A 95,331-nucleotide genomic window follows, 5' to 3' on the forward strand; every position below is an offset into this window, starting at 1 on the left:
AGCCGCCGGGTCCGAGCCGGTGCGGGCCAGCTCCTTCAGCTCCTGCAGTTCCCGCAGCCTGGTCGCGACCGGGTCGGCGGCCTTCGCGTTCTCCATCTCGCTCCTCCCTCCCTTGGTCGGTTCGTCTCGTTCACTCGTTCACTTCCAGGGCCCCGGCACGGCGGTCCCGGAGGTGCGGCGGGTGCGCGGGTGGGCGCCTGCGATGAGTTCGGCGGCGCGCTCGGCCGGCAGGTGCAGGCAGCCGGGGGGCACGGTGCGGACCAGCGTGCCGCGGTGCTCGCGGTCGCGTACGGCGGCGGCCGCCAGGTGCCCGGCCGGTCCCGGCACGTCGGCCACGGACCAGCCGGGGGGCCGGGCCTCCCCGCGCGCGCCGAGGTAGTCGGCCGCCGGGTCGCGGCGCAGCCCCGTGCCCAGGCCCTTCAGGTACGCCTCCTTGCGGGTCCACAGCCGGGTGAACGCCACGGGCCGGTGCCGGCCGGGCACGGCCGCGAGCTCGCTCCGCTCGGCGGGGTGCAGGTCGGGCAGGCACAGCCGGACCGTCCGGGCGGACGGGACGCGCCGCACGTCGACCCCGACGGCGGCCCGCGCCACGGCGACGACGGCCACCTGGTGACTGTGCGAGAGCGAGAACTGCGGCAGGCCGGGCACGGGTTGCCGCGAGGCGTCCAGCAGGACGGGGCGGCCGTGCGGCCCGCCGCAGCAGGGACAGCGGTCCCGGCCGAGCCGCAGCGACCCGGGCGGGACGCCGGTGTACGCCGACAGCAGCCGCCGCAGGGCGACGTGGGCGGACAGGTAGCGTACGCGGTCGCCGGTGCGCAGCAGCCCGGCGGCGCGGCCGCGTTCGTCCTCGTCCAGCTCGCCGACCGGCAGCGGTGCCGGGTCGGTGTGCGTCCAGGCGCGGGGCAGCAGCCAGACGTGCAGTTCCCCGGGCCGTACGACGTGCGCGGGCGCGGTGGCGGCCCCCGCGCCGCGCGCCGCGGACCTCATGACGCGGTGGGAACCGGCGCGGCCCGGCCGGGGCCGGGCGCCGCGGCGGATTCGGCCGTGGATTCGACAGCGGGCCCGGCGGCGGATCCGGCGGGAGATCCGGCGGCGGGCGCGCCGGAGTGCGGGGCTTCGGGGGCGGACGGGCGCGGCGCCGGGGCCGGCGTCGCCGCGGGCGGCTCGGTCATCAGCGTGGCCAGCAGGGCGGCCACCTCGGTCACCGAGTCGTCGCGGAGCAGATCGGCGGCGGGTACGTCCACACCCAGCGCGGCCACCAGCTTGCGGCGCAGCGCGAGCGCCGTGATGGAGTCGACGCCCTGGCTGCGCAGCGACCGGTCGACGGCGATCCGGTGGGCCGGCGGCACGTGGAGGTACGGCTCCAGTTGGCGGCAGATGTAGCGCTCGATGATCCGGGTCCTTATGTCGATGCCCGCCGCGCGCAGGACCCGCGGCTCGGGAAGCCCCCGCAGGTGCAGGGGGACGGTCTGTTCCAGCACGGTGTACCGCCTTCCGTCGGTGATGCGGGAACCGGCGTTTCCGCCGCCGGGGCGCCTCGGGCGATCGCCGGGGGCGGGAGGTCCGCCGGTCCGCGGCCGCCGCGTCGTCACTCGCCGGTCTCGGGCGCGCCGAACCAGCGCTCCAGGGCCTCGGCGACGGGCAGGGCGTCCGCCGAGGTCCACGCCACGTGACCGTCGGGCCGGATCAGCAGCGCGGTGGCGCCGCCGAGGTCGGCGGCGGCCGGGGACGCGGGGTCGGCGACCTGGCCGCCGACGTGGAGCACGCGGCTCTTCCAGCGCGCGGCGGCGGCGCGCGGCGCGGGGTCGTCGCCGAGGTCGAGCAGGACGCCCTGGGCGGGGTGCAGCAGCCGCGTGGTGTCGGTGCCGGCGCCGGCCACGGTCAGGCCGAGCTTGGGCATGCGGCGGCCGACCAGGGGGTGGGCGTCCTCGGGGGCGTACGGGTAGCGGATGTCGACGTGGCTGACGACACCGGACAGGTGGCGGCGCACGTCCTCGTACTGGACCAGTTCGGTGAACATCGCCCGCACCGGGTCCATTTCGGGGCCGCCGACGAAGACCAGGCCCTGGGCCGCGGTGTTGGTCAGCAGGCGCCTGCCGACCGGGTGGCGTTCGCCGTGGTAGGTGTCGAGCAGTCCTTCGGGGGCCCATCCGGCGACCTCGGCGGCCAGTTTCCAGCCGAGGTTGACGGCGTCCTGGACGCCCGTGCTGAGCCCCTGGCCGCCGGCCGGCAGGTGGACGTGTGCGGCGTCACCGGCCAGCAGCACCCGGCCGCGCCGGTACTCGGTGACCTGGCGGGTGGCGTCGGAGAACCAGCTCACCCAGTCGGCGGTGCCGGAGCTGATGTCCTCGCCGGTGATGCGCTGCCATGCGGCGGCGATCTCGGCGAAGGAGGGCGACTCGCTGCGGTCCGGCGCGGGGGTGCCGTTCTCGACCACGATGACGCGGTCCACGCCCTCGCGCAGCGGCGCGGCCATGACCATCCCGTTCTCCAGCCGCTCGCCGAGGAATCGCGGCCGCAGCCCGCAGCCGACCACGTCGGCCAGGTACATGCCGCGAGTGGCGCCGGTGCCGGGGAAGTCGAAGCCCGCGGCCTTGCGGACCGCGCTGTGGCCGCCGTCGCAGCCGACCAGGTAGGCCGCGCGAAGGTGCCGTACCCCCTCGGCGGTACCGGCGGTGACCGTCACCCCGTCGTCGCCGTCGGCCAGGTCCAGGAACTCCCAGCCACGCCGGATCTCCGCGCCCAGGCCCACCGCCCATTCCTCCAGCACCGACTCGGTGAGCGACTGCAGGATGCCGCGGGCGCCGAAGTGCGAGCCCTCCAGCACGGTGAAGTCGAACTGGATGCCGCCGAAGTGGCCCATCGGGCTGGTCTCCAGCGTGCCGCCGGGCCCGCCGAAGGCGGGCAGCAGCCCGCGCTGGTCGAACACCTCCATGGCCCGGGCGGTGAAGCCCAGGCCGCGGGACTGGCCGGTGGGCCGGTCGAGGCGTTCGAGGACGACCACCTCCGCCCCGCCGAGGCGCAGTTCGCCCGCGAGCATCAACCCGGCGGGACCGGCGCCCACGATGATCACATCGGCGTCCCGGCCCGTGGCCGCTCCCGCGCCGCCTGCTGCCGCCGTCTGCACGTCCACGTCGTCTCTCCTTCTGGGTGCCTGGGTACGGGCTGGTACGCGCCGGGTACGCGCCGGGTACGGGTCCGCGGTCGGGGCGCGGGGCCGGTACGCGCCCGCCCGCGGCCGGCCGGGCGGGCGCCACCGGGGTCAGGGGCCGAACAGGGTGGCGATGTTCGCCGGCGCGGCGTCGGTGGCGGCCCAGGCGACGGCGGCCTGGATCACGGCCGGGGTCGCGTCGAAGCAGCGGTTGTCGGGCGAGCCGAACTCGAAGGGGGCGGGCAGGAAGGCGGAGTTCCGCAGCCGCTGGAAGAGCCGGGCGGCGGCCTGCTTGGGTTCCAGGGTCCCCGCCTCGACCTCACGGCAGGTCTCCCGGGCGAAGGCGAGCAGCCCGGCGATGTCCTGCCCGACCAGCGCGGGGAGCCCGGGCACGTCCCGTTTCTCCAGGTCGCGCAGGATCTGCTCGTCCCGGCTGGCCAGGTACATCCGGTAGGCCCGGTCGATGGTGACGGTGGGCAGGATGCTGGTGGACTGCCACACGCGGGTGACGGCGTTCCACAGGTCGTAGTCCCGGAAGCCGACGAAGGAGCAGTAGACCAGGTCGTCGTGGATGTCGAACAGGCCCTGCTGGAGCTCGTCGATGTACTGGAACCGCTCGGTGGACCAGTCGCCGTCCTTGGCGGCCTCGATCAGCCGCCAGGCCAGGGAGTTGACGACCTCCAGGGTGTTGGTCAGGCCGCGGGAGTACAGGGCGTCGATGAAGCCGGCCGCGTGGGCGGTCAGGCAGTAGCGGTCGCCGACGGTGCGCTTCGCGCTGTACTGCAGGCGCCCGGTGGCGACCCAGGGGCGGACCGCGGTGGCGCCGAGGAACTGCTCGGCGATGTCCGGGAAGCGGCGCAGGAAGGCGTCGAACTCGGCCTGCGGGTCGGTCCCGGGCCGCGGCGGGTGCACCCGCTCGTCCAGGGTGAGGCCCACGCTGCACAGCGGGCTGAGGGCGCCGTCGTGGTTGTCGAACGGGATGACCCACAGCCAGCCGCCGTCGAAGACGTGGTGGAGGGTGCCGTGGTGCCAGGGGCTGGGCTGCTTGTGCAGGCGGCCCGTGCTGGTCTCGTCGAACGGCCGGACACCCACCATGTGGGTGAACATGGTGCGCGAGTGGGTCCTGGCCCGGGTCGGCTTCTCCCGCAGCCCGAAGGCGTCGGCGACCGGCGACCGGAAGCCGCTGCCGTCGACCAGGTAGCTCGCGTGGAACTCCTCCCCCCGGTCGGAACGCAAGCGCACCCCGTGCTCCGGGTCCACCTCGATGTCGGCGATCCGGGTGCTGACCTTCGGGACGGCGCCGTATCTGACCGCCAGGTTGAACAAGTAGGAGTCGACGTCCTGCCGGAACAGGTGGCTCTCGGTGCGCTGCCACTGCGGCACCACGAGCTGGTTGACCTGCTCGGGGTTCTGCGGGCGGCCCTCCTGGTGGTAGACGAAGCCGAAGTTCTGCTTGCGGCCGCTCATCGGGGCGACCTTCTCCTGGATCCCCTTGAAGCTCGACAGCGGCTCGATCTCGGGCACGTCGTAGCGCTCGGCGATGATCCGGGTCATCGAGGACGTGTAGGGGATGGTCGACTCCCCGACGGCGAACCTGGGGTGGGTGCCCGCGTCGAGGAGCAGCACCTTCACCCCGTTGCGGGCCAGCACCGCGCCCAGCATCCCGCCGGCCATGCCCGCGCCGAGGATCGCCACGTCGAACCTGTCGACGGACTGTGTGTCGTGAGCGGTCGTGTTCATGTGGGTACGTCCCTCCCGGGTCGGTGGGTGTCGGCATGTCGGTGGGTCGAGGTGTCGGCGTATGGGCGTGCCGGCGTGTTCGGGTGCCGGTGGTCGTACCGGTGGTCGTGCCGCTGGTCGTGCCGGTGGTCGGGGACACGGGCGCGGGCGGACCGTGACACGCCCGGGCCCGTGGCACGGGGCAGGAGCCTGGGGCAAGGCCGTCACCAGGCACGACGCGATCCCCGAATGAGACCTGCGTCACATTTCGCGGAAGCGGTGTCACGCTTGGAGGTGCCGCGCCTCTCCTAGGGGAAAGGCCCTGCGGGGGAGCACTACGGGGAGGCTCGATCGTGTCCGACAGTCCCGCCCATCATCTGGACACCGGTGGCGACCGGGCGACCGAGGTGTTCGTGGGCCACCGGGAGCTGCTGTTCTCCGTGGTCTACAACATGCTCGGGAGCGTCTCGGACACCGAGGACGTCCTTCAGGAGACCTGGCTCGCCTGGGCTCGGCGGGCCGGCGGGCACAACGGTGACGACATCGACAACCCGCGCGCGTACCTGGTCCGCATCGCGGTGAACCAGGCGCTGGCCCGGCAGGCGACGATCAGCCGCCGCCGCGAGACGTACATCGGGCAGTGGCTGCCCGAGCCGCTGCTCACCCAGACACCCGAGGCGCAGGACACCGCGCAGGCGGCACGGGCCGCGGACGCGGCCGAGTCGGCGCTGCGTACCGAGTCGGTGTCGATGGCCCTGCTGGTGGTGCTGGAGTCGCTCACTCCCCTGGAGCGGGCGGTCTTCGTCCTGCACGAGGTGTTCGGCTACGCGCACACCGAGATCGCCGACATCCTGGACCGCAGCCCGTCGGCGATCCGGCAACTGGCGCACCGCGCGCGGGAGCACGTACAGGCGCGCCGGCCCCGCTACCAGGCCGATCCGCACCTTCAGCAGCAGGTGACCGAGCGGTTCGTCGCCGCCGCGCTCGGCGGCGACCTGGCCGGGCTGATGAGCCTGCTCGCCCCGGACGTGACGCTGTGGACGGACGGCGGCGGCAAGGCGCGCAGCGCGCTGCGCCCGGTCCAGGGGCGCGAGAAGGTGGCCCGGCTGCTCAACGGCTACGCGACCAGCCGGCTGCCGCAGGCGCTGGACGTCCAGTACCGGCAGGTCAACGGCGATCCGTCGGCCGTGGTCTTCTCGGGCGACTCGCCGTACGCGGTGATGGTCATGGACCTGAGCCCCGAGAACGACGCCGTCACCGACATCTACCTGGTCACCAACCCGGACAAGCTCTCACGGGTCCGGCTGGAGGAGGAGGCCGGGTAGACCCGGGGGCCGCCGGGCGAACCCCCGGACCGGGCCGCCGTCCCTGCCGCCGCCGGCGGGACGCACCGGTCGCCCGGCGGCTCCCGACCCGCCGGCGGCAGCCGCGCCGGGTCGGTGCCGCGGAAGCCGGGCCGGCGCCGCAAAAGCCGGACCGGCCGGGTCGATTCCGGACCGGCCGGGTCAGTCCTGGCCGGCCGGGTCAGTCCTGGGTGGGCGGGCCGCCGTGCGGGCCGCCCAGCGGCTTGTCGGCACTGATGCGGTGCCGCTCGCCCACGGCCTCGATCTCCTCCCACGAGGGCCGTTCGGGCCGGCTCAGCAGTTCGCTGAGCTCCGCGAAGAAGCGCTCGATGCCGCCGGGGGTCATGACGCACAGCATGGTGCTGGTCCGGTCCGCACTGTTGTAGAAGGAGTGCACGACGCCGCGCGGGCCGTAGACCATGGTGCCGGGCGCCGCCTTGTGGATCTCCTCGCCGATCTTGATCTCGAACTCGCCGTCGATGACGTAGAACGACTCGTCGGTGTCGTGGTGCACGTGCCGGACCGAGCCCTCCTTGGCCGGCATCCGCACCTCGTAGAGCGAGTACAGCCCGCCGGTGTCCTCACCGCGCAGCAGCATGCGGGTCTGCTCACCGCCGCCGTACGTGATCGGGACGAGCTCCTGCAGATGCACGACCTTGCCGCGGTCCACGCCCACCACACCCTCCTGGTGCCGAAACGGAAATGCGGTTCGTTGCGAATGCCGGCTGCCGCTCCCGCCCGCCCGGTGGCCGGTACGGCGGCGGTACGGACGCGCGCGGGTACGAGCGCGGGGCACGGCGGCCTCCGCGACGCCCGCGCCCCCGGCGGCGGTCCGTTCGCGGCGCCGGGCGCGCAACCCGCGGACGGGCCGGGGGCCCCGGGCCGTCCCCGGCCGTGGCCGGCCGTCAGCCGTCGATGATGGGGTGCACGCCGCGCAGCTCCTCCTCCAGCGCGCCCAGCCAGCCGCGGAAGAACACCAGCGGCTCCTGGTGCTGGCGGGGCACGCCGAGTTCCACCACCTGGCCCACGAAGATGGTGTGGTCGCCGCCGTCGAAGGCGTCGACCAGCCGGCAGGACAGGAACGCCAGCGCGTCGCTGAGCACCGGCACGCCGGTCACCGAGGGGTGGTGGGCGACGTCGCGGATCTCCGCGGTGCCCTTGCCCGCGAAGGCACGGGCCAGGCCCTCCTGCTGCCCCTGCAGGAAGTTCACCACGAACTTCCGCGACCCCTCGACGACGGCCCGCAGCCGGGACTCGTTGTGCAGGCAGAACAGCACCAGCGGCGGGTCCAGGGACACGGACGTGAAGGAGTTGACCGTAGTGCCCTCGGCGTGGTCCGCGTCGCCGCTGGTGATCACGGTGACGCCGGTGACGAACATGCCGCACACGGTGCGCAGCGACCTCCCGTCGACCGGGTGCGCCTGGTGCAGTGACATCCGGTCGGTCACCGGCGCCGGCGTGCCGGGCGGTACGTCCGCGCTCCCGGCCCCCGCACCGCCGTACTCCGCGGCGGCCGCGCCCGGCGCCGCCTGCGACGACGTCGCACCTGCCATCGTCCCCACCTCCCGTACCACTGCCTGCCGACACCCCACCGGATCCTGACTACAAGGTTCTTCGGGCCCGGTATCCCGTCGCAAGGTCCGACGGTTCAGATGTGCGTCGGGAAGCACAGACGACTGTCAAGTCCCGTGCGGGAAACGTTCCGCGTCCCGTCGCACGCGGGTCCGCGAGGCCGGGGGACGCGCTGGTTGAGGGGGTGCGCGAGACGCCGGAGGCGCACGGCGGGCACGCGCACGCGGCGGTGCCCGCCGGACGGGAGTCGTCCGGCGGGCACCGTTCGTCCGTGTGGCCGGCGCGCGGTGGCCCGTCGGACGACGGCCGGGCCACGCGCCCGCTCAGGCTCCGGCGGTCATCCTCCTGACCTGCACGGGCGCCTGGGGGGCCGCGCGCAGCTGGTGGTGCCGTACGAAGGCCCGGACGTGGCGCAGCATCCGGTACTCGTACCGGGGACCGCGGCGGACCTGCAGGAAGGAGGCGTCGGCCAGCTCGGCGAGCAGGCACAGCGCCTCGGTACGGGTGAACTCCGGCTCCCAGCCGCCCAGTTCCTGGCCGTCGCTGGCGACACAGTCCGGCGCGGCGGCCAGCCGGACCATGAACTGCCGCTGGCGCTGGGTGAGCATGGCCCAGCTCCATTCGAGGCTCCCGCGCAGCGACCGCTGGTGCGGCTGCACGGAGAAGTCCGGGATGCCGAGCAGCTCCAGCAGGTGTTCCGGCGAGAGCAGCGTCGTGATCGGTACGGTCCGCAGCCTGTGGGCGGCGAACTCGATGAGCCGGGGCACCCCGTCCAGTTCCCGGCACAGCGCCCGCACCAGGTCCGGCGCGCCGGTCAGGTCGTGGTCCAGGGCGCTGCTGGCCAGCCGCCGGTTCATGAGCTGGACCGCGGCGTCCTGCCCCAGGGGCGCGGTCTCCCAGATCCTGGCCTCCGGCAGCACGGGCGGGCGCCGGGTGGTGAGGACGAGCCGCAGATCCGGCCACGCGCCGCGCAGGTGTTCCACCAGCAAGGCGGTGGCCTGCGGCAGGTGCTCGGTGGTGTCCAGAACGAGCAGGCCCTGGCCGGAGGCGGAGCCCGGCGGCCGGTGGTCCTCCCCCAGGACCTCGGCCACCGCGTGCCGGGCGGCGGTGAGGGCCGCGGCGCCCTCCCCCGGCGGACCCGCGGCGATCCGGCCGAGCTGGACGACCCCGACGGTGCCGCGCGAGACGCTCGCGACGCGCTCGGCGACGGCCAGCGCGAGCCGGGTCTTGCCGACCCCGCCGGGACCGGTCAGGACGGTGACCGGGTTGCCGGTCACGAGCTCGGTCAGCCGGTCCAGATCGCCGTCCCGACCGACCAGGGCGGTCCTGGGCGGCCTGGGACCGCGCCACCGGGCCCACGGGCCGCCGGACGTCCCCGGAGCCGCCCCAGGGGCCCCCACGGGGCCCGCCGGCCCTGCGGAACCGGAAGCGGAACCGGAAGCCCGGCGCGGTACGGGGGCCGCCTGGTCACCCTTGCCGCGCAGTTCCGGGTCCAGGACCGAGAACAGCAGGTCCAGTGAGCTGCGCCGGGGGCTCTGTATCCGCCCGCGCTCCAAGTTGCGGATGGTGCGCACGCTGATTCCGGAACGCTCGGACAGCTCTTCCTGGGTCCAGCCGCGCTGCGTCCTTAAGGCGAGCAGTAAGTCGTTCCTCATGCCCGCACCTCGCCGTGGCGGCACACGGGCTCACCGACAATCCCCCACGATGGTCTATACCTTTGAAACCATCGTTCCAATACTTTTGACACCTTTTCATTCCCCCCTAAAGTTCGCTCGCATGTCCGTATGCACATCCCGCTCTTTCGTCCGTGGTGCGCAATGGGCGGACAGCGAGGGTCCCCGTCCTTCGTGCCGCCCCGTCCGGTGAAGGCGAGGGGTCGCGCCCGGGCCGGCACAGCGATCCACCGGCCCGTGTTCGCAGCCTCTCGGCCGCGCCGCATCATGGCACGGAGGATCAAGCGCGGACGAGTACCACCCGGCAAGTGGGTTTCCGGCCGGGGCGGCCGCTGCCGGTTCGCCGGCCGAACGCCTGACCTGTGCCTGCGAGGCGGGCAACGGCAGTTCAGGCGGGCCCGCCAACCCTTACGCTTGACGAATATTTTACGAAGCCGGCCTCAAGACCGCCGCCGCGCTATGCGAGTAGATATCCGCTTCGAGGGGATTCATCCCGTGCCGTAGATCACACCGGCTCCGCACCGCCACCGCACGGTAGCGCAGCGCTCAGCAGCCCGTGAGCGGCCTCCGGCGCCCCGCCGGCGCGGGCACCCGCCGTTCATGAGGCGCGGGAATTCGTCCGGGCGGCCGAAATGCCGGGCCGACGGAATGGTGAATTCCCGTGACCGTACCGGCAATTGGGCGCAATGGCGCGTGATTCCGGTACGGGGCCGGCGGGTACTCGAACACGCACGGCCCGAGGAGGACGAAGCCCGCCTTGCGGCAGACCCCGTTGGACGCCGGGTGGTCGACGGAGGGAAAGGCGTGCAACCGGCGCCGGCCGCCGTGCCGGCGCGCCTCGGCCGTCACGGCCCGGGCGGCGGCGGACGCGATACCGAGCCCCTGGAACTCCGGCAGCACGCTCCAGCCCGTCTCGTAGACCTCCTCATCGCGCCAGGTGCGGCCCCAGAAGCCGATCGTGCCGACCGCCCGGGCGTCGGGAGCCGACTCGACCACGTACATCCGGCCGCCGTCGCCCTCCAGCCGCAGGTAGCGCTCGTGGCGCCGGGCGAGTTGCTCAGGGGACTCCGGGCCCCCGAGGTGGTCGGTCATCTCGGGGGCGTTGGTCCGCTCCAGCAGCCAGAAGTCGCCCTGCGACCAGGGACGCAGCCGTATGTCCATGCGTGCGTGTGCCATACCCCGCACCGTACGCCGGGGGTACGACAACGCGGCCCGTACACGGAGGAGCCCCGGCCGGGACGGGGGGACCTGGCCGGGGCAGTAGGTGGGAACGGTGCATATTTGCACGGTTCGCCTTTAGTTTAACACTCAATGAGCATAGTCGAAGCCGTGCGGCACGGGCGCGGTCCGCATCGGGGTGGCGGCCGGCGACGGCTGCGCGGGGTGAGGCGCGGGTGACGGCTGGGACACCGGAGCGGGGGGACGCACACCCCCGAGGAGCTCGCAGAACTTGATGCCGTCGGCCGGCAGGTCGCGCCGCCAGGCCATGGACACGAGCGGGCCGAGCAGCAGGAGCGCGGCGGTGAGGCGGCTGGTGACCGACAGCCGCACCAAAGTGCCGTCGGCGTGGGGGAAGAGGTCGAAACCGTACATGGGCACCTGGGTGCCCAGCGGACTCCACATGCGCTGGCCGCGGAAGGCTATCCGGCGACAGGGCTCGAACCGCGAGCAGACCAGGACGTGCGGGCGGTGCCGCCCGGGATAGCGGTAGCGGTACACGGCGTCGACGCCGGGGACCACGCCCTCCGGATCGACGGAGGCCACCCCCGAGCTCCACAGGGCGAGATTGCGGGCGTCGGCGAGGAAGTCGAAGACCTCCGGTGCGGGCCTCGGCACGAACACGTTCGTGGACACGCTCGGCATCACAAACCTCCCCGGTAGCGGCGTGGGCGGGCGCGGCCGGGCACAGGGTCGGACGACCGCGGACTGACGGTGCGTGCGCCGTGCGGCGAAGAGCCGCCTGATTCACTCCTCTCCGCAAGCGTGCCCCGCAAAAGTGCGCATGTCGTGGCAATGGGCCCATTCGAGTGAGAACGCTGCGTACTCGGGGGTGAGCGGCGCGGCCACCGCCCGATAGCCTGATCGCGTGGAAGAGCAGCAGGTGCCCACGGGTTTCGAACGCGGGACGGACGGGCCGAAGGTCATCGTCGCCGGGTTGGACGGCTCCGAGTCGTCCTGGCGGGCAGCGTCCTATGCCGCGGGGCTCGCGCGCCGCCAGAACGCGCTGCTCGCGCTGGTCTACGTCCAGCCCTATCTGCCCGGCGGCGCCGCGCTCGGGGTGCCCGTGTCCGAGGCGGACACCGGGATCGCCCAGCAGTTGCTGGCGCAGATCGAGGACGCCGTCGCGCGGGTGGGGGACACCTTCCGCGTGCGGTGGGAGTTCCACACCTTCCGCGGCGACCCGTACAGCGGCCTGGTCATGGCCGCCGACCAGCTCACCGCGGACGCGGTGGTGGTCGGCGCATCGGAGCGCGCCGGGCACCGGCTGATCGGCTCGGTGGCGGTGCGGCTGGTCAAGGCCGGGCGGTGGCCCGTCACGGTCGTCCCGTAACGGTCCACCGCCCGTACGGCGGGAAGCCGGCGGCCGGCGCTCAGCGCCTCGCGTACGGCGTGTACTTGTAGCCGACCCGGCGCACCGTGACGATGCTGCCGCGGTGCTCGGCGCCGAGCTTGCGCCGCAGCCGCGCCACGTGCACGTCGACCGTACGGCCGTCGCCGACGTGGCCGTACCCCCAGACCGTCGTGACGAGCTGGTCGCGCGAGTGCACCCGGTGCGGGTTCGCAACGAGGTGCGCGAGCAGCTCGAACTCCAGGTACGTCAGGTCCAGCGGCCTGCCCTCCACGGCGGCCGTCCGCCGCTCCGGGTCGATCCGGATCGGCGCGGTCGCGAGGGGCCCCGCGGCCGGCGGCCCGGCGGCGGGAACGGGGGTGGTGGCAGCGGTGGAGGAGGCGGACTCCACGGGTACCAGCACCAGGTAACCGACCATGGCGGCGCCGCCCGGCACGGCGGACAGTACCTCTCCGGGGGCCGGCATCCAGGTGGCGCCCGGTGGAAGGGAACCGAGGGCCGGCGGCGCCTCGTCGGCGCGGACCGCCCGCAGCCGCTGCCGGCCGCCGACCGCCGCGGTGGGGACGGGCCGGGCGGCCGGCGCGGTGGGGACGGGTACGGGTACGGGCTTCGGGGCGGGCGAGGACGGGTACTGCGACGGGTTCGGCATGGTTCGGCTCTTTCGCGCGAAGGGTCTGGTGGACTCCGTCTTGCGCGGGACCGGATGCTGACGGCGGCCGGCGGCTACGCGCCGCACGACGGCAGGGGTGAACGCGCCCTGTGCGGCGGCCGGATGCGGGCGGTCAGCGGGAAACGCGGGCCCGGGCGGGGATCGCGCGGCAACACCGGCGGTCGAAGTGGTGCTCCTGCCGGGACGGCCAGAAGGGCTCGAGGTCGCTGCGACCTGTCCCGCTGTCAGTAGTGCTGGCCATGCGCCCTATTGAAGCAGAGACGTCCGCCCCTGCGTGAGCGGCAGCGGGGCGGACGTCGCGTACGTCACATCGCCAGGGGCGAGCGGGACGCGAACGGGATCGCGGCGCCGGACGACGCGCGGCGCAGGCGCAGGCGCAGGCGGCGGTCGGGGCGTCCCCGGGGCGTGGCCCCGAGAGCTCCGAACAGAAGGGGCGTCCGGTCGGCTCGCGGCGTCCGGTGCAGGGGGTACCTCCCGCCGCGGGCAGGGTGGGGGTCCCCCCGCCGAAGGCAGACGGAGAGGTGCGGTGCCTGTAGGCACCTCCCGGCCGCCGGGCCGGGGGATTCGCGAGCAGGGCGGCCATTCCGATCGGAGCCCTAAGCTCGGGCCATGACCTGGTTGCGCGCCCTGCGGCAGACCGCCCGCTCCGGGCTGCGGGTGCAGCGCGGCCGGCCCGAGCCGCTGCCGGCGCTGCGCGCCGCGGGCGGGGTCGCGGTGGTGATCGGCCTGTCGCTGTGGCTGTGGTCGCCGGCGGTCGCGGCGTCCTCGGCCTTCGGTGCGTTCGCCGCGGGAGTGGCCACGTTCCAGCGCAGTTGGCGGCCGCGGCCGGTGCTGGCGCTGTGGACCGGGGCGGCGCTGGCGGTGAGCACGTTCCTGGGCTACCTGGCGGCCCCCCATCTGGCGCTGTTCGTGGTGCTGCTGGCGCTGTGGGCGTTCGGCGCCGGCATGGCGTGGTCGCTGGGCCCGACGACGGGCACGGTGGCGGCGCTCACCGTGGCCGTGATGCTGGTCGTGGTGACGCTGCCGACCACCGTGCTCGGCGCGCTGCACCACGCGGCGCTGGTCGCGGCGGGCGGTCTGGCGCAGGCTGCCCTGATCGTGCTGTTCCCGGTGCGGCGGTGGGGGCGGCAGCGGGACGCGCTCGCCGACGCCTTCGCCGCCGAGGCGGACTTCGCCCGCCGGCTCCGGCAGGACCCGCTCGCCGAGTTCGACCCGGAGCCGCTGATGGCCGCGCGCAACGCCGCCGTGGTCACCGCGTGGCAGGCCCGGCGCCGGCCGGGCGAGCTGCACGGCAGCCGGGGCCTGGCCGAACGCATCCGTCCGGTGCTGGCCTCGCTGGCCGACCCGCGGGTGGGCGCCGCCGCCGAGGGCCCGGAGCGCGACCGGGTCCGCGAGCTGCTGGCGGTGGCGGCGCAGGTCCTGGACGCGGTCGCCCGCTCGATCCGCCACGGGACGGCCGTGAGCGTCCCGGCCGGGGCCGGCGAACTCCTCGACGAGTCCCGGGCGCACGCCGAACTGACCGGTGCCGCCCGCAGGTCGGCCGCGAAGTTGATGGGCCTGCTGGCCGCCGCCGTGGACCGGGCCGACGGCTCCGGGCCGGCCGACGCGTCCAGCACCGGCCACCTGCTGCGGCCCTCGGCGCGCGAGCTGCTGCCGCTCGCCGTGCGGTCGGTGCGCCGGCAGGTGCGGTGGGACTCCCCCGTCTTCCGCCACGCGCTGCGGCTGTCCGTGGTCGCCGCGGCGGGTTACCTGCTGGCCGCGGCGCTCCCGCTCGGGCACGGCTACTGGGCCCCGATGGCCTCGGTGATGGTCATGCGCCCCGACTTCACCCAGACCTACGAGCGCGGCGTCGCCCGGTTCGCCGGCACGGTGGTCGGCGTCGGCGTCGGCAGCGCCGTGACCAGCCTCGCCCACCCCGGCACGTACGCCTGCGCCGCGCTGGCGGTGCTCAGCATCTGGCTGCTGTACCTGCTGCTGACCACGGGCTACGTGGTGATGCAGGTGTGCGTGGGCGCCTACGTGGTGTTCCTGCTCGGCATGGCGGGCACCCAACTGGAGCAGACGGTACGGGACCGGCTGCTGCTGACCCTGCTGGGCGGGGTGCTGGCGATGATCGCCTACGCGGTCTTCCCCGCGTGGGAGACGCCACTGCTGCGCGACCGGCTGGCGGAGTGGGTGGAGGCGGCGTGCGGCTACGCGGCGGCGGTCCTCGACGGGTACGCCGACCCGGAGCACCGCCGCCCGCGGGCGGTGCGGCAGGCGCTGCTCGACCTGCGGGCCGCGGGCGCCTCCTGGGACCAGGCGGTCTCCCGCGCCGACGTGGAACCCGTACGGCACCGCGGCCTGTCCCGCACCGCGGTGCGGGACGCCGACGCGGCCGTGTCCGCCCTGGGCCGCGTGGGGCTGCTGCTGGAGGGGCACCTGCCGCCGAAGGGCGCGCCGCCGGCGCCGTACGCGGCGGAGCTGGCGCGGGCGCTGCGCGAGAGCACGCGGGCCGCGGCCGGGGCGATCCGGGACCGCCGGGCGCCGCACTGGGAGCCGGTGCGGCGCGCCCTGGAGCGGTGGCCGGACGGCTCCGGCGAGGAGCGGATCGTACGGCGGGGGGCGGAGCTGCTGGTCACGACGCTGGACGAGCTGGCCGAGGCGCTGCGGCCCAGGTCCCTCGGCCGCAGGCACCCGGCCGGCGGCGGCGCCCGCGGCCGGGGCTAGGCTGGGCGGGACCAGAAGGAGCGCCCATGCACACTCACCACACGCACCACGCGCTGACCCTCGCCGCGAGCAACTCGCCCGGCCCCGGGCCGGTGATGCGCTCGGCCATCGTGATCGCGGTGGTCGGGGTGGTCCTGGTGGCCTGGTTCGTCCTGCGCGGCTACCGCAACTGACACCCACCGCCGAGCGCGGACGCCCACCACCCCCGCCGGCCGCTGACGCCCGCGGCCGAGCGCTGACGCCCGCGGCCCGCCGCGGCCGCCCGGCGGATTCCCCGGGCCGGACCGGCGCCGCGGGCCGGGACGGGTGAGCGCGGTGCTCAGCGGATCGGCAGCCCGGACACCGCGCGGGCGATGACCAGCCGCTGGATCTCGCTGGTGCCCTCGAAGATGGTGTAGATCGCGCTGTCCCGGTGCATCCGCTCCACCGGGTACTCGCGGGTGTAGCCGTTGCCGCCGAGGATCTGGATGGCCTGGGCGGTGACCTTCTTGGCTGTCTCACTGGCGAACAGCTTGGACATCGAGCCCTCGGCGGCGGTGAAGGGCCGGCCCGCGGTCGCCATCCAGGAGGCCCGCCAGACCAGCAGCCGTGCCGCGTCGATCTGGGTGCGCATGTCGGCGAGCTGGAAGGCGACGCCCTGGTTGTCGATGATCGGGCGGCCAAACTGCCGCCGGTCGGTGGCGTATTCGAGGGCGTACTCGTACGCCGCGCGGGCGGTGCCGACGGCCATGGCGCCGACTGCGGGACGGGACGCCTCGAAGGTCGCCATCGCGGCGTTCTTGATCTTCTCGCCGGAGGCGGCGCGCTCGCGGGCCCTGGCGAGCCGCTCGTCCAGCTTGTCCTTGCCGCCGAGCAGGCAGTGCCCGGGCACCCGTACGTCGTCCAGGACCACTTCGGCGGTGTGCGAGGCGCGGATGCCGTGCTTCTTGAACTTCTGGCCCTGCGACAGGCCCGGGGTGCCCGGCGGCACGATGAACGAGGCGTGGCCCTTGGACCCCAGTTCCGGGTCGACCACCGCCACCACGACGTGGACCGAGGCGATGCCGCCGTTGGTGGCCCAGGTCTTCGTGCCGTTGAGTACCCACTCGTCCTTGGCCTCGTCGTAGACCGCGCGGGTGCGCATCGAGGCGACGTCCGAGCCCGCGTCGGGCTCGGAGGAGCAGAAGGCGGCCACCTTGACGTCGTCGGCGTCGCCGTACATCTGCGGCACCCAGGTGCCTATCTGCTCCTCGGTGCCGTTCGCCAGGACGCCGACGGCCGCCAGGCCCGTGCCGACGATGGACAGCGCGATGCCCGCGTCGCCCCAGAACAGCTCCTCCATGGTCATCGGGATGCCCAGGCCCGTGGGATCGAAGAACTGCTGGGCGTAGAAGTCCAGCGAGTACAGGCCGATCTTGGCCGCCTCCTGGATGATGGGCCACGGCGTCTCCTCGCGCTCGTCCCACTCGGCGGCGGCCGGGCGCATCACGTCGGCGGCGAAGCCGTGGATCCAGTCGCGCACGGCCTTCTGGTCGTCGTTGAGTTCGAGCGTGAAGTCGCCCATCGTCCCCTCCTCGATCGGGTTACCTGCGGTAACGGGCCACGGGGCAGCAGTCTTTTACCCGCCAGTAGGAATGTCAACTCGTGGCTCGGCACGCGAGCGGCGGCGCCCGGGGTGTTACGTTGCGCAGACCACCGGCAATCGAACACCCGGGGAGGCGAGGGTGGAAACCGGCCAGCGGCAGGACCAGCGGACTGCCACCGAGCGACGGCGCCAGGAACTGCTGGAGGCCGCCGACCGCGTGGTGCTGCGCGACGGGCCCGAGGCGTCGATGAACGCCATCGCCGCCGAGGCGGGCATCACCAAACCGATCCTCTACCGGCACTTCGGCGACAAGAGCGGGCTGTACCGGGCACTGGCGAAGCGGCACACCGACGCCCTGCTGGCCACCCTCCGCGCGGCGCTCGACTCCCCCGGCGACCGCCGGGACCGCGTGGAGGCGACGCTGCACGCCTACCTGCACGCCATCGAGGCGCACCCGCAGGTCTACCGGTTCCTGATGCACCCCTCGGAGGCCCCGGCCGACGGCGAGAAGGGCTTCGACGCCGGCCGCCACTCGGTGCCGCTGCTGCACCGGATGGGCGAGGATCTCGCCGAGGTGATCGCCGAGCGGCTCGATCTCGGCCCCGACAGCAGGCAGGTCGCCCGCGCCTGGGGCCACGGCATCGTCGGCATGATGTACGCGGCCGGCGACTGGTGGCTGAGCGAGCGGCCCAGTTCCCGCGACCGGTTGGTGCGCGACCTCGCCGATCTGCTCTGGGGCCGCCTGGCGGCGGCGGGCGACCGGGCCGGCAGCCCGGGGTTCTGACCCGGGCGGGAGAAGGGGCGGTGACGCCGAACGGGGACCTCGGCGGGTGCGGCGCGGGTGCGTACGGGTTCGCGCCCCGGGTGCTACGGGGTCCGCACCGCGACCGCCCGCCGGGCGGACCACAGCGCCCGGGCGCGGCGGGGCCCGCGCAGGCGGTCGGTGAAGACCGTGCCTTCCAAGTGGTCGCACTCGTGCTGCAGGCAGCGGGCGAAGAACCCGGTGCCGGAGACGGTCAGCGGCTCGCCGTGCGCGTCGAGGCCCTCGACGACGGCCTCGTCGCAGCGCCGGGTGCCGGATTCCACGCCGGGCAGCGACAGGCAGCCCTCCGGGCCGGTGACCGCGATCCCGCCGACGTGCGTCAGGCGCGGATTGACCACGTGGCCGAGGTGGCGGCGGTCCTCGTCGTCGGGGCAGTCGTAGACGAACACCCGCAAGGGCACGCCGATCTGGTTCGCGGCCAGGCCGACCCCTTGGGCGGCGTACATCGTGGCGAACATGTCCTCGACCAGCCGGGCCAGCGGCGCGCCGAACTCGGTGACCTCCGCGGCCGGTGCGTGCAGGACCGGGTCGCCGAGCAGCCGCACCCGGCGGACGGCGCCTGTGCTGCCGGGAATGCTGCCGTATCGCATGCCGCACAGCGTACGGCCGGACGTACCGCCTCCCCGCGGCCACCCGCCCGATCCGCCGTGCCGGCGGCCGGTCCCCCAGGCCGTCACCCGGCACGGCGGTCTCCCGAGCCGCCCTCACGCGCCGCCTTCCGGCCCGCCCTACGGACACCGCGCGACACCCCTCGCGACGGCTCGCATGCCGGTCGTACGCCGCTCGTATGCCGCGAACCGGGCGGCGGCTTGGGGGACCGGCCGCCCGAGTGGATAGGCTGAGCGCAAGCGGAACTTGTCCTGGACAGCGGCGCGGCCGGAGTCGAGGAGGAACGGAGAACGATGGCAGGCAACTCGGAGCCGCTGTCGCCGCGGGCCAAACTGGCCGTGACGGCGGGCAAAGCCGCGGCGGCGGTGTCCCGCGCCGCGGGCAAGGGCAGCGGATCGGTCATCGGCGGAAAGGTCGCCCTGAGATTCGACCCCGACCTGCTGGCCCAACTCGCCCGCCACCTGGACGTCGTCCTGGTCTCGGCCACCAACGGCAAGACCACCACCACCCGGCTGATCGCCGAGGCGCTGCGCGCCAGCGGCCCGGTGGTCTCCAACGCGCTCGGCGCGAACATGCCGGCCGGCATCACCTCCGCGCTGGCCGGCGGCTCGGACGCCCGGTACGGCGTGATCGAGGTCGACGAGAAGTACCTGGCGGGCGTCGCCCGCGACGTGGCCCCCAAGGCCATCGCCCTGCTCAACCTCTCCCGCGACCAGCTCGACCGCGCCGCGGAGACCCGTATGCTCGCCGAGAAGTGGCGCGAGGGGCTGGCCGGCTCCGAGGCGATCATCATCGCCAACGCCGACGACCCGCTGATCGTGTGGGCGGCCTCGTCCAGCCCGACGGTGGTGTGGGTGGCGGCCGGCCAGGAATGGAAGGACGACGCCTGGTCCTGCCCGTCCTGCGGCGGCGTGCTGCAGCGGCCGGGCGAGGACTGGTTCTGCTCCGAGTGCGGCTTCCGCCGCCCCACCCCCACCTGGGGGCTGCGCGGGGACCACGTGGTCGACCCGTACGGTGTCGCCTGGCCGATCCACCTCCAGCTGCCCGGCCGCGCCAACAAGTCGAACGCGGCGGTGTCCGCCGCCGCGGCGGCGGCCTTCGGGGTGGACCCCAAGATCGCGCTGGAGCGCATGTACAACGTGCAGGCGGTGGCCGGGCGGTACGACGTCGTCACGTACCAGGGGCGCCAGCTGCGGCTGCTGCTGGCGAAGAACCCGGCCGGCTGGCTGGAGACGTTCTCGCTGATCGACGGCCCGCCCACGCCCGTGATCCTGTCGGTCAACGCGCGCGGCGCGGACGGCACCGACACCTCCTGGCTGTGGGACGTGGACTACACCCGGCTGGCCGGGCACCCGATCATGGTGATCGGCGACCGCCGGATGGACCTGGCGGTGCGGCTGGAGGTGGCGGGGCTGCAGTTCCGGGTCTGCCAGAACCTGGACGAGGCGGTGCGCCACGCCCCGCCCGGCCGGATCGAGTCCATCTCCAACTACACCGCCTTCCAGGACCTGCGCCGCAAGGTCGGCAACTGAACACCCGCCGGCGGCCGCGCCCGGCACCCGGCGCCCGGCACACGAGGACGACACAAGGAGAAGCCCGCATGAGTGAGTCCAGCCTGCGCCTGGTGTGGGTCTACCCCGATCTGCTGAGCACCTACGGGGACCAGGGCAACGCGCTGGTGGTGGAGCGCCGGGCGCAGCAGCGCCGGGTGCCGGTCAGCCGGGTGGACGTGCGGTCCGACCAGCCGATCCCGACCTCCGGGGACATTTACCTCATCGGCGGCGGCGAGGACCGGCCGCAGCGGCTGGCCGCGGAGCGGCTGCGCCGCGACGGCGGCCTGAACCGGGCCGTCGCCAACGGCGCGATCGTGTTCTCGGTCTGCGCCGGCTACCAGATCCTCGGCCACGAGTTCGTCAACGACCTGGGCCGCCCGGAGCCGGGCCTGGGCCTGCTGGACGTGGTGAGCGTGCGCGGCGAGGGCGAGCGGTGCGTGGGCGACGTCCTGGCCGACATCGACCCGCAGCTGAACCTGCCGCCGCTGACCGGGTTCGAGAACCACCAGGGCGTCACCCGTCTCGGCCCGGCCGCGCGGCCGCTGGCCCGGCTGCGGGTGGGCAAGGGCAACGGGACCGGCGACGGCACCGAAGGGGCCTACAACGACACGGTGTTCGGCACCTACATGCACGGCCCGGTCATGGCCCGCAACCCGCAGATCGCCGACATGCTGATCAAGCTGGCGCTGGACGTGAACGCGCTGCCGCCGGTGGACGACCAGTGGTACGAGGCCCTGCGCGCCGAGCGGATCGCGGCCGCGGTCCAGCCCGCCTGACCTCCGGCGGCGCCGGTCCACGCCACCGCGGCGCCACCGCGGCGCCACCGCGGCGCCGCGGACCGGTCGCGGGGAGTTCGGGCAATCGTCAGGTGTCCGCACTCCGGTCGTCGTGGAGGCGCGCGGCACGGTCTCGGTAAGCTGGCGGCGACACCACCGGACGACGGGGTCCGGCCGCCCGGTCGAGTGCAGGAGTATTCAGAGCAATGCGTATTGGTGTGCTGACCAGCGGCGGCGACTGCCCCGGGCTGAACGCCGTCATACGGTCCGTGGTGCACCGGGCTGTGGTCGACCACGGTGACGAGGTCATCGGCTTCCACGACGGGTGGAAGGGCCTGCTGGAGTGCGACTACCGCAAGCTGGACCTGGACGCGGTCAGCGGCATCCTCGCCCGCGGCGGCACCATCCTGGGCTCGTCCCGGGTGCGGCCCGAACACCTGCGCGGCGGGGTCGAGACCGCCAAGGGCCACGTCGCGGACCTCGGCCTCGACGCGATCATCCCGATCGGGGGCGAGGGCACGCTCAAGGCCGCCCGGCTGCTGTCCGACGCGGGCCTGCCCATCGTCGGCGTCCCCAAGACGATCGACAACGACATCGCGTCCACCGACGTCACCTTCGGCTTCGACACGGCCGTCACGGTGGCCACCGAGGCGCTGGACCGGCTGAAGACCACCGCCGAGTCGCACCAGCGGGTGCTGATCGTGGAGGTCATGGGCCGGCACACCGGCTGGATCGCGCTGCACTCGGGCATGGCGGCCGGCGCGCACGCCATCTTGGTGCCGGAGCGGCCCTTCGACGTGGCGGAGCTGGCCCGGGTGGTCGGTGAGCGCTTCGAGGCGGGCAAGAAGTTCGCCATCGTGGTGGTCTCCGAGGGCGCCAAGCCGCGCCCCGGCACCATGGACTTCGCTCCCGGCTCCACCGACGTCTACGGGCACGAGCGGTTCAGCGGCGTCGCCAACCAGCTCTCGGTGGAACTGGAGGAGCGGCTGGGCAAGGAGGCCCGGCCGGTCATCCTCGGGCACGTGCAGCGCGGCGGCACCCCGACCGCGTACGACAGGGTGCTCGCCACCCGCTTCGGCTGGCACGCGGTGGAGGCGGTGCACAACGGGCGATTCGGCATGATGACCGCGCTGCGTGGCACCGACATCACGCTGATGCCGCTGGCCGAGGCCGTGCAGCACCTCAAGACGGTGCCGGCCGAGCGGTACACCGAGGCCGAGTGCGTGCTGTGAGCCGGCCGGCCCGCGGCCCGGCCGGCGACCGCCGGCCGCTGTGAGCACGGGCCGCCCCGACCGCGCACAGCCGGCCACGGGCCGCCCCGACCGCGGCCGCTGACCGCTGACCGCTGACCGCTGACCGCTGACCGTGAGTCTCCTCGACCGCGGCCGCTGACCGCCCGCAGCGCGGGACCGCCCCCGGCCGAAACCGCGGCCGGGGGCGGTCCTACTCTGGTTCGGGCACAACGGTCGAAGGAGTGACAGATGGATCACGGCGGACACGGCATGCCGGGCATGCACACGGATTTGCCGCCGTTCACCCTCGGCCGGGGCCTGGCCTTCGGCGGCGATCCCTTCTTCCTGGCCGGCTGCGTGCTGCTGCTCGTGCTCTACGGCTGGGGCGTGCTGCGGCTGCTGAGCCGCGGCGACCGCTGGCCGGTGGGCCGGACGGTCTCCTTCGCGCTGGGCGTGCTGACCGTCGGCGTGACCATGTGCACCCGGCTCAACGACTACGGCATGGTCATGTTCAGCGTGCACATGGTGCAGCACATGATCCTCAGCATGCTCTCGCCGCTCCTGCTGCTGCTCGGCGCCCCGGTGACGCTGGCGCTGCGGGCGCTGCCGACCGCGGGCCCGGGCCGCACGGGTCCGCGCGAACTGCTGGTGAAGCTGCTGCACAGCCGGTACCTGCGGGCGGTGACGCACCCGGCGTTCACCATCCCGCTGTTCATCGCGAGCCTGTACGGGCTGTACTTCACGCCGCTGTTCGACACCCTGATGGGCAGCAGGGCCGGGCACATCGCGATGATGGTGCACTTCCTGCTGGTGGGCCTGGTGTTCTTCTGGCCGATCATGGGTGTGGACCCGGGGCCGCACCGGCCCGGCTACGTCATGCGGATGCTGGAGCTGTTCGCGGGAATGCCCTTCCACGCCTTCTTCGGCATCGCGCTGATGATGGCCAGCGGGCCGATGGTGACGGCCTTCGAGCACCCGGCGGCGTCGCTGGGCGTCGATCCGCTCGGCGACCAGACGACGGCGGGCGGCATCGCGTGGGCGTTCAGCGAGATCCCGTCGGTCATCGTCCTGGTGGCGCTGCTGTTCCAGTGGTACACCTCCGAGCAGCGGCAGGCCCGTCGCAAGGACCGAGCGGCGGATCGTGACGGTGACGCGGAGCTGGTGGCGTACAACGCGTACCTGGCGTCGTTGGAGGCGCGCGGCCGCGGCTGACCGAACAGGGGACCCACGATGGGCGAGCAGGTGCGGATGACCACGACGTCGCTGGAACTGCCCGGCGGGGTCACCGTCAGGTTCATGCGGACGCTCCGGCTGCCGGAGACGGGCACCCACCCCCTGCCGCCGGGTCTGGGGACCTTTCCGCTGCGCCGGGTCAAGGACTACCCGGACCGGGTGCCCGAGCCGTGGCGGGAGCACGGCGGCGTACTGCTGCCGGTGTACCAGCGGGAGGCGATGTGGCTGAGCTTCTCCTCGCCGCTGCCGGCCGCGCTCCAGGTGGGAGTGGGCAAGGTGTGCGCGGTGTCCGGGCGCCCGTGGAGCGACCGGCTGTCCCAGGACCCGCAGAACTACCTGGTGCTGCCCCGCCAGCCGTGGCTGGACGGCATCAACTCCGGGCACGGCACGATCCGGCAGTTCGTGGCGGTGCCGCTGGGCCTGGGGGCGACCGTGGAGGGCCAGCTGTCCGGCGAAGAGGTGTGGGGCGGCATCCAGTTGCAGGTCTTCGCGTTGCGCGAGGAGGCGCTGGAGCGGCTGCGCGCCGCCCGCCGGGAGCGCGAGGGACGCGGCGTCTTCGGCCGCGGCGGGCCGCAGGCCCTCTCCGCGGTCCCCGGGGCGGCGGACGGCGAGCCGCTGGACACCCGGTCGGTGCGGACGGTGCGCGCGGTCAGGGCCGCGCCCGCCATGGGCCTCGGCGCGGGCGGGCGGATGCGGCAGGAGGTCTACCGCGACCCGCGCCCGATCGGCGACTGGCGCGAGGAGGCGTCCGGCCGGGTCTTCGTCCATCTGGCGACAGCGCCGCAGTGGCGGGAGATCACCGGCGAGCCCGCCCCGGCCTCGCCGGTGGACCGCGCGGCCTACAACGCGGCGGGGCTGCCCTGGTTCGACTACTACGACGCCGACGGCGAGGATCTGGCCCCCACCGAGCCGCTGGCCGAGGTCAAGCCGGTCGGCGGCTGGCTCGGTGAGGACGACGCGCCCTGGGTGGCGCCCGGGCCGCACCAGGTCGAGCAACTCGGTGACGACCGCGGCGAGGTGGCCGACGGGGAGTGGTAGCGCCGTGCCGGGCGGAGACCGGTGGCCCGGTACCGGGCACGGGTCGACGGCCCGGTACCGGGCGGTGACCGCTGGCCCCGCGCCCGCGGGGGCCGGTGGCGCGGGGTGTGGCGGCGGGTCCACCATGGAGGCCGGGCCGCGGGGGCGTGCGGTGGGCCCGGCGCGGCCGGCGGAAGGAGGGCCCGCGATGCCGGAACCGGCCCGGGCCATGGGCGTGTGCACCGTGGCCTGCCTGGTGCTCGTGGTCGGCTACAGCGTGACGCTGGGCGCCAGCGGCCTGCTGTGGACCTCCTGGGTGGTGCTCGGCCTGTGCGCGGCCGGCGTCGCGCTGACGGGCGCGCGCCGCGGGTGACCGGTCCGGGTGCCGGCGGGCCGGGCGCGGGAGCCGCCCGCGACCGGCCGCTCCGGCACGGGCCGCCGCCGGGCCCTGGTGGCGGGGGCGGCGCGGCACTACTGTGCGCACGTGATCTACCGCCTGCTGAAGTACGTGGTTCTCGGGCCGTGGCTGCGGCTGTTCTTCCGGCCCCGCATAGAAGGGATGGAGAACATCCCGGAGAGCGGAGCCGCGATCGTGGCGGGCAATCACCTCTCCTTTTCCGACCACTTCGTGATGCCGGCCGTCCTGCCGCGCCGGATCACCTTCCTGGCGAAGGCCGAGTACTTCACCGGGCCGGGCCTGAAGGGCAGGCTGACGGCGGCCTTCTTCCGCAGCGTGGGCCAGATCCCGGTGGACCGCTCCGGCGGCAAGGCGTCCCAGTCCGCGATCACCGCGGGCCTGGGCGTGCTGGCCCGCGGCGAACTGCTCGGCATCTACCCCGAGGGCACCCGCTCGCACGACGGCCGGCTGTACCGGGGCAGGACCGGGGTCGCCGTGATGGCGCTGCGCGCGAACGTTCCCGTCATCCCCTGCGCCATGGTGGGCACCTTCGAACTGCAGCCCCCCGGGCGGGTGCTGCCCCGCCTGGGCCGGGTCACCATCCGCTTCGGACGGCCCCTGGACTTCAGCCGCTTCGCGGGGATGGACGAGGACCGCACGGTGCTGCGGTCGGTGACCGACCAGGTCATGTACGAGGTCATGCGGCTGTCCGGGCAGGAGTACGTGGACCGTTACGCGGGCGAGGTGAAGGCCGAGGCGAAGGCGGAGGCGAAAGCCGAGGCGCAGGCCAACGCCCCGTCCGGCGTCACGGCCCGGCTGCGGCGCCGGTCCTGACGTCGCCGTATCCGGGACGGTTTGCGCCGACGGCGAATCCGCGGTGGGCGAACCGCCCTGGTCACCGCGTGCGAGCCGGCCGTAGCGTCGCGGCATGACGGGAACCGCGTTCGTGATCGGCGCATCGGGACAGATCGGCCGGCAGGCGGTACACGCGCTGGCCGCGGACGGCTGGCGGGTGACGGCCGCCTCGCGCGGCGGCGGGTCCACCGAGGACTGGCCGCCGGGGGTGCGGACGGTCCGGGTCGACCGGTCGGACACCGCCGCTCTGGCCGCGGCCCTGGGCGACGGCTGCGACGTGCTGCTGGACTGCGTGGCCTACGACGGCGGCGACGCGCGGCAGTTGCTCTCCCTGGCGGACCGGATCGGCTCCGCGGTGGTGATCTCCAGCGCCGCGGTGTACGAGGACGCGGACGGCCGCAGCTTCGACACCCAGGGCGAGCCGGACGGCTTCCCGCGGTACCCGGTGCCGGTCCCCGAGACCCAGCGCACGGTGGCGCCGGGCCCGGCCACGTACGGCACCCGCAAGGTGGAGCTGGAGCGGGAACTGCTCGACGCCGGCGGCCGGCTGCCCACGACGCTGCTGCGCGCGGGGGCGGTCCACGGCACGCACAGCCCGCTGCCGCGTGAACTGCACTTCGTCAAGCGGGTGCTGGACGGCCGCCGGGTGCGGGTGCTGGCGTACGGCGGCACGAGCCGCTTCCACCCGGTGCACACGGCCAACATCGCGGAGCTGGTGCGGCTCGCGGCGCGCCGGCCCGGTTCGCGGGTGCTCAACGCGGGTGACCCCGGGGTGCCGACGGTGGCGGAGATCGGCGCCGCCGTGGACGCGGTGATGGGGTACCGGGCCGAGACGGTCCTGGTGGACGGGCCGCCGCCGGAGCCGACCGTCGGCAACAGCCCGTGGGGGACGGCGCGCCCGGTGGTCCTGGACATGTCCGCGGCGCGGCGCGAACTGGGCTACCGGGCCGTGACCACGTACGAGCGGTCCCTGCCGGCGACGGTGGCGTGGCTGGTCGACAGCCTCGCGCACGGCGACTGGCGGGAGCGCTTCCCGCTGCCCGCGCGGCTGTCGGACGAGCACGCGGACTGGTTCGACTACGCGGCCGAGGACCGCTGGCTCGCGGCACGCGCGGGCTGAGGTCGGCGGGCAGGCTCAGGGCGCGAGCGTGCGGCGACCTCCGCCGCGATGCCGGGCCGCCGGGCCGCCGTGCCGCCGTGCGGCCCGGCGGCGGGCCGCCGAGGCGCGCCTCACCGGCGACCAGCGCCCATGTCGGGTGCCGCGCCCGCCGCAGGCCCCGCGTTGGTCACGAGTTCACGCAGGCCCTGGTCTCGTGGTCCATGAGCGAGCACGGGAGGTACGACAGGCTGATCGCACTGCTGGATGAGCGGGACGCGCGGTACCGGATCATCGAGCACGCGCCGCAGAGCGCCACCGAGGCGGTGAGCGCGCTGCGCGGCAACGGCCCCGCCCAAGCGGCCGCGTGCATCGTCGTGACGGTCGAGGTCGGCAGGAAGGTCACCCGTTACGTGCCGGCGGTGGCGCAGGGCGACCGCCGGGTCGGCCTGAACGCGGTGAAGGCGCTGCTGGAGGTACGTACGTGTCCTTCGCCGCCGAGGACGCCGCCGAGCGGCTCGCGGGCGGCGTCAGCACACGGTGCTGCCCTTCTCCTTCGACGAGCGGCCCGAACTCGTCGTGGACCCCGGCCTGCTGGAGCACGACGAGATGTTCTTCGACGCGGCCCGGCCGGACCGCTCACTCGCGCTGTCGGTGCGGGACCACGTACGAATCGCCGCGCCGCGCGCGGAGCCGATCGCGGGCTGAGCGCCGTCCCCCGCCTCTGTCACGTCGACGGCCCTGGCGCCCGCCGCGGGACGGGCGCCGCGTGCGGAGCGCACACGACGTCGTGGTCGTCCAGCGTCCCTGAGCCGAGGTAGGTCTCGACGCGGCGGTTGACGCACGGGTTGACCAGGTCGGTGACGCCGTGCGAGCCGGCGTCCCGCTCGGTGACCAGCCGTGAGCCGGCGAGCCTGCGGCGCAGTTCGAGGGCGCCGCCGTACGGAGTGGCGGCGTCGCGGGCGCTCTGCACGATCAGGACACCGGGCAGCCCCGGGCCCGACCGCACGGGCACCGGTGTCCCGTGCGGCACCGGCCAGGTCGCGCACGGCAGGTTGAGCCAGGTGTTGGACCAGGTCAGGAAGGGGTGCCGGGCGTCGATCGCGGTGGTGTCCCGCTTCCAGACCCGCCAGTCGGCGGGCCATGGCGCGTCGGCGCACTCCACGGCGGTGTAGACGGCGTTGCCGTTCTCGGCCGCGGTGTTGCCCGCGGTGTCGGACAGGTCGGGTCCCGCGGCCTTCACCAGCGCCTCGGTGGCGCCGGCGCGGTACGCGCTCCACACGCCGGCCACGGTCGGCCAGGCGGCGTCGTAGTAGGGGGCGTTCTGGAAGAAGCCGATGAGTTCGGCCGGGCCGACCACCCCGCCGATGGGGTGCGCCTCGGCGGTAGCCCGCAGGCGTTCCCATCCGGCCTGGACCCGCGCCCGGGTGGCGCCCAGGTGGTAGACGGAGTCGTACCGCGCGACCCACGTCTCCCAGTCCTTCCAGCGCCGTTCGAAGGCGATGTCCTGGACGAGGTTGTCGCGGTACCAGATGTGGCCGGGGGACGGGTCGACGACGCTGTCGAGGACCATGCGCCGGACGTGGTCGGGAAAGAGCGTGGCGTACACCGCGCCGAGGTAGGTGCCGTACGACACGCCGAGGTAGTTCAGCCGGCTCTCGCCGAGCGCGGCGCGGATGACGTCGAGGTCGCGGGCGGTGTCGGCGGTGGTCATGTGGGACAGCCGCGCGGCGCCGGTGCGGGCCAGGCAGCCCTCGGCGTACCTCCTGGCCGAGCGGCGCCGCGCGAACTCGCCGGCCTCGTCCCCGGGGACCGGGTCGGCCTTGGGGGCCGCGGCGAACTCGCGCGGGTCCTCGCAGGAGACGGGCGCGAAGTGGCCGACGCCGCGCGGGTCGAAGCCGACGAAGTCGTACGCCTCGGCGGTCTTCCGCCACAGCGGGCTGCCGCCGGTCAGCCGCAGCGGGAAGCGCAGTCCCGAAGCGCCGGGGCCGCCGGGGTCGTAGACGAGCGCGCCCTGCCGCTGCCGGGCGGTGCCGGTGCTGACGGCCCGGTCCACGGCGAGCCGCAGGGTGTCCCCGAACGGCCGGGCGTAGTCGACCGGCACGGTGACCCAGCCGCACTGGACGGGCGCGGGCAGTCCCCAGCCGGACGGGCAGGCCGTCCAGTGGACGCCTTTGCGCCGGGCGGCGACCGCCGCGATGGCCTCGCCGACGGACTCCGGCACGGTGACGGCCCGCGTGAGGGCGTCCGCCGCGTCCCCGGGGTCCGAGGCGGCTCCCCCGGCGTGCCGGGCGGCGTTCCCGGCCACCGGTGCGGGAGGGGTGGTGGCGGCCGTCCGGCCGGGCGCTGCCGGGTGGGCCCCGGCGGCCGCGGGCGCGGCGGTGAGGCCCGCGGCCAGCGCGGCGGCGCAGGCGAGCACGAGGGTACGTCGCACGCGCGAACCTCCCGCGGCGCGGCCGTGGCGGCGGCCACGGGATCGGGTCGGTCAGGTGCCCATCCGTTCCCCGGCGCGCGGGCTCCGAACGGACCGGACGGGTGACAGCCCGTCAGGGTCGTGCGCCGTTGCGGAGTTGAGGGGCACCTCGGGTGCGGGTCGTGCGGCCGTGCGGGTGAGGGCGGCTTCCGCCAAGGCCCGGATGTAAGGGTGCGGGACCGTGCCGTCGCCGGCCAGTTCGGGCTGGAAGAGGGTGGCGAGGAAGAACGGGTGGCCGGGCAGTTCGGCCACCCGCGGCCGGCCGTCCGGGTCGTGGGGCGGCTGCTGGAGCGCGAGGCGGTGGTACGGGACGTCGCGGAGGGACGGGTCGACCTGGGCCTGGTGGACGGTGCCGCGGCGCCGACCGACCCGCTGCACCTGCCGGAGGCGGCGGGCCTGACCACGCTGGTCGCGGGCGAGGAGCCGCTGGCCGTGGCGCTGCCGCCGGGCCATCCGCTGGCCGGCCGGACCGGGCTGTGGCTGGGCGACCTGGCCGACGCGCTGTGGCTGGACGCGCCGTCCTCGGCGGTGCCGCTGCCGGTACTGCGGGCCGCGACCGGCGGGGCCTTCCCCGCCGGGGCGGCGTACGAGGGCACGGACACGCGGACCCTGCACGCCCTGGTCGCCGCCGGTCACGGGCTGGCCCTGCTGCCGCGCTCGGCGGCGCACGCCGACGCTCCGGCGGTGACCGAGCCGCGGCTGGTGCACCGGGTGGAAGTCGTCCACCGGGCCGCGGCAGAGGAGGCGGCGGCCCTGCTGGCGTCGCTGCTGACCGCCGGGGCGGCCTGAGGGACCGGCACCCGCGGTCACCGCGCCCGGCCCCGCCGCTCGCCGGTCGTTGGGCGGGCGGTCCCGCCGCGTGTGCCGGTCCGGGCGGCCCCGGCGGGCTGCGGGCGGGCGCTACGGGCGGCGGTCGCCGGGAGCCGGGCCGCGGTGCTCGGCGGCGATGCCGAACCTGCGCCGTTCGCCCGTGGCGGACGGACGGGAGACCGAGGTGGACACCGTGGAGATCACCCGCTCCTCCTCCGCCGCGTCGAGGTCGCGCAATCGCTGCAGGTCAGAGGCGGATACGAGGGCGACGAGCGGCTTTCCGTGGCGGGTCAGCACCACCTGCTCACCGCCGTAGACCACGCGGTTGATCAGGTCGGCGAGCTGCGCGCGCGCTTGTGTCACCGGGACGTCGTGAGTCATGCTCCCCATCATAACGGGATGTACGTCCTGTACATTTTGAACGGAGGGGGCCGAGGTCCCCGGCTGGAGGTGCGCGCTTTGATGTCCGAACCGACCGCCCGCTACGTGCTGCCGGAGTTCACCGAACGCAGCAGCACGGGCACACGGACCCTGGACCCGTACTCGAAGCTGCTGCAGGAGCGGATCGTCTTCCTGGGCACGCAGATCGACGACACGTCGGCCAACGACGTGATGGCCCAGCTCATCCACCTGGAGAGCGCCGCGCCCGAGCAGGACGTGCACCTGTACATCAACTCGCCCGGCGGCTCGTTCTCGGCAATGACGGCGATCTACGACACCATGCAGTTCGTCACCTGCGACGTGGCGACGGTCTGCATCGGGCAGGCCGCCTCGGCGGCCGCGGTGCTGCTCGCGGCCGGCGCCGCCGGCAAGCGGATGATCACTCCGGGCGCCCGCGTCCTGATCCACCAGCCCTCGCTCGGCGACGTCATGCAGGGCGACGTGTCGGACCTGGAGATCCAGGCCAACGAACTGCTGCGGATCCGGGAGCAGTTGGAGACGCTGCTGGCCAGGCACAGCGGGCAGGACCTGGAGCGGATCCGCACCGACATCGAGCGGGACAAGGTCTTCGACGCCGAGTCGGCGGTCGCCTACGGCCTGGTGGACCGGCTGACCACCAGCCGCAAGGCCGACACCCGCCCCTACGGCCTGAGGTGATCGCGGGTGGTCCCGGAGCCGCCACCGCTGCCCGCCCTCACCCGCGGCGAGGGTGAACTGGTCGACTGCTACCTGGAGGTGGTCGACCTGCTGGGCCGGATCAACCCGTCGCGCACCGTGGACACCTACAGCGCGCTGCGGGCCGCGCAGGCGCTGGTGAGCCGGGCGGTGGCGCTGAAGGACGCGCTCACCACGATGCACATGCGCGGGGAGACGGAGTTGCACCACCGCACGCTGGCCCGCGCGCTGCAGGTACTGGACGGCGAGCGCCGCTCGGGGCTTGTCGCCGTCGTCCCGCCGGTTCAGGCGCCGCCCGGGGACTGACGGCCCAGCAGGCGGGACGCGCGTACGGGGGACGGCGGCACGGGGGCCGTCCCCCGTACGAGGTCCCGCCGGGTGATCACCCCTCAGCCCATTGGCTTACCCGACGATTTTCCGCAAGTCGGCGCCGAGTTGCGCGTGTCGACGCAGCGAAGGCGGCGCGGCCGGGATCGGCGCAGGTCAGGTATGGGGCCATCCGGGTGCCCGACGACCCGGCGGGCACGCGCCCACTCGAACGGATGAAGGGTGATCAGCCTCACATCCGGCGTTTCTGTGCCAACACGGACACGACATGTGCGCAAGCATCCGTGGTGACGACAAGCCCCCGCCACCGTGACGGGGCGGTCCGCGCGGACGCCCAATCCTGCCGCCGCGCGGACGCCAGGTCGACACGAGTGCAACCGGCAGGAGCGGAGGACCCAGCACGACGGGGCCGGAACCGGAGCGATCTCCGGGCCGCCCCTTGGGGTGAAGCCGCTGCCGAGCGCCCACGGGCGTCCGGCGGCGGCCGGGCATCTTCGCCTGCCCGAACCCGACAGGTCATCCTTCGCAGGCCGACGACGAAGGGTCGCGCATGACCGCGCTCCACCGCACCGCCCCCCAGGGCGTGTCCGCACGGCTGAGTCGCATCGGGGCGGCGTCCGTGCTCACCGCGGCGGCCGTCGCCGTACCGCCCGTGTTCCCGGGAACCGCGCAGCGGGCCGACGCCGCCACCCTGGCGCTTCAGGCGCTCGGCGTGGCCGCGTCCAAGCAGGGCTCGCCCTACCAGTGGGGGGCCACCGGCCCCTACCGGTTCGACTGCTCCGGCCTGACGATGTATTCGTTCAAGCACGTCGGCAAGAAGCTGCCCCGCACGGCCGCCGCGCAGTACAACAGCACCAGGCACATCGGGGCCGGCTCCCGCCACCTGGGCGACCTGGTGTTCTTCCACTCGGGGTCGTACGTCTACCACGTGGGGATCTACGCCGGGAACGGCCGGATCTGGCACGCTCCCAAGACCGGTGCCAGGGTCCGGCTGGAGAAGATCTGGACCCGCAGCGTCTGGTACGGCCGGGTCCGGTGAGGCGCCGGTACCGTCCGCCCCGGCGAGCCACCGGATTCGGCCCCGCCCCGGCCCCGGGCTCACCGCGCCGGGGAGCGCCCCCAGCCACGGCTGATCCGCCATGCGGCGAGCGCGCCGGACGCGGCCGCGACGCCGAGCAGCACCGCCGCGGCGGTGAGGGCCGGCCCGGTGTCCCCTGCGGACGCGTGCCGCAGCGCGCCCGCCGCCCAGTACCCGGGTGACACCGGGCTCACCGCGCGGACCCAGCCGGGCAGCGTGTGCAGCGGCACCAGGGCGCCGCCGAGCGTGGTGAGCACGAAGGCGCCGATGTCGTAGACGGCTGACAGCTGCTGGTAGCTGCGGGCCGTCACCCCCACGGCCGTGCCGAGTCCGAGCAGCGCCAGGCCCCAGGCGGCGCAGGCGACCACCAGCAGCCCGGGCGCGGCCACCGGCATGCCCAGCGCCGCCGCCCCCACTCCGAGCACGATCGCCTGCTGTAGCGCGAGGACGCCGAACACCGGCAGCGCCTTGCCGACCAGCAGCTCCAGCGGCCGCACCGGCGTCGCCCGCAGCCGGTCCCAGGTGCGCCAGTCCCGCTCGGACATGATCGCCGCGCCCACGATCGACATGGCAAGCAGCGAGAAGGTCACCAGCGACCCCACCACCTCCTCGCCGGTCCCGACGGGCCCCTGGGCGGCCTCGTACAACGGCCGCAGCGCCAGCAGCAGCATCAGCGGCATGACCAGCCGGCCGATCAGCGGCACCGGCTCGTGCAGCAGCACGGCGGTGTTGTGCCGGACCAGGATCCCGGTGCGCGGCAGGGAGTCATGCCACATTCCGGCCCGCCTGGGGTGCGGTGGGGCGCGCGTCGCGGGGGACGCCGCCCGGTGGAGCACCGGGCGCGCCCGCGGCTCGGACAGGGGCCCGACCCCCGCGGGTGTCCCGGCCCGCTCCCCCGTCCGCTCCTCCGTCCCCGTTCCCGTCCTGGGCGAGAGCGCGGTTCCCGCCGCCCCGGGGCTCGCCGGGCGGCGCGGGTCACGCCACGGGTACCGCCCACGGAATGGTGATCCACACGGTCTTGCCGCCGTCGTCGGTCGGGGTGATCCGCAGCCCGCCGCCGGATTCGGCGGCCAGATGGCGGACGATGGCCATGCCGCGCCCGTTGTCCCGCTGGACCGCGGCCGACAGCCGCCGGGGCCGGCGCGGGTGGCTGTCGGTCACGCCGACGTGCAATTGCTCCGAGCGCTCCAGCCTGACGTCGACGGTGAAGTTCGGCGACCGGTCCGAGGTGTGCAGCACCGCGTTGGTGGCCAGTTCGGAGACGATCAGCCGGACCGTGTCGTACGCCGGGGCATCCGGCGGCAGTCCCCACCCGGCCAGCAGGGCGCACACATAGCGCCGGGCCGTCGTCACCGACGCCGGGTCGCTCGGCAGCGTGAGGGTTGCTTCCTGAAGATCTGCCATGGCGACGCTGGTCCCTTTCCCGCCGTGACCGGGCTCCGGTGCGGGTGCGATCCGGCCGCGCCCGGATGCGGCCGGTTCGCGCCGGAGTGCCACTCATCGTGCCGCCAATGGGGATCCCGTACCGGACAATGCATATATCTGTCGCTCAAAACGGTGAACTCTCCCGACGGAGAACGCATTTGGTCGGCACACTGTCGTATCGGCCCCTGTCGGCCGTAACCGTTCACTTCAGGAGGCACGAGAACGATGGAGCGGGTTCCCGCCGTACGCAGGCGCAGACTCGGGGAGGAGTTGCGCCGGCTGCGCGATCTGGCCGGACTCACCAGTGGGGAGGCGGCCGGTCTGGCCGGATGGCATCAGTCGAAAGTGAGCCGGATCGAGACCGGCCGCAGCAGCGTGCGCGCGGAGGACGTCACGGTGCTGCTGGACGTCTACGGGGTGCGCGACCGGGATCTGCGCGACCTGCTGGCGACGCTGGCCGGCAACGGCTACCAGCGCGGCTGGTGGCACGACTTCCGCGACGTGCTGCCGGTGGAGTACCGCGACTTCATCAGCCTGGAGACGGGCGCGAGCCGGGCCCGTTCCATGGAGAACTCGGTGGTGCCCGGGCTGCTCCAGACGCCCGCGTACGCGGAGGCGCTCACCCGGGACGTGATGCCCCAGTTGAGCTCGCGCGAGGTGGACGCGCTGGTGAGGGTGCGCATAGCCCGGCAGGCGGTGCTGCGCCAGGACCGGCCGCTGGAACTGGACGCCGTACTCGACGAGGCGGTGCTGCGACGCAGCGTCGGCGGGCCCGGGGTGATGGCCGGTCAACTGCGCGCCCTGGAGGAGGCCGCCGAGCTGCCCCAGGTGAGGCTGCAGGTACTGCCCTTCACCGCGGGCGGACACATGGGAGTTACGGGTTCCTTCGTTGTCTTCTCCTTTCCGAACACCTCCGATCTCGACGTGGTTGTTGTCGACCATTTGACGAGTAGTCTTTATGTCGACCGGAAAGAAGACATCAAGGCGTACGGAGCCGCGTTCGACCGATTGCGGGACCGCGCCCTTTCATACGGGGAGTCCGCGGCGATGATCGCCGCACTGAGGGCCGAGTTGTCGGATTGATCCGGCGGTAACGCGATCAACCGGGAAATCAACCGAAAACGCACCGGCGCGTGGCTCGTTGTACTTCCGCCAGGCAGAACTGCCGTATAGAGGAGGCTCCATGACCATGCTGTCCCGGTACGTTTCCCCCAGTACCGCCCTCTCCGGCGCGAGATGGCAGCGCAGCAGCCACAGCACGGCCGCGAACAATTGCGTCGAGACCGCGCTGCTGGCGTCCGGCCGGCTGGCGGTCCGCGACTCCAAGGACGTCGCGGGCCCGGCGCTTCTGGTCACCCCACGGGCGTGGGCGGCCTTCGTGCGGGCGGTGTCGGACGGTGAGTTCGGCCGGGCGTGAGCCCGGCCCTCTCCGCCCTCCCTCTCCACCTCCCCGTCGCCGTACGGCCGCGCGGCCTCATTGCCGGGGCGCGGTGCGCGCGATGACGTCCACCGCGTCCCGGACCTCGTCGTCGGTGAGGTCGCAGCGCGCGGTCAGCCGCAGCCGGGAGATCCCGTCGGGCACGGACGGCGGCCGGAAGCAGCCCACCGACAGCCCCGCCTCGCGGCAGCGCTCCGCCCACGCCGCGGCCGCCTCGGGCGAGGGCGCGCGGACCGAGACCACGCAGGCGTCCGGCGCGGTCGCCTCCAGCCCGGCCGCGGTCAGCAGCCGGTGGAGGTCGCGGGCCACCGCGAGCGCCCTGCGCGCGCGCTCGGGCTCCCGCCGCAGCACTCGCAGCGCGGCCAGTGCCGCGCCGGCGGCCGCGGGGGCGAGCCCGGTGTCGAAGATGAACGTACGGGCCGTGTTGACCAGGTGCTCGACGACGGACGCGGGACCGAGCACCGCCCCGCCCTGGGCGCCCAGCGACTTGGACAGGGTGACCGTGCACACCACGTCGGGCGCTCCCGCGAGCCCCGCGGCGTGCAGCGAACCGCGGCCCCGCGCGCCGAGCACGCCCAGCCCGTGCGCGTCGTCCACCAGCAGCCCGGCCCCGTACTCCCGGCAGACGGCCGCGAGCGCGGCGAGCGGGGCGGCGTCGCCGTCCACCGAGAAGACCGCGTCGGTGACCATCAGCGCCGGGCCCGCGTGGCCGGCGAGCGCCTTGCGCGCCGCGTCCGGGTCGGCGTGCCGCACCACCTCCCGCCGTGCCCGGGACAGGCGGCAGCCGTCGATGAGCGACGCGTGGTTGGCCGCGTCGCACACCAGCAGGGTGCCGGGACCGCTCAGCGCGGTCGCCGCGGCGACGTTGGCGGCGTAACCCGAGGCGAAGACCAGGGCCGCCTCGAAGCCGGTGAACGCGGCGATCTCCGCCTCCAGTTCGGCGTGCAGAGCGGTGCTGCCGGTCACCAGGCGGGAGCCGGTGGACCCGGCGCCCCAGCGCAGGCAGGCGTCGGCTCCCGCCCGGGTGACCTCCGGATGCCTGGTCAGGCCCAGGTAGTCGTTGCCCGCCAGGTCGGTCAGCGGGGAGTCGGCCGGGCGCGGGCGCAGCCCCCGGCGCAGTCCGGCGGCCGCGCGCACCGCGGCCTGCCGTTCGGTCCAGGCGAAGGGTCCGGGCCGGTCGGTGTGCTGGGTTCGGGTCACGGCGGTCCCCCGGTTCGGGTTGCGGATGCGGGTGCGGGTCGGTGGCCAGAAACGTACCGACTCCCCACACCTGTCAAGAGTGTGGTGATGCCCACACCCCGCGACACTCCTGTTGTGGGGTCCGGCATTGGCCGGGGGCGGTGTCGTAGGCGAGGATCGCCCTCATGGATCTGCTGACCACTCTCGTGGACAAGGGGCTGCGCCGAGAGCCGCCCACCCGGGACGAAGCGCTGGCCGTCCTGGCTACCTCCGACGACGAACTGCTCGACGTGGTGGCCGCGGCCGGCAAGGTGCGCCGCCAGTGGTTCGGGCGCCGGGTCAAGCTGAACTACCTGGTGAACCTCAAGTCCGGGCTGTGCCCCGAGGACTGCTCGTACTGCTCGCAGCGGCTGGGTTCCACCACGGACATCCTCAAGTACACCTGGCTGAGGCCGCAGGAGGCGGCGGCCGCCGCGAGCGCGGGGGTCGCGGGCGGCGCCAAGCGGGTGTGCCTGGTGGCGAGCGGACGCGGGCCGACGGACCGCGACGTCGACCGGGTGTCGAAGACGATCGAGGCGATCAAGGAGGACAACGAGGACGTCGAGGTGTGCGCCTGTCTCGGGCTGCTGTCGGCCGGCCAGGCCGAGCGGCTGAGGGCGGCGGGAGCGGACGCGTACAACCACAACCTCAACACGTCCGAGGGAACCTACGGCACGATCACGACGACGCACACGTACTCCGATCGGGTGGACACGGTCCGGCAGGCCCAGGCGGCCGGGCTGTCCGCGTGCTCGGGGCTGATCGCGGGCATGGGCGAGACCGACGAGGACCTGGTCGACGTGGTGTTCTCGCTGCGCGCGCTCGACCCGGACTCGGTGCCGGTCAACTTCCTCATCCCCTTCGAGGGCACGCCGCTGGCCGAGGAGTGGAACCTGACCCCGCAGCGCTGCCTGCGGATCCTGGCCATGGTCCGGTTCGTCTGCCCCGACGTCGAGGTACGGCTGGCCGGCGGCCGCGAACTGCACCTGCGCTCCATGCAGCCGCTCGCCCTGCACCTGGTCAACTCGATCTTCCTGGGCGACTACCTGACCAGCGAGGGCCAGGCCGGCAAGGCCGACCTCGACATGATCGCGGACGCGGGCTTCGAGGTGGAAGGCGCGGGCACCCGGACGCTGCCCGAGCACCGGACCGCGGCCGGGGCGGTGTGCGGGTCGCACGAAGGCGCCGGGACCTGCGGGTCGCACGAGGGCGCCGGGAGCTGCGGGTCGCACGGGGCCGGGGGGTGCGGCGCGCACGGCGCCCGTGACGAGGAGGGGACCGCCGCCGCGTCCGGTCCGGCCCCCGCGACCGCCACCCCGGCTCCGGCGGGCACGCGGCCCGCACAGGTGCCCGCCTCTGCGGCGCGCCCCGACCTGGTCGCGGTCCGGCGGCGCGGCGCGGGTACGGACCTGCCGCCCAATGCCTGAGCCGCTGCCCGGCCGGCTGTCGCCCGACGTGCTGCTGGACCTGGACCGGCAGCACGTCTGGCACCCCTACGGTCCGATGCCCGGCCGCCAGGAGCCGCTGGTCGTGGCCTCGGCCTCCGGGGTGCGGCTGCGGCTGGCCGGGCCGGCGCAGGGCCGCACCGAGCTGATCGACGGCATGTCGTCGTGGTGGTCGGCGATCCACGGCTACCGGCACCCGGTGCTGGACGAGGCGGCCCGGGCGCAGCTGGACCGGATGAGCCATGTGATGTTCGGCGGGCTCACCCACGAGCCTGCGGTACGGCTGGCCGCCCGGCTGGTCGACATCGGTCCCGAGCCGCTGCGGCACGTCTTCCTCGCCGACTCCGGTTCCGTCTCGGTCGAGGTCGCGGTCAAGATGTGCCTGCAGTACTGGCGTTCCCTCGGCCGGCCGCAGAAGCGGCGGCTGCTGACCTGGCGCGGCGGCTACCACGGCGACACCTGGCAGCCGATGTCGGTGTGCGACCCCGAGGGGGGCATGCACGGCCTGTGGTCCGGTGTGCTGCCCCGGCAGGTCTTCGCCGACGCCCCGCCGCCCGGCTTCGACGCTCCCGTCGACCCCGCGTACGAGGCGCATCTGCGGAACCTGATCGGCCGTCACGCGCATGAGCTCGCCGCGGTGGTGGTGGAGCCGGTCGTGCAGGGCGCGGGCGGGATGGCCTTCCACTCCCCCGGCTACCTGCGGGTGCTGCGGGAGGCATGCGACGAGCACGGCGTGCTGCTGGTTTTCGACGAGATCGCCACCGGGTTCGGCCGCACCGGGCGGCTGTTCGCGGCCGAGCACGCGGGGGTCGCGCCCGACGTGATGTGTGTCGGCAAGGCGATGACCGGCGGCTACCTCAGCATGGCGGCGGCGCTGTGCACCACGGAGGTCGCCGAGGGCATCTCCCGTGGCGAGGTGCCGGTGCTGGCCCACGGGCCCACCTTCATGGGCAACCCGCTGGCCGCAGCCGTGGCCAACGCGTCCTTGGACCTGCTGCTCGGCCAGGACTGGGCCGTGGAGGTCAAGCGCATCGAGGCGGGGCTGCGCGAGGGTCTGGCGCCGGCCCGGGACGTCGCGGGGGTACGGGACGTGCGCGTGCTGGGCGCGATCGGCGTGGTCCAGCTCGACCACCCGGTGGACATGGCCGCGGCCACCCGGGCGGCGGTACGCGCGGGGGTGTGGCTGCGGCCGTTCCGCGACCTCGTGTACACCATGCCGCCCTACGTCACCGGGGATCCGGACGTGGCCGCGATCTGCGCGGCGGTGGTGTCCGCCGCCGCGGCCGGCTGAGCGGCGGGCAGGACGGGCCCCCGCCGGGACGCCGCGACCGGCCGCGTCCCGGCGGATGACGGGCAGACGTGATCACCATCACCTCTGCCAGTGACGGATAGTCGTCCGGTACGCGGGTAGGGCGCGCTGGACACCGAGAGGGCGTCGCCGTACGGGCGGCGCCTCGAAGCACGGAGCGAAGGGAACGGCACCATGGCCATCGTGGTCGTCACGGGGACGGGCACCGAGGTGGGCAAGACGGTCGCGACGGCCGCCGTCGCCGCGGCCTCGCTCGCGCAGGGGCTGAGCGTGGCGGTGCTCAAACCGGCACAGACCGGCGTCGGCGCCGACGAACCGGGCGACGCCGCCGAGGTGGCGCGGCTGGCCGGGCCGGTCACGGCGGCCGAACTGGCCCGCTATCCCGAGCCGCTGGCGCCCGTGACCGCGGCGCTGCGGGCCGGGCTGAAACCGGTCGGTCCCGAGGAGGTCGCCGAGGCGGCGGCGAAGCTGGCCGCCGTCCACGACGTGGTCCTGGTCGAGGGCGCCGGCGGCCTGCTGGTCCGCTACGACGAGAAGGGCTCCACGCTCGCGGACACGGCCGCGCTGATGGGCGCGCGGGTGCTGCTGGTGGCCCCCGCGGGCCTGGGCACCCTCAACCCCACGGCGCTCACCGCGGAGGCGCTGCGGGCCCGGAAGATCAACTTCCTGGGGGTGATCATCGGCTCGTGGCGGGCCGAGCCGGACCTCGCCGAGCGGTGCAACATCGCCGACCTGCCGGTCGCGGCCGGTGCCCCCCTGCTCGGTGCGCTGCCGGAACGGGCGGCCGCGCTGTCCCCCGGCGCCTTCCGCGCCGCCGCCCCGGACTGGCTGGCCCCGGAGCTCGGCGGCCGCTGGGACGCCCGGGGCTTCGCCGCGCACTACGCTCCGCCGCCCTTCACGGCGGCGGCGGGCCCGGCGCCCGTACCCGGCACGGCTCCGGCTCCGGCTCCGGCTCCGGCTCCGGCTCCGGCTCCGGCTCCGGCTCCGGGCACCGTTCCACCGCCCGCCGGCGAGTCGTCCGCCGCGTTCGCCGCTCCGCTCGCCGCCGAGGGGCCGCCGCCGGCCGCTCCCGCCGCCCCGGAGGGCCTCAGCGAGTGACGGTCCAGGTCCGCAGTTCCTCGGCGATCCGGTCGACGCCCGCCGTGCCGTCCTTGACCAGCCGGGCCAGGTCCCTGACCTGCTCCGCGGTGGTGCCGACGGCCAGACCGCCGGCCACCAGGTAGGCGTACGCCACCGCCGTCGCGAACAGCGCGTTGGACCGCTCCAGGGCGGGCACGTGGAGCAGCAGTTGCAGCAGCGCGGCGGCCCTGGTGTGCGGGTCGGGGTACACGGGCCGGCCGAATATCTCGGCCTGGTGCCTGCTGACGGCGGCGACGAGCGCGCCCCAGTCCGTGACCTGCGGGTCGCCGGGGGTGTTGCGCTCGGCGACCATGAGGAGCCACGCGAGGTCGATCTTCAGGGTCAACGGGCGGTGCCCTCACCCGGCTCGGCGCCGCCCGGGCCGCCGAACTCCTCGCTGAAGACCGCCTCGTACTTCTTCATGAAGTCGGCGGCCGCGTGGACGAACGCCCTTCCGGACTCCCCCTCGTCCTGCCGGACGAGTTCCTCGATGTACCGGTTGACGCTGATGCCTCGCTCGGACGCGCGGGCCCTGGCCGCCTCAGCCGTGGCTTCGTCCACCCGCACGTTCAACTGGGTCTTCGCCATGCGCCAACGCTAGCGCCGCAGCGCTAGTAGCGGCAAGGGCGCCTTCTCGGATCGTGAAATCCCCGCCGGGCGGGCGGGACGGGCTGGTGGGATACCCGTATGAGTGATCTACGGATACGGCCCGCCGCCGCACGGGACGCGGCGGCCGTCCTCGCCTTCTGGCGGACCGCCGCCGAGGGCGTCAGCGTCAGCGACGATCCGGCGGGAGTGGCCGCGCTGATCGCGCGCGACCCCGAGGCGCTGCTGCTCGCCGAGCGCGACGGTGAGCTGGTCGGCACGGTGATCGCCGGGTTCGACGGCTGGCGCTGCCACCTGTACCGGCTCGCCGTGCGTCCCGACGTCCGCCGTCAGGGTGTCGCGCGCACCTTGCTGGAGGCCGCGCAGGAACGTTTCATCGCACTCGGCGGCCGCCGCGGCGACGCCATGGTGCTGGAACGCAACGAACCCGCCCACCACGCCTGGCGGGCGGCGGGCTACACGCCGCAGGAGCAGTGGCGCCGCTGGGTCAAGCCGCTGACGGCGGACTGAACCGGCGAAGTCGGCCGCCGGGCGCCACGCCGCACCGGCGAAGTCGCGGGCGGCGGCGCGTGCGGCCGGGCGCCCGGTAGCCGATCATGGGATCGAGGTGTCCCGATGACCGAAGCGCTCCTCCTGGTGCCGGCCGTGCTGCTCGTCCTCGCCTGCGGCGTGTTCGTTGCGGCCGAGTTCTCGCTGACCACCGTCGAGCGCAGCGAACTGGAACGCGCGGCCCGGGAGGGCGAGCGGGGCGCGCACGCGGCCCTGGCGGCGGTGCGCACGCTTACCGTGCAGCTGTCCGGCGCCCAGCTCGGGATCACCACGACCGGTCTGGTCATCGGCATGCTCGCTCAAGGGTCCGTCGCCGCACTGCTGCGCGGGCCGCTGCGGGCCGCCGGGCTGTCCGCGTCCGCCGCGTCCACCCTCGCGCTGGTGCTGGGCACGGCGGTCACGACGGTGGCCTTAATGGTGGTCGGCGAGCTGATCCCCAAGAACTGGGCGATCTCCCGGCCGCTGCGGGTCGCCACCGCGGTGGCGCCCGCCCAGCGCGCGTTCACCAGGGCCTTCGGACCGCTGATCCGCCATCTGGACAACACCGCCAACCGGGTGCTGCGCCGGCTCGGCCTGGAACCGACCGAGGAGCTGGCGTCCGCGCGCGACCCTCAGGAGCTGGTGGCGCTGGCCCGGCACTCCGCGCGCGCGGGCGCGCTGGAGGCCGACACCGCCGAACTGTTCGTTCGCACCCTGGGCCTGGCCGAGCTCACCGCGGAGAACGTGATGACCCCGCGCGTCCAGGTCACCGCCCTGGAGCAGCGGGCCACCGCCCAGGACGTGGCCAACGCCACCCGCGCCACCGGGCTGTCCCGCTTCCCGGTCTACCGGGACACCCTGGACTCCGTCATCGGCACCGTCCACATCAAGGACGTGCTCGCCGTACCGCCGGCCGACCGCTCCGGGCTGCCGGTGACCGCGCTGCTGCGCGAACCGCTGCTGGTCCCCGAGTCGCTGACCGTGGAGCGCCTGCTGGACCGCCTGTCCAGCAGGCAGTCGATGGCGGTGGTCATCGACGAGTACGGGGGCACGGCGGGCGTGGCGACCATGGAGGACATCGTCGAGGAGGTGGTCGGCGAGGTCCGCGACGAACACGACCCGAACCAGTTGCCGGACCTGCTCCTGCTGCGCGAGGACCGGGAGGGCCGCCGGGTCTACGACGCGGACGGCGCCACCCGCACCGAGGACCAACTCCGGCGGATCGGGCTGCGCGCGCCGGAGGGCCCGTACGAGACGCTGGCCGGGCTCGTGGCGCACCGGCTCGGGCGCATCCCGGGGCGCGGCGACACCGTCGAGGTCGGCGGCTGGCGGATCGAGGTGACCGAGGCGTCCGGGCACCGGGCGGCCCGCGCGCTGCTGGTGTCGCCTCCGCGCGGCGGGGAGGCGCAGGCCCCGTGACCCTCCTGCAGATCCTGGTCGGCCTGCTGACCATCGTGGTGAACGCCTTCTTCGTGGGCGCCGAGTTCGCGATGGTCTCGGTGCGGCGCAGCCAGATCGAGCCGCGCGCGGCGGCCGGCGAGCGCGGGGCGCGGCCGGTGCTGTGGGGCCTGGAGCACCTGTCGGCGCTGCTGGCCGGAGCCCAGCTCGGCATCACCGCGTGCACGCTGGTGCTGGGCATCGTGGCCGAGCCCGCGGTCGCGGACGTGCTGGCACCGCTGTTCCGGGTCGCGCACGTGCCGCACGGCGTGGTGCACCCGGCCTCGTACGCCATCGGGCTGGCGCTGGCCACCTACCTGCACATGCTGTTCGGCGAGATGGTGCCCAAGAACATCGCGCTGGCCGGGCCGGTGCGCTCCGCGCTGCTGCTGGGGCCGCCGCTGGTGGCGCTGACCCGGGCGGTGCGGCCGCTGATCTTCGGGATCAACGCGCTGGCCAACGCCGGACTGCGGCTGGTGCGGGTGGAGCCGCGTTCGGAGGTGGCCGCGGTCTTCTCGCCCGACGAGCTGTCGCGGATCGTGGTGGACGCGCGCGAGGCGGGACTGCTCGACGAGCGGGCGACGGAACGGCTGCGGGACGCCCTGGAGCTCGGGCGGCGCCCGGTGGCCGGGATCGTCGTTCCCGCCGACCGGGTGGTGCGCGCACCGCTGGGCATCACCGCGGAGGGTCTGGAGGCGCTGAGCGCGGACTCCGGCTTCTCCCGCTTCCCGGTGGCCGACGACGACGGCCGGGTGCTGGGCTACCTGCACGTGAAGGACGCGCTGGACGCCTTCCCGCCCGACGCCCCCTTCCCGCGCTCGGCGCTGCGCCGCATCACCCGGGTGCGCGCGGACACGCCGCTGGACGACGTGCTCACCGCGATGCGGGCCGGCGGCGCCCACCTGGCGGCGGTGGTGGACGACGAGGGGCGGGGGCTCGGCCTGGTGACCATGGAGGACGTGCTGAAGGAACTGGTCGTCCCGGGCCGGCCGTAGCGGACCGGGACCGCGGGGCAGGGCACGAGCGGGCACGCGAGCGGGCACGGCCGGGGACGGGCAGGGACGGCCGGGGACGGGCGGCTCCCGGTGGTCCCGGTTCGTACGGTGACCAAGCGCTCGCATAGGATCGCCGGGCCATGGGGACACCTGAGACGCACACGTACACGAGCTTCGTCGCGGTCGGCGACTCCTTCACCGAGGGCATGTCCGACCTGCTGCCCGACGGCACCTATCGCGGCTGGGCGGACCTGCTCGCGGGGCGGCTGGCCGCGCGGGCGCCCGGTTTCCGCTACGCCAACCTCGCCGTGCGCGGCAAGCTGATCCGGCAGATCTCCGAGGAGCAGGTGGACACCGCCGCCGCGATGGGCGCGGACCTCATCACCCTGGTCGGCGGCCTGAACGACGTGCTGCGGCCCAAGTGCGACGTGGACGCGGTGTGCGGGCTGCTGGAGAGCTCGGTGGAGCGGCTCGCGCCGGCCTGCCGGCAACTGGTGCTGATGCGCAGCCCGGCCAGGCGCGGCCCGGTGGCCACCCGTGTCCTGCCCCGCATGGAGCGCCTGTACGACTTCGTCGACGGCCTCGCCCGGCGCCACGGCGCCCTGGTGGTGGACCTTTACGGCGCCGAGGTGCTGGGCGACCCGCGGATGTGGGCCGACGACCGGCTCCATCTGACGGCCGAGGGGCACGTCCGCGTCGCCGAGGCGGTGTGGCAGACCCTGGGGCTGCCCGCCGAGTCGCAGTGGACCCGCGCCCTGCCCCCGCACCTCCCGGCCCCCTGGGCGGCCCGGCGCCTGGCCGACGTCCGGTTCACCCGCGAGCACCTGCTGCCGTGGATAGGGCGCCGGCTGACCGGCCGCTCCTCGGGCGACGGCCGCCTGCCCAAGCGCCCGGAGCTGCTGCCGTACGAGACGCGGCTGCCGTAGGGCCACCGCCGGCGGGACGCGGCTGGGGGCACCGCCGCGACCAGTAGAATCTCCCCACGTGACTGCCAAGCCGCGTATCCCCGATGTCCTCGCCGGCCGCTATGCCTCCGCCGAGCTCGCCGCCCTCTGGTCGCCGGAGCGGAAGGTGGTGCTGGAGCGCAGGCTGTGGCTGGCCGTGCTCCGCGCTCAGCGCGACCTCGGGGTGGAGGTGCCCGAGGAGGCCGTCGCGGACTACGAGCGGGTGCTGGAGCAGGTCGACCTGGCCTCGATCGCCGAGCGGGAGAAGGTCACCCGGCACGACGTCAAGGCCCGGATCGAGGAGTTCAACGCGCTGGCCGGGCACGAGCAGGTCCACAAGGGGATGACCTCGCGGGACCTGACCGAGAACGTCGAGCAGCTCCAGATCCGGCTCTCGCTGGAGCACGTCAGGGACCGCACGGTCGCGGTGCTGGCACGGCTGGGGCAGCTCGCCGGGCAGTACGCGGAGCTGGTGATGGCCGGCCGCTCGCACAACGTCGCCGCGCAGGCCACGACGCTGGGCAAGAGGTTCGCCACGGCTGCGGACGAACTGCTGGTGGCCTTCGCGCGGGTCGAGGAACTGCTCGCGCGGTATCCGCTGCGCGGCATCAAGGGCCCGGTCGGCACCGCGCAGGACATGCTGGACCTGCTGGGCGGCGACGAGGCCGCGCTGGCCGAACTGGAGCGGCGGGTCGCCGGGCACCTGGGCTTCTCCCGGTCGTTCACCTCCGTCGGCCAGGTCTACCCGCGGTCGCTGGACTACGAGGTGGTCTCGGCGCTGGTGCAGCTCGCCGCCGCGCCCTCCTCCACCGCGCGGACGATCCGGCTGATGGCCGGGCACGAGCTGGTCACCGAGGGCTTCAAGCCGGGCCAGGTGGGCTCCTCGGCGATGCCGCACAAGATGAACACCCGCTCCTGCGAGCGCGTCAACGGCCTGATGGTGGTCCTGCGCGGATACGCGTCGATGACCGGGGAACTGGCCGGCGACCAGTGGAACGAGGGCGACGTGTCCTGCTCGGTGGTGCGCCGGGTCGCCCTGCCGGACGCCTTCTTCGCCTTCGACGGGCTGCTGGAGACGTTCCTGACGGTGCTGGACGAGTTCGGCGCCTTCCCGGCGGTCGTGGCGCGCGAGCTGGACCGCTACCTGCCGTTCCTGGCCACCACAAAGGTGCTGATGGGCGCGGTGCGCGCCGGGGTCGGCCGGGAGGTCGCGCACGAGGTGATCAAGGAGCACGCGGTGGCCTCCGCGCTGGCGATGCGCGAGCAGGGCACCGAGCGCAACGAACTGCTCGACCGGCTCGCCGCCGACGAGCGGATCCCGCTGGACCGCGCCGCACTGGACGCGCTGATGGCCGACCGGCTGTCCTTCACGGGGGCGGCGGCCTCGCAGGTGGTCGAGGTCGTGCGCCGGGTGGAGGAGGTCGTCAAGGCGCACCCGCAGGCGGCCGCCTACCGTCCAGGGGCGATCCTCTGACCCCCGAGCAGCTCGCCGCCGCGCGTGACCGGACCCTTCGGGACGTGGTCGCGCCCGACCTGCGTGTGCTGTTCTGCGGCATCAACCCCGGGCTGATGTCGGCGTACACCGGGCACCACTTCGCCCGGCCGGGCAACAGGTTCTGGCCGGCGCTGCACGCCTCCGGGTTCACTCCGCGGCGGTTCGCGCCCGCGGAGCAGTGGGAGGTGCTGGAGCTCGGCTTCGGCCTCACCAATGTGGCCGGGCGGGCCACGGCCAGGGCGGACGAGCTCAGCCGCGAGGAGCTCATGGCGGGCGGCGAGCGGCTGATCGCGAAGGTTGCCGCGTACCGGCCCGGCTGGCTGGCGGTGCTGGGGGTCACGGCCTACCGGGTGGCCTTCGGCGACAAGGACGCCCGGGTCGGACCGCAAGAGCTGCGGCTGGGCGGCACCCGCGTCTGGGTGTTGCCCTCCCCCAGCGGGCTCAACGCGCACTGGTCGCCCGCGACGCTGGCGCAGGAGTTCGGACGGCTGCGGGCGGCGGCGTACGGATCGCAGTACGGCCCGCGGGCCGCGGACGGCGACGCGACCGGTGCGCCCGCGGCCGTGCGGGCGCAGGGTCCGGACGGGACCGGGCTACGGATCTAGGCCCCTCGCGCGCCGGCGTCCCGCGGACCGATGACGCGCGGGTCCGTCAGGGACGGGTCCGTCACAGACGGCTCGGACACGGACGGGTCCGACACGGACGGCTCGGACACGGACGGGTCCGACACAGACGGGTCAGACATCCGCGGACCCGCCGTACGCGGGTCCGTCACCCGAGGACCCGTCGGACCCGGACCCGGCGCCACCGCCTGCTCGTACACCGCCCGGTCCGCCGTCGCCACGACGAGCTGCAGCGGTAAGCCGCGCTCGCCCTGGCCGACGCCGACGGCTGTCCAGCGGTCGCCGACCCGCCACCCGTACACCTCGGGCACGAAGCCGCACAGCTCGTCCAGCGGCGGCGGGGGGCGCCCTTCGGGTGAAGCCCCGGCGGTGGGTCCGCCGGCCGTCCGCCGCTCCAGGAACGGGTACAGGTCGAGCGTCTCCGGTTCGCCCCAGCGCGCGCTCAGCAGCTCGACCAGGGCCTGGCACCAGGCGCGGAAGTCGTCCTCCGCATGAGCCGCCCGGCCGGGGTCGGCGCCGTGGGGGTCGTGGAGGTCCTCGCTCACCGCGAGGGCGGCCAGGTGGAAGCCGGGCCCGCTGACGACGGTCCCCCGGTGGCCGCGCCGGGCCGGGAAGGGCAGCCGGCGCAGCCGGTCCACCTCGGCGAGCAGAGCGGCAAGATCCATGTCTCCAGTAAAGCGCCGCCCTGTGACAGTTGGCTGCCCGTCAGGCCGCGCGCCCCCGTCGCGCGGCGCGGCGCGGGCCCGGGGACACTCGCCGCGCGGCCCGGTGCCGGGTACCATCCGCCACACACGTGCGACTGGGAGGACCACACCTTGGGGCGACTGACCGGCGGGGATCCGTCGCTGCTCCGGCGGATCAACTCCGCGGTCGTCCTCCACGCCCTGCGCGATGCGCGAACCACCACCCTGACCGAGCTGGTGCACAGCACGGGGCTGTCCCGGCCCACCGTCGAGGGCGTGATCGAGGGCCTGACGGAGTCGGGGCTGGTGGTGGAGGCCGCGCCCGGGGCGGGGGACGGCCGCAGGCAGGGCCGGCCCGCCCGCCGGTTCCGCTTCCACGCCGAGGCCGGCCACCTGCTGGGCATCGAGATCGGCTCGCACCAGGTGCGGGTGCTGCTGTCGGACCTCGCCGGGCAGGTGCTGGGTTCGCACGGCCGGGAGGTGCCCGAGGCGGCGCCCGCCGACGAGCGGCTGGAGCGGGTGCGCGGCACCGTCGCCGAACTGCTGCGGAAGGCCGGGGTGGCGCGCAGCACGCTGTGGGCGGTGGGCGTGGGGAGCCCCGGCATCGTGGCGGCGGGCGGCGAGGTGCGGCTGAGCACGGCCCTGCCGGGCTGGACCGGACTGCCGCTGGGCGAGCGGCTGCGGCGCTCGTTCCGCTGTCCGGTGCTGGTGGAGAACGACGCCAACGTGGCGGCGGTCGGCGAGCACTGGAAGGGCGCCGCGGTCGACACCGACGACCTGGTGTTCGTGCTGGCGGGGCTGAGCCCGGGGGCGGGTGCGCTGATCGGCGGCCGGCTGCACCGCGGGTTCGGCGGCGCAGCCGGGGAGATCGGGGCGCTGCACCTGCTGGGCCGCGAGGTCACGCCCGAGCACCTGCTGTCCACCACGGGCACGCCGCTGCATCCGCTGGACGAGCAGGCGGTGGCGCGGGTGTTCGCGCTGGCCAGGGACGGCGACGCGCAGGCCGGGGACGCGGTGGAGCGCTTCTTGCGCCGGCTGGTGCACGACGTGGCGGCGCTGGCGCTGGCGCTCGACCCGGAACTGGTGGTGATCGGCGGCTGGGCGGCCGGCCTGGACGGGGTCCTCGACCCGCTGCGGTCGGAACTGGCCAGGTACTGCCTGCGGCCGCCCCGAGTGGTGCTCTCCGCGCTCGGTTCCGAGGCCATCGCGACGGGCGCGCTGCGGCTGGCGCTCGATCACGTCGAGGAGCGGTTGTTCGCGGTCGAGCGGACCTCACCGGCTCACCTGTAGGACGGCCCCGGCGCGGCGCGACTCCCCCGGCGCGGGGCCCGCCGCGGCAGGCGGCGGGCCGGTCGGGCGCAGGGGTGTCGCAGGGGTGTCGCGGCGGTGCCGCGGGTCAGGACGCCCGGCGGGTGTCGGACGCCTGGTGGTGGGTGACCTCCAGGGCCCCGGAGTCGCCGAAGGTGAGGCGGCAGGTGTCGGCGCGGTAGGTGGCCACGGAGGCGGCGGCGACGCGGCCCTGGGCGTAGTAGCGGGTGGTGACGACCAGGACCGGCGCGCCCGGCAGCCGGTCGAGCTGCTTGGCGTCCTCGGCGCGGGCCGAACCGAGTTCGACCGCGCGGTCCTCGCCCTCCAGTTCCAGCTCCCGCAGTTCACGCAGCACCGCGGGCGCGTGCTCGGCGGGGCCGAGCATGCCGGACAGGCCGGGGACGGACGCCGGGGGCACGTAGAGCATTTCGGTGGCGATGGCCTGACCCTGGATCATGCGTTCGCGGCGGACGGTGTGCACGCGCTCCCCCGCCTCCACGCCGAGCAGCGCGGCGACGGCGGCCGGCGGCGCGGCCTCGGCGCAGCCGACGGTGTCCCAGGCGTCGCGCCCCGCGCCGGGCCAGGTGCCGGCCGAGGGGCCCACGGACACGCCGATGCGCGGCGGGGCCACGGTGGTGCCGACGCCGCGCCGCCGCTGCAGGCGGCCTTCGAGTTCGAGTTGTTCCAGCGCCTGGCGGAGCGTGGCACGGGCGACGCCGAAGCGGGCGGCGAGGTCCCGCTCGTTGGGCAGGATCTCGCCGACCTCGAACTCCGAGTCGAGGGCGTCGTTCAGCACGGTCTTGAGGTGCCAGTACTTGGGCTCCTGCACCGGTTCGAGCTGCGTGGTCCCCACCCTGTCCTCGCAATCACCGCTTGTCGGGCGCGTCGCGTCCGCCTTGTCGAGCCTTGTTTCGGAATCCGTCTTTATTAAAGGTCCTTGCACTACCAGGACGATAGATCGGTCTCGCGAACTTGGTCAAGACCAATCCTCGAAGCCTCCCTTTCCCACCGGAAGCGGATACGTGGACGGTGCAAGCGGTGGTGACGAGGCGCTGCGATAGCGTTCGTGACCTGGCGTCGGGAACCGGCCGCGCGAATTGCGGGATCCGGTCCCCGCAAGGAGGAGGAAGGTGGGCGCCATGAGCCGCGTCACGGTGGTCACGGGTGGCGGCCGCGGGATCGGGGCGGCGGTGGCGCTGCGGCTGGCCGAGGCCGGCCACCTGATCGGACTGGGCTACGAACGGGCGCGGGACGCGGCCGAGGAGACCGCCCGGGCGATCCGCGAGGCGGGCGCGGACTGCCTGGTGCACCAGGTGGACACCGGCGACGAGCAGCAGGTCGACGCCTTCTTCGACGCCGTGCGCGAGGGACTCGGACCGGTCACGGGGCTGGTCAACAACGCGGGCGTCACCGGGCCGCTCGGCCGTTTCGCCGAGACGCCGGTCGAGGTGATCGGCCGGGTCGTGCAGGTCAACGTGATGGGCGCGATGCTGTGCGCGCGCCGGGCGGTGCGGGAGATGTCCACGCGGTACGGCGGCCGGGGCGGCGCGATCGTCAACATCTCCTCGGGCGCCGCGACGTTGGGCGGCCCGGGAGAGTACGTGCACTACGCCGCGTCCAAGGCCGCGGTCGACGCGATGACGATCGGCCTGGCCAAGGAGCTGGCGACCGAGGGCGTCCGGGTCAACTCGGTGCAGCCGGGCATGATCGTCACCGGCATCCACGCGGCGATGGGCGACCCCGAGCGGCCGTGGCGCAACCCCGACCGGATCCCCATGCGGCGCCCGGGCGAGCCTGCCGAGGTGGCCGGCGCGGTGGCGTGGCTGCTGTCGGACGAGGCGTCGTACACCACGGGCGCGGTGGTGAGGGTGGCCGGCGGGCTCTGACCGGCACGGGCCGGAGGCGGTTCGACTTCGTCCTGGGTGTTGACCCGGACATGGCCGAAACCCGACGGTGATACGCGGTAACGCGGGGGAAACCCGTCACGACGTGCGCGGGGGCACAATCCGCGTGCCGCGAAGCCGCGTTCCGTCCTTCGCCCGAACCCGAGGAGCACCATGTCAGGACCCGTCGTGGACGCCCAGACGCCGACGTCCCTTCCCCCGCCCGCCGGAAGCGCGCTGAACCGCTGGTTCCGCATCGCGGAGCGCGGGTCCACTCCGGGACGCGAGGTACGCGGTGGCGTGGCCACCTTCTTCACGATGGCGTACATCCTCGTACTGAACCCGATCATCCTCGGCAGCGGGACGGACAAGTACGGACACCACCTGTCGCCCGCTCAACTCGTCACCGCCACCGCCCTGGTGGCCGCCGTGATGACCGCGGCCATGGGCGTCGGCGGGAACCTGCCGCTCGCCATCGCGGCGGGTCTCGGCCTCAACGCGGTCGTCGCCTACCAGCTCGCGCCGAAGATGAGCTGGCCGGACGCGATGGGCCTGGTGGTCCTGGAGGGCGCGCTGATCTGCGTCCTCGTGGCGACCGGCCTGCGGGAGGCGATCATGAACGCCATCCCGCTGCCCATCAAACAGGCCATCAGCGTCGGGATCGGCCTGTTCATCGCCTTCATCGGCTTCGTCGACGCCGGGTTCGCCACCCGTGTCCCGGACGCCGCGCACACGACCGTGCCGGTCCAGCTCGGCGCCACCGGCACCCTCAGCGGCTGGCCGGTCCTGGTGTTCTGCGTCGGGGTGCTGCTCACCGTCGCGCTGGTCGCCCGGCGGGTCAAGGGCGCGATCCTGATCGGCATCGTGACGATGACGGTCGTGGCGATCATCGTGAACTCGGCCGCGAACGTCCCGGACGCCGCCTGGGGGCTGACCGTGCCGAAGTGGCCGCACAAGGTGGTGGCGAGCCCCGACTTCGGGCTCATCGGGCACTTCAGTGTCTTCGGCGGCTTCCGGGAGGCGGGGGTGGTCACGGCCTCGCTCTTCGTCTTCACCCTGGTGCTGTCGGACTTCTTCGACGCCATGGGCACGATCGTGGGCATATCCGGCGAGGCCGGGCTGCTCGACAAGCGCGGCCGGGTGCCGAACATCGGCCGTGTGCTGTTCATCGACGGCGCCGCGGCCGTCGCGGGCGGCGCGGCCTCGTGCTCGTCGAACACCGCCTACGTGGAGTCGGCCGCGGGCGTCGGCGAGGGCGCGCGCACGGGCCTGGCCAGCGTCGTCACGGGGGCGCTGTTCGCGCTGGCCCTGTTCCTGTCCCCGCTGGCCGCGGTCGTCCCCTCGCAGGCCGCCGCTCCCGCCCTGGTGGCGGTCGGCTTCCTGCTCATGGCCCAGGTCCGCGCCATCGACTGGACGCAGTACGACATCGCCGTCCCGGCGTTCCTCACCATCGCGGCGATGCCCTTCACCTACAGCATCACCAACGGCATCGGCGCGGGCTTCCTGTCCTTCGTGGCGATCAAACTGGTGCTGGGTAAGGCGCGGGAGGTGCACCCCCTGGTGTGGGCGGTGTCGGTGTGCTTCGTGGCCTACTTCGCGATCGACCCGATCCAGCACTGGCTCGGCGCCAAGTAGCGGCCCGCGGCCCGGGCGGGCCCTCTGCCGCCCGCAGGCTGCCGCCCGCAGGCTGCCGGCTGCGCCCGCTGGTGCCGGGAACTCCGCCGAAGTGCGGGGAGTTCTGCGGATACGGGCCGGTGCGCGTGCCGGCCCGGCCAACCGCTCCGACCGGGCGCCCCCGTCCCGGCCGGAGCGGCCGCACCGCCCGCCCCTGCCGCCGGTCCCCTCCTCCGGCGGGAGGCGGGCGGCGCGCGCACGGCGTCCGCGCGCCGCTCAGCGGCCGCTCAACGGCGGCTCGCGGGAGTGGCGACGGCCCGGTCGCGTCCGGCCGCCGCGGAGTCGGAGGCGGCCCGCGGGCCGGCGGCGCCCGGCTCGGTACGTGAAGCCGTGCGGCCGACCGCCGACCGTGCCCTTCCCGTCCGCACCGCGTCACGTACGCGTACGGGCCGCGCCCTTCCCCGCCGCCTCAGCGCGCCCGATCCGACCGCGACGCCGGTGGCGACCAGGGCGCTGCCCATGAGGCGGCCGGCGCCGAAGGTGCCGACGCCGACCAGGGGCGCGGTCAGCGCGGCGGAGACGGGGATCAGACCGGAGCACAGGGTGGCGCGTTCGGCGCCGATGCGCTGCATGCCCGCGTACCAGCAGACGAAGCCGATCACCGTGGCGACCACGGACTGCCAGGCCAGGGCGAGGGTCTCGGCGCCGGTGGGCACGCGCAGGGCCGCGCGGCCGTCGCACACCGCCGCGACGCCGGCCGCTTCCAGGGCGGCCAGCGCGCACACGCACGCCGACAGCAGCGGCGGTCCGAGCCGCCCCACGAGGGGAGCGGCGAGCAGGGCGAACCCGACCTCGCCCGCCAGGGCCGCCACCGACCAGCACAAGCCCGCGGTGTCCGTGCCGCCCCATCCCTGGACGGCGAAGGCACCCGAGGCGACCAGCAGCGCCCCGGTGACGACGGCCGGGGACGGCCGCCGCCCGGCGCCCAGCGGCACGAGGACGGCGACGACCACCGGCGCGCAGCCCACCAGGACGCCAGGCACCGCCGGCTGCGCGGTCCGTTCGGCCGCCAGGATCGACAGGTTGAAGCCGACCATGCCCACGCCCGCCACCGCCGCGGCCAGCGCCCAGTGCCGCGCGGTGAGGGAGCGCAGCTTGCGCGCCGCGCCGCCGCGAGACGGCCACAGCAGCAGAAGGGCGGCGCTCGCGTACCGCAGGGCCTGGCCGCCGGCGTGCGGGTACTGGACGAGGGCACCACCAGCCGTGAAGGACGCGCCGACCAGGACGCAGGCGACGGCGGCCAGCAGGAAGCCGGTTCGGTACGAGGAGTTCATGTCCGCACGCTACGAAGCACGATCGGTCCGGTTTAAGGTCCATTTCCATGGCGATTACGAGGACCACTTCGGCGACCCCGGGCACAGGCGCGGGTTCCGGCACGGACACGGGTCCCGGCACGGACGGAGCCGTGCGTGGGGGCGCCGACACGCATAGGGCCGGGGACGCCAGTTCCGACACCCGGGCGGCCCGGGACGCCGGTTCCGGCACCGACGCGGCCAAGGACGCCGATCCCGGCATGGACGAGGCCCGGGACGCCAGCCCCGACACCCGCGCGGCCCAGGACGACGGTTCCGGCACTCACGAGGCCCAGGACGCGAGCCCCGGCACTCACGCGCCCCAGGACGCGGGCCCCGACACCGACAGGGCCCAGGACGCGCGGGACCGCGGCGCGGGCGTCGAGGGGACGGGGTGGACCGCCGCTTGGGAGGTGCTCCTTCCATCTGCGGGCGCGCCGCCCCGGCGGCGGGGGCGGGCGCTGCAAGGGGCGCTGCGGGAGGCCGTCAGGTCGGGGCGGCTCGCGCCCGGAACCCGGCTGCCGTCGAGCCGGGAGCTGGCGGCGGATCTGGGGGTCTCGCGGGGCCTGGTCACGGACGCCTACGCCCAGCTCACCGCCGAGGGCTACCTGACCGGCCGCCAGGGTGCGGGGACCTGGGTGACCGAGGGGGCGGCCCAGGCCGCCGCGGCCCCGGCGGAGCCGTTCGCCGAGGACGACCGGGGCGGCCCGCTGGACCTGCGGGCCGGGGTGCCCGACCTGTCGCTGTTCCCGCGTACCGCCTGGTCGGCCGCGCACCGCCGGGTGGTCGCGCGTCTGCCGAACCGGGCGTTCGGCTACCCCGACCCGCGGGGGCTGCCCGCGCTGCGCGAGGCGGTGGCCGAACTGCTCGCCAGGCGCAGAGGGGTGGCCGCCGATCCGGACCACGTCGTCATCACCTCGGGCGTCACGCAGGCGCAGACCCTGCTCGGCCTGGTGCTGCGGGGGCGCGGGGAGCGTCTGATGGCCGTCGAGGACCCGGGGAGCCCCGAGCACAACGGTCTGCTGGCCGCGATCGGGATCACCGCCGTGCCGGTGCCGGTCGACGCGGGCGGGCTGGACGTCGGGGCACTGGCGGCGACGGGGGTGCGATCGGTGATCGTCACGCCGTGCCACCAGTTCCCGTCCGGCGTGGCCTACCGGGCGGCGCGGCGCGCGGCCCTCACCGAGTGGGCCCGCTCGGTGGACGGCCTGGTGCTGGAGGACGACTACGACGGCGACTTCCGCTACGACCGGGCGCCGGTCGGCGCGCTGCAGGGCCTGGCACCGGGGCATGTGGCGTACACCGGTTCGGTGAGCAAGGCGCTCGCGCCCGGGCTGCGGCTGGGCTGGCTGGTGGCTCCCGCGGACCTGGCAGCGGACGCCGCCTCGCGCAAGCGGACGATGGACCTGGGCAACCCGGTCACGGAGCAGGCCGTGCTCGCCGAGTTCCTGCGCGGCGGGCACTACGACCGGCACCTGCGGCGCTGCCAGCGCGCGTACCGGGTCCGGCGCGACACGCTGGTCGCGGCGCTGGCGCGGTGCGTGCCGGGTGCCTCAGTGAGCGGCATCGCGGCGGGACTGCACGCGATCGTGACGCTGCCCCGGGCGTACGGGCCGCAGCGGCGCTTCCTCGCCGCCGCCGCGGCGGCCGGCCTGAAGGTGCGGCCGCTGTCGGCGTACCGGTTCGCGGCGGCGGGCGGCCCGGGCGTGCCGCCGGGCACCGAGGAGGACGAGCCGGCTCTCGTGGTGGGCTACGCGCATCTGGCGCCTGAGGCGCTCACCAACGCGGTCCGGCTCATGGCCTCGCTCGCCGCCCGCTGAGGCCGGGACGCCCGCGCGGCGCCCGTGAGCTCACCGCCCGGTCCGCGCCGGGACCGCCTCGGCCCGGGCCCGGCGGTCGCCGGCGGTCGTCGGCGGTCCGGCCGGTCACCTCCGGGTACTCCTCGACCACGGCGGTGGCGCGGGCGCGCGCGCTGTCCGGGCGGCCCAGCCGGACCTGGAGCCAGGCGCCGGGCAGTACGGGGGCGCCGCGGTCGTCGCGGACGCCGGTGCCGAGCGGGGCGGGGCGGGCGGCGCGGGTCCGCGGGGCGGGCGGCGAGGCCGGGCCGTCGCAGGGGCCGCGGCACCCGGTCGGCCGTCCGGGCGGCCGGGATCGCACCGGGCACCCGGACGTCACCCGGCGGCCATTACGCCGGCGCCTCGCGGTCGCGCCGGCCGGGCGGCCCGGCGGAGCCGCGAGAACGGCAAAAAGGTTGAAAGGATAACTTAACCGACAAGTTCCGGCCTTTACCGTCCGGTCACGGAACGTTCGTGATCGCGCAACACCGGTTCGGCAGGCTGAACGCATGCCTCGTTCGACACCTGACCACGCCCCCGACCGTGCCGCGACCCGGCAGACGGAGCGTCACCCGGACCGTAGGCGGCGCCGTCACCGCGGCCGCGACCTGGTGGAAACGGCCGTCCTGTTCGCCGCCATGGCCGCCGCCGACTTCGTCGCCGACCTCGTCGACCACGGCCCGGACGGCCGGGTGCTGCTGATCACCTCGGCCGCCGGACTGCTCGCGGCGGCCGTGTTCCACCGGTGGGCGCACCACCGCAGGGACCGGGCCGGCGCCGCGGAGGACGCGCCGGTACCGGTCGGCCGGCGGGAGCCGGAAGACGGCGAGCGGGAGACCGCGCTGTGGCGGCTGCGCACCACGGTGCGGGACGCCCCCGGTTCGCTGGCCGCGGTGTGCGCGGCCCTCGCGGACAGCGGGGTGGACATCGTCACGCTGCAGACCCATCCACTGGCCGAGGGCACGGTCGACGAGTTCCTGCTGCGGGCGCCCCGATCGCTGCCGGCCGCCGCACTGGCGGTGACCGTCGGGGAGGCCGGCGGCGCCGATACGTGGCTGGAACGGGCCGACGCCCACGACCTGGTCGACGCCCCGACCCGTATGCTCGCCCTGGCCACCAGGACCGCCCTCGACGCGGCGGAACTCCCGCTGGCGCTGCGCCAGTTGTTCGGCCGCTGCACGATCCGGTCCACCCCGGCCGGTGACGAGGAGGACACCCCCGTGGCGGACGACGCCCTGCGACCCACCGTGATGCGGCTGCGCGACCCGTCGGGCGGGACGATCACGGTGCGGCGCGACTACCTGCCGTTCACGCCCACCGAGTTCGCCCGGGCCCGCGCCCTGGTGGAACTCGACGCGCGGCTCGGCGTGCGTACGCCCGCGGGCCCGCGGCCGCTCACGCTGTCGCGGGGTGAGGAGATCACCGTCCGCCGCGCCACGCCCGAGGACCGGGCCGCGGCACTGGCGATGCACGAGCGCTGCTCCCCCAGGACGCTGGCGCTGCGCTACCACGGCCCGGTCACCGACGCCGACCGCTACCTCGCCCACCTGCTCAGCCCCCGCTTCGGGCGGTCCGTCGCGGTCGAGACCGCCTCCGGCCGGCTGGTGGCACTCGGCCACCTGCTGTGGGACGGCGACGAGAACGAGGTCGCGCTGCTCGTCGAGGACGAGTGGCAGCGCCGCGGTGTCGGCGCGGCGCTGCTGCGCGCGCTCGTCGAGATGGCGGTCGAGGCGGGCCGGGAGAGCGTGTACGCGGTCACGCAGTCCACCAACACCGGGATGGTCGCGGCGATGCGGTCGCTGCGGCTGCCGCTGGACTACCAGGTGGAGGACGGGACGCTGGTGCTGACCGCGTCACTGCCGGTCGTACCCGCGGCTTCCGCGCACAAGGCGGCGTCCGCGGACCAGGCGGCTTCCAGGTCCGAGGCCGCGTCCGGGCCCGTGGCGGCGCCCTGTTCCGACGCGGGGCCGCGGCTCGCCGCGCTGCCCTGGGTGTCCGGCCGCACGAGCTGATCCGCCCGCGCCGCGGGCTCCTGCCGAACGGACGCGGCCAACGCCTGGTCCAGGTCCCGCCACAGGTCGTCGGCGTTCTCCAGGCCGACCGACATGCGCAGGAGGCGGTCGCCGACGCCCGCCGACCAGCGGTCGTCGCCGGGGACGATGCGGTGGCTGATCGAGGCCGGGTGCTGGATGAGCGTGTCGACGCTGCCGAGGCTGACCGCGGGAGTGATCAGCCGTACGGCGGAGATCACCGCGTGCGGGTCGCCGGCCGTCTCGAAGGCGATCATGGCACCGCCGATGCGGGGGTAGTGGACGGCGGTGACGCGGGGGTCGGCGGCCAGCCGGGCCGCGAGGCCGGCGGCCGTGGCCGAGGCGGCGCGGACCCGTACGGGAAGGGTGGACAGGCCGCGCAGCAGCAGGTAGCCGGCCATCGGGTGCAGGACGCCGCCGGTGGCGAACCTGACCAGCCGCAGCCGCCGCGCGAACTCCTCGTCGCAGGCCACCACTCCGCCCATGACGTCGCCGTGCCCACCCAGGTATTTGGTCGCGCTGTGCAGCACGATCCGGGCTCCGAGGCCGGCGGGCCGCTGCAGGACCGGGGTGGCGAAGGTGTTGTCGGCGAGCAGCGGCACGCCGCCGCAGGCGTCGGCGACGGCCCGCAGGTCCAGCTCCGCCAGCGTCGGGTTGGCCGGCGTCTCCACCATGACCAGGCCGGTGTCGGGGCGCAGGGCGGCCGCCACGCTCGCGCCGACCGCCTCCGCCCGGCCGTCCCCCGGGTCGGCCCAGGTGACCTCGGTGCCGAGCAGGCCCGCGGTCAGCAGGTGGTCGCTGCACCCGTACAGCGGCCGGACCGCCACCACGTGCCGCAGCCCTCGCGCGGACTGTGCCAGCAGGCAGGCGCTGAGCGCCGCCATGCCGCTGGCGAACGCGACGGCGGACTCGGTGCCCTCCAGCCGGGCCAGGGCGGTCTCGAACCGGGCCGTGGTGGGGTTGTCCAGCCGGGCGTAGACGGGCGGGCCGTCCGGCAGGGCGCCGGTGGCGGCGAAGGCGTCCAGCCGCGCGGCCTCGCCGCGGCTGTCCCGTGACGGGTAGGTGGTGGACAGGTCCAGGGGTACGGCGTGCAGGCCCGCGGCGGCGAGGTCCTCGCGCCCGGCGTGCACGGCCTCGGTGTCCAGAGCGCGGTCCGAGGGGCTCGATGCGGTGGTCGACTCCATACCCGTCACACTGAACGTCCACCGGGCCGAACGGGCTGAAGGCCGTGCTACGTTCGGTCGATGACCGAATCCGTCGCTCTCGATCCGGTGGACCTGGACATTCTGCGCATCCTGCAGAACGACGCGCGGACCACGTACCGCGACCTGGCGGCGGCCGTCGGCGTGGCACCGTCCACCTGCCTGGACCGGGTGGCTCGGCTGCGCCGCAGCGGGGTGATCCTCGGGCACGAGCTGCGGCTGGACCCGGCCAGGCTCGGCCGCGGCCTGCAGGCGCTGCTGCTGGTGCAGGTGCGGCCGCACCGCCGCGAACTGATCGGCCCCTTCGTCGACCGGATCCGCGCCCTGCCGGAGTCCCGGGCGCTGTTCCACCTCACCGGTCCCGACGACTACCTGGTGCACGTCGCCGTGGCGGGCACCGCCGATCTGCAGCGCCTGGTGCTGGACGAGTTCACCGCGCGCCGGGAGGTCGCGCGCGTGGAGACGCGGCTGATCTTCCAGCAGTGGGAGTGCGGGCCGCTGCTGCCGCCGGGCGCCTGACCGCAAGACCGTCACCTTGCGTGGCCGACCTCGTACGCGGCGGTGATCGCCACCCGGCCCCCGAGGGGCCGGGCCGCCGGCCGCCCGGGACGCCCGCAGGGACGCCGTCAAGGACGCCGTCAGGGACGAAGAAGCCCCATGCTGATGACGCGGAGGCCCCCGGCGTACCAGGATGTGGGCATGTCCAATCTCACCAGCAGCTCGCTGCCACGGCAGGTCGCCGACGCCTATGTCGACGACCTCATCGAACTCGACCCGATCATCGGCACGTACCTGGGTGTGCCCGCCAGTTACCGACTGTTGCCGGACTTCTCGCCCGCCGGCCAGGAGGCGCGTGCGGAACTCGCCAGGACCACGCTGGCGGAGCTGGCGCGGGCCGAGGCACGGCCGGGCGGCGACAGCGACGCCGAGCGGCGCTGCGCCCGGCTGCTGCGCGAGCGGCTGACCTCGGAGCTGGCCGTCCACGAGGCGGGCGAGTCGCTGCGCGCGATCAGCAACATCGCCTCGCCCGCGCACAGCATCAGGGAGGCGTTCACGCTGACGCCGACCGAGACCCCGGAGAACTACGCCGACCTGGCGGCCAGGCTGCGTGCCGTGCCCGCCGCGCTGCGGGGCTATCGCGAGTCGCTGGCGGAGGGGCTGGCCCGCGATCTGCCCGGCGGACCGCGGCAGGTGGAGACGGTCGTCGAGCAGATCGGCGAGTGGACGGGCGACGGCGGCTCCGGCTCCTGGTTCGCCGCGCTCACCGCCGACGGGCCGCAGGAGCTGCGGGCCGAGCTCGACGCGGCGGCGGCCGAGGCCACCGCCGCGTACGCGGAGCTGCGCGACTGGCTGCGGGACGTGTACGCGCCCGGCGTCGCCGGCGCTCCCGACCCGGTCGGCCGGGAGCGGTACGCGCGCTGGTCCCAGTACTGGAACGGCACCGACCTCGACCTGGACGAGGCGTACGCCTACGGCTGGTCGGAGTTCCACCGGCTGCGCGAGGAGATGATCGCCGAGGCCGGCAAGATCCTCCCGGACACCGATCCGTGGGAGGTGCTGCGCCACCTGGAGGACCACGGCCAGGCCGTCGAGGGCGTGGACGAGGTGCAGCGGTGGCTGCAGGCGCTGATGGACGAGGCCATCGAGGCGCTGGACGGGACGCACTTCGAACTCGCCGAGCGGGTCAAGCGGGTCGAGGCGCGGATCGCCCCGCCCGGCGGCGCGGCCGCCCCGTACTACACCGCGCCCTCGGAGGACTTCTCCCGGCCGGGCCGCACCTGGCTGCCCACCATGGGCCGCACCCGGTTCCCCGTCTTCAACCTGGTCTCGACCTGGTACCACGAGGGGGTGCCCGGCCACCACCTGCAGCTCGCGCAGTGGGCGCACGTGGCCGAGGACCTGTCCCGCTACCAGGCCACCATCGGCATGGTCAGCGCCAACGCCGAGGGCTGGGCGCTGTACGCCGAGCGGCTGATGGACGAACTGGGCTTCCTCACCGACCCCGAGCGGCGGCTGGGCTACCTCGACGCGCAGATGATGCGGGCCAACCGCGTCATCGTGGACATCGGCATGCACCTGCAACTGGAGATCCCGCGGGACTCGCCGTTCCACCCGGGCGAGCGCTGGACGCCGGAGCTGGCCCGCGAGTTCTTCGGGATGCACAGCGGGCGTCCGCCGGCCTTCGTGGACAGCGAGGTGATCCGCTACCTCGGGATCCCCGGCCAGGCCATCGGCTACAAGCTGGGTGAGCGCGCCTGGCTGACCGGCCGGGCCGCGGCACGCGCCGCGCGCGGTGACGCCTTCGACGCCAAGGCGTGGCACATGGCCGCGCTCTCGCTGGGCTCGCTTGGCCTGGACGACCTTGTGGCGGAGATCTCCGCGCTGTAGCCGGCGCGAGGCGTACGGCGGCGCGACACGTGCGGCGGCCGGACCCCGTCCCGTTGGCGGGTCCGGCCGCCGCACGCGCCCGTCGCCCGGGTTTCGGGCCCGGGCGCCGGCCCGGTGCTCCGGCCCGGTGCTCCGGGCCGCGGCGGCCGTGGTTACGCTGGCTGCTTGCGGTCGCCGCGCGCACGGCGGCCGGGACCGCGGGAACGCAAGAACACCGGAACACCAGAACGCGGAAACGCTGAACCCGCGCGGTCGGCAGCGGCCGCAACACGCACGGGGGAAGCATGGGGGAAGTCCTTCGGAGAGGGCGGGACGGCTGGATGACGCTGCACGCTTCGCACGACGGCGGGCGCCTCGTGCTGACCCAGGGCCGGCTGACGCTGCGGGAGCAGCTTCCCGAGGAGGCCGCGCTGCTGGCCGAGGGCAAGCCGGGCTCGCTGGTGTGGATCGACGGGGTGCCGGGGGACGGAACGGTCGGGGCGGCCACGATGACGGTGGCCGCCGCCAGGGCCGGGGTCTACCGGCCGGGCTGGGGCCTGTTCGCGATCACGCGGACCGAGGACGGGACGGCCCTGGGCGGCGCCGGCTTCCACGGTCCGCCGGACGGCGGCGCCGTGGAGATCGGCTACGACCTGTCGGAGTCCGGCCGCGGCGGGGGCTGGGCCACCGACGCCGCCCGGGCGCTGTGCCAGTGGGCGCTCGGCCGGCCCGAGGTCCTCACGGTGCTGGCCACCACGGAGCCGGGCAACCGGCCCTCCCAGGCCGTGCTGGAACGGGTGGGCTTCGCGCGGGTCGCCGACCGCGGCGAACTGTGGGCGTACGAACTGACCTCGCCGCCGGTCTGATCCGGGGCGGGCGCGGCCGCCGGCCGCGCCCGCCCCGGCCGGTGACCCGTGGTCAGCAGCCGCAGTCGTCCGCGCCGACGGGCGCGGTGAGCGGGTCGGCGGTGCGCCGCTGCCCGCCTTCGTACGTCTCGTAGGCGAAGCCCTCGCGGATCCAGTACTCGATGCCGCCGAGCATCTCCTTCACCCGGAAGCCGCGGGTGGCCAGGGCGAGCGCGGCGCGGGCGGCGCCGTTGCAGCCGGGGCCCCAGCAGTGGACGACCACGGGCACGTCCCGGTCGAGGACTTCCTCGGCCAGGTCCGGGACGATCGCGGTGGGCAGGTGGACGGCGCCGGGTATGTGCCCCTGGTCCCACGCCTGGGTGCTTCGCGTGTCGACGAGGGTGAAGCCGTGGCCGCCGGCCGCCAGGGCGGCGGCCACGTCGGAGACGTCGGTGTGGAAGGCGAGGGACGCGGCGAAATACGCGGCGGCCTCGGCCGGGGCCGCCGGGGGGACGCTCAGCACGGGGTTGTCCGCGGCTGCGGTCGCAGGCGCGGTGAGCTGCGGTGACGATGCGGATGCCGGAATTGTCATGGCACGGAATCTACCGGCCGGTGATCGCCGCCTGAAGTGGCGTTCCCCGGCGTTCTCCTTGTCCGGCCGTGCTTTCCCCTGCTAAGCAGGGAAGATGAGCACGATTTCCCTGGACGCCACGGACTGGCTGCTGCTGGAGGCCCTGCAGCGCGACGGGCGGGCCAGTTACGCCGGGATGGCACGTACGGTGTCGATGTCGCCGAGCGCGGTGACCGAGCGGGTACGGCGGCTGGAGGAGGCCGGTGTCATCACCGGCTACACGGCCGTGATCGACCACGAGCGTGTCGGGCTGCCGGTCCTGGCCCTGGTCCGGCTGCGCTATCCCACCGGCAACTACAAACCGTTCCACGACCTGCTCGGCAGCACCCCGGAGGTACTGGAGGCACACCATGTGACCGGGGACGACTGCTTCGTGCTGAAGGTGGCGGCCCGGTCGATGCGGCACCTGGAGGAGGTGACCGGGCGGATCTCCGGCCTGGGCGCGGTCACCACCAGTGTGGTGTACTCCTCGCCGCTGGAGCGGCGCCCGCTGGTGCTCTAGCGGCCGGGCCCCGGGGGCGCCGCCCACGGTCGGCGTCCGGGTCAGGCGCGTGGCGTCGCGATCGCGGTCGCCGTCCGCGTCCGCACCGTGGAGCCGTCCCGGCCCTTGACGACGCGGAGTTGGGCCGGAATGCGGTGGCGCAGGTCGGCGACATGGCTGACGATGCCGACGGCCCGGTCGCGTTCGCGCAGGGAGTCGAGGACGTCCAGCACCTCGTCGAGGGTCTGCTCGTCGAGGCTGCCGAAGCCCTCGTCGATGAAGAGGGTGTCCAGGCGGGTACCGCCGGCCTCGTCGGTCACCACGTCCGCCAGTCCCAGCGCGAGCGCGAGCGAGGCGAAGAAGGTCTCGCCGCCGGACAGGGTGGAGGTGTCGCGTTCCGTACCGGTCCAGGAGTCGACCACGACGAGGCCGAGACCGGACTTGGCCCTGCGGTCGGCGCGGGCGTCGGAATGGGCCAGCGTGTAGCGGCCGCTGGACATGCGGCGCAGCCGTGCGCCCGCGGCCGCGGCCACCTGCTCCAGCCGCGCCGCCAGCACGTAGGTCTCCAGCTCCATCCGGTACGTGTTCTCGGCGCTGGTGGCGCCGGCCAGGTCGGACAGCCGTTTGAGGCGGGCGAAGCCGTCCCGCGCGGGGGCCAGTTCGCGGACCCTGGCGGTGGCGAGGGCGCCGAGCCGGTCGAGCTCGGCGGTGCGGGAGGCGGCAGCGGACTCGGCGGCCGAGGCGTCGCGCAGGGCGCGGGTGGCCGCGGCCAGCGCGGCCTCGGCCGGCTCGGGTTCGGCGGGCCGGCGCCGCGCGGCGGCGGCCGGACCCGGCGCGGAGAGTTCCGCGGCGACCGCCGCCTCCTGCCGGGCCCACTCCTCGGCCTCGCGTTCGGCCGCGCGGCGCCGGTCGGCGGGCAGCAGTGCGGCGGCCGCCTCCTCGGGTGAACCGAAGCCGGCACCGGCGGCGGCCACCACGGCAGCCTCCTCGGCCTCCGTCAGCCGCTCCTGGGCGTCGGCACGCTCCCGGGCGGCGGTCGCCGCCCGCTCCAGCAGCGCGGCCCGGCGGGCCAGCGCCGTACGCCGGGCCGCCACGTCGGCGTACCCGGCCCGGGCCAGGTCCCGTTCGGACCGCGCCTGCTCGTAGCGCTCGGTGAGCTCCTCGCGGCGCGAGGCCCTGGCCGCCGCCCGGCTGACCGCCTCCTGCCGCAGGGCGGTCCTGCGGTCGCGCTCCTGCTCGGCGCCTTCCAGGGCCAGGCGGGCCTCGGGCACGCCGGCGGCCTCGCGTACGGCCGCGGAGTGGCGGCGGGCCAGTTCGGCGTGAGCGGCGGCGAGTTCGGCGCGCGGCGCCTCACCGGCGGTCGCCACGGCGGCCTCCAGGGCGGCCGTCAGCCGGGCCGCGGTCTCGCGGGCCAGGTCCAGGTCCGCCGACTCGCGCTGGAACTCGGCGTGGGCGCCGTCCTCGTCGGCCCGGGTGACCTGCCGCCGGGCCGGGCGGGCGGGCGCCGGGTGCTCGGTGGCGCCGCACACCCGGCACGGCTCGCCGTCGGCCAGTTCGCGGGCCAGTTCGGCCGCGATGCCGTCGATGCGTGCCTCGCGCACGTCCTGCCACCTCTCACGGGCGGCGGCGGTACGGTCCCGTGCGTCGCGTACGGCGTCCTCGGCGCGCGCGGACTCGGTGGCCAGCCGGTCGCGTTCGCCGGCCGCCGTCTCGCGCCGGGCGGCGGCCGAAACCTCTGCGGCGAGTGCGGCCGCCTGCGCGGCGGCCTCCATGGCCGCGTCCAGCCGCGCCCGCAACCGGGCCCGGGTCGCGGGCCACGCCTCCAGCCAGGTCTGCGCCTCCTGTACGGCCTCCTCGTCCGCCCGTTCCTCGCGCTCGACGGCCGCCAGCCGCTCGCCCAGCTCCCGCAGCCTTGCCTCGCCCTCCTCGCCCCGCGCGAGGCCGCCCAGTTCCTCGCGCGCCTGGCGGGCCCGTCGGATGAGCAGGTCGGCGTCGAGGTACGGGGGCACGTCCGCCGCCCGGCGGCCGGGGGCGCCCTGCGCGGGGACCGAGAGGCCGGGGGGCGCGGAGCCGGGGGCGTGAGGGGCGCGGCCCTCGCCGAAGCCGCCACCAAAACCGTCGGGGGCGGACGTCTTACGGGGGGAGCCGTCCGGGCCGCCGGGGGCCGCCGGACCCGGCTCCGGCGTGGCGCGGTCCTCGCCGGAACCGCCGCCTGAGCCGCCAATGCCGCCGCCTGGGCCGATGGCACCGTCCGGTGGGTTCCCGCTCGACGCCCGCCGCGCGTGCGGAAGCGTCGGCCCAGGACCACCGACGGGACCAGGGCCGGAACCAGCCGCCTGACCGGAACCGGCGACGGAAACGGGACCGGCGGCCTGACCACGGCCGGAATGGGCGGTCCGGCCAGGGCCGGAACCGGCGGCCGGACCGGAATCGGCGGCGTGGCCGGAACCTGGGCCAGTGGCCTGATCGGAACCGATGACCCGGCCAGGCTCCGGACCGGCGGCGGAAACGGAATGGGCGGCCTGAACAGAGCCGGAATCGGCAGTCCGACCGGAACCGGTACCGGAGCCGCCGCCCTGACCGGAACCTGGACCCGTGGCCGGACCGGAACCAGGACCCGTGGCCCGGCCGGAGCCGGAACCGGCGGCGGCAGTCGGCGCGACGGCCGGGGCGGGGGGCAACGGCTCGCCCGACGCCACCAGTTCGGCGGCCGCGGCGCGCTCCGCCGCCACGGCCGCCTCGTACCGCTCGGCCGCCTTGCCGCGCAGGGCCAGGGCCGGTTCCACGCCGGCCGCGCGCCGGGCCCGGTCGAGTCGGGCGCGGGCCTCGGTCCTGGCCGGCCGTTCCTGGTCGAGGATCCGGGCGCGGCGGCGCGCCTCGGCGTGGCGGGCCTGGAGGGCGTGCAGGTCGCGGGCCGCCGTGGCCGCCTCGGCGGCGGACGCGTGGACGTGCTCGGCGCCGGTGACGGCCGCGCGGGCGATCTCGTACCGCTCCCGCGCCTCGCACCGCAGCTCCGCCGCCCACGCCAGCAGCCAGCCGCCGGAATCGGGTGCCCCGCCGGATTCCGGGTCCGGGTCCGGGTCCGCGTACTGGTCCGTGCGGTCACCGGGACCGGGTCCGGCGGCCTGGCGCATCCTGGCGGCGAGGTCGGCCAGTTCGCGGTCACCGGCTTCCAGGCGTCGCCCGGCCTCGGCCGCACGGTCCCGCAGCCATGCCTCGACGGCCTTGAAGCGGCGGGTGTCGAACAGCCTGCCCAGCAGCTTAGCCCGCTCGATCGCGCTCGCCCGCAGGAAGGCGGCGAACTCGCCCTGCGGCAGCAGCACGACCTGGCAGAACTGCTCGCAGCTCATCCCCACGAGCTGCTTGATCTCCTCGCCGATCTCCTGGTGGGACTTCGACAGGCCGCGCCACTGGCCGCGGTCGTACTCCCGCAGCAAGGTGACTGCCTTGTCGTGGGTCAGGCCGGTGCCGCGCTTCTTGGCGCGCAGCTGCTCCGGGCGCCGGGTGATCTCCAGCCGCCGTCCGCCGACCGTGAGGTCGAGTACGACCTCGGTCGGCGTCCCGGCCGCCGCATGGTCGCTGCGCAGCCTGGTGGCGGGGCGGGCGCCTGGCACCTGGCCGTACAGGGCGTAGCAGACGGCGTCCAGGACCGAGGTCTTGCCCGCCCCGGTCGGGCCGTGCAGGAGGAACAGCCCGGCGGCGGACAGTTCGTCGAAGTCGACGTCCTGGGTGGTGGCGAACGGCCCGAAGGCGGTGATCCTCAGGTGGTGCAGGCGCATCAGGGGCGTTCCGTCCGTGCGGTGTCGGCGCGCACGGCGTCGAACGCCTGGCGCAGCACCTGGCGTTCGCGCGCGTCGGGTCCCGCGCCGCGGACGTGGCGCAGGAAGTCCTCGGCGATCTGGGTGTCGGTGCGGCCGCGCAGCCGCCGGGCGTACGAGAGGGCCGCGTCCTCCTCGGCCCCCTCGGGGTCGAAGGCGAGGGCGAGGATGTGCGGGAAGCGCTTGGCGAGGGCGGCCATCGGCTCGTGCGGCCGGTAGGGATCGGTGAGGGTGGCCTCGACCCAGGCGTCGGCGTGGCGCTCCAGCTTGGGGTCGGCGAGCAGGTCGTCGAGGCGGCCGCGCAGCCGGGCGAGCGGGCGCGGCACCGGCGTGTCGACCCGCTCGGCGGTCACCTCCCCACCGGGGCCGAGGTCCACCAGCCACATGCTCTTGCGGTGGTGCTCCTCGGAGAAGGAGTACGCGAGCGGCGAACCCGAGTAGCGGATCCGCTCGGTGACCGTCTGGCAGCCGTGCAGATGGCCGAGAGCCGCGTAGTGCACGCCGTCGAACACGGCCGCAGGCACGGCCTCGACGCCTCCCGCGGTGATGTCCCGTTCGCTGTCGCACGGCGCGGCGCCGGTGACGAAGGCGTGGGCGAGGACGACGCCGCGGGTGCCGGCCGGCCGCGCGGCCAGGTCGGCGCGCACCCGGTCCATGGCGGCGGTCAGCACGGCGGTGTGGTCCGCGCGCTCGGCGGCGAACTCCTCGCGCACCAGGGCCGGTTCGAGGTACGGCAGGCCGTAGACCGCCACCTCGCCGTAGCTGTCGCGCAGGACCACCGGCCGGTGGCACGCGGCCGGGTCGGTCCGCAGGTGGATGCCGGCGCGTCCCATGAGGCCGGATCCGACGCCGAGCCGGCGCGCCGAGTCGTGGTTGCCGGAGATCATCACGGTGGGCACGCCGAGGTCGGCCAGCCGGTGCAGGGTGGCGTCGTACAGCTCGACGGCGGAAAGGGGCGGTACGGCCCGGTCGTAGACGTCCCCTGCCACGAGGACGGCGTCGACGCGCTCGGCGCGGACGGTCGCCACCAGGTGGTCGAGGAAGGCCCGCTGGGCGTCGAGCAGGCCGACCCGGTGGAAGGAGCGGCCCAGGTGCCAGTCCGACGTGTGCAGCAGTCTCACTCGGTGGCCCCCACCCGCGTCTTCGTCCTCACCGTGCCCCGGCGCCGCCGGCCCGCCGGGCGGCGCCCGGCGCCGGCCGGACACGCGCCCGCCGGAGATCTTGATTCTAGGGGGGCGGTGGCGCGGCTGTGCGGCGGCTCCGCGCGGCAGGTTCGCCGGTTCGTGCGGACCCGGTCATACGCGCACGTAGGCGGTGCCCTCCACGGCGCAGGCGGCGGCGCCCGAGGTGGCGTCGGCGAGCCAGGAGCGGAAGGCGGGGACCCGGTCGGCCCGGACGCCGAGGGCGATGGCGACCTCGGCGGCGTAGCGGACTTCGCGCACGGTGTGGCCGGCGGCCCGCAGTTCGTTCTCCAGCCGCCCGGCCCGGCCGTGGTCGACGGTGACGGTGACCAGCGCCATCCTGCGCAGCTCGGCGGTCCCGACCGCGTCGAGGGCGGCCGCGACGGCGCCGCCGTACGCCCTGGCCAGGCCGCCAGCTCCGAGCTGGACGCCGCCGTAGTAGCGGGTGACGACGGCGACGGTGTCGCGGACCTCGCGGCCGAGCAGAACCTGGAGCATGGGCGTGCCGGCCGTGCCGCCCGGTTCGCCGTCGTCGCTCGCCCGGTGCAGCCGCCCGTCGGGGCCGATCACGTAGGCGAAGCAGTTGTGGGTGGCGCCCGGGTGCTCCCTGCGGATGGTGCGGACGAACTCCTGCGCCGCCTCCTCGCTGTCCGCGGGAGCCACCGCGCAGCGGAACCGCGAGCGCCTGATCTCGCTCTCGTGGACGCCCGCGCGCGCCACGGTCAGGTACCGGTCGGTCATCACGCCAGCCTAAGGGCCGGGAATGACCGGCACCGGTTCGCCGTTCGTGCGGAGTGGAAGGAGGTCCGGTGGGACCTCGGCAGATGGACCGGCGGCTGGAGGACGGCGTGTACGGCGACGCGGCGACGGTGCGGAAGATCCTGACCGGCACGGGTGACACGTGGGCGGTGGTGGGCCTGTCGAACAACCGGTCCCGGGCCGCGTACGGGGTGGCCGCGGTGCTGCGGCGGTTCGGCAAGCGCGTGGTACCGGTGCACCCGAAGGCCGAGACCGTGGACGGGGAGCGCGGCTACGCCTCGCTGGAGGAGATCCCGTTCCCGGTCGATGTGGTGGACGTCTTCGTCAACTCCGACCTCGCGGGCGCGGTCGCCGACGAGGCGGTGGCCAAGGGCGCGAAGGCCGTCTGGTTCCAGCTCGGCGTCGTCGACGAGGCGGCGTACGAGCGCACCCGCGAGGCCGGACTGGACATGGTGATGGACCGCTGCCCCGCCATCGAGATCCCGCGGCTGTGACGGCGGGCGCGGCCCGGCGTTCCCGATCCCCCGGCGCCCGCCCCCGCGGGCCCGGGGGAACGCGTCAGACGCCCAGGTTCTCCACCAGCACCGCGCCCGGGAGGGCCGCGAGGACCTTGCCGGGCACGATGAGCTTGCCGCGCCGGAAGCCACTGCCGATGAGCACGTAGGGGGTGTCGGCGACGGCGGCGTCGACCAGCAGCGGCCAGCCTGCCGGGAGGCCGACCGGGGTGATGCCGCCGTACTCCATGCCGGTCTCGCCGACGGCGGTGTCCATGGCGGCGAAGGACGCCTTGCGGACCCCGAGGTGGCGGCGGACCGCGCCGTTGACGTCGACGCGGGTGGTGGACAGCACGAGGCAGGCGGCCAGCGAGACCTCGCCGCCGCGCTTGCCCGCGACCACGACGCAGTTCGCCGAGTGTTCCAGCAGGTCGCGGCCGTAGGTCTCGACGAAGACGGCCGTGTCGGCCTTCTCCGGGTCGGTGTCCACGTGGATCATCTCGTCGGTGACGGCGGCCGCGACGGCCGGCGGCAGCAGGTCACGGCGCTCGGTGGCGGGTCGGGCGTCCTCGAAGGTGCCGATGGGTGCACGCATACCGTGAAACCTAGCAAACGCCTTCCTGCGCCGGGCCGCTCGCGGGATTCGCGTCCGCGGGATCCTCCAGGGCGCGCAGGGCGGTGAGTTGCTGCGGTGTGAGGCCGTCCGGGATCGGTACGGGGGCCGGTGTGCGCAGCGGCGGCTGCCAGCCCGCGCCGGGCTCCCAGCGGCGTACGACACGGGCGGGCGCGCCCGCGACCACCGCGAAGTCGGGCACCTCGCCGCGCACCACGGAGCCGGCGGCCACCACCACGTTGCGGCCGAGGCGGGCGCCGGGCAGGATCACACAGCCCGAGCCGAGCCAGCTGCCGCCGCCGATCTCCACGGGTGCGCTGCGCGGCCACTGCTTGCCGATGGGCTGGGTGGTGTCGTCGTACGAGTGATTGTCACTCGTCACGTAGACGTAGGGGCCGCAGTAGACGTCGTTGCCGAAGACCACGGGCGCCGAGGCGACGACGTGGCTGCCGCGGCCGAGGACCACGCCGTCGCCGAGCCGGACCACGGGGTCGGGGCCGAGGTCCAGGCCCGGCATCATGCCCGCGGTGAGGGTGACCTGTTCGCCGATGACGCAGTGCTCCCCCAGGTGGATCCAGGGCTCGCCGAAGACGGTGCCCAGGGGGAACGCCAGCCGGGTGCCCTCGCCGATCCGGCCGAAGCGCAGCGGTCCGGGGCGGTTCGCGGTGACCGCTCCCGTTTCCTGGAGCCAGCGCCAGCCGCGGTGCACAAGGCGCGAGGCGGCGCGGCGGCGCCATGCGGCGGCTCCGGCGATCGCGGAAGAGAACACGTTCTCGTTCTTGTGCACGCACCCACGGTATACGGTGCGGGGCCGGGGCAGCGGGCGGGCGAGGGCCGGCCGGGGCCCGCTACTCCCCCTCGGACACGCTCAGCGCGGGCTCGACGGCGCCGGCCGCCGCGGCCTCGATCTCCGCCTGCGCTCTCGCCGCGCGCCGGCGGACGTACAGCAGGGAGGCGAGGCCGAACAGGACGGCCAGCCCCAAGCCGACGTAACCGAAGCGGCTGAGCCAGGGTTCGGCGACCTTGCCGACGCTGTAGATGATGGCGGTGATGCCGCCGGCCCACACGATGCCGCCCAGGGCGTTGGCGATCAGGAAGCGGGGGTAGGGCATCTTGAGCACGCCGGCCAGCGGGCCGGCGAAGATCCGCAGCAGCGCGACGAAGCGGCCGAAGAACACCGCCCACATGCCCCACCGCTGGAACGAGCGCTCGGCGGTGGCCACGTGGCCGGGCGAGAAGTGCTTGGGAAACCTGCGGCCGAGTCTCTCCAGCAGGGGTTTGCCGCCCTTGCGCCCGATGGAGTAGCCGACGGAGTCGCCGCCGACCGCGCCGATGATGGCGGCGATGGCGACCCCCCAGGGGTTGACGTGGCCCTGGGACGACAGCAGCGCGGCGGTCATCAGCACGATCTCGCCGGGCAGCGGGATGCCCAGGCTCTCCACGCCCACCACCAGACCCACCATCAGGTAGACGGCGACCGGCGGGATGCCGTCGAGCCAGTCCTGGACGTGCACGGCTGGTCCCCTCCCACGACGACGATCGGCCGCGTCCACCGCGGCGCACCTCGTCGAGCCTAACCGACCGTACGGACAATTCCGTCCGTCCGGCGGCGGAGCAGGACCGGTACCTGAGGCGTACCGCCTCAGGGGCGAGTGTCAGTCATTGGGGCGCAATGTCCAGAAGATTGTCATATGACCGGTTTCGGCGCCGTCGGCGCGCCGGATGGAGACCTCCACGGGGAACTCCGGGCGGGTGCCCGCGTCCAGTTCCGCGACCACCTCGGCGGCCGGCCGGGCGAGTTCCGCAGTGGCCGTGACGTCGCCGCGGGCGATCTTGAGGAACGACATCTCGACCCGCACCGGCAGCGGCACCGCGCGGCCCATCTGGTCGCCGAAGGCGCCCAGCACCACGGCGCCGGACGCGGACTCCGCCAGGGTGAACATGGCGCCGGCGTGCGGGCCGCCCACGTGGTTGCGGTACTCCGGCCGGTCGGGGAGGACCACCACGGCGCGCTCGGCGGTGGTCTCCTCGTACCGCAGTCCCAGGGTGCGCACCATCGGCACACTGGCGGTCAGTATCTCGCCCAGCGAGGGCAACGTCTCGGACATGCGAGGAGGTTACCAGCCGGTAGCGCGATCCGGCATGGAACCGCCGCCGCCGCTCCCCTAGTGTTTCCAGCCATGTGGCCAGGAGACCAGCACGGGGGACAGCAGAACCCGCAGGGCACGCCCCCTCAACCGCCCCAGGGCCCGTACGGGCAGCCCAACCCGTACGCGCAGCCCGGCTATCCGCAGCAGCAGCCCCCACCGCCCCCGCAGCCGACGCCGGGCTACCCGCCGGCCCAGCCGTACGGCGGCCAGAACCCTTACGCGCAGCCGCCCGCCGGCTACCAACAGCCTCCCGCCGGCGGCTACCCGGCCGCGCCGCCCGTCGGTCCTCCCACCCCGCAGCAGTGGGGCCCGCCGGTGCCCGGCGGACCGGAGGGGTCCGGGCCCCCCGGCGGCCGCAGGAACCTGACCATCGGCATAGCCATCGCCTCCGCCGTCGCGGTGATCGCCGCTGTGGTGGTCGGCGCCGTCGTCCTCACCGGCAACAAGAAGGACGAGGCCGCGAAGTCGCCGAGCCCCGCCACCCCTGCGTCGAGGACGCCCTCCCCCACGCCCACCACCGCCGCTCCCACCGACTCCGCGGTCACGGCCGGCTCGGGCGACTCACCGCGCGGCGCCCCGGGGGCGCTCGACGTCAAGCCCGTCGTCCCCGGCTGGAAGGTCGTCAGGCGCACCGAGCGCAATGTCGCCTTCGACGTCCCGCCGGACTGGACGGTGGGCGACGAGGGCGAGGAGATCGGGTTCGCGGACAAGACCGGCAACCCGGCGGTGGCGATGGGCGCGCCCGCCTTCTACAAGCACGACTGGTGCAAGAGCGGGGACGGCACCGCGGACCGCGCCGCCGCGGGCACCAAGGGGGCCAACGGCGCCAAGAGCGTGCGCAACGCCGCCGAGGTGCAGGCGACGCAGTGGGCGTACTGGGCCTACCAGGAGAACGGCAAGGGCACCTTCTCCAAGGTCATGGGCAGCAAGGCGTTCCACAACGCCTACGGGATCTCCGGCTGGCAGGCCGAGGCGACGGCCACCCACGTCCCCAGGACCAACAAGTGCGTCTCGGACGGCGCGGCGTACACCGTCGCGTGGATCGACCCCACGCAGTCCGATCCCACCATGCGACTGGTGGTGTGGGTGCTCTACTGCGACCGCGGAGTGTCCGACCAGGTGTCCCAGGCCACCATCGACAAAATCAAGAGCACGATCCGGCTGATCAAGAAGTGACCCCGGCGGCGCGGGCAAGGACGCGACGGGACGGCGCCGGCACGGTCACGGACGCGGCGTCCCCGCCGGCCCGTAAAGGGCGTTGCACCGCGCCCGGCCGCTGCGGGACAGTCCCCGGGTGACCGGCGACGACGACGAATCCCGCGGTACATCCCGCGGTACATCCCGCGGCGGGCGGCTGCCCGCCTGGGCGAACCGGGACTTCCGGCTGCTGCTGTCCGCCTCCTTCATCAGCGGACTGGGCAACTCGGGAGCCACCATCGCCGCCGCCTACGCGGTGATCGGGACCGGCGGGAACGCCACCGACGTCGGCGTGGTGGCCGCCGCCCGCACCCTGGCCATGGTCGTCTTTTTGCTCGTCGGCGGCGCGGTCGCGGACCGGGTGTCGCGCAGGCGCGTCATGGTGGCGGCCAACGTCGCCAACGCCTGCTCCCAGGGCGCGTTCGCGGCCCTGGTACTGACCGGTCGGCCCGCCCTGTGGCAGATGGCCGCGCTGACCGCGGTCGGCGGCGGCGCGCAGGCGTTCTTCTCGCCCGCGGCGCAGGGCATGGTGCTGTCGACCGTCGAACCCGCCGACGCGGGCAAGGCGTTCTCGGTGTTCCGGCTGGCGGCCAACGGCGCGAGCATCGGGGGCGCCGCCCTCGGCGGCGGTCTGGTCGCCGCCCTGGGCCCGGGCTGGGTGCTGGCCGCGGACGCCACCGGGTTCGCCGTCGCCGCGGCGCTGCGCGGCCGGCTGTCGGCCGCGCCGGCGGCCCGGCCCGCCGGGCCGAGCGGGCTGGTCCGGGAGCTGCGCGAGGGCTGGCGGGAGTTCGTCTCACGGGCGTGGCTGTGGGGCATCGTCGTGCAGTTCGGCGTGGTCAACGCCATGACCAGCGCGGGCGAGCAGGTCTACGGGCCGCTGGTGGCGCGCGACCACCTCGGGGGCGCGGGCCCGTGGGGCCTGGCACTGTCGGCGCAGGGTGTGGGCACCGTCCTCGGCGGCGTGCTGATGATCCGCTGGAGGCCGCGCCGGATCCTGCTGGTGGGCACGCTCGGCGTCTTCCCGCTGGCCGTGCCGCTCGCCGCGCTGGCACTGGGGCTGCCGCTGTGGGCCCTGGTGGCCGCCATGCTCGGCTCGGGCGTGGCGATCGAGGTGTTCGCGGTCGGCTGGATGCTGGCGCTCAGCCAGGAGATACCCGAGGAGATGATGTCGCGGGTGTCGGCGTACGACTGGCTGGGCTCGATCGGGCTGATGCCGATCGGTCTGGCGCTCGCGGGGCCGGCCGCGGCCGCCTTCGGGCGCACCCAGTCGCTGTGGGGTTCGGCCGCGCTGGTGGTGGCGCTGACCGGCGCGGTGCTGCTGCTTCCCGACGTACGGCGGCTGGAGCGGGCCGGGCACGGCGGTACGGGGCCGTCCGGCGCGTCGGCGTCGGGCGCTCACCCCACCGTGAACGCCCCTTCGGGCGGCTCGGGCGAGGGCTCCGCGCAGGCGTCGTAGACCGGCGCTCCCGTCAGGCGGTCGAGGTCGTCCCCCGCGACCACGCGGGCGGGGAAGGCGTCCGCGGCGCACGCGCGGGTGATGGCGTCCAGGGGCAGTGGCCGGCCCGCTGCGGCGGCGACCACCACGTTGCCGAACCGCCGTCCCCGCAGCACCCCCGGTTCGGCCAGCAGGCACAGGTCGGCCGCCGGGCCGAACACGGCTCGTACCGTGCCCAGGTGGTGGCCGAGGAAGGCGAAGGGCGCCGAGTCGGCGAGGTTCGCCACGTAGAGGCCGTCCGGGCGCAGCACCTCCCGCACCCGCGTCACGAACTCCACCGACGTCAGGTGGGCGGGCACCCGGGACCCGCCGAAGACGTCGACGACGACGGCGTCCGCGCTCGCCTCCGGCGCCGCCGCGACCCATTCCCGCGCGTCCGCGACGTCCACCGTCACGCCCTGGTCGTCCAGCGGCAGGAGTTCGGCGACCAGCCGGGCGAGTTCCCGGTCGGCCTCGACCACCCGCTGGCGCGAGCCCGGCCGGACCCGGCCGAGCCGGCGCGGCAGCGCCATACCGCCGCCCCCCAGGTGCACCGCGTCGAAGGGCGCGTCGAACACCGACTCCAGGACGACGGCGATGCGCCGGGCGTACTCGAACTCCAGGTGCTCGGGCCGGTCCAGGTCGACGTACGACTGCGGCGCCCCGTCGACGGTGAGCAGCCAGGCCCGCGGGCGGTCCACATCGGGCAGGAGCTTGGCGGTCCCGAAGTCGACGGGGCGGGTGACGGGGACGGGTTCGTGGGTCATCGGTGAGAAGTCTTCCAGCCCGGCTGTTCAGCGGCACTTCACCCGCCGGTGACACGGGGGAATCATGAGGGTGCGAGAATTTGTTCCGCAGATGAACTTAAGCGTCCCGCCCGGGGACGTGCGACGTCGGACGTCCCACGTGTCCTGTCCGTTCGCTTCCACCCTCGACTTCCGGAGGAAGAACACTCCATGCCCCTGGCCATCCTCGCCCTGGCGGTGAGCGCCTTCGGCATCGGCACCACCGAGTTCGTGATGATGGGGCTGCTGCCCGATGTCGCGAACGACCTCGGCACCTCGGTACCGACCGCGGGCTTCCTGGTATCCGCGTACGCCCTCGGTGTCGTGGTCGGCGCGCCCCTGCTCACCGCGCTCGGCGCCAAGGTGCCGCGCAAGCGGATGCTCCTGCTGCTGATGGGCCTGTTCACGATCGGCAACCTGGCGTCCGCCTTCGCCCCCGGCTACGGCGCACTGCTCGCCGGGCGGTTCCTGGCGGGGCTGCCGCACGGCGCGTTCTTCGGGGTCGGCGCGGTGGTCGCCGCGCGGCTGGTGGCCGAGGAGCGCAGGGCGCGCGCGGTCGCGGCGATGTTCCTCGGCCTGACGGTCGCCAACATCGTCGGGGTCCCGGCCGCGACCGCGCTCGGCCAGCACCTGGGCTGGCGCGCCACCTTCGTGGTGGTGTCCGCGATCGGAGTGCTCGCGCTGGCCTCGCTGGCCCTCCTGGTGCCGCGGCTGCCCGATGAGGCGCACACCGGCGTCGCGCAGGAGGCGCGCGCCCTGCGCGAGCCCCAGGTGCTGCTCGGCCTGCTCACCGCGGTGTTCGGCTTCGCCGGGGTGTTCGCGGTCTACAGCTACCTCGCCTCCATGATGACGCAGGTCGCCGGTTTCGCGGACGGCTCGGTCACCTGGCTGCTGGCCCTGTTCGGTGTCGGCATGACGCTGGGCGCGCTGGCCGCCGGCCCGCTCACCGACCGGGCGCTGCGCCCCACCCTCTACGGTTCGCTGGGGGCGCTCGCCGTGGTCCTGGTCGCCTTCCACTTCGCGGCGCGGTCCGAGGCGACCGCGCCCGTCGCGATCGTCGTCCTCGGCGCGGTCGGCTTCCTGACGACGACTCCGCTCCAGATCCTGGTGATGAACAAGGCACGCCGCGCCCCCACTCTCGCCTCGGCCTCGAACCACTCGGCCTTCAACCTCGCCAACGCGGGCGGCGCCTGGCTGGGCGGCGCGGCGATCTCCGCCGGATGGGGCTGGACCTCCCCCGCGCTGGTCGGCGCGGCTCTGACGGTGGCCGGCCTGGGCGTCGCGGTCACGGCGGGCGCGCTTGACCGCCGCGCCCCGCGCGCCGCCTCCCACGTGGTGGCCTCCGGCGGTCCGCGGCTGCGCGAGGAGGTCACCGAGGGGGCGTGAGGGCGCGCCGCGCCCGGGATACGCTCCCCCGGTGCCCGAACGCGCGTCTTCGCCGGACCTCCCGCCCGACCCGGCCGCGGCCTCCCCGACCGCGGCCGGGTCGCCGCCGGATCCCCGCGGCCCGGCCCTCCCACCGCGTGAGCCGGCCGGGCCGGCCGGGCCCATCGAGGCCACCGGCGACGACAGGCGTCCCGGCCCCGCCCCGGCCACCGCCGGCGGCCGGTGGCCAGGACCGGCCCCCCTGCGCCCCGCGTACGCCCGCGCAGCCCGTGTGCTGCGCCCGCTGCTCCTGCCCTGGGTCCGGTTCTGCCTGCTGGTCGCGCTGCTCGCCGGGGCGATCGCGGCGGCCGTCGTGTGGCAGCCGCAGCAGGCGCTGGTCCACGGCTGGCCGCCGCAGGCCCGGCACACCACGACCGCCGTCGTCGTGTTCGCGCTCGCGTACGGCGTGGCCACCGTCGCCTTCGTCCCCCGGCCGCTGCTCAACGCCGCCGCCGGCGCGCTGTACGGGATCCACGCCGGGCTGCCCGCCGCGCTCGCCGGTACCGTGCTCGGCGCGGGCCTGGCGTTCGCCCTCGGCAGGTTCCTGGGCCAGGACGCGCTGCGTCCGCTGCTGCGCGGGCGGCTGGTGCTGTCCCTGGACCGGCAGCTGAGCCGGCACGGCTTCCGCAGCACACTGGCACTGCGGCTGTTCCCGGGCGTGCCGTTCGCCGCCGCCAACTACGCCGCCGCCGTCTCCCGTATCCGCCCGCTGCCCTTCCTCACCGCCACCGGCATCGGCAGCGCCGCCAACACGGCCGCCTACGTGGTCGCGGGCAGCCGCGCCGCCTCCCCCACCTCACCCGTCTTCCTGCTCGCCGCCGCCTTCCTCGTCGTCACCGGCCTCGCCGCCGCGGAAGTCACCCGCCGCCGGGCGCGTACGCGTTCACGTACCCGCGACGCCGGTGGCGGCCGGTCCGTCTGAACGGCCGCCACCGGCCACCGGCGCCCGGGCGCGGTGCGATCGGGTGAAGTTGCGTGCCAAATTCCCGGTCAGGGGCGGGCGCGGGCCCGGTGGGGCACAGCCGGCGAGAAACATGAGGCACACGCCGGGCGGTGCGATCCCGTGCGACCAGGGGAAGTGGTGACGGGATGCTGTTCCGCAGGCGGCGGGAAAGGACCGAGGCGGACGTACGGGAGAAGGCGTCGACCGGGTTCACCGTGCTCGACCAGCGGCTGCCCGTGGCGGAGGCGGCCAAGGGCCTGCTGCGCAAGGCCTTCCCCGACCACTGGAGCTTCCTGCTGGGCGAACTTGCCCTCTACAGCTTCGTCCTGCTGGTCCTCACCGGCTCCTGGCTGACGCTGTTCTTCACCCCTGGCGCCAAGGAGTCCGTCTACCAGGGATGTTACGCGCCGCTGCGCGGCCTGCGGATGTCACAGGCGTACGAGTCCACCCTGCACATCAGCTTCGACGTGCGCGGCGGGCTGCTGGTCCGGCAGATGCACCACTGGGCGGCGCTGGTGTTCGTCGCCGCCATCACGGTGCACATGCTGCGGGTCTTCTTCACCGGCGCCTTCCGCAAGCCGCGGGAGATCAACTGGATGCTCGGCGTGCTGCTGTTCTTCACGGCGCTGCTGGAGGGTTTCTGCGGCTACTCGCTGCCCGACGACCTGCTGTCGGGCACAGGACTGCGCACCGCGAACACCATCGTCATGTCGATCCCGGTGGTGGGCACCTACCTGGCCTTCTTCGCCTGGGGCGGTCCGTTCCCCGGCCACGTGCTGAACGACCGGCTGTACATCCTGCACGTGCTGTTCGTGCCCGGCCTGCTGCTGGCGCTGGTCGCCGTCCACGTGACGCTGGTGTTCTACCTCAAGCACACGCAGTGGGGCGGTCCGGGCCGCGTCAACCGCAACGTGGTCGGCAAACCGCTGTTCCCCTACTTCACCGCAAAATCGACCGGGCTGTTCTTCACGGTCTGCGCCACGGTGGCGGCACTGGCGGCGCTGGTCCAGATCAACCCGGTGTGGCTGTACGGACCGTTCAGCGCCGACCAGGTGAGCACCGACGCCCAGCCCGACTGGTACGTGGGCTTCCTGGAGGGCGGGCTGCGCCTCATGCCGCCGTGGGAGACCACGGTGGCCGGGCACACCGTCATGTGGAACGTTCTGCTGCCCGCGGTGGTGATGCCCGGCCTGCTGCTCGTGCTGCTGTTCTGCTACCCGATGTTCGAACGGTGGGTGACCGGGGACCGCGGCGAGCACAACCTGTGCGACCGGCCGCGCGACCGGCCCACCCGTACCGCGTTCGGCGTGGCGGGCATCGTCTGGTACGCGGTGCTGCTCGCGGCGGGCGGCAACGACGTCACGGCGTACACCTTCAGGGCCTCCATGAACGCCCTGACCTGGATCTTCCGGATCGCGGTGATCGTGGCGCCGGTGCTGGCGTTCCTGGTCACCAAGCGGATGTGCCTGGCCCTGCAATCGCGGGAACGGCACCGGCTGACGCGGGGCGAGGAGACCGGCGAGGTGGTGCAGAGCGTCTACGGGGCCATCGCACCGCGGCACGAACCGGTGGCGCCCGAGCGGCTGTACCACTTCCTCGCCCGCGACCTGCCGCCGCCCGCGCCGGTGCCCGCCCCCGGCACCGCGCGCCGCGACAGGCTGCGGGCCGCGCTCAACCGCTGGTACTACCGCCGGCGAGTGGAGATGCCGGCCACCGAGGAGCAGCGCCGGCACATCGAGCAGGCCCTGGCCGAGCCGGATCGGAGGACGACGTCATGACGCGGACCGAGCGGGACGCCACCGCACCGGAGACACCAGGACCGGCCGGGACGCGGCAGGGCGGCGCCGAGGCCGGCAGCCCGTTCGGCAGCCGGCTGCTGAACTACGTCACCACCACCGACCACAAGGTCATCGGCAACATGTACATGGTGACCGCGTTCTGCTTCTTCGTTTTCGCGGGGCTGCTGGCGATGGGCATGCGGGCCGAACTGGCGCGCCCCGGCGACCAGTTGTTCAGCCACTCGCAGTACAACCAGCTGGTCACCATCCACGGCACCATCATGATGCTGCTGTTCGCCACGCCGATGTTCGCCGGCTTCGCCAACGCGGTCATGCCGCTGCAGATCGGCGCGCCCGACGTCGCCTTCCCCCGGCTCAACGCGATCACGTACTGGCTGTACCTGTTCGGGGCGCTGATCGTGGTGTCGGGGTTCGTGGTGCCCGGCGGCGCCGCGGCCTTCGGCTGGTTCGCCTACGCGCCGCTGAACAGCGCCGAGTTCTCGCCCGGGGCCGGCGGGGACCTGTGGGCGATGGGCCTGGTGCTTGCGGGCCTGAGCACCACGCTCGGGTCGGTGAACTTCGTCAGCACCATCGTGTGCCTGCGCGCGCCGGGGATGACGATGTTCCGGATGCCCATCTTCACCTGGAACATCCTGTTCACCTCGATCCTGGCGCTGCTGGCGTTCCCGGTGCTGACGGCCGAGTTGTTCGCCCTGGAGGCGGACCGCAAATTCGGCGCCCACGTCTTCGACGCAGCGAACGGCGGCGCGATCCTGTGGCAGCACCTGTTCTGGTTCTTCGGCCATCCCGAGGTCTACATCGTGGCGCTGCCGTTCTTCGGGGTGATCACCGAGGTCATCCCGGTGTTCAGCCGCAAACCGCTGTTCGGCTACGTCGGAATGGTGGGCGCGACGATCGCGATCACCATGCTGTCGGCGACGGTGTGGGCGCACCACATGTTCGCCACGGGAATGGTGCTGCTGCCGTTCTTCTCCCTGATGTCGTTCCTGATCGCGGTGCCCACGGGGGTGAAGTTCTTCAACTGGATCGGCACGATGTGGAAGGGCTCGCTGAGTTTCGAGACGCCCATGCTGTGGTCCGTCGGCTTCCTGGTCACCTTCCTGCTGGGCGGGCTGAGCGGGGTGCTGCTGGCCTCGCCGCCACTGGACTTCCACGTCACGGACAGCTATTTCGTGGTGGCCCACCTGCACTACGTGCTGTTCGGCACGGTGGTGTTCGCGACGTTCGCCGGCTTCTACTTCTGGTGGCCCAAGTGGACCGGGCGGATGCTGGACGAGCGGCTGGGCCGCGTCCACTTCTGGACGCTGTTCGTCGGCTTCCAGACCACGTTCCTGGTCCAGCACTGGCTCGGTGAGGAGGGCATGCCCCGCCGGTACGCGGACTACCTGGCGTCGGACGGCTTCACCACCCTCAACACGGTGTCCTCGATCGGCGCCTTCCTGCTGGGCCTGTCGACGCTGCCGTTCCTGTACAACGTGTGGAAGACGGCCAGGTACGGCGAGAAGGTCGAGGTGGACGACCCGTGGGGCTACGGCCGCTCGCTGGAATGGGCGACCTCCTGCCCGCCACCGCGGCACAACTTCCACGCTCTGCCGCAGGTCCGGTCCGACTCCCCCGCGTTCGACCTGCACCATCCCGGGGCGAGGCGATTGCCGCTGCCCGGCGCGGACACCGGCGAGCCGACTCCCGACACGCACGGAGAGATCAGCGGATGAGGACCGAGACCTTCCTGTTCGCCGGCGTGGCCGGCTTCTTCCTGGTCACCGACGCCTTCTACCTGTGGTGGTCGCACGAGGAGCCGGCCGGCGGCGCGGTGCTCACGGTGTCGTTCCTGATGTCGTCGGCCATCGCCTTCTTCTTCGCCCGCACCCACCGGCAGCGCGGGATGCGGCCGGAGGACCGCAGGGACGGCGAGGTCGCCGACCGCGCGGGGCCGATCGACTTCTTCCCGCCGCACAGCCCCTACCCCCCGGTCATCGGCATCGGGGCCGCCCTGACCGCGCTCGGCATCGTCTTCGGCCTGTGGCTGTTCCTGCTGGGCCTTGGCGTCCTGTTCGGCGCGGTCGGCGGGACCGTCTTCGAGTTCGTGCACCGCGGCGAGCCGCGGTAGTGCCACCGCCCTGCGCGGGTCCGGCCGGGCCGGGCGCGAAGGGCGGCGGTGCGACGTCAGACGCGCGCGGCGGCGACCGGGGCGTCCTCGGCCCGGGTGAGCGCCGGCCCGGCCGGCGGCACGGGCGGGCACGCGCAGGTGCCCGCCGGGGCGTGCGGACGCACGGCGCCGGACGCCGGGTCGGGCACGGTCACCAGGGCGAGGTGCGCGGACATGTTGTCGGTCAGCACCTCCTTGAAGAGCCGGAAGCGCCGCAGTTCCACGGCATCGGTCCGCCACATCCGCCCGGTCAGCGACGGTACGAGCGCGACCACCAGCAAACCGACCGAGGCGCAGCTCAGCGCCACCCACGACAGCACATCCGCCATAATCCGACTCCCTCGTCCATGGCTCTTCTCCCTTGTTCGCCCGGCAGCCTCCCAACGTCTCGGCATATGCCCAGGTCACGGCGATCCGCCCGATTCACACCCCCGTGCCGGGGTGAGTACCCGGATGGTCCATTCGGAGTTCTTCCCCGATCGTCGCACCGGTCGGCAGCGGGGCAGGTCGGCCGCCCCTCGGCCGGGGACGCCGGCCGTCGGCGGCGCGGGAAGGGGAGGGGCGCGACGGGTCGCGCGGCAGGGGCCGCCGGTCAGCTCCGCGCGCCTCCCGCCGGGACGAGCCTGACCAGGGAGTTGAGCACGGTGTCGATGGCGTCGTTGGAGGGCTCGTCGGTGAGGTGGGTGAGCAGCCGGGCGAGGGTGTCCAGGACGACGGGGCTGGCCATGACCCAGCGGTTGAGCAGCGGGCGGTAGCCGACGCGGCTGAAGACGTGGTCGCCGGCCGCGTTGCCCAGGCGGTAGTAGCGGCCCCAGCGGCGGTTCATCTCCTCCGGATAGCGGCGCAGGGCCCGCTCGCGCGCGGGGCCGGACGAGCGGGTGAGGGCCAGGGCCACGGTCTCGGCGGCGACTTCGGCCGCTTCCAGCGCCTGGGCTATCCCCTCGCCGCTCCACGGGCTGATCATGCCGCCGCAGTCGCCGACCAGCAGCAGGCCGCGGGCGTACTGCGGGCGGCGGTTGAAGCCCATGGGCAGTGCGGCGCTGCGCAGCGGCGACTCGGCGTTCTCCTCGGTCAGGCCCCACTCGGCGGGCAGCCGGGCCAGCCACAGGTCGAGCGAGCCGCGCAGGTCCAGCGCCCCGTGGCGGCGGTGCGGCAGCCCGCCCAGGCCCACGTTGAGCCGCCCGTCGCCCAGCGGGAAGATCCACCCGTAACCGGGCAGGTCCCGGCCGGTGCGCGAGCAGCGCAGGTCGGCCCACAGCTCCAGGTACTCGTCGCGGGAGCGTTCGGGGCTGCGGTAGTAGCGGCGCGCGGCGGTGGCGATGGTGCGGGCCGGGTCGCGCTCCAGACCCATGGCGAGGGCCGTCCTGGCCGACGCGCCCTCGGCCGCCACGACCAGGGGCGCGTGGAAGACCACCGGGCGGCGGTCCTTGCCGGTCTCGGCGGTGACGCCGGTGATACGGCCGGCCCGGTCGGTGACGGGCCCGGTGACCTTCGTGCCCACCCGCAGCCGGGCGCCGGCCGCGGTGGCGTGGCGGACCAGTATCTCGTCGAAGTCGTGCCGGGTGCGGGTGAGCCCGAAGTCGGGGTAGCGGCCGAGCGCGGGCCAGTCGATGTGGACCTGCCGGCCCCGGCACACCCAGCGCATGCCGCGCGAGCGCTTCCAGCCGGGGGCGTCGATGTCGATGCCCATCCGCACCAACTGGTGGACCCCGCGCGGGGTCAGGCCGTCGCCGCACACCTTCTCGCGGGGGAAGTCGCCCTTCTCCAGCAGCAGGACGTCGATCCCGGCCCTGGCCAGGTGCAGCGCCGCGGCGGAACCGGCCGGTCCGGCGCCCACCACGAGAACTTGTGCCTGCTCGCCGGATCCGGCGCCGTCGCCCGATCCGCCGGTGTCCGGGCCGTCCTGCGGCGTGTGCGGCTGCGTTGTCGGACCCACGGATTCCTCCCGGCGTCGAGTGGCACGGCCTCCCGATCCCTACCCGCCCGCGCGCGTCCTCGACCTTCGCGTCCGTCAGGGATGGGGCGGCGGGGGCGGGATGGTGTCCGTGCCGGGCGCCGCGTCCGGCCAGACCAGCAGCACCGGGCAGGGGGCGTGGTCCACGATGAACCGGCTGTGCGGGCCAAGGCTGTGCGGACCCAGGCGGCTGCGGTCGCCGTCGCGGGCCAGCACGAGCAGGTCGGCCCCCTCCGCGGCGGCCACCACCTCGCGTTCGACCCGCCCGGTGCGCTGCTCGCGCGTGCAGGGCCGGCCCAGCCGCTCGGCGGCCGCCGCGAGGACGCGTTCACCGGCCTCGGCGGCCTCGTGCGCCACGAGCACGCCGGGGTCGCGGTCCGGCCGCCCCCGGCCGAGCAGCCCGGCGAACGCCCCGTGTGCGGTGCCCGGCGCCCCGCCTCCGGGCACGTGCAGCAGGACGACCGACGCTTCGGCCGGGGCGTGCGCGCGCACGGCGTCCACGCAGGCCGGCCAGGTGGCCTCGTCGATCCACGCGACCACGGTCCTCACCACGCCCACCTCCCGGCCGCAGCCCTCGCACCGTCACATCCGTTCAGGCGCCGATCACCTTCAGCGACCCCCACAGTGCCACCACGGCGAGCAGCAGCGCCGGAGGCACGGCGAGCAGTCCCAGCCGGGTGAACTCCCCGAGATCGACCTCGGCTTGGTGTTCGCGGACGATACGCCGCCACAGCAGCGTGGCCAAGGAGCCCGCGTACGTGAGGTTGGGGCCGATGTTGACGCCGAGGAGGACCGCGAGGACCGCGCCCGGTCCGCCGGGCGCGGCCAGCGGGAGCAGGACAAGGACGGCCGGCAGATTGTTGATGAGGTTGGCCAGGGCGGCGGCCAGGCCCGCGAGTGCCAGCAGCGCCGGCAGCCCCGTACCGGAGGGCACCAGGTGGCCGAGGGCGGAGGCGAGACCGTTGTCGACCAGGGAACGCACCACGATGCCCAGGCACAGCACGAAGGCGAGGAACGGCACGGCGGCCGACCGCGCCACGGCGCGGGCGGTGGTACGGCGCCGGGCCAGCGCGCGCACGGCGAGGACGGCGGCCCCGGCGAACGCCGCCCAGGCCGCGTTGACGCCGAACACCGAGGTCAGGACGAAGCCGCCGAGGGTACCCGCCACCGTGGCGAGGGCGAACAGCGGCATCGGCGGCGGCCGGTCGGCGGGCGGCGGCTGCGCGGCGGCCGCCAGATCGGCGGCGAAGAAGCGCCGCAGGACCGCGTACTCCACGCCGATCGCCACCACCCAGGGCAGCGCCATCAGCGCGGCGAACCGGGTGAAGCTCAGGCCTCCGGCGGCCAGGGCGAGCAGGTTGGTCAGGTTGGACACGGGCAGCAGCACCGAGGCGGTGTTGGACAGGTGGGTGCAGGCGTAGACGTGCGGCTTGGGCCGCGTGCCGAGCCTGGCGGCGGTGGCGAACACCACAGGGGTCAGCAGCACCACCGTGGCGTCCAGGCTCAGCACCGCGGTGGTCGCCGACGCCAGGGCGAACACCTGGACCAGCAGCCGCCTCGGCCGGGCGCCCGCGGTGCGCGCCATCCATCCGCCGCACGCCGTGAACAGCCCGTCGTCGGCGCACAGTTGGGCCATCACCAGGACGGCGGCGAGGAAGCCGATGACCGGGCCGAGCCGCTGCGCCTCCTCCCGCGCGTGGTCCAGCGGGATCGCCCCGGTGGCGATGAGCAAGGCCGCGGCCGGCACGGCCACCGCCGCCTCCGGCAGCCCCCAGGGCCGGACGACGGCGCAGCCCAGCACCGCGAGCAGCATCACGGCGCTCAGCGCCTCCGCGAGACCCCCGCTCATCGGCCGTCCATCCCGCCCCGCTCCCGATCCCGTGTGCCTGCCGCCGTTCGCCGGCCACCGGCCGCCCGCGCCGGGCCCGGCGGCGAACGCCCCTTCCGCGCGGGCGTCCCTGTCGGGCCCGTGTGCAGGGAGTCTGTCATGCGGAGGAACGGCGTCCGGTGAGGGGGCCGGTCAGCGGCGGGTCCCGGTGGCGCGGACGGTCCCCGGCGAACCGCGCGGGTCCTATTGCCGCTTCAGGGATACGGGGACGCGGAGGTACGGGCGCTTCGGACGTTCCGGCGCTCGGACGTCCGGGCGTTCAGGCGTTCAGACGTTCAGGCGTTCAGGCGCAGCAGCAGCAGGGCGATGTCGTCCGGGTGGTAGCCGGTGGGCCGGGCGTGGTGCACCAGGGAGTCGATGACGGCGTCGAGGTCGCGCGCGTCCGTCCCCGAAAGGTGCTCGGCCAGTCCCCGGGTGGCGCGGTCCAGGTCGGCGCCGGGCGTCTCGACCAGGCCGTCGGTGTAGAGGGCCAGCAGGGATTCATGGGGCAGCCGCAGGGAGGCGGTGGGGAAGGTCTCGTCGCGGTAGACGCCGAGCATCGGGCCGGGTTCGACGTCGATGATCTCGGCGGGGCGCCCGCCCGCGCGCAGCAGCGGCGGCGGATGGCCGGCGCTGGACATGGTCACGCGCCGGTCGGCCAGGTCGATGTGCGCGTAGAGGCAGGAGACCAGCAGGCCGGGGTCGAGGTCGTTCAGCAGCCGGTTGGTGCGGGCCAGCACCTCGTCCGGCGCGCCGCCGGAGGTCGAGTGGGCGTGCACGGCGGTGCGCACCTGGCCCATGAGCGCCGCGGCGGCCACGTTGTGGCCCTGGACGTCGCCGATGACGGCGGCGCAGGTGTGCGGGTCCAGGCAGATCAGGTCGTAGAAGTCGCCGCCGATGTCCATGCCGTGGGTGGCGGGCAGGTAGCGTCCCGCCACGTCCAGTCCGGCCGGGCTGGGCAGGACGTGCGGCAGCAGGGCCTGCTGGAGGCCGTGCGCGAGCGCCTTCTTGGCGTCGTACAGCCGGGCCCGGTCCAGCGCCTGGGCGACCAGGCCGGCCAGGGAGGTCAGTACCGCCCGCTCGTCGGCGGTGAAGGCGTGCGGGTGGTCGTAGGTGAGGGCCCAGGCACCCACCGGCTGTCCGGACACGACCAGCGGCATGAACGCCCAGGCCTTCTTGTCGCTCTTCACGGACGCCAGCGGAAAGGCCCGGGTCAGCTCGTCCCGGCTGTCGAAGAACGCCGGAACTCCGGTGGTCATCACGTGGCCGGCCGGGGCGAGCCGGGAGTCGATCGGCAGCGCGTCGAGCCGCTCGACGGCCGCGGCGTCGTAGCCGCGGTGACCGAGGATGCGCAGCCGTCCGCCCTCGGCGATGGAAAGGATCAGGCCGTGCGCGCCGAAGGCCGGCATGATCTGGTCGGCGACCCTGTCCACCACGTCCTGCACGCCGACCGCCTCGGTGAGCCCCGCGGCCAGGTGCATGAGCTGGTAGAGCCGGCCCGCGCCGGTCGGCACGGCCCCGGGCGTGAGCGGCCTGGGCCGCTGCTGCGGGTGGTGCCCGGGATCGGCGGGGAAGATGCGGACGCTGATGCCGCTGGCGTCCGGGTACAGCTCGAAGCGCAGCCAGCGGTCCGGCGGCCGCAGGGCCAGGTACGAGGTCGGTTCGCGGCTGATGACGGCGCTGCGGTAGTAGTCCTCGTACACCGGGTCGTCCAGCCAGGGCAGGGACTGCCACGGCAGCGTGTCCAGCAGCTGGTCGCGGTCGCCGCCCAGCAGTTCGGCGGCGGCGGCGGTGATGAAGGTGATCCGCCCCTCCAGATCCAGTGCCACGCCGCCGCCGGGCAGGCGCTCGGCGAAGTCGGCGGCGGCCGGGGAGGGCGACGGCGGCGCCTGGACCGGCTGGGTGACCACCACCCGCGGCTCGTCGGGCAGCGGCAGCGGCCGCCTGGTGCGGGCGATCTCCTCCAGCAGCCGTCCGATGCGCCGCCCGCTGGAGGTGATGTGCCCGCGCCTGCGCGGCGTGAGGTGCGGTGCCTGCCCGCCGGGCCACGCCAGCAGCAGCACCCCGACCGGCCGGTCGGTACCCGGCACGGGGACGGCGGCGAGCGAGAAGCGGTACGGCAGGGCCACCGCGGCGCTGGGGTAGTCCCGCACCAGCTCCTCCTGGCCGCCCACCCACACCACCCGGTGCTCGCGGACCGCGTCGGCCACCGGCAGGCGGGCGGCCAGGGAGACCCGGGTCCAGGGGTCGAGGACGTCGGTGGGGAAGCCCGTCATCACGACCAGCCGCAGCACCGGCTCCTGCGGGGCGAGCAGGTAGATCCCGCCCACGGACGCGCCGGTGTCGCGCACGACGCTCGTCAGTGCCGAGTCGAGCAGCTCGGCGCCGTGCACGTCCTCGACCTGTCCGGCCATACCGCACCTCTTGCCAGGCCAGGTTCCCGCGGTCCCCGCCGGGCACCCGCTCCGATCGCCGGCCGCGGTGGGCATCCGCCCACGCTGAAAACCTATGCCCGCGCGGGCGCGACCGCCACCTCGGGAGCGCCGGGCCGCCGCGCCCGGCCGGTGGCGGCCACGACGGAACCGGGCGAGGGAAACGGGCGCGGCCCACCGCGACGGGCCGGCGGCGGCCGAGGTCCGCCGCCCACGGGAACCGGGAAACGGCGGCCCCGCGCCGGTTCCGGTGGCGGTGGACGGGTCAGAACTCCACGTCCTTGGCGTTCTCGGCGGCGTCGGACGTGCCGGCGCGCAGGAGCTGCTTGCCGAGGTCGAGAAGGGCGCGCCCGGCCGCGTACTCGTCGCCGATGTCCGGGGCCGGGGGGTCGTGCGGGTTGCGGTGGGCGCTGGTGTGGCAGGCCAGGGTCCGGTGGCCGGTGTCGAGGTAGGCGTCCACGGACGTCGAGTCCATGTCCTCCTCGACGATGTCGAGCCTGAGGGTCCACGTCTTGCTGCGCGCGGGCATCCCGGTGTCCTGCTGCGTCATGACGTCCGTCCCCCTTCCTGGGTTCCTTCTGGTGCGTACGTGCTCGGGCCGGCGGCGGGACGACGGGATTGACGGCATCCCTCGTCCCTCCTCGTAGCCCTCTGCTGGGTTCCCTTTCCAGCGTCGCGCCGGTCATGCGGAGCGGCGGGCGCCGGTCAGGCCACGGCGGGGCCCGGCAGCAGGACCCCGTGCCCGGGGACGAGGGCGGCTTCCAGCGTCGGGCGGACGGTGAAGACCCGGTCGGTGCCGGTGAGCCGCAGCAGGCGCCGGGTCTGCGCCGGGGGTCCGGCCAGGACGAGGCGGACGCCGGCGGTCCGGGCGTCGAGGCGGGTTTCCAGCAGGGCGTTGAGGACCGTCGAGTCGCAGAAGCCGAGAGCGGTGAGGTCCACGACGAGCATGACCGGGCGGATCCCGACGACGGTCCGCAGGGCCCGGTGGAGCGAGGCGCGCCGGGCCACGGTCACCTCGCCGGCCAGGCGCAGGACGAGGGTGCCGTCGCTCAGGGCGGCGGTGCTCGCCCGCAGCGGCGGATCGCCGGCGGGCCGGGCTCCGGTGGGACGGCCCGATGACGCGGACGGCATGAACGGGCTTCGCATGAGCGGGCTCCCTTCGCGCGGAAGCTGCCCCTGTACGATCGTCTCTCCGTTCGCACCCCCGTGGCCACCCGGGGGCGGGCGAAATCGGGACGGACCGGCGGCGCCCGGGGTCCGTCCCGGGCCGGTCCCGGATCGGTTTCGGGTGAGTCCCGGGTCAGTCCCGGGGCAGCAGCGGTCCGAGCGGTCCGAGATCGAGGTTGAGGTCCTCGCGGCGCAGTCCGTGGCTCTCGCACAGGCCGGTCATCCGGTCGTCGAGCGCCATGAGCGTGCGGCCGATGCTCTCCTCCTGCTCCTCGGTGAGGTCGCCCCGGTCCACCCGGCGCAGGGCCTGCCGCTCCATCAGCTCGCGCAGCAGCTCGACAACGGTCAGCACGAGTTTCATCAGGTCGCGCTCGACGGTGTCCTGGTCGAACTCGACCCGGCCGCGGTGCGGCGCGGGCTCGGTCACGGCGTGTCTCCCTCCCGGGACGCGCGGGCCTGCGGGCCGATCGAGGTGATCAGCGCGCGCAGATGGATACGGACCAGGTCGACGTCGGCGATCCGCAGCGTCAGCTCGCCCGCGATCACCACGCCCCCGGCGAGCAGCCGGTCGAGCAGGTCGACCAGCGCGACCTGACGCGCGGCGAACGGCCCCGAGGGCGGCGCGGTGGCCGGGTCGGCGGCCGGCGGCAGGCCGGGCGTACGGAACGCGGGAGCGGCCTCGGGCGCCCACTCGGCCTCGGGCGCCCGTTCGGCACCGGGCGCCTCGTCGGCCGCGGGGCGGGCGGCGGGTGTCACGAGGGGTTCCCGGCGGCGGCCGGCGGCAGAGCGGCGAAGGAGTAGGGCGCCCACGGGCCGGTCAGCTCCACCCTGATCCAGGGCCCGCCCTCGCCGGAGCCGCCCCGCGCGCACTCGGCGAAGGCGGCCGCGTCCGCGGCGGGCAGCAGGTAGGAGGCGTTGAGCACGTTGACGCCGGACGCGCCCGACAGCCGCGCGTCCTGCGGCCGGTGCAGGCGCCGGTCCTCGGCGTACCGCGACAGCCGCGCGTCGAGCCTTTCGGCGAAGCCCGCGGCCTGCTCGTGCCCGCGGTCCTGGGTGCGGCGGGCGTTGAGCCGCTGCCGCAGGTAGTCGCGCCCGGAGGCGGCTCCGGCCCCCGCACCGCCGCCCGGGCCCGGGGCGCCGGGTGCCTCGGCCGGGACCGCGTACACCTTGACGCCCCACTCGACCCGCCCGTCGAGCCGGTCGAGGGCGGCGCCCAGGGCGGCGCGGCCGTCGCGCAGCATGCGCCGCACGCCGTCCTCGTCGCGGTAGACGGTGGCCAGGCGCAGCGGGAGCACGCATCCGCCGCCCGCGGCCCTGGCCACCACCTCGTGGTGCGCCCGGGCCGTCTCCTCCAGCCATCGCAGGTCCTCCAGCCGCTCCCGCAGCGCGGCCTCCCCGAAACCGGCGGCCGGCACCGCGCTCACGAACGCGGCGAGATCGCCGTCGGCGAGGGCGCGCACACGACCGCCGGCCACTCCCGTGCCCAGGCCGGACGGCTCGTGGCGTCCGGGCCGGGCCACCGCGTAGGCGTACAGCAGATCGGTCACGAGTCCTCCTCCACCCGATCGGCGCGCTCCACGCGGCTCCCGGCGCCGCCGTCGCCCGCCCGCGCGTCCTGCAGTTCGGCGATCCTGCGCTGCAGGCGCTCGTTCTCCCTGGCCAGTTCGCGGCGGCGGGCACCGGAGGACAGGGACGGGTCGTCCTCCCACCAGTCGATGCCCATCTCCTTGGCCTTGTCGACGGAGGCGACGAGCAGGCGCAGCTTGATGGTCAGCAGCTCGATGTCGAGAAGGTTGACCCGGATGTCCCCGGCGATGACGACGCCCTTGTCCAGCACCCGTTCGAGGATGTCGGCGAGGGACGCGCCGCCACCGGAGCCGTAGGGGTCCTGGAGCCGGGCGGCTGTGGTCATCGGCGTTCCTCGTCCTCGTACTCGCCGGCCTCGCCGGCCTCGGCCTCGTCCTCGTACCGGGCCTCTTCGTCACCGGCCTCGTCGTCCTCGTCGGCCATGGCTTCGTCGTCCATGGGCTCGTCGTCCTCGGCCTCGTCGTCGGCCTCGGCCTCTTCGTCGTCCAGTGCCTCGTCGTCCGCGGCCTCGTCGTCGTAGAGGTCCTCGTCCTCGGGGCCGAGGTCCTGCTCCTCGCCGGCCCGGTCGGCCTCCTCCTCCTCGGCGACGGCGTCCTCGTGGCTGACCACGACCTCGCCGTCCTGGATCTCGCCGCGCCAGCCGCCGGTCGCCTCGCCCCGTACGGTCACGAAGCGGGCGAAGTGCTTGAGGTCGAGCCGGGCCCTGCGGCCCTGGGCCCGCCAGATGTTGCCGGTCTTCTCGAACAGGCCCTTGGGGTGGTACTCGATCAGCAGCAGCACCCGGGTCAGGTTCTCGCCGAGCGGGTGGAAGGTGACGACACCGCCCGCGGTGCCCTTGGCGCCCTCCGCGGTCCACGCGATGCGCCGGTCGGGCACCTGCTCGGTCACCTGGGCGCGCCAGCTGCGGCTCGACCAGAAGATCTTGAACTTCCAGTCGGACGTGGTGTCGTCGGAGGTCGAGACACCGCGCACGCCCTTGGCGAAACCGCTGAACTCCTGGAACTGCGTCCATTGGTCGTAGGCCTCGCGCACCGGCACGCCGATGTCCACGCTCTCCAGGATCACCGTCGGCCGCGCGCCGGCCCTGCTCCCGCGCCGCCCCTTGCCCGCCATGCCCTTGACCGCGCCGGCCACGTTGTCCTTCACGAGCCCGAGGCCGGCCGACATGGCGCCGCGCAGCACCTCCTTGCCGCCGAGGCCGCTCGCGCCCAGTGCCTTGCGGCCGCTTTCCAGCGCCATCCTGCCGAGTCCGGGGCCCTGCCCCTGCGCGGCGTCCGTGAGCTTCGCGGTGGCCGAGCCGAGACCGCTGCCCAGCCCCACCAGCAGGCGCTGGGCCCGAGCCGCGAGGTAGCCCTCCAGCTCGTGCATCAGCCGCTCGACGGCAGGGTTCAGGCCGCCGTCCTCCCCCGGGCCGCCCTCGCCGCCTGCGGCCTTCGTGATCGACTTCGCGCTCTCAGCCACGGCCGCCTCCCTGCGCCCGGGTGCGCCGCGCGGGCCGCGCGGACGAGGCCCGCTCGCCGGACTGCTTGCGCGCACCGGCCGTCTTCTTGGCGGCGGGCTCCTTGCGGGCAGCGCTCCTGCGGGCGGCGGGCGCCTTGGCCGCGGTGTTCTCGGCCGTCTTCCTGGCGGCCCTGGCCGGGGCCTTCTTGGCGGCCTTCTTCGCGGCCGGGCGGCGACGGGCGGGGGCGTCCCGCTCGCCGTCGTCCGTGTCCTGGAGGTCCCCGGTGCCGCCGGCCTCGTCCGCGTCTTCGGCGTCTTCGGCGTCCTGTGCGTCTTCGGCGTCCTGTGCGTCTTCGGCGTCCTGTGCGTCTTCGGCGTCCTCTGCGTCCTCGTCCCGCGACCGTCCCGGCGCCCCCGGCACCCGGTCGCGCAGGTCGAGCGTCCTGGCGTGCAGGCGGTCGGCGAGGCCGCCGAGCTGCCGGGTCGCCAGCGCGCCGGTCGCGGCCTTGCCGACGCCGCCGAGCTGCTGGCGCAGTTCCGCCCCGAGCTCCCCCAGTTGGGGGTTGTCCCGCAGCCGCGCCGCGGCGAACTCGCCGAGCGCCTTCGGGGACACGTTCAGGCGTCTGCCGAGCACCAGCGACCCCACGCCGAGCGCGAGCCTGGCCTTCTTCGTTCTGCCCAGTACGTAGCCCCCGCCGAGCGCGAGCGCCATTCCCATCCGGTTGTTCATGTCGTCCTCGTCCCGTCAATCCGTCGTGCGCGGCCCTCGTCCAGCCGGTCCAGGAGCGCGTCCTCCAACCGGTCGAACTCGGCCTCGTCCACCTCGCCGCGTTCCAGGCGTCCCGACAGTTCGGCGAGTTCGCGCTGGATCACCGCGGGGTCGTAGTACTCCCGCTCGGCCTCGGCCAGCGCCTGGCGCAGCGCCCAGAAGGCGCCGCGGGCAGGAGCGGCGGGCAGGAGCAGGAGCGAACCGATCAGTCCCATGGCGAGGCCGCTAACCGGCCGCGGCGGCCGCGGGCGCCCGGTCCTGCTCGGCCCCGGGCTCCACGAAGCTGTACGGCGCCAGCGGACCGTTCACCGTCATACGCAGCCACGGGTGGTCCCGGGCCAGTTCGTCCGCCGCCGCCAGGAAGCGGTCCGCCGCGTCGGCCGCCACGAGGAAGGAGACGTTGGCGAGCCAGCCGCCGCTTTCGGGACCGGGCCGGACGGCTTCGGCCGCGCGCTCCAGCGTCTGCCTGACGAGCGCCGCGTCCCGGACCTCGCGTTCCTGGACGGCGTGCGCCACGGCCTCGCCCAGCCGGAGCCTCGCCTCGTGGGAGTCGGCACCCGCGGCCCGTCCGGCCTCGTGCAAGGCGCGGATCTCCGGTTCCTCGGCGAGCACCTGCCGTACGACGGCGTCGGTGTCGTGGACCGCCTTGACGTTGTACTCGGCGCGGCCCTCCACGGCGGACAGCCGCTCGGACCAGTGCGCGGCGCGGTCGCGCAGCACCGCGCGCACGGCGTCGTCGTCCTCGGCGAGGCTGCCGAAACGCATGGGCAGCACCGGGCCGCCCGCGCCGGCGGCGGTCAGGACCGCCTGGTGGGCCAGCAGGTCGCGGCGCTTGGGCCGGACCCGCTCGGGCGCGTCGCACACGACGGCCGCGAGGTCGCCCTCGACGAGGGTACGCAGGGCCGCCGGCGGGTCGCCCACGCCGGCCGCCTCGTCCGGCAGGCGGAAGTCCGCGGTGGCACGCAGGATGCCGTAGACGTACGTGCTCACTCGTCCTCCTCCTTCTTCCTGCGGCGGGTCGTGGTGCCGGACGTGGTGCGGCGCCGCTGCGGAGCCGCCTCCTCCTGGCCGCCGTCGTCGCCCGACCTGCCCCGGAACGCGTCCGAGATGGTCTCGGCGGCGCCGGCCAGGGCGCCCTTGGTCTTGCCGCGGGCCCCCGACTCGGTGACCTGGCCGACCACGTCGGGCAGGCCGGGGTCCTTGTGCGGGCCGCTCTCCAGGTCCAGGCGGTTGCACGCCTCGGCGAACCGCAGGTAGGTGTCCACGCTGGCCACCACCACCCGGATGTCGATCTTGAGGATCTCGATGCCGACCAGGGAGACGCGCACGAAGGCGTCGATCACCAGGCCGCGGTCGAGGACCAGTTCGAGGACGTCGTAGAGACCTGAGCTTCCGCCGCCCCTGGCTGGGGCGGCAGCGGATTGCGTGGTGGCTACTGCGGTGGTCATGCGGTGGTGCCTCCTTGGTACCGGGAGGGGCAGCGGACGGCCGGCGCGCGGGCCGGACTACTTCCGGTCGGCCCTGCCGCGCTCGTAGCGGCGGGTCCGGCGGTAACCCGTGAGGTTGCCGCCGGCGTCGAGGGACACCTCGTAGGAGGCGAGCAGACTCATCGTGTCCGGCACGCGCTCCAGTTCGAGCACCTCGATGGTGAGTTCCCAGCCGTCCTCGGTTCGGGTGAGGGACGACACGCCCTCGGCCCGCTGGCCGGTGAGCAGGGCGAGCTGGTCCTGTGCCCGGCGGACCGCGTCCAGGGGATTGCTCACGCGGTCCGCCGCTTCGCTCCGGTGTCCGTTCCGGCGGTTCGCGCCGGTCCGGCTGCCGTCTCGTGCGGTGTCCCGGCTCTCGTCGGGTTCGGTGTCTTCGTCGTGTTCGGTGTCTTGGGTGTCTTCGGCGTCGGTGGATCGGGTGTCTTCGCTTCTGCGTGTGTCCGCCATGGCGACCTCGGGTTTCGCGTTACCGCTGCGCCCGGGCTCAAACCTTTGTGCGACAGCGGTGGACTGGGGATTCCTGACGCCCCATCAGCCGAGTGCCTTCCACAGGCCACGGCCCGGCGCCTGGACTGCCGGTTTCCCCGCGGCCGGCCGTTCACGCCTGGCAACGCGCGTGAGCGCGGACACGCGGCGCTCCCGTCCCGCGGTCCGCGCCGCGGC

Annotated in this window: 93 protein-coding genes and 4 pseudogenes; 46 read left to right on the forward strand and 51 right to left on the reverse strand. The window is 74.6% G+C overall.

Annotated features, from left to right (window positions below; genetic code table 11):
• Window positions 1–138: 138 nt before the first annotated feature.
• From K7G61_RS27240 to K7G61_RS27255, 4 genes are all read right to left on the reverse strand, one after another.
• Complete coding sequence (locus tag K7G61_RS27240) at window positions 139–987, reverse strand: 4'-phosphopantetheinyl transferase superfamily protein (protein ID WP_225849652.1); 849 nt, start codon at window positions 985–987, stop codon at window positions 139–141.
• Window positions 984–1,481: an acyl carrier protein gene (locus K7G61_RS27245; protein WP_225849653.1), complete on the reverse strand. Its 498-nt coding sequence runs from the start codon at window positions 1,479–1,481 to the stop codon at window positions 984–986. The genes K7G61_RS27240 and K7G61_RS27245 overlap by 4 nt, the downstream gene beginning before the upstream one ends.
• Window positions 1,482–1,588: 107 nt before the next feature.
• Window positions 1,589–3,040, reverse strand: coding sequence for an FAD-dependent monooxygenase (locus K7G61_RS27250; protein WP_374204256.1), 1,452 nt, complete (start codon window positions 3,038–3,040; stop codon window positions 1,589–1,591).
• A 222-nt stretch (window positions 3,041–3,262) separates the two neighbouring features.
• Window positions 3,263–4,891, reverse strand: coding sequence for an NAD(P)/FAD-dependent oxidoreductase (locus K7G61_RS27255; RefSeq protein WP_225849655.1), 1,629 nt, complete (start codon window positions 4,889–4,891; stop codon window positions 3,263–3,265).
• Between the two features lie 332 nt (window positions 4,892–5,223).
• Between K7G61_RS27255 and sigJ the strand changes: the two genes are divergently transcribed.
• A complete protein-coding gene (gene sigJ / locus K7G61_RS27260; RefSeq protein WP_225849656.1) occupies window positions 5,224–6,195 on the forward strand; it encodes an RNA polymerase sigma factor SigJ in 972 nt (323 codons plus the stop codon).
• Window positions 6,196–6,394: 199 nt separating this feature from the next.
• On the opposite strand, the gene K7G61_RS27265 is transcribed toward sigJ, so the two are convergent.
• The 5 genes and pseudogenes from K7G61_RS27265 to K7G61_RS27285 all read right to left on the reverse strand — a co-directional run bounded on the left by K7G61_RS27265 (window position 6,395) and on the right by K7G61_RS27285 (window position 11,312).
• A complete protein-coding gene (locus K7G61_RS27265) occupies window positions 6,395–6,889 on the reverse strand; it encodes a cupin domain-containing protein (RefSeq protein WP_225849657.1) in 495 nt (164 codons plus the stop codon).
• Between the two features lie 229 nt (window positions 6,890–7,118).
• A complete protein-coding gene (locus K7G61_RS27270; RefSeq protein WP_308190714.1) occupies window positions 7,119–7,766 on the reverse strand; it encodes a flavin reductase family protein in 648 nt (215 codons plus the stop codon).
• Window positions 7,767–8,108: 342 nt separating this feature from the next.
• The gene (locus K7G61_RS27275; protein ID WP_225849658.1) at window positions 8,109–9,440 is read right to left on the reverse strand and encodes a helix-turn-helix domain-containing protein; all 1,332 of its coding nucleotides are present in this window, start codon (window positions 9,438–9,440) and stop codon (window positions 8,109–8,111) included.
• 732 nt (window positions 9,441–10,172) lie between these two features.
• Window positions 10,173–10,634: pseudogene (locus tag K7G61_RS27280) on the reverse strand (GNAT family N-acetyltransferase); the annotation flags it as partial.
• A gap of 132 nt (window positions 10,635–10,766) precedes the next feature.
• Window positions 10,767–11,312 (reverse strand): SRPBCC family protein, encoded by a 546-nt coding sequence (locus K7G61_RS27285; protein ID WP_308190715.1) that lies wholly within the window; start codon window positions 11,310–11,312, stop codon window positions 10,767–10,769.
• A gap of 232 nt (window positions 11,313–11,544) precedes the next feature.
• On the opposite strand from K7G61_RS27285, the gene K7G61_RS27290 reads away from it, so the two are divergent.
• The gene (locus K7G61_RS27290) at window positions 11,545–12,009 is read left to right on the forward strand and encodes a universal stress protein (RefSeq protein WP_225849660.1); all 465 of its coding nucleotides are present in this window, start codon (window positions 11,545–11,547) and stop codon (window positions 12,007–12,009) included.
• Between the two features lie 40 nt (window positions 12,010–12,049).
• Here K7G61_RS27290 and K7G61_RS27295 read toward each other — a convergent pair whose 3' ends face one another.
• Complete coding sequence (locus tag K7G61_RS27295) at window positions 12,050–12,676, reverse strand: winged helix-turn-helix domain-containing protein (RefSeq protein ID WP_225849661.1); 627 nt, start codon at window positions 12,674–12,676, stop codon at window positions 12,050–12,052.
• Window positions 12,677–13,306: 630 nt separating this feature from the next.
• Between K7G61_RS27295 and K7G61_RS27300 the strand changes: the two genes are divergently transcribed.
• Window positions 13,307–15,406 carry an FUSC family protein gene (locus tag K7G61_RS27300; RefSeq protein WP_225849662.1) on the forward strand — a complete coding sequence of 700 codons (2,100 nt, stop codon included), beginning with the start codon at window positions 13,307–13,309 and terminating at the stop codon, window positions 15,404–15,406.
• Window positions 15,407–15,432: 26 nt separating this feature from the next.
• The gene (locus K7G61_RS27305; RefSeq protein WP_225849663.1) at window positions 15,433–15,579 is read left to right on the forward strand and encodes a hypothetical protein; all 147 of its coding nucleotides are present in this window, start codon (window positions 15,433–15,435) and stop codon (window positions 15,577–15,579) included.
• 146 nt (window positions 15,580–15,725) lie between these two features.
• Here the strand turns inward: K7G61_RS27305 and K7G61_RS27310 are convergent, their stop codons facing one another.
• Window positions 15,726–16,949 (reverse strand): acyl-CoA dehydrogenase family protein, encoded by a 1,224-nt coding sequence (locus K7G61_RS27310; RefSeq protein ID WP_225849664.1) that lies wholly within the window; start codon window positions 16,947–16,949, stop codon window positions 15,726–15,728.
• Between the two features lie 160 nt (window positions 16,950–17,109).
• Between K7G61_RS27310 and K7G61_RS27315 the strand changes: the two genes are divergently transcribed.
• The gene (locus tag K7G61_RS27315; protein WP_225849665.1) at window positions 17,110–17,754 is read left to right on the forward strand and encodes a TetR family transcriptional regulator; all 645 of its coding nucleotides are present in this window, start codon (window positions 17,110–17,112) and stop codon (window positions 17,752–17,754) included.
• Window positions 17,755–17,837: 83 nt separating this feature from the next.
• Here the strand turns inward: K7G61_RS27315 and def are convergent, their stop codons facing one another.
• Window positions 17,838–18,383: a peptide deformylase gene (gene def / locus K7G61_RS27320; RefSeq protein WP_225849666.1), complete on the reverse strand. Its 546-nt coding sequence runs from the start codon at window positions 18,381–18,383 to the stop codon at window positions 17,838–17,840.
• 312 nt (window positions 18,384–18,695) lie between these two features.
• Here def and K7G61_RS27325 point away from each other — a divergent pair, with 312 nt between their 5' ends.
• The 8 genes from K7G61_RS27325 to K7G61_RS27360 all read left to right on the forward strand — a co-directional run bounded on the left by K7G61_RS27325 (window position 18,696) and on the right by K7G61_RS27360 (window position 26,585).
• A complete protein-coding gene (locus tag K7G61_RS27325; protein ID WP_225849667.1) occupies window positions 18,696–19,934 on the forward strand; it encodes a MurT ligase domain-containing protein in 1,239 nt (412 codons plus the stop codon).
• 68 nt (window positions 19,935–20,002) lie between these two features.
• Window positions 20,003–20,731: a type 1 glutamine amidotransferase gene (locus tag K7G61_RS27330; protein WP_225849668.1), complete on the forward strand. Its 729-nt coding sequence runs from the start codon at window positions 20,003–20,005 to the stop codon at window positions 20,729–20,731.
• A 206-nt stretch (window positions 20,732–20,937) separates the two neighbouring features.
• Complete coding sequence (locus tag K7G61_RS27335; RefSeq protein WP_225849669.1) at window positions 20,938–21,963, forward strand: 6-phosphofructokinase; 1,026 nt, start codon at window positions 20,938–20,940, stop codon at window positions 21,961–21,963.
• A gap of 249 nt (window positions 21,964–22,212) precedes the next feature.
• Window positions 22,213–23,175 (forward strand): cytochrome c oxidase assembly protein, encoded by a 963-nt coding sequence (locus K7G61_RS27340; RefSeq protein WP_225849670.1) that lies wholly within the window; start codon window positions 22,213–22,215, stop codon window positions 23,173–23,175.
• A gap of 18 nt (window positions 23,176–23,193) precedes the next feature.
• The gene (locus tag K7G61_RS27345) at window positions 23,194–24,234 is read left to right on the forward strand and encodes a hypothetical protein (protein ID WP_225849671.1); all 1,041 of its coding nucleotides are present in this window, start codon (window positions 23,194–23,196) and stop codon (window positions 24,232–24,234) included.
• A gap of 187 nt (window positions 24,235–24,421) precedes the next feature.
• The gene (locus K7G61_RS27350) at window positions 24,422–24,586 is read left to right on the forward strand and encodes a hypothetical protein (protein ID WP_225849672.1); all 165 of its coding nucleotides are present in this window, start codon (window positions 24,422–24,424) and stop codon (window positions 24,584–24,586) included.
• A gap of 111 nt (window positions 24,587–24,697) precedes the next feature.
• Window positions 24,698–25,444, forward strand: coding sequence for a 1-acyl-sn-glycerol-3-phosphate acyltransferase (locus K7G61_RS27355; protein ID WP_225849673.1), 747 nt, complete (start codon window positions 24,698–24,700; stop codon window positions 25,442–25,444).
• 94 nt (window positions 25,445–25,538) lie between these two features.
• A complete protein-coding gene (locus K7G61_RS27360; protein WP_225849674.1) occupies window positions 25,539–26,585 on the forward strand; it encodes an NAD(P)-dependent oxidoreductase in 1,047 nt (348 codons plus the stop codon).
• Window positions 26,586–26,751: 166 nt separating this feature from the next.
• Here K7G61_RS27360 and K7G61_RS37065 read toward each other — a convergent pair whose 3' ends face one another.
• Complete coding sequence (locus K7G61_RS37065) at window positions 26,752–26,934, reverse strand: hypothetical protein (RefSeq protein ID WP_225849741.1); 183 nt, start codon at window positions 26,932–26,934, stop codon at window positions 26,752–26,754.
• Window positions 26,935–27,101: 167 nt separating this feature from the next.
• On the opposite strand from K7G61_RS37065, the gene K7G61_RS37070 reads away from it, so the two are divergent.
• Complete coding sequence (locus K7G61_RS37070) at window positions 27,102–27,269, forward strand: hypothetical protein (RefSeq protein ID WP_308190716.1); 168 nt, start codon at window positions 27,102–27,104, stop codon at window positions 27,267–27,269.
• Window positions 27,270–27,288: 19 nt separating this feature from the next.
• Here the strand turns inward: K7G61_RS37070 and K7G61_RS27375 are convergent, their stop codons facing one another.
• Window positions 27,289–28,959 carry an alpha/beta fold hydrolase gene (locus K7G61_RS27375; protein ID WP_263984936.1) on the reverse strand — a complete coding sequence of 557 codons (1,671 nt, stop codon included), beginning with the start codon at window positions 28,957–28,959 and terminating at the stop codon, window positions 27,289–27,291.
• Between the two features lie 87 nt (window positions 28,960–29,046).
• Window positions 29,047–29,307 (reverse strand): annotated as a pseudogene (locus K7G61_RS27380) (hypothetical protein); the annotation flags it as partial.
• Window positions 29,308–29,334: 27 nt separating this feature from the next.
• Here K7G61_RS27380 and K7G61_RS27385 point away from each other — a divergent pair.
• Window positions 29,335–29,823, forward strand: a complete 489-nt coding sequence (locus tag K7G61_RS27385) for a LysR substrate-binding domain-containing protein (RefSeq protein WP_308190717.1) — start codon at window positions 29,335–29,337, stop codon at window positions 29,821–29,823.
• 111 nt (window positions 29,824–29,934) lie between these two features.
• Here K7G61_RS27385 and K7G61_RS27390 read toward each other — a convergent pair whose 3' ends face one another.
• Window positions 29,935–30,225, reverse strand: coding sequence for a type II toxin-antitoxin system Phd/YefM family antitoxin (locus K7G61_RS27390; protein ID WP_225849675.1), 291 nt, complete (start codon window positions 30,223–30,225; stop codon window positions 29,935–29,937).
• Between the two features lie 81 nt (window positions 30,226–30,306).
• Here K7G61_RS27390 and K7G61_RS27395 point away from each other — a divergent pair, with 81 nt between their 5' ends.
• The 3 genes from K7G61_RS27395 to K7G61_RS27405 all read left to right on the forward strand — a co-directional run bounded on the left by K7G61_RS27395 (window position 30,307) and on the right by K7G61_RS27405 (window position 32,326).
• A complete protein-coding gene (locus K7G61_RS27395) occupies window positions 30,307–30,942 on the forward strand; it encodes an ATP-dependent Clp protease proteolytic subunit (RefSeq protein WP_225849676.1) in 636 nt (211 codons plus the stop codon).
• 6 nt (window positions 30,943–30,948) lie between these two features.
• Window positions 30,949–31,266, forward strand: coding sequence for a hypothetical protein (locus K7G61_RS27400; protein WP_225849677.1), 318 nt, complete (start codon window positions 30,949–30,951; stop codon window positions 31,264–31,266).
• Window positions 31,267–31,837: 571 nt separating this feature from the next.
• Window positions 31,838–32,326: a C40 family peptidase gene (locus K7G61_RS27405; protein WP_225849678.1), complete on the forward strand. Its 489-nt coding sequence runs from the start codon at window positions 31,838–31,840 to the stop codon at window positions 32,324–32,326.
• A 59-nt stretch (window positions 32,327–32,385) separates the two neighbouring features.
• On the opposite strand, the gene K7G61_RS27410 is transcribed toward K7G61_RS27405, so the two are convergent.
• Together K7G61_RS27410 and K7G61_RS27415 are read right to left on the reverse strand one after the other, a co-directional pair.
• Window positions 32,386–33,141 (reverse strand): ABC transporter permease, encoded by a 756-nt coding sequence (locus K7G61_RS27410; RefSeq protein WP_225849679.1) that lies wholly within the window; start codon window positions 33,139–33,141, stop codon window positions 32,386–32,388.
• A gap of 199 nt (window positions 33,142–33,340) precedes the next feature.
• Window positions 33,341–33,769, reverse strand: coding sequence for an ATP-binding protein (locus K7G61_RS27415; RefSeq protein ID WP_225849680.1), 429 nt, complete (start codon window positions 33,767–33,769; stop codon window positions 33,341–33,343).
• A gap of 246 nt (window positions 33,770–34,015) precedes the next feature.
• Between K7G61_RS27415 and K7G61_RS27420 the strand changes: the two genes are divergently transcribed.
• Both K7G61_RS27420 and K7G61_RS27425 read left to right on the forward strand, forming a co-directional pair.
• Window positions 34,016–34,873, forward strand: a complete 858-nt coding sequence (locus K7G61_RS27420; RefSeq protein WP_225849681.1) for a helix-turn-helix transcriptional regulator — start codon at window positions 34,016–34,018, stop codon at window positions 34,871–34,873.
• 100 nt (window positions 34,874–34,973) lie between these two features.
• On the forward strand, window positions 34,974–35,207 hold the full coding sequence (locus K7G61_RS27425; RefSeq protein ID WP_225849682.1) for a DUF397 domain-containing protein: 234 nt from the start codon (window positions 34,974–34,976) through the stop codon (window positions 35,205–35,207).
• 57 nt (window positions 35,208–35,264) lie between these two features.
• Here the strand turns inward: K7G61_RS27425 and K7G61_RS27430 are convergent, their stop codons facing one another.
• A complete protein-coding gene (locus tag K7G61_RS27430; RefSeq protein ID WP_225849683.1) occupies window positions 35,265–36,428 on the reverse strand; it encodes an 8-amino-7-oxononanoate synthase in 1,164 nt (387 codons plus the stop codon).
• A gap of 164 nt (window positions 36,429–36,592) precedes the next feature.
• Between K7G61_RS27430 and bioB the strand changes: the two genes are divergently transcribed.
• The 3 genes and pseudogenes from bioB to bioD form a co-directional block, all read left to right on the forward strand.
• On the forward strand, window positions 36,593–37,873 hold the full coding sequence (gene bioB / locus K7G61_RS27435; protein WP_225849684.1) for a biotin synthase BioB: 1,281 nt from the start codon (window positions 36,593–36,595) through the stop codon (window positions 37,871–37,873).
• Window positions 37,866–39,182, forward strand: a complete 1,317-nt coding sequence (locus K7G61_RS27440; protein WP_225849685.1) for an adenosylmethionine--8-amino-7-oxononanoate transaminase — start codon at window positions 37,866–37,868, stop codon at window positions 39,180–39,182. The genes bioB and K7G61_RS27440 overlap by 8 nt, the downstream gene beginning before the upstream one ends.
• A 192-nt stretch (window positions 39,183–39,374) precedes the next feature.
• Window positions 39,375–40,091, forward strand: a pseudogene (gene bioD, locus K7G61_RS27445) (dethiobiotin synthase); the annotation flags it as partial.
• 196 nt (window positions 40,092–40,287) lie between these two features.
• Here the strand turns inward: bioD and K7G61_RS27450 are convergent.
• Entirely contained in the window at window positions 40,288–40,665 is a 378-nt protein-coding gene (locus K7G61_RS27450) for a fic family toxin-antitoxin system, toxin component (protein ID WP_225849686.1), read from the reverse strand.
• On the reverse strand, window positions 40,662–40,907 hold the full coding sequence (locus K7G61_RS27455; RefSeq protein WP_225849687.1) for a toxin-antitoxin system HicB family antitoxin: 246 nt from the start codon (window positions 40,905–40,907) through the stop codon (window positions 40,662–40,664). The genes K7G61_RS27450 and K7G61_RS27455 overlap by 4 nt, the downstream gene beginning before the upstream one ends.
• Before the next feature lie 99 nt (window positions 40,908–41,006).
• Here K7G61_RS27455 and K7G61_RS27460 point away from each other — a divergent pair, with 99 nt between their 5' ends.
• From K7G61_RS27460 to mug, 6 genes are all read left to right on the forward strand, one after another.
• Entirely contained in the window at window positions 41,007–41,435 is a 429-nt protein-coding gene (locus K7G61_RS27460) for a GNAT family N-acetyltransferase (protein WP_225849688.1), read from the forward strand.
• A gap of 105 nt (window positions 41,436–41,540) precedes the next feature.
• Complete coding sequence (locus tag K7G61_RS27465; protein WP_225849689.1) at window positions 41,541–42,872, forward strand: hemolysin family protein; 1,332 nt, start codon at window positions 41,541–41,543, stop codon at window positions 42,870–42,872.
• On the forward strand, window positions 42,869–43,885 hold the full coding sequence (locus K7G61_RS27470) for a hemolysin family protein (protein ID WP_225849690.1): 1,017 nt from the start codon (window positions 42,869–42,871) through the stop codon (window positions 43,883–43,885). The genes K7G61_RS27465 and K7G61_RS27470 overlap by 4 nt, the downstream gene beginning before the upstream one ends.
• Window positions 43,886–44,025: 140 nt before the next feature.
• Window positions 44,026–44,811: an SGNH/GDSL hydrolase family protein gene (locus K7G61_RS27475; protein WP_225849691.1), complete on the forward strand. Its 786-nt coding sequence runs from the start codon at window positions 44,026–44,028 to the stop codon at window positions 44,809–44,811.
• Window positions 44,812–44,869: 58 nt separating this feature from the next.
• Window positions 44,870–46,303, forward strand: coding sequence for an adenylosuccinate lyase (purB, locus tag K7G61_RS27480; RefSeq protein WP_225849692.1), 1,434 nt, complete (start codon window positions 44,870–44,872; stop codon window positions 46,301–46,303).
• Window positions 46,300–46,929: a G/U mismatch-specific DNA glycosylase gene (mug, locus tag K7G61_RS27485; protein ID WP_225849733.1), complete on the forward strand. Its 630-nt coding sequence runs from the start codon at window positions 46,300–46,302 to the stop codon at window positions 46,927–46,929. Before purB ends, mug begins: the two co-directional genes overlap by 4 nt.
• Here mug and K7G61_RS27490 read toward each other — a convergent pair.
• A complete protein-coding gene (locus tag K7G61_RS27490) occupies window positions 46,926–47,612 on the reverse strand; it encodes a hypothetical protein (protein WP_225849693.1) in 687 nt (228 codons plus the stop codon). The genes mug and K7G61_RS27490 overlap by 4 nt on opposite strands.
• 150 nt (window positions 47,613–47,762) lie before the next feature.
• Between K7G61_RS27490 and K7G61_RS27495 the strand changes: the two genes are divergently transcribed.
• On the forward strand, window positions 47,763–48,920 hold the full coding sequence (locus K7G61_RS27495; RefSeq protein ID WP_225849694.1) for an ROK family transcriptional regulator: 1,158 nt from the start codon (window positions 47,763–47,765) through the stop codon (window positions 48,918–48,920).
• 106 nt (window positions 48,921–49,026) lie between these two features.
• On the opposite strand, the gene K7G61_RS27500 is transcribed toward K7G61_RS27495, so the two are convergent.
• Window positions 49,027–49,791 (reverse strand): GntR family transcriptional regulator, encoded by a 765-nt coding sequence (locus K7G61_RS27500; RefSeq protein WP_225849695.1) that lies wholly within the window; start codon window positions 49,789–49,791, stop codon window positions 49,027–49,029.
• 286 nt (window positions 49,792–50,077) lie between these two features.
• Between K7G61_RS27500 and K7G61_RS27505 the strand changes: the two genes are divergently transcribed.
• Together K7G61_RS27505 and K7G61_RS27510 are read left to right on the forward strand one after the other, a co-directional pair.
• Window positions 50,078–50,824 (forward strand): SDR family oxidoreductase, encoded by a 747-nt coding sequence (locus K7G61_RS27505; protein WP_225849696.1) that lies wholly within the window; start codon window positions 50,078–50,080, stop codon window positions 50,822–50,824.
• 171 nt (window positions 50,825–50,995) lie between these two features.
• Window positions 50,996–52,456 carry an NCS2 family permease gene (locus K7G61_RS27510; RefSeq protein WP_225849697.1) on the forward strand — a complete coding sequence of 487 codons (1,461 nt, stop codon included), beginning with the start codon at window positions 50,996–50,998 and terminating at the stop codon, window positions 52,454–52,456.
• A gap of 266 nt (window positions 52,457–52,722) precedes the next feature.
• Here the strand turns inward: K7G61_RS27510 and K7G61_RS27515 are convergent, their stop codons facing one another.
• Entirely contained in the window at window positions 52,723–53,769 is a 1,047-nt protein-coding gene (locus K7G61_RS27515) for a DMT family transporter (RefSeq protein ID WP_225849698.1), read from the reverse strand.
• Window positions 53,770–54,200: 431 nt separating this feature from the next.
• Here K7G61_RS27515 and K7G61_RS27520 point away from each other — a divergent pair, with 431 nt between their 5' ends.
• Window positions 54,201–55,607, forward strand: a complete 1,407-nt coding sequence (locus tag K7G61_RS27520) for a PLP-dependent aminotransferase family protein (protein ID WP_225849734.1) — start codon at window positions 54,201–54,203, stop codon at window positions 55,605–55,607.
• A gap of 1,265 nt (window positions 55,608–56,872) precedes the next feature.
• Window positions 56,873–57,412 (forward strand): annotated as a pseudogene (locus tag K7G61_RS37380) (N-acetyltransferase family protein); the annotation flags it as partial.
• Between the two features lie 26 nt (window positions 57,413–57,438).
• Here the strand turns inward: K7G61_RS37380 and K7G61_RS27530 are convergent.
• Window positions 57,439–58,836, reverse strand: coding sequence for a PLP-dependent transferase (locus tag K7G61_RS27530; protein ID WP_308190718.1), 1,398 nt, complete (start codon window positions 58,834–58,836; stop codon window positions 57,439–57,441).
• A gap of 60 nt (window positions 58,837–58,896) precedes the next feature.
• Between K7G61_RS27530 and K7G61_RS27535 the strand changes: the two genes are divergently transcribed.
• From K7G61_RS27535 to K7G61_RS27545, 3 genes are all read left to right on the forward strand, one after another.
• Window positions 58,897–59,373: an Lrp/AsnC family transcriptional regulator gene (locus tag K7G61_RS27535; RefSeq protein ID WP_225849699.1), complete on the forward strand. Its 477-nt coding sequence runs from the start codon at window positions 58,897–58,899 to the stop codon at window positions 59,371–59,373.
• 180 nt (window positions 59,374–59,553) lie between these two features.
• Window positions 59,554–61,242 carry a DUF885 domain-containing protein gene (locus K7G61_RS27540; RefSeq protein ID WP_225849700.1) on the forward strand — a complete coding sequence of 563 codons (1,689 nt, stop codon included), beginning with the start codon at window positions 59,554–59,556 and terminating at the stop codon, window positions 61,240–61,242.
• A 320-nt stretch (window positions 61,243–61,562) separates the two neighbouring features.
• Entirely contained in the window at window positions 61,563–62,087 is a 525-nt protein-coding gene (locus K7G61_RS27545) for a GNAT family N-acetyltransferase (protein ID WP_225849701.1), read from the forward strand.
• 52 nt (window positions 62,088–62,139) lie between these two features.
• On the opposite strand, the gene K7G61_RS27550 is transcribed toward K7G61_RS27545, so the two are convergent.
• A complete protein-coding gene (locus K7G61_RS27550) occupies window positions 62,140–62,658 on the reverse strand; it encodes a rhodanese-like domain-containing protein (RefSeq protein ID WP_225849702.1) in 519 nt (172 codons plus the stop codon).
• Between the two features lie 94 nt (window positions 62,659–62,752).
• On the opposite strand from K7G61_RS27550, the gene K7G61_RS27555 reads away from it, so the two are divergent.
• Window positions 62,753–63,199 carry an Lrp/AsnC family transcriptional regulator gene (locus tag K7G61_RS27555; protein WP_225849703.1) on the forward strand — a complete coding sequence of 149 codons (447 nt, stop codon included), beginning with the start codon at window positions 62,753–62,755 and terminating at the stop codon, window positions 63,197–63,199.
• Between the two features lie 41 nt (window positions 63,200–63,240).
• On the opposite strand, the gene K7G61_RS27560 is transcribed toward K7G61_RS27555, so the two are convergent.
• The 3 genes from K7G61_RS27560 to K7G61_RS27570 form a co-directional block, all read right to left on the reverse strand.
• Complete coding sequence (locus tag K7G61_RS27560) at window positions 63,241–66,957, reverse strand: AAA family ATPase (protein WP_225849704.1); 3,717 nt, start codon at window positions 66,955–66,957, stop codon at window positions 63,241–63,243.
• Window positions 66,957–68,117, reverse strand: coding sequence for an exonuclease SbcCD subunit D (locus tag K7G61_RS27565; RefSeq protein ID WP_225849705.1), 1,161 nt, complete (start codon window positions 68,115–68,117; stop codon window positions 66,957–66,959). The genes K7G61_RS27560 and K7G61_RS27565 overlap by 1 nt, the downstream gene beginning before the upstream one ends.
• Before the next feature lie 174 nt (window positions 68,118–68,291).
• Window positions 68,292–68,918: a YigZ family protein gene (locus K7G61_RS27570; RefSeq protein WP_225849706.1), complete on the reverse strand. Its 627-nt coding sequence runs from the start codon at window positions 68,916–68,918 to the stop codon at window positions 68,292–68,294.
• Window positions 68,919–69,025: 107 nt separating this feature from the next.
• Here K7G61_RS27570 and K7G61_RS27575 point away from each other — a divergent pair, with 107 nt between their 5' ends.
• Entirely contained in the window at window positions 69,026–69,430 is a 405-nt protein-coding gene (locus tag K7G61_RS27575) for a CoA-binding protein (RefSeq protein WP_225849736.1), read from the forward strand.
• A gap of 64 nt (window positions 69,431–69,494) precedes the next feature.
• Here K7G61_RS27575 and K7G61_RS27580 read toward each other — a convergent pair whose 3' ends face one another.
• From K7G61_RS27580 to K7G61_RS27595, 4 genes are all read right to left on the reverse strand, one after another.
• Entirely contained in the window at window positions 69,495–70,025 is a 531-nt protein-coding gene (locus K7G61_RS27580; protein WP_225849707.1) for a YbaK/EbsC family protein, read from the reverse strand.
• A gap of 10 nt (window positions 70,026–70,035) precedes the next feature.
• Window positions 70,036–70,830 carry a DapH/DapD/GlmU-related protein gene (locus tag K7G61_RS27585; RefSeq protein WP_225849708.1) on the reverse strand — a complete coding sequence of 265 codons (795 nt, stop codon included), beginning with the start codon at window positions 70,828–70,830 and terminating at the stop codon, window positions 70,036–70,038.
• Between the two features lie 61 nt (window positions 70,831–70,891).
• A complete protein-coding gene (locus K7G61_RS27590; protein ID WP_225849709.1) occupies window positions 70,892–71,557 on the reverse strand; it encodes a DedA family protein in 666 nt (221 codons plus the stop codon).
• A gap of 141 nt (window positions 71,558–71,698) precedes the next feature.
• Window positions 71,699–72,151: a DUF4442 domain-containing protein gene (locus tag K7G61_RS27595; protein WP_225849710.1), complete on the reverse strand. Its 453-nt coding sequence runs from the start codon at window positions 72,149–72,151 to the stop codon at window positions 71,699–71,701.
• Window positions 72,152–72,223: 72 nt separating this feature from the next.
• Here K7G61_RS27595 and K7G61_RS27600 point away from each other — a divergent pair, with 72 nt between their 5' ends.
• Together K7G61_RS27600 and K7G61_RS27605 are read left to right on the forward strand one after the other, a co-directional pair.
• Window positions 72,224–73,369, forward strand: coding sequence for a hypothetical protein (locus tag K7G61_RS27600; RefSeq protein WP_225849711.1), 1,146 nt, complete (start codon window positions 72,224–72,226; stop codon window positions 73,367–73,369).
• 118 nt (window positions 73,370–73,487) lie between these two features.
• Window positions 73,488–74,846 (forward strand): MFS transporter, encoded by a 1,359-nt coding sequence (locus K7G61_RS27605; protein WP_374204255.1) that lies wholly within the window; start codon window positions 73,488–73,490, stop codon window positions 74,844–74,846.
• Here the strand turns inward: K7G61_RS27605 and K7G61_RS27610 are convergent.
• Window positions 74,786–75,631: a spermidine synthase gene (locus K7G61_RS27610; protein ID WP_225849712.1), complete on the reverse strand. Its 846-nt coding sequence runs from the start codon at window positions 75,629–75,631 to the stop codon at window positions 74,786–74,788. The two genes, K7G61_RS27605 and K7G61_RS27610, sit on opposite strands and share 61 nt — an antisense overlap.
• Before the next feature lie 189 nt (window positions 75,632–75,820).
• Between K7G61_RS27610 and K7G61_RS27615 the strand changes: the two genes are divergently transcribed.
• The 5 genes from K7G61_RS27615 to K7G61_RS27635 all read left to right on the forward strand — a co-directional run bounded on the left by K7G61_RS27615 (window position 75,821) and on the right by K7G61_RS27635 (window position 81,926).
• On the forward strand, window positions 75,821–77,035 hold the full coding sequence (locus K7G61_RS27615) for an MFS transporter (protein ID WP_225849713.1): 1,215 nt from the start codon (window positions 75,821–75,823) through the stop codon (window positions 77,033–77,035).
• A gap of 241 nt (window positions 77,036–77,276) precedes the next feature.
• Window positions 77,277–77,996 carry a TVP38/TMEM64 family protein gene (locus tag K7G61_RS27620; RefSeq protein WP_225849738.1) on the forward strand — a complete coding sequence of 240 codons (720 nt, stop codon included), beginning with the start codon at window positions 77,277–77,279 and terminating at the stop codon, window positions 77,994–77,996.
• 167 nt (window positions 77,997–78,163) lie between these two features.
• Window positions 78,164–79,795 carry a ubiquinol-cytochrome c reductase cytochrome b subunit gene (locus K7G61_RS27625; RefSeq protein WP_225849714.1) on the forward strand — a complete coding sequence of 544 codons (1,632 nt, stop codon included), beginning with the start codon at window positions 78,164–78,166 and terminating at the stop codon, window positions 79,793–79,795.
• Window positions 79,792–81,531: a cytochrome c oxidase subunit I gene (gene ctaD / locus K7G61_RS27630; RefSeq protein WP_225849715.1), complete on the forward strand. Its 1,740-nt coding sequence runs from the start codon at window positions 79,792–79,794 to the stop codon at window positions 81,529–81,531. Before K7G61_RS27625 ends, ctaD begins: the two co-directional genes overlap by 4 nt.
• Window positions 81,528–81,926: a cytochrome c oxidase subunit 4 gene (locus tag K7G61_RS27635; protein WP_225849716.1), complete on the forward strand. Its 399-nt coding sequence runs from the start codon at window positions 81,528–81,530 to the stop codon at window positions 81,924–81,926. The genes ctaD and K7G61_RS27635 overlap by 4 nt, the downstream gene beginning before the upstream one ends.
• Before the next feature lie 56 nt (window positions 81,927–81,982).
• On the opposite strand, the gene K7G61_RS27640 is transcribed toward K7G61_RS27635, so the two are convergent.
• The 17 genes from K7G61_RS27640 to gvpO all read right to left on the reverse strand — a co-directional run bounded on the left by K7G61_RS27640 (window position 81,983) and on the right by gvpO (window position 95,115).
• Window positions 81,983–82,294 carry a hypothetical protein gene (locus K7G61_RS27640; protein WP_225849717.1) on the reverse strand — a complete coding sequence of 104 codons (312 nt, stop codon included), beginning with the start codon at window positions 82,292–82,294 and terminating at the stop codon, window positions 81,983–81,985.
• Between the two features lie 263 nt (window positions 82,295–82,557).
• On the reverse strand, window positions 82,558–83,805 hold the full coding sequence (locus tag K7G61_RS27645; protein ID WP_225849739.1) for a geranylgeranyl reductase family protein: 1,248 nt from the start codon (window positions 83,803–83,805) through the stop codon (window positions 82,558–82,560).
• Between the two features lie 171 nt (window positions 83,806–83,976).
• Entirely contained in the window at window positions 83,977–84,468 is a 492-nt protein-coding gene (locus K7G61_RS27650; RefSeq protein WP_225849718.1) for a universal stress protein, read from the reverse strand.
• A 43-nt stretch (window positions 84,469–84,511) separates the two neighbouring features.
• Window positions 84,512–85,768 (reverse strand): SLC13 family permease, encoded by a 1,257-nt coding sequence (locus K7G61_RS27655; RefSeq protein WP_225849719.1) that lies wholly within the window; start codon window positions 85,766–85,768, stop codon window positions 84,512–84,514.
• A 314-nt stretch (window positions 85,769–86,082) separates the two neighbouring features.
• Complete coding sequence (locus tag K7G61_RS27660; protein WP_225849720.1) at window positions 86,083–88,200, reverse strand: SpoIIE family protein phosphatase; 2,118 nt, start codon at window positions 88,198–88,200, stop codon at window positions 86,083–86,085.
• Between the two features lie 283 nt (window positions 88,201–88,483).
• Window positions 88,484–88,768 carry a dsRBD fold-containing protein gene (locus K7G61_RS27665; protein WP_225849721.1) on the reverse strand — a complete coding sequence of 95 codons (285 nt, stop codon included), beginning with the start codon at window positions 88,766–88,768 and terminating at the stop codon, window positions 88,484–88,486.
• 155 nt (window positions 88,769–88,923) lie between these two features.
• Complete coding sequence (locus K7G61_RS27670) at window positions 88,924–89,364, reverse strand: STAS domain-containing protein (RefSeq protein ID WP_225849722.1); 441 nt, start codon at window positions 89,362–89,364, stop codon at window positions 88,924–88,926.
• Window positions 89,365–89,518: 154 nt separating this feature from the next.
• Window positions 89,519–89,812 (reverse strand): gas vesicle protein K, encoded by a 294-nt coding sequence (locus K7G61_RS27675; protein WP_225849723.1) that lies wholly within the window; start codon window positions 89,810–89,812, stop codon window positions 89,519–89,521.
• Window positions 89,809–90,036, reverse strand: a complete 228-nt coding sequence (locus K7G61_RS27680; protein WP_225849740.1) for a gas vesicle protein — start codon at window positions 90,034–90,036, stop codon at window positions 89,809–89,811. The genes K7G61_RS27675 and K7G61_RS27680 overlap by 4 nt, the downstream gene beginning before the upstream one ends.
• Before the next feature lie 101 nt (window positions 90,037–90,137).
• Window positions 90,138–90,932, reverse strand: a complete 795-nt coding sequence (locus K7G61_RS27685; RefSeq protein ID WP_225849724.1) for a GvpL/GvpF family gas vesicle protein — start codon at window positions 90,930–90,932, stop codon at window positions 90,138–90,140.
• A complete protein-coding gene (locus K7G61_RS27690) occupies window positions 90,929–91,297 on the reverse strand; it encodes a gas vesicle protein (protein ID WP_225849725.1) in 369 nt (122 codons plus the stop codon). Before K7G61_RS27690 ends, K7G61_RS27685 begins: the two co-directional genes overlap by 4 nt.
• Window positions 91,294–92,433 carry an SRPBCC family protein gene (locus K7G61_RS27695; RefSeq protein ID WP_225849726.1) on the reverse strand — a complete coding sequence of 380 codons (1,140 nt, stop codon included), beginning with the start codon at window positions 92,431–92,433 and terminating at the stop codon, window positions 91,294–91,296. The genes K7G61_RS27690 and K7G61_RS27695 overlap by 4 nt, the downstream gene beginning before the upstream one ends.
• Window positions 92,426–93,142, reverse strand: coding sequence for a DNA primase (locus tag K7G61_RS36630; protein WP_263984931.1), 717 nt, complete (start codon window positions 93,140–93,142; stop codon window positions 92,426–92,428). Before K7G61_RS36630 ends, K7G61_RS27695 begins: the two co-directional genes overlap by 8 nt.
• Window positions 93,139–93,396 (reverse strand): gas vesicle protein GvpG, encoded by a 258-nt coding sequence (locus K7G61_RS27705; RefSeq protein WP_225849727.1) that lies wholly within the window; start codon window positions 93,394–93,396, stop codon window positions 93,139–93,141. The genes K7G61_RS36630 and K7G61_RS27705 overlap by 4 nt, the downstream gene beginning before the upstream one ends.
• 10 nt (window positions 93,397–93,406) lie before the next feature.
• Window positions 93,407–94,171, reverse strand: coding sequence for a GvpL/GvpF family gas vesicle protein (locus K7G61_RS27710; protein ID WP_225849728.1), 765 nt, complete (start codon window positions 94,169–94,171; stop codon window positions 93,407–93,409).
• A complete protein-coding gene (locus K7G61_RS27715; protein WP_225849729.1) occupies window positions 94,168–94,629 on the reverse strand; it encodes a gas vesicle structural protein GvpA in 462 nt (153 codons plus the stop codon). Before K7G61_RS27715 ends, K7G61_RS27710 begins: the two co-directional genes overlap by 4 nt.
• A gap of 57 nt (window positions 94,630–94,686) precedes the next feature.
• On the reverse strand, window positions 94,687–95,115 hold the full coding sequence (gvpO, locus tag K7G61_RS27720) for a gas vesicle protein GvpO (RefSeq protein WP_225849730.1): 429 nt from the start codon (window positions 95,113–95,115) through the stop codon (window positions 94,687–94,689).
• Between the last annotated feature and the right edge of the window lie 216 nt (window positions 95,116–95,331).

Source organism: Streptomyces sp. HPF1205 (assembly GCF_020400825.1).
GTDB lineage: Bacteria > Actinomycetota > Actinomycetes > Streptomycetales > Streptomycetaceae > Actinacidiphila.

What these genes read in the sequence shown, in the direction of transcription:
- K7G61_RS27350 (WP_225849672.1), top strand. Translation starts at nt 24,422, where the DNA reads ATGCCGGAACCGGCCCGGGCCATGGGCGTGTGCACCGTGGCCTGCCTG.
- K7G61_RS27455 (WP_225849687.1), bottom strand. Translation starts at nt 40,907, where the DNA reads ATGGCGAAGACCCAGTTGAACGTGCGGGTGGACGAAGCCACGGCTGAG.
- K7G61_RS27540 (WP_225849700.1), top strand. Translation starts at nt 59,554, where the DNA reads ATGTCCAATCTCACCAGCAGCTCGCTGCCACGGCAGGTCGCCGACGCC.
- gvpO (WP_225849730.1), bottom strand. Translation starts at nt 95,115, where the DNA reads ATGGCGGACACACGCAGAAGCGAAGACACCCGATCCACCGACGCCGAA.
- K7G61_RS27460 (WP_225849688.1), top strand. Translation starts at nt 41,007, where the DNA reads ATGAGTGATCTACGGATACGGCCCGCCGCCGCACGGGACGCGGCGGCC.
- K7G61_RS27325 (WP_225849667.1), top strand. Translation starts at nt 18,696, where the DNA reads ATGGCAGGCAACTCGGAGCCGCTGTCGCCGCGGGCCAAACTGGCCGTG.
- K7G61_RS27535 (WP_225849699.1), top strand. Translation starts at nt 58,897, where the DNA reads ATGACCGAATCCGTCGCTCTCGATCCGGTGGACCTGGACATTCTGCGC.
- K7G61_RS27510 (WP_225849697.1), top strand. Translation starts at nt 50,996, where the DNA reads ATGTCAGGACCCGTCGTGGACGCCCAGACGCCGACGTCCCTTCCCCCG.
- K7G61_RS27655 (WP_225849719.1), bottom strand. Translation starts at nt 85,768, where the DNA reads ATGAGCGGGGGTCTCGCGGAGGCGCTGAGCGCCGTGATGCTGCTCGCG.
- K7G61_RS27425 (WP_225849682.1), top strand. Translation starts at nt 34,974, where the DNA reads ATGACCATGCTGTCCCGGTACGTTTCCCCCAGTACCGCCCTCTCCGGC.
- K7G61_RS27240 (WP_225849652.1), bottom strand. Translation starts at nt 987, where the DNA reads ATGAGGTCCGCGGCGCGCGGCGCGGGGGCCGCCACCGCGCCCGCGCAC.
- K7G61_RS27275 (WP_225849658.1), bottom strand. Translation starts at nt 9,440, where the DNA reads ATGAGGAACGACTTACTGCTCGCCTTAAGGACGCAGCGCGGCTGGACC.
- K7G61_RS27660 (WP_225849720.1), bottom strand. Translation starts at nt 88,200, where the DNA reads ATGGCCGGACAGGTCGAGGACGTGCACGGCGCCGAGCTGCTCGACTCG.
- K7G61_RS27465 (WP_225849689.1), top strand. Translation starts at nt 41,541, where the DNA reads ATGACCGAAGCGCTCCTCCTGGTGCCGGCCGTGCTGCTCGTCCTCGCC.
- K7G61_RS27300 (WP_225849662.1), top strand. Translation starts at nt 13,307, where the DNA reads ATGACCTGGTTGCGCGCCCTGCGGCAGACCGCCCGCTCCGGGCTGCGG.
- K7G61_RS27505 (WP_225849696.1), top strand. Translation starts at nt 50,078, where the DNA reads ATGAGCCGCGTCACGGTGGTCACGGGTGGCGGCCGCGGGATCGGGGCG.
- K7G61_RS27715 (WP_225849729.1), bottom strand. Translation starts at nt 94,629, where the DNA reads ATGACCACCGCAGTAGCCACCACGCAATCCGCTGCCGCCCCAGCCAGG.
- K7G61_RS27705 (WP_225849727.1), bottom strand. Translation starts at nt 93,396, where the DNA reads ATGGGACTGATCGGTTCGCTCCTGCTCCTGCCCGCCGCTCCTGCCCGC.
- K7G61_RS27690 (WP_225849725.1), bottom strand. Translation starts at nt 91,297, where the DNA reads ATGACCACAGCCGCCCGGCTCCAGGACCCCTACGGCTCCGGTGGCGGC.
- K7G61_RS27670 (WP_225849722.1), bottom strand. Translation starts at nt 89,364, where the DNA reads ATGCGAAGCCCGTTCATGCCGTCCGCGTCATCGGGCCGTCCCACCGGA.
- K7G61_RS27340 (WP_225849670.1), top strand. Translation starts at nt 22,213, where the DNA reads ATGGATCACGGCGGACACGGCATGCCGGGCATGCACACGGATTTGCCG.
- K7G61_RS37065 (WP_225849741.1), bottom strand. Translation starts at nt 26,934, where the DNA reads ATGCACGCGGCCGCTTGGGCGGGGCCGTTGCCGCGCAGCGCGCTCACC.
- K7G61_RS27405 (WP_225849678.1), top strand. Translation starts at nt 31,838, where the DNA reads ATGACCGCGCTCCACCGCACCGCCCCCCAGGGCGTGTCCGCACGGCTG.
- K7G61_RS27550 (WP_225849702.1), bottom strand. Translation starts at nt 62,658, where the DNA reads ATGACAATTCCGGCATCCGCATCGTCACCGCAGCTCACCGCGCCTGCG.
- K7G61_RS36630 (WP_263984931.1), bottom strand. Translation starts at nt 93,142, where the DNA reads ATGAACAACCGGATGGGAATGGCGCTCGCGCTCGGCGGGGGCTACGTA.
- K7G61_RS27610 (WP_225849712.1), bottom strand. Translation starts at nt 75,631, where the DNA reads ATGACCCACGAACCCGTCCCCGTCACCCGCCCCGTCGACTTCGGGACC.
- K7G61_RS27625 (WP_225849714.1), top strand. Translation starts at nt 78,164, where the DNA reads ATGCTGTTCCGCAGGCGGCGGGAAAGGACCGAGGCGGACGTACGGGAG.
- K7G61_RS27310 (WP_225849664.1), bottom strand. Translation starts at nt 16,949, where the DNA reads ATGGGCGACTTCACGCTCGAACTCAACGACGACCAGAAGGCCGTGCGC.
- K7G61_RS27595 (WP_225849710.1), bottom strand. Translation starts at nt 72,151, where the DNA reads ATGTCCGAGACGTTGCCCTCGCTGGGCGAGATACTGACCGCCAGTGTG.
- K7G61_RS27555 (WP_225849703.1), top strand. Translation starts at nt 62,753, where the DNA reads ATGAGCACGATTTCCCTGGACGCCACGGACTGGCTGCTGCTGGAGGCC.
- K7G61_RS27545 (WP_225849701.1), top strand. Translation starts at nt 61,563, where the DNA reads ATGACGCTGCACGCTTCGCACGACGGCGGGCGCCTCGTGCTGACCCAG.
- K7G61_RS27270 (WP_308190714.1), bottom strand. Translation starts at nt 7,766, where the DNA reads ATGGCAGGTGCGACGTCGTCGCAGGCGGCGCCGGGCGCGGCCGCCGCG.
- K7G61_RS27255 (WP_225849655.1), bottom strand. Translation starts at nt 4,891, where the DNA reads ATGAACACGACCGCTCACGACACACAGTCCGTCGACAGGTTCGACGTG.
- K7G61_RS27360 (WP_225849674.1), top strand. Translation starts at nt 25,539, where the DNA reads ATGACGGGAACCGCGTTCGTGATCGGCGCATCGGGACAGATCGGCCGG.
- K7G61_RS27640 (WP_225849717.1), bottom strand. Translation starts at nt 82,294, where the DNA reads ATGGCGGATGTGCTGTCGTGGGTGGCGCTGAGCTGCGCCTCGGTCGGT.
- K7G61_RS27330 (WP_225849668.1), top strand. Translation starts at nt 20,003, where the DNA reads ATGAGTGAGTCCAGCCTGCGCCTGGTGTGGGTCTACCCCGATCTGCTG.
- K7G61_RS27530 (WP_308190718.1), bottom strand. Translation starts at nt 58,836, where the DNA reads ATGGAGTCGACCACCGCATCGAGCCCCTCGGACCGCGCTCTGGACACC.
- K7G61_RS27490 (WP_225849693.1), bottom strand. Translation starts at nt 47,612, where the DNA reads ATGGATCTTGCCGCTCTGCTCGCCGAGGTGGACCGGCTGCGCCGGCTG.
- K7G61_RS27600 (WP_225849711.1), top strand. Translation starts at nt 72,224, where the DNA reads ATGTGGCCAGGAGACCAGCACGGGGGACAGCAGAACCCGCAGGGCACG.
- K7G61_RS27415 (WP_225849680.1), bottom strand. Translation starts at nt 33,769, where the DNA reads ATGGCAGATCTTCAGGAAGCAACCCTCACGCTGCCGAGCGACCCGGCG.
- K7G61_RS27335 (WP_225849669.1), top strand. Translation starts at nt 20,938, where the DNA reads ATGCGTATTGGTGTGCTGACCAGCGGCGGCGACTGCCCCGGGCTGAAC.
- K7G61_RS27665 (WP_225849721.1), bottom strand. Translation starts at nt 88,768, where the DNA reads ATGACGCAGCAGGACACCGGGATGCCCGCGCGCAGCAAGACGTGGACC.
- K7G61_RS27440 (WP_225849685.1), top strand. Translation starts at nt 37,866, where the DNA reads ATGCCTGAGCCGCTGCCCGGCCGGCTGTCGCCCGACGTGCTGCTGGAC.
- K7G61_RS27570 (WP_225849706.1), bottom strand. Translation starts at nt 68,918, where the DNA reads ATGACCGACCGGTACCTGACCGTGGCGCGCGCGGGCGTCCACGAGAGC.
- K7G61_RS27345 (WP_225849671.1), top strand. Translation starts at nt 23,194, where the DNA reads ATGGGCGAGCAGGTGCGGATGACCACGACGTCGCTGGAACTGCCCGGC.
- K7G61_RS27395 (WP_225849676.1), top strand. Translation starts at nt 30,307, where the DNA reads ATGTCCGAACCGACCGCCCGCTACGTGCTGCCGGAGTTCACCGAACGC.
- K7G61_RS27560 (WP_225849704.1), bottom strand. Translation starts at nt 66,957, where the DNA reads ATGCGCCTGCACCACCTGAGGATCACCGCCTTCGGGCCGTTCGCCACC.
- K7G61_RS27410 (WP_225849679.1), bottom strand. Translation starts at nt 33,141, where the DNA reads ATGTGGCATGACTCCCTGCCGCGCACCGGGATCCTGGTCCGGCACAAC.
- K7G61_RS27635 (WP_225849716.1), top strand. Translation starts at nt 81,528, where the DNA reads ATGAGGACCGAGACCTTCCTGTTCGCCGGCGTGGCCGGCTTCTTCCTG.
- K7G61_RS27250 (WP_374204256.1), bottom strand. Translation starts at nt 3,040, where the DNA reads ATGCTCGCGGGCGAACTGCGCCTCGGCGGGGCGGAGGTGGTCGTCCTC.
- K7G61_RS27390 (WP_225849675.1), bottom strand. Translation starts at nt 30,225, where the DNA reads ATGACTCACGACGTCCCGGTGACACAAGCGCGCGCGCAGCTCGCCGAC.
- bioB (WP_225849684.1), top strand. Translation starts at nt 36,593, where the DNA reads ATGGATCTGCTGACCACTCTCGTGGACAAGGGGCTGCGCCGAGAGCCG.
- def (WP_225849666.1), bottom strand. Translation starts at nt 18,383, where the DNA reads ATGCGATACGGCAGCATTCCCGGCAGCACAGGCGCCGTCCGCCGGGTG.
- K7G61_RS27305 (WP_225849663.1), top strand. Translation starts at nt 15,433, where the DNA reads ATGCACACTCACCACACGCACCACGCGCTGACCCTCGCCGCGAGCAAC.
- K7G61_RS27475 (WP_225849691.1), top strand. Translation starts at nt 44,026, where the DNA reads ATGGGGACACCTGAGACGCACACGTACACGAGCTTCGTCGCGGTCGGC.
- K7G61_RS27580 (WP_225849707.1), bottom strand. Translation starts at nt 70,025, where the DNA reads ATGCGTGCACCCATCGGCACCTTCGAGGACGCCCGACCCGCCACCGAG.
- K7G61_RS27295 (WP_225849661.1), bottom strand. Translation starts at nt 12,676, where the DNA reads ATGCCGAACCCGTCGCAGTACCCGTCCTCGCCCGCCCCGAAGCCCGTA.
- K7G61_RS27420 (WP_225849681.1), top strand. Translation starts at nt 34,016, where the DNA reads ATGGAGCGGGTTCCCGCCGTACGCAGGCGCAGACTCGGGGAGGAGTTG.
- K7G61_RS27515 (WP_225849698.1), bottom strand. Translation starts at nt 53,769, where the DNA reads ATGAACTCCTCGTACCGAACCGGCTTCCTGCTGGCCGCCGTCGCCTGC.
- K7G61_RS27615 (WP_225849713.1), top strand. Translation starts at nt 75,821, where the DNA reads ATGCCCCTGGCCATCCTCGCCCTGGCGGTGAGCGCCTTCGGCATCGGC.
- ctaD (WP_225849715.1), top strand. Translation starts at nt 79,792, where the DNA reads ATGACGCGGACCGAGCGGGACGCCACCGCACCGGAGACACCAGGACCG.